Raw genomic sequence first — 115,343 nt, forward strand, 5'->3', positions numbered from 1 at the left:
CCGGTCAGCGAAGGCGGCGTCGGCATGCTGCCGATCGACGACCTGGTCGGCCGGGTCGATGCCATCGTAGGCTCGTGGAATCCCGGCGTCCGCCGCCAGCCGCTCACCGACTGGTTCTCCGGCTTCCGCGTCGCGCGGTTCTTCACCGCGGTGCATTGAGCCGCAATCGTTTTGCGCCTCAGCGCACCACGCCGGAGATGAACCCGGCCTTGCGCCGCGGCGGCTTGATCTGGCTTTTCAGGAAACAGCGGGCGTTGCGGCCGACATAGCCGGGACGCGCATAGGTCCAGGCCCTGCACTTATGCTCGTCGACGCAGGCCGCCTTGCAGGCCTCGTCGCCCTCACCCGATTTCAGTTCGAAATTGCGGTAGTCGCCGCCGAAGCGGTCGATTGAAACCTCGTTGGAATCGTTGCGCGGCTCCAGCACGCCGGCACCGCGGACGCCGGACACGCAGCACGAGTTCGGCGTGCGCGGCGGAACCGTACTCTTCAGCCAGCACATCGCACCGTCTTCGGGCGAGCGCGGATAGCTGAAGGTCCACGACCGGCAGCGCTTGTCGCGCTCGCACATCAGCGCGCATTCGGCCGGGTCGCCGCTGGTCACAGGCGTGCGCAGGTAATCGCCGCCGATGCGATCAATATTGGCTTGGGCACGGGACGCATGCGGCGACAGCGCCGCCGCAGCCACGGCGAGCACGAGCAAACACGCCCTGAGCAGGCCGCTTCGCATTCACACTTGCTTTCGCGTTAGGCCCGGAACTTTGGCCGATGGAACTCAGGCCAATCCGGAGCGCAGCCCCACGGCCCATCTGACGGCCGGCAACCTGTATGGCGGATGAACGGCGCGGGCCAGCGCGGTCTTGGTCCGCCAGCGCTCAGAACGCGTATTCGTCGTAAGCCGGCTCCACCGAGCCGCGCCACGCACCGTGATACTTCTCCAGCATCTCCTCGGCCGGGGTATGCCCGTTGTCGAGAATACGGTCGAGCGGCGCCAGATGCCGCGATTCGTCGAGGCCGGTTGGATCGACGCGGCCGCGGCGACGCAGCCCGGCATGCGCCAGCACCAGGCAATCCTTGGCGATCTCGAACAGGAAGCGGTTGCCGATCTTGGCCTTGAAGCCGAGCCGCGGCACCTCGTCCCGCAGCGCCTGGCGCTCCTCGGCGCTCCAGCCTTTGACCAGCTCCCAGGCCGCATCGAGGCTGGTGTCGTCGTACAGCAGACCGACCCAGAACGCCGGCAGCGCCGTCAGGCGGCCCCACGGCTGGCCGTCGGCGCCGCGCATTTCCAGGTACCGCTTCAGCCGCACCTCGGGGAAGATCGTCGACAGATGATTGGCCCAGTCCGACAGCGTCGGCCGCTCGCCGGGCAGCTTATCGTTCTTGCCGTCGAAGAAGTCGCGGAACGACGAACCGGCCACGTCGATATAGCTGTCGCCGCGCTTGACGAAGTACATCGGCACGTCGAGCGCGTAGTCGACCCAACGCTCGAATCCCATGCCGTCCTCGAACGCCCACGGCAGCATGCCGGAGCGATCATTGTCGGTGTCGCGCCAGATCTCGGAGCGGAACGACAGGAAGCCGTTCGGCTTGCCTTCGGTGAACGGCGAGTTGGCGAACAGCGCGGTCGCGACCGGCTGCAGCGCGACCGAGACCCGCAGCTTCTTGACCATGTCGGCTTCCGACGAGAAGTCGAGATTGGTCTGCACCGTGCAGGTCCGATACATCATGTCGAGGCCGTAACGGCCGACCTTCGGCATGTAGTTGGTCATGATCTTGTAGCGGCCCTTCGGCATCACCGGGATTTCGCTGCGCGACCACGACGGCGTCATGCCGAGGCCGAGAAAGCCGATCCCGAGCGGCGTCGCCACTTCACGCACCTGCGCCAGATGCGCCATCAGCTCGGCGTGAGTCTGGTGCACCGTCTCGACCGGCGCGCCCGACAATTCGAACTGGCCGCCCGGCTCCAGCGAGATCGCGCCGCCGCCGGTGACGTCGTGCAGCCCGATGATGTGCGGGCCTTCCATGATCGGCTCCCAGCCGAGCAGGATCTGCATCCCTTCAAGCAGGGCGCCGATGCCGCGGGCGCCCTCGTAGGGCACCGGATGATGGCCGTCGAGCGTGAACGGGGTCTTTTCGTGTTCGGTGCCGATGCGGAATTCGGCCGGCGATTTCACGCCCGCTTCGATCCACGCGACGAGTTCGTCACGCGAATTCAGCGGGGTCATATCGAGCTGGTCACGCGCCATGGGAAGTCCGGAAAAAGCGCGCGGGATCGGGCGACGCGAGGTGGTGGAAGCCGCGGCCGGAAGCAACCGCGAACACGAAGCGAGAGCTGTTTATCATCGCGAGACTGCGGTGTCTCGCGCATCGAGCGCAGCGGCGGAGCCGTCGCACGAACAGCCGAGCCGGTCGAGCAGCCCGCACAGCCGGACGGCGTCGGCATCGGACAGTTTCGAGCCGACGTGCTTTTCGATTGCCGCCGAATAGGCGGCCCACATCTTCTTCTGCAATTCGCGTCCAGCCTCGGTGATTTCGACGAACTGGCCGCGCTTGTCGCTGCGGCACTCACGGCGCACCACCAGCCCCTCATCGACCAGCCGGTCGACCAGGCGCGAGGTGGAGTATTGCGGGATCAGCATCTGCTTTTCGAGTTCGACCGGGCGCATCTCGCCGCCCGGCGCGCGCGACAATTCGAGCAGCGCGTCGTACCAGGCCAGCGGCGGGAAGCCCGCCTTCTTCAATTCCTGCTCGACAGCGTCCAACACCCGGCTCCGGACCCGCATCAGGCGGACCCAGGCCGCAGTGGCCTCGGTCGACGGTTTGCGTTTCATCGGTTCGTCCATCCGTGGCGACTGTAACCTAGTGTATGCAGCTGCATCAATCTTGACTTGCCCATGCACTGGCATTTAATCGCCCGCGCGCCTGAATCCAATCCCGCCGAGGAGCCCCTGCCATGAAGCTGTATTATTCGCCCGGTGCATGTTCGCTGTCGCCGCATATCGCGCTCAGCGAAGCCGGCCTGCCGTTCGACCTGGTCAAGGTCGACATCCGGGCGAAGAAGCTGGAGAACGGCGACGACTACGCCGCGATCAATCCGAAGGGCTCGGTGCCGGCGCTCGGCCTCGACGACGGCTCGGTGCTGACCGAGGGCCCGGCGATCGTGCAGTTCATCGCCGACAAGGAAGGCTCCGGCAAGCTGGCGCCGGCCAACGGATCCCCGGAACGCTACCGGCTGCAGGAATGGCTGAACTACATCTCGACCGACCTGCACAAGAGCTTCGGCCCGCTGTTCGCCCCCACGCTCGGCGAAGACGCCAAGAATTTCTTCAAGGACCGCATCGCCCGCCACCTCGGCTATGTCGACAAGCAGCTCGCCGGCAAAGACTATCTGATGGGCTCGTCGTTCACGGTCGCCGACGGCTACCTGTTCGTGATCCTGAGCTGGTGCGACCGGATGAAGATCGACCTCGCCCCCTACCCCAACCTCGCCGCCTTCAAGGCCCGCGTCGCCGCCCGCCCGAAGGTGCAGGAAGCGCTGCAAAGCGAAGGTCTGCTGCAGAAGGCGTAAGCGCACCGTCATTGCGAGCGCAGCGAAGCAATCCAGCGCCGAGCACGAAGCTGGATTGCTTCGTCGCTTCGCTCCTCGCAATGACGGGGGACTACGACGAAAACAAAGAGGGCCGGATCACGATGATCCGGCCCTTGTTATTTGTACTGGAAGTAAGACGAGGCCTCGCCCCAGCGGCAGTGCGCTCCCTCTCCCGCTTGCGGGAGAGGGAGCCGGCTGTGCTCGGAGCCGGCTGCCCCGTCGTCTCAAAGAGTCAGCAACTGACTACGCCGCCGCCAGCTTCTTCGGAGCGAAGCGGTGGTAGAAGGTGTCGCCGGTCTTGGCCATGTCTTCGAGCAGCTTCGGCGGGGTGAAGCGCGAGCCGTATTTGCCCTCGAGCTTGTGGCACAGCGCCACGAACTCCTTGGTGCCCATGAAGTCGATGTAGCTGAGCGTGCCGCCGGTGAACGGCGCGAAGCCGAAGCCGAGGATCGAGCCGACATCGGCCTCGCGCGGATCGACGATAACGTTGTCCTCGACGGTGCGGGCCGCTTCCACCGCCTGCACGGCGAGGAAGCGCTGCTTCAGCTCTTCGACGTCGATCGTGTCGGGATCGAGGTGCTTCGGCTGCAGCGCGGCGATGCCGTCCCACAGGCTCTTCTGACCCTTGCCCTTCTCCGGATAGACGTAGAAGCCCTTGCCGTTCTTGCGGCCGAACCGGCCCTGCTTCTCGACCAGCTCGACCATCAGCTTCTTCTGCTGCTGATCGACCGCCTGTTCGCCGAGATCGGCTTCGGTCGCCTTCATGATCTTGAGGATCAGGTCGAGCGCGACTTCGTCGGCCAGCGACAGCGGGCCGACCGGCATGCCGGCCATCTTGGCGGCGGTCTCGATCATCGGCGCCGGGACGCCTTCCATCAGCATCTCGAGGCCTTCGGCGGTGAAGCGCAGCACGCAGCGGTTGGCGAAGAAGCCGCGGCTGTCGTTCACCACGATCGGGGTCTTGCCGATCTGGCGGGTGTAGTCGAGCGCGGCCGCCAGCGTAGCGTCGCTGGTGTTGTTGCCGAGGATGACTTCGACCAGCATCATCTTCTCGACCGGCGAGAAGAAGTGGATGCCGATGAACTTCGACTGGTCCTTGAACTCTTCGGCCAGCGAGTTGATCGGCAGGGTCGAGGTGTTGGAGGCGAAGATCGCGCCTTCCTTCAGCAGTGGCTGCGCCTTGGCGTAGGTCTCGGCTTTGACCTTGCGATCCTCGAACACCGCTTCGATGACGAGGTCGGCATCCGAGATCGCATTGAAGTCGGCGGTCGCGGTGATCCGCGACATCAGCGCGTCGCGGTCGGCCTCCTTGGCGCGGCCTTTCTTGATCAGCCCATCAATGACCGACTGGCAGTGCGCCTTGCCCTTGTCGGCGCTCTCCTGGTCGCGGTCGATCAGCACCACCTCGATGCCGGCCTTGGCCGAGACGTAGCCGACGCTGGCGCCCATGAAGCCGGCGCCGATAATGGCGAGCTTCTTGACCTTGGTCGGCGGCACGCCCTGCGGACGGCGCGCGCCCTTGTTGAGTTCCTGCATCGACAGGAACAGGCTGCGGATCATCGCAGCCGCTTCCTTGGTCTGCAGCACATGCGCGAAGTAACGCGACTCGATCCGGAGCGCGACGTCCATCGGCACCAACAGGCCCTCATAGACGCAGCTCATGATGGCGCGGGCGGCCGGATAGTTGTCGTAGGTCTCGCGGCGATAGATGGCGTTGCCGGCCGGGAACATCATCATGCCCTGCTTGGAGAACACCTGGCCGCCGGGCAGCTTGAAGCCCTTCTCGTCCCACGGCGCCACCGCCTTGCCGCCGTTCTTGATCCAGTCCTTGGCGGTCTTGATCAGATCGGCCGCCGGCACCACGGCGTCGACCAGCTTCAGCGCCTTGGCCTTGTCGAGCTTGATCTGATCGCCCTTGAGCAGGATGGTCATCGCCTCCTGCGGATTGACGATGCGCGGAATCCGCTGGGTACCGCCGCCGCCCGGGAACAGGCCGACCTTGATCTCGGGCAGGCCGAGGCGGGTCTTCGGATTGTCGGCCGCGACGCGGTAGTGGCAGGCCAGCGTCACTTCGAAGCCGCCGCCGAGCGCCAGGCCGTTGATCGCCGCGACCCACGGCTTGCCGCCGGTCTCGATGCCACGCAGGATCTGCGACAGCTTGCGGCTCTCGTCGAACAGCATCTTCTGGGCGGCTTCTTCGCCCTTCTCTTTGCGGATCTGGGCGAACTGCTGGTTCATGCCTTCCAGCATCGACAGGTCGGCACCGGCGCAGAACGCCTCCTTGGCCGAAGTGATCACCACGCCCTTGACCGCGGCGTCCTTACTGGTCTGTTCGGCGATCGCGCCGAGTTCCTCGATCGTGGTGGCGTCGAGCACGTTCATCGACTTGCCGGGCAGGTCCCAGGTCACCAGCGCGATGCCGTCGGCGTCGGTCTCGACTTTGAAAATCTTGAAGGCCATCTGATTAGCTCCTTCGATGCCAGCAGCCGTTGCGGCGCGGCGGTTGATGTTCTTCTCCCCTCCCCCGCAAGGGGGAGGGAGCAGGCCGACGCGCGTTGCGCGGCCCGCGGCGCTATCGAATACTCACACCCGCTCGATGATCGTTGCGGTGCCCATGCCGCCGCCGATGCACAGCGTCACCAGCGCAGTCGCCTTGCCGGTGCGCTCGAGCTCGTCGAGCACGGTGCCGAGGATCATCGCGCCGGTAGCGCCGAGCGGATGGCCGAGCGCGATCGCGCCGCCATTGACGTTGATCTTGTCGTTGTCGATCTCGAACGCCTGCATGTAGCGCAGCACCACCGAGGCGAACGCCTCGTTGAGTTCGAACAGATCAATGTCGCTCTTCTTCATGCCGGAGCGCTCGAACAGCTTGTTGGTGACGTCGACCGGACCGGTCAGCATCATCGCCGGCTCCGAGCCGATATTGGCGAAGGCGCGGATCTTGGCGCGCGGCTTCAGACCGTGCTTCTCACCGGCTTCCTTGCTACCGAGCAGCACCGCGCCGGCGCCGTCGACGATGCCCGACGAGTTGCCGGCATGGTGCACGTAGTTGACCTTCTCGACTTCCGGGTGCGACTGGATCGCCACCGCGTCGAACCCGCCCATTGCGGCGATCGGCGCGAACGACGGCTGCAACTGCGCCAGCGACTGCATCGTCGTCGACGGACGCATGTGCTCGTCCTTGGCCAGGATGGTCAGGCCGTTGATGTCCTTCACCGGCACCACCGACTTGTCGAACCGGCCTTCGTCCCAGGCCTTCGCGGCGAGCTGCTGGCTGCGCACCGCATAGGCGTCGACGTCGTCGCGCGAGAAGCCGTATTTGGTGGCGATCAGGTCGGCCGAGATGCCCTGCGGCATGAAGTAAGACGGGATCGCCATCGACGGATCCATCGGCCAGGCGCCGCCCGAGGCGCCGAGACCGATGCGGCTCATCGATTCCGCGCCGCCGCCGATCACCAGTTCGTGCTGGCCGCTCATGATCTGCGCCGCAGCGAAGTTCACCGCGTCCAGACCCGAGGCACAGAACCGGCTGATCTGCACGCCGGGCACCGCTTCGCCGAGGCCCGCCTTCATCGCCGCGAACCGCGCGATGTCCGAACCGGCTTCGCCGACCGGATCGACCACACCCATCACGACGTCGTCGACCACGTCCTTCTTGAGGTTGTTACGCTCCTTCAGCGCCTTCAGCGGCACGGTGGCGAGCGCCAGCGCGGTCACCTCGTGCAGCGAGCCGTCGGCTTTGCCGCGGCCGCGCGGAGTGCGAACGTGATCGTAAATATAGGCTTCGGGCATCCGTTTTCTCCCGTTTCGGTCCGGGCTCACAGGAGCCGGACGAATTGAACAATCGCGTGTCGAGGCGTCATTGCGAGGAGCGTAGCGACGAAGCAATCCAGACTTCGTGCGCGGCTCGGACTACTTCGCTTCGCTCGCAATGACGACGTTGGTTTGACGAAAGCGTCAGAACGCTTCCGCCGGCAGTTCCATCAGCGTGGCGCAGCCGGATTCGATCCGGGTCAGCCGCAGCGCGGTTTCGGGCAGCATCCGCTCGGCGAAGAACCGGCCGGTGACCAGCTTGCGGGTCAGGAAGGGCTTTGCACCCTCAGCCGCGATCTTGTCTTGCGCCACCTTGGCCATCTTGGCCCACATGTAGCCCATCGCCACCAGGCCGAAGAGGTGCATGTAGTCGGTGGCGGCGGCGCCGGCGTTATCGGGCTGCGCCATCGCATTCATCATCAACCAGGTGGTGGCCTTCTGCAGATGGCCGAGCGAGGTCGACAGCGGTGCCACGAACGGCTTCATCGCCTCGTCGCCGCCATGCTCCTTGGCGAAGGCGCCGACCTCGGCGAAGAACGCCATCACGGCGCGGCCGCCGTCACGCGGCAGCTTGCGACCGACCAGATCGAGTGCCTGAATGCCGTTGGCGCCTTCGTAGATCATCGCAATGCGGGCATCGCGGACGAACTGCTCGACGCCGTTGGCGGCAATGTAGCCGTGGCCGCCATAAACCTGCTGGGCCGCGACCGCATTGGCGAAGCCGCCGTCGGTCAGAACGCCCTTCAGCACCGGCGTCATCAGGCCGAGATGATCGTCGGCTACCTGGCGCTCCTTGGCATCGCTGGAGCGATGCGCGACGTCGCTCTTCAGCGCGGTCCACAGCACCAGCGCCCGCGCCGCCTCGTTGAACGCGCGCATCGTCAGCAGCGCGCGGCGGATGTCGGGATGCACGATGATCGGATCGGCCGGCTTATCGGTCGCCTTCGGCCCCGACAGCGCCCGGCCCTGCAGCCGCTCGCGGGCGTATTCGACGGCGTTCTGATAGGCGACTTCCGACTGCGCCAGGCCCTGCACCGCGACGCCGAGGCGAGCCTCGTTCATCATCACGAACATGCCCTGCATGCCCTTGTTCTCTTCGCCGACCAGCCAGCCGGTGGCGCCGTCGTAGTTCATGGTACAGGTGGCATTGCCGTGAATGCCCATCTTGTGTTCGATCGAGCCGCAGATCACGCCGTTGCGGGCGCCGACGGTACCGTCGGGGTTGACCAGGAATTTTGGCACCACGAACAGCGAGATGCCCTTGATTCCGGCCGGTGCGCCTTCGATCCGCGCCAGCACCAGATGGATGATGTTGTCGGCCATATCGTGCTCACCGGCCGAGATGAAGATCTTGGTACCGGTGATCTTGTAGCTGCCGTCCGCCTGCTTCACCGCCTTGGTCCGCAGCAGGCCGAGATCGGTGCCGCACTGCGGCTCGGTGAGGTTCATCGTACCGGTCCACTCGCCGGACACCATCTTGGGCAGATAGGTCTGCTTCTGCTCCGGCGAGCCGTGCACCGTCAGCGCCGCCGCGGCACCCATCGTCAGGCCCGGGTACATCGCAAACGCCATGTTGGCGGAGTTCAGGAATTCCTGCACCGTCTGGGTCAGCGTGATCGGCAACCCTTGGCCGCCATATTCGGCCGGCGACGACAGGCCCATCCAGCCGCCTTCGGCGATCTGCTTGTAAGCGTCCTTGAAGCCCTTCGGCGTGGTGACGCTGCCGTCGTCGTGACGGGTGCAGCCTTCGTGATCGCCGACCGCATTGAGCGGATGCAGCACTTCCTCGCTCAGCCGCGCCGCCTCGTTGATGATCGCGTCGCGCACGTCGGCCGCAGCATCGGCGAACCCGGGCAGGTTGTTGTAGCGGTCGAACTGAAAAACGTCGTTGAGCAGGAAGCCGACTTCTTCAACCGGGGCCTTGTAGATCGTCATGCGGTTCTCTCGATCGGGATCAGGTGTGAAGTGTGCGCCGCCTGAAACAACTTCAGGCGACGGCGAGATGAATTCGACCAGTCGCCGGCGCGCTTATTGCTGCGCCAGCTGTTCTCCCATCAAGCGATGCAGCAGGTTGATCGCTTTCAGGGGTCTTACCATGACCTTGAAGTGGGTAATACGTCCGTCGTCGGCGAAGGTGATGATGTCGACGCCGTTGATCTTGATGCCTTCGATCACGTTCTCGAACTCAAGCACCGCGCTGTTATCGCTGCGCCATTCGCCCACATAGGTGAAGCCCGGGCCGCCGAGCACCTTCTCGGCACCCTTAAGGTACTTGAACACGATGTCGCGCCCGACCTGCGGGGTGTGAACAACCGGGCTTTCGAACACCGCGTCCGGATGCAGCAGATCCCACAACGCATCTGAGTCGTGGGACTTCATGAAGGCATACCAGGTGTCGAGCCCGTTCAAGGCCATCGGCAGTTCTCCGGATGAGCGAGATAGAATTGCGGCGAAGACGTAAGGCGGGGCGGATGTTCGGCCATCATCGGTCGCGACATCAAGCGCGATGACGCCGCGGCGCGCTTGGGCGCCGGCACGTCGCCAAATCTCTGCAAAGCACCGGGATGGCGGCTCGGGACAGGTCGACCGTCGGCCGCTGGACCAACATGGCGTGCACGAGCGCTCCTCCGATGTGATGATTTCCAGCGGCCGCAACGTAGCAGCCTGCCAGATCATCTCCATACACCTCTGAATGGCATCTAACGGCGCGGCTTGGCCGTGTCAATACACGCGTGTATGGTGCCGGCATGGATTCGGATACCAAAGATCGGCTGACGCGCGCGGACTGGCTTGCCCATGGGCTGCGGACACTCGCCCGACATGGCGCCAACGCCCTCAAAGTCGGCGATTTGGCCGCCGGCCTGGACGTGTCGCGCGGCAGTTTCTACTGGCACTTCAAGGACGCCACCGACTTCCGCACCCAACTGCTGCAGCTCTGGAAGGAGCGGGTTACCGAGCAGGTGTTCCGCGAGATCGATGCGGCGATCGTCGGCCCCGCACGGCTGACACATCTGATGAAGCTCGCCTTCAACGAGGACCGCAACCTCGACCGCGCCATCCGCGAGCTCGCCGCGACCGATCCGGCCGCCGCCGAGATGGTCGCCGCGGTCGACGCGAGGCGGGTCGAATACCTGTCCAAGTTGATGATCGAATCCGGCGTGGAAAGCCGGTATGCCCGGCCGCGGGCCGAGTTCCTGTACTGGGCCTATATCGGCCAGACCGCGGTGATGAATCCGGCGCTCAACGCCGTGACGGAATCCGACATCGACGACCTCAGCGCGCTGTTCACCCGCGCGGGCGGTTAGCGACGCGGCGGTAACGGACGGCCTCCCGAGCCGCTCCTGTCCCGCTGAAAGCGCGGCAAAATAGCTGCAAAACCAAGCTATCTGCCTCGATCGTTAAGTTTCACCGCCGTCCGCGCTGATCCTTAACTCGGTATTTACCCTAACGGGAAAAAGTCGATCCAGAGGCAGACTCCCGCGTCGTGTCGATGTTCGCTTGAGCACGACGCGGAGGTGTGCGGGGCGCGGCTGGGGCCGGCTTGGGTGCGGACAAGAGCATGAATCGCGTGTCGTGGAGTGTCGAGGAGATCGAGCCGTCAGTGCGCGAGAAGGCCGAGGCCGCCGCAAAGCGCGCCGGGCTGTCGCTCACCGACTGGATCAATGCTCAGCTCGGCGAGGCTGCCCCGCAGCAGCCGGCCACCGAACAACCGCGCATGCCCGGCCGCCCGGCAATGCCCGAGCGCAGCGCTACCGAAGTCGCTGAAATCCATCAGCGGCTCGACGCCATCGCCCGCCAGATCGACCATATTTCCCGTACGCCGGCGCGCAGTGAGCCGCCGGTCGCGCGGCAGCTGAACGACGCGATTTCCCGGCTCGACGCCCGCCTGGCGCGGATTACCGAGCCGAAGCCCGCCGCAGCTCGGCCGGCCGAGGCCGCAGCCGTGCCGGCCCAATCGCCCACCGAGCGCGTCGAACGCGCCGCCGAGCAAGTCTACCCCTCCCCCACCCTCGACCCGAACGCGCTCGACAAGGCGATTGCCGAAATCGCCGCGCGGCAGAGCGAACTCGATGCCAGCATCGGCCGGATGCCGCGGCAGCCGGCGTCGTTTGCGCCGCCGATCGCACCCGCGATGGCCCCCCCGAATCCGCTGGCCGGGCCGGATTTCACCAGCCTGGAGAAGCAGCTCCACAAGATCACCAGCCAGATCGACGCGCTGCAGCGCTCCGACAAGGTCGAACAATCGATCGCCGCGTTCCGTGCTGACCTCGCCGAGATCCGCCAGACCATCACCGAAGCGATGCCGCGCAAGGCGATCGAAACGCTGGAAGGCGAGATCCGCTCGCTGGCGCAGCGGCTCGATGAAAGCCGGGCCAACGGCAGCGACAGTGAAGTGATTGCCGGCATCGAACGCGCGCTCGGCGAGATCTACACCGCGTTGCGCTCGCTGACGCCGGCCGAACAGCTCGCCGGCTTCGACGAAGCGATCCGCAATCTCGGCGGCAAGATCGACATGATCGTCCGCAACAGCGACGATCCCGGCACCGTCCAGCAGCTCGAAAACGCCATCGGCGCCCTGCGCGGCATCGTCTCCAACGTCGCCTCCAATGAAGCGCTGGGGCAGCTCAGCGCCAACGTCCACGCGCTCGGCGAGAAGATCGAACAGCTGGCGCAGGCCGACAACCACAGCATCTCGTTCGCCGCCCTGGAGCAGCGCATCTCCGCGCTGACCGCGGCGCTGGAAAGCCGCGAGCGCCCTGCACCGAGCGAATCCACCGAGCAGCTCGAAAGCGCCGTGCGGGCGCTGTCGGAGCGGATCGATCATCTGCCGATCGGCAACGACAATCAGTCTGCGTTCGCGCATCTCGAACAACGAGTCGCACATCTGCTTGAGCGGATGGAAGCGGCGACCGAGCAGCGCGGCGGCAGCGCCAATCTCGGCCGGGTCGAGGAAGGCCTGCACGACATTCTGCGGATGCTGGAGCGGCAGCAGTCGCAATTTGCGGTACTGACGGAGCTCGATCGCCGACCGGCGCCGGCGCTCGACCCGAGCTTCGTCGACACCATCAAGCGCGAACTCTCCGACATGCGCTTCAGCCAGTCGGAAACCGATCGCCACACCCAGGATTCGCTCGAGGCGGTGCACAACACCCTCGGCCATGTCGTCGACCGGCTGGCGATGATCGAAGGCGATCTGCGCGTAGCGCGAGCGACGCCGCCGCTGGCACCGCCGCCCGTCCCAACTCCGGCACCCGAACCGGCGAAGCCCGCTTTCCTGGCTGCCGCACCGATCGCACCGGCCCCGGTTACTCCCGCAGCCGCGCCTGTTCCGCCGCAGCCTCAGCCCGAAATGGCCAATCCGGCCATCGAGGCGTTCGCTGCCGCGCCGCGCGAATTCGCCGCCGCCAAACCAGCCGCCGAGCCACCGGCTCCCGAGCCGCGTGGGCCGCGCGCGTTCCACGACATCCACGAGTCCGCCGCGGGCCCGCATCAGCCGCAGAAGATCGAGCCGGTCGTTGCTGTGCCACCGCCCGCTCGCCGGGAAGCCACACTGCCGCCGGACCATCCGCTCGAGCCCGGCACCAAGCCGCCGGCCCGGGTCGCTTCGCCGTCGGAACGGATCGCCGCTTCTGAAAGCGCGCTGGGCGAGATCGCGCCGGCGCAGCCGGAGCCGGCCAACGCCACCAGCTTTATCGCTGCCGCGCGCCGCGCCGCGCAGGCGGCGGCGTCCGCCAGCGCCGGCAAGGCCAAGCCTGGCAAGCCGAAGACCGATGGCGACAAGCCCGATCCGGACGGCGGCACACCGGGCTCGCCGCTCGGCTCCAAGATCAAGTCGCTGCTGGTCGGCGCCAGCGTCGTCGTGATCGTGCTGTCCAGCTTCCAGATGGCAATGAAACTGTTCGACAGCGGTGAAGCGCCGCCGGTCGCCAGCGTCACTGCGCCGAAGCCGAGCCCGGCGCCGGACAAGCAGCGCCTGCCTGCGGACGAGCGGCAATCCGATCCGACCGAGCCCGCCGCGCCGCCGTCTGTCGCGCCGGTCGCTCCGCCGCCTTCGATGATTTCGCCGACTCCGGTCGAGCGTCAGTCGCTGTACACGCCGCCGGCGGCGCAGCAGACCGAGCCTGCCGCATCCAGCGACATCACCGGCACGATCCCGTCGCAGCCGAGCGCGGCGCCGGAGAAGTTCGGCACCGTCGCGATTCCGTCTGCCGAGCGGCTGCCCGACACCATTGGCGGTGCGACGCTGCGTACCTTGGCGCTCAAGGGCGACGCCGCCGCCGCTTACGAAGTCGCGACCCGTTACGCCGAAGGCAAGGGCGTGCCGGTGAACTACGACGAAGCCGCCAAATGGTATCAGCGCGCAGCGGATGCCGGCGTGACGCCGGCGATCTTCCGCATCGGCACGCTGTACGAAAAGGGCCTCGGGGTGAAGCGCGACCTCGACGTCGCGCGGAAGCTGTATTCGACCGCGGCCGATCGCGGGAACGCCAAGGCGATGCACAATCTGGCCGTTCTGTACGCCGACGGCGGCAGCAAGGGCGCGAACTACAAGACCGCTGCGGCCTGGTTCCGGAAGGCCGCCGAGCGCGGCGTTGCCGACAGCCAATTCAACCTCGGCATCCTGTATGCCCGCGGCATCGGCGTCGATCAGAACCTCGCGGAATCGTACAAGTGGTTCTCTCTCGCCGCCGCTCAGGGCGACGAGGATGCGGGCCGCAAGCGCGAAGATGTCGCCAAGCGCCTCGACCCGCAGTCGCTGGCGGCTGCCAAGCTCGCGATCCAGACCTTCACGGCCGAGCCGCAGCCCGACGCCGCCGTCAAGGTCGCGGCGCCAGCTGGCGGCTGGGACGGGCAGCCGGCCGCTGCGGCCAAGCGCGCGGCTCGCTAACGCCAGCGTCCATCAGGTGGACGAGATCGCCGCTACCGGGCCTAAAAAACTCGGTTGCGACCGATTCTGTAATCCCGGCGTGAACTAATTTCGGTTATGCAAGGACAGCGGTTCAGATGGACCGCGATCTGGCGCGAAGTCCGCCATGCCGGTCCGGCTGAGCGGGTCTGATCTGTTGCCAGATCATTGAATCAAGAACATCTCCGGGGCGAAGCGTCAGCCGTTGAGCCGGGGATGCTGTCGTCACAGCGAGAACTCCGAAGCGAACCGCGCGTGCAGCTCTATCTCCCGATCGCCGATCTCCCGGTCAACGTCCTGCTCGTGCTGGCGATGGGCGCCGCGGTCGGTTTCGTGTCGGGGATGTTCGGCGTCGGCGGCGGCTTCCTGATGACGCCGCTGCTGATCTTCATCGGCATCTCGCCCGCCGTCGCGGTCGCCTCGGTGACCAGCCACATGGCGGCCTCCTCATTCTCCGGTGCGCTGTCGTACTGGCGACGCCGCGCAATCGATCCACTCCTCGCGTTCGTGCTGTTATGCGGCGGCATTGCCGGTACAGGGCTTGGCGTCTGGTTCTTCGTGCTGATGCGCTCGGTCGGTCAGCTCGACCTGGTGATCGCAGTGTCCTACGTGGTGCTGCTGACCTCGGTCGGCGGTCTGATGGTGTACGAAGGCATCCGCGCGATCCGCCGCTCCAGCCGCGGTGAGGTGCCGCTGGCGGGCCGCTCCGGCAACCGCAACTGGCTGTATGCGCTGCCGTTCAAGGTCCGGTTCAAGCGCTCCAAAATCTATCTATCGGTGCTGCCGGTAGTGGCGATCGGCGTGCTGATCGGCTTCATCGGCGCGGTGATGGGCGTCGGCGGCGGCTTCATCCTGGTGCCCATGCTGATCTATCTGCTGCGGGTACCGACCAGCACCGTCGTCGGCACCTCGATGGTACTGACCCTGGTGACGATGCTGATCGCCACCGTGCTGCATGCCGCCACCAGCCACCTCGTTGATGCGGTGCTGGCGCTGATCCTAATGATCGGCGGCGTCACCGGCGCGCAGTTCGGCGCCCGGGCCGGCCAGCGCATCCGCGGCGAACAGCTCCGCCTGCTGCTCGGGCTGCTGGTGCTGGCGGTCGGCGTGCGGTTCGCGATCGAACTCGGCATCCGCCCCGCCGAACTGTTCACACTGCGCGAATTGAGCCCGACGTGACGGCGCGGCTCAGATTACTCCGCACGATCGCCACCGCCGCGCTGCTGGCGCTGATGCTGCCGCTCGGCGCGCCCGCGCGTGCCGAGCGACTGATCGTGTCGGTCTCGAACGCCCGCGTCACCGTCACGCCGAACTATTCGGGCGGCGAGCTGGTGCTGTTCGGCGCGATCGAGAAAGACCATCCGGCATTCGTCGAAGCCGGCAAATACGATCTGGTGATCAGCGTGTTCGGCCCGCGCGCCAACATGGTGACGCGGCGCAAGGAGCGCAAATTCGGCATCTGGATCAACAGCGATTCCCGCGAATTCCTGATGGTGCCGAGCTATCTGGCGATCTTCGCCAACCGGCCGATCGACGCCATCGCGCCGACCGAGGTGCGGCGCCGGCAGCAGCTCGGCATGAACCACGTGCTGCTGACGCAGCGGATCGGCACCGACTACGCAGACGTCGTCGCCGACGATCAGTTTCGTCAGGCTTTTCTCCGGCTGCGCGAGGATCGCGGGCTGTACCGCGAAGACACCACCGCGGTGAAATTCCTGACCCCGACGCTGTTCCGCACCGGGATTCCACTGCCGGCCGAAGTACCGATCGGCAGCTACGACATCTCGATCAAGCTGTTCTCCGGCGGCGAGCTGCTGACCGAGACCGATACCTCATTCGAAATCGCCAAGATCGGCTTCGAACAATTCGTCGCCACCGCAGCGCGTCAGCACGGCATCATTTACGGCCTGATCACCGCCCTGATGGCCCTCGCCACCGGCTGGATGGCGTCGATCGTGTTCCGGCGAGATTGAACACACGCGGTCATTCCGGAGCGCTCGCGAAGCGAGCGAACCCGGAATCTCGAGATTCAGGGCACCCGGCAGCGCCACGCGTGTCGACCTCTCGGCCTGATAATCTCGGGATTCCGGGTTCGCTCGCTTCGCGATCGCCCCGGAATGACGACGTGTGGGCTAATTAAAGCAAATAGCCCACCGCCATCGCCACCACACTGACACCCATCGCAGCGGTCGAGAGCCAGCCGAGCCAGTGCAGCGGGCCGCGGACGACGAAGCCATGCATGGCGTCGCGGCGGCGGGCAATCAGCATCAGTAACACCATAACCGGTACGGCCAGGACGCCGTTGATCACTGCGCTCCAATACAGTGCCGAGATCGGATTGATCGGCGCGAAATTGAGCGCGATGCCGAGCACAGCCGACAGCGCCAGTACGCTGTAGAACGCCACCGCCTGCTTCGGCTTGCGCGCCAGACCGACCGGCCAACGCCTCCCCTCACCCACCGCGTAGGCGGCCGAACCCGCCAGCACCGGAATCGCCAGCAAGCCGGTGCCGACGATGCCGAGCGCAAAGATCCATTCGGCGAACGGGCCGGCTATCGGCTGCAGCGCCTCGGCGGCCTGCGCCGAGGTTTCGATATCGGTCTTGCCGCTGGCGTGCAGCGTGGCGGCTGCAGTGATGATGATCGCCAGCGCAATCAGATTGGAGAACGCCATGCCGATGATAGTGTCGGCCCGGATGCGCTGAAATTCCTGTGGCGCGTCCTGAGGCGTTTTGATCAGCGGCTTCTTATGCGGATCGATCCGCTCTTCCTCCGCCTCCTGCGAGGCCTGCCAGAAGAACAGATAGGGCGAGATCGTGGTGCCGAGGATCGCCACGATGGTGGTGAGATAAGTGCTGCTCCAGGCGACGTGCGGGATCAACACGCCGGCGGCAGCCTGTCCCCAGTCGACCTTGGCGGCTGCCAGCGCGCCCACATAGGCGAACAGGCACAGCGTCAGCCATTTCAACACAGAGACGTAGCGCTTGTAGTCGAAGAAAATCTGCGCCAGCACCGAGATCGTACCGAACGCCACTACGTAGAATAGTGCCGGCCCGCCGATCAGCAGCTTGGTGGCGTCGGCCATCGCGGCGAGATCGGCGGCGATGTTGATGGTGTTGGCGGTGAACAACAGCACCACGATCACGGCGAGCAGGCGGCCGGAATAATGCCGACAGACGTTGCCGGCGATGCCGTGGCCGGTGACGCGACCGACCCGGCCGGAAATCTCCTGGATCGCCACCATCAGCGGAAACGTCAGCAGCATGGTCCAGCCGATGCCGTAACCGAGCTGCGCGCCGGCCTGACTGTAGGTGCCGATCCCGGACGGATCGTCGTCGGAAGCCCCGGTGATCAGGCCGGGTCCGAGAGTTTTGAAGAAACCGCGGAGCCGGAAGGTTTGGAGGCGTTGGACCTTGGGCGACCCTTCCGGGGCTGGATCAATCAAGTCTGGCCGGTCGAACTCTCGTCTGACGTCAGAGGTCACGCTCGGGATCCCGGCTAGGTGAGATGAGCTCCAACGTAGCGGAAGCCACTTCGTTCCGGTAGCGGAACGCCCCACCGGCAATTCAGCCTGCCGGGGCAGCCGGACGCGCCGGCCTTGTCACCAGATAGATTCCGATCGCCACCGGGATCACACCCAGCAAATCTCGGCCATCGATCGATTCGCCAAGCACCAGCCAGGCGAACAACATCGCCAGCGGCGGCATCACGAAGTGCCAGGCGCTGGCCGCCGTCGCGCCGTACAGCGTCAACAGCCGAAACCACAGCCAATAGGCGATGATCGAACCGCCGAGCACCAGGAAGGCAAATGCGCCAGCGAGCCGCCAGCTCGGTACGATGTCGTTGACGCTCGACAGCGAGAACGCCAGCGGCGTGAGCGCAAGCCCGGCGGCGAGATTCTGGATGCCGTTGCCGATCCATAGGCTGCCGTGCGGCGCCAGACGCTTGAACAGGATGGTGCCGGCGACGATCGACGCCAGCGAGGCCAGCGTAAAGCCGAGCCCGGTCCATGCCTCGGCACCGATCGCGACGCGGTGCCAGACGATGAAAGCGACCCCGGCGACACCGAGTACCAGGCCGGCGACCTTTCGCCAGGTCAGCGCCTCGTGCAGCAGCAGCGCGGCCGCCACCGCGGTGAATACCGGATTGGCGCTGACGATCAGCCCGCCGATGCCGGCCGAGACGGTCTGCAGCCCGACATAGCCGAGGCCGAGATACAGCGCGTTATTGGCGAGGCCGAGCAGCGCGCAAATCGCGACATCGCGTGGCCGCAACGTCCACGACTCGCGGCGCAGCGCCGAGATGCCGAGGATCAGAATGCCGGCGAGGCTGAATCGCGCCGCCAGCAGGATCAGCGGCGGGCAATCGGAGACACCGACTTTGCCGGCCACGAACGCGAAGCTCCACAGCGCACAGAACAGCACGATCTGGAGGGCACGCGGGTTGAGCAGCGGCGAGGCGAGCGAAACGGCGGGCGTAAGCGACATCGAAAGCGTCTCCTGATGCCTCGGCTTAGGGGCTCGCGTTGTCATTGGGAAATTAAATGATAAAATCACTCTCAGTGGATTTTCGAATGAGGCTGCGATGCTCGATCTCGAACTGCTGCGCAGTTTCGTCTCGGTGGTGGAGGCCGGCGGCTTCACGCGCGCCGGCCAGCGCGTGCACCGGACGCAATCGACGGTGAGTCAGCAGATCAAGCGGCTCGAAGACGATCTCGGCCAGCAGCTACTCGACCGCAGCGGCAAGGACGTGCTGCCGACCGAGGCGGGCGAGCGGCTGTTGTCCTACGCACGACGCCTGCTCGCACTCGCCGAAGAGGCACGCGATGTGGTCGGGCGGCCGAGCACCGAGGGCGCGGTGCGGCTCGGGATTCCGGAAGACTTCGCGCTGTACAGGCTGCCGCGGCTGCTCGGCAATTTCTCGCGCGCCCGTCCCGGCCTGCGGCTCGATGTCCGCGCCGATCAGAGCCTGAATTTGAAGCGCGATCTCGAACGCGGCGATCTCGATCTCGTGCTGCTCAAGCGCGAAGCCGGCGGCACCGGCGCGGTCGCGGCGTGGCCGGAGCGCGTTTACTGGGTGAACAGCAAGAGCCACCCGTGCAACCCCAAGGCCAACTCGGTGCCGCTGATTTTCTTTCCCGGCGGCTGCCTGTATCGGCGCCGCGCGATCCACGCAATCGAAGCCGCGGGCCGGCGCTGGCACATGGCCTATACGAGCTCGAGCCTTGCTGGAATCCAGGCCGCAGTCGCGGCCGGGCTCGGCCTGTCGATCCTGTCGGAGATTTCAATTCAGGCCGATCACCGCAAGCTCACCGCGCGTGACGGCTTCCCGCCGATCGAACGCACCGAGCTCGCGCTGATCGCCGCCCCGCAAGCCAGCCCGGCGACGTTGCGGCTCGCCGACAGGCTCGCCGAATTTTGCGAGGAGGTTCACACCAAGGCGGCGTGAGACATTCTGCGGCTTGAGGCCCGTCAATCGTGTCGACCTCTCAGCGGGTCATTCCGGGGCGCGCGTAGCGCGAACCCGGAATCTCGCCCAACATCGCAGCCGTCGAGATTCCGGGTTCGCTCGCTTTGCGAGCGCCCCGGAATGACTCGTGGAGAACTTTAGAATCAGCAACACCGCGAGGCGGCGATGGCGTGGAGGCGGTTGTCGCCGAGCACGTGGGCGGTGAAAGCCGCACCGCCGAACAGTCTCGCGAACGCCGCATCGCGAATGTTCAACCCGCCCGTATAGGCACCGAACGCCGGCATCACCACGCGCGTTCCGTCGCCGGCAAAGCAACGCCGCTCGATGCTGCGGCCGCGGCGGCTGACCCGCGCCTTCGGATGCAGGTGGCCGGCGATCTCACCGCAGGCGCCGGTGGGCTCGTGGCGGAACGCGACGGCACCGACCGCCACCTCGGCCGCAACGCTGCCGCCGAGATCGGACGGCAGGTCCGGATCGTGATTGCCGGAAATCCAGATCCAATCGCGCCGCGCCTGCAGCGCGGTGAGGATGTCACGATTGGCGGGCGACAACCGGCCGTGGGCGTCGCGGTCGTGGAAGCTGTCGCCGAGCGCAATCACGGTGGCCGGGTTGAATCGTGCGATTACCGCGCCGAGCCGTCCGAGCGTCGCTACCGTGTCATAGGGAGGCAGCAGCACGCCGCGCATCGCGAAGCTCGACCCTTTTTCCAGATGGAGATCGGAGACGACCAGCAGCCGCTCGTCTTCCCAGTACAGCGCGCCGAATAGATCGGCGACGAACGTGGAGCCGGCGATGGCGACGCTCTGCTCCCCTCCCCCTTGCGGGGAGGGGGTGGGGGTGGGGGTCCAAGCGGTTTGGCTTCTCAATTGAATGACGTGCCTGTGGCACCCCCCAACCAGACCCTCCCCCGCAAGGAGGGAGGGAGAAGACATCAGCCCATCGCCTCGCGGACCAGGTCGTCGGCGGCTTCGGCGAGCAGGACGTCGGAGGCCTCGCCGTACACGGCTTCCCGGCCGATTTCCAGCATCACCGGCACCGCGAGTGGCGACACCCGGTCGAGTTCCTTGTGGACGATGCGCCCGTTGATTCGCATCAGCATATCACTCAGCCGCCGCAAATCGAGCAGCCCAGTGGCGGCGTCGGCGCGGGCGGCGCGCAATAGCACATGGTCGGGCTGATGCTTGTTGAGGACGTCGTAAACGAGGTCGGTTGAAAACAGCACCTGCCGCCGCGACTTCTCTTCGCCGGCGAAGCGCCGAGCGATCAGGCCGGAAATGATCGCGCAATTGCGGAAGGTGCGCTTCATCAGCGCCGACTCCGCAAGCCAGGCTTCGAGATCGTCGCCGAGCATGTCCGGATCGAACAGCGCATCGAGATCGAGCCGGCCCTGCCGGATCATCTGCGACATGTCGCTGAGCCCCCACACCGCGAGCGCGTATTCGTTGGCGACGAAACCGAGCGGCCGCGCGCGGGCGCGTTCCAGCCGCCGCGTCAGCAGCATGCCGAGCGTTTGATGGGCAAGCCGGCCCTCGAACGGGTAGCAGACCAGATACGACTTGGCGGCGCGCGGGAATGTCTCGATCACCAGTTCGCGCCGATCAGGTACCTGCGACGCCTTGGTCTGTAGCGCCAGCCAGTCGCGCACCTGATCCGGCAAGCCCTTCCATGCCCGCTTGTCGGCGAGCAGCCCGCGGACCCGCTCGGCCAGATAGGTCGAGAGCGGAAATTTCCCGCCCATATAGGACGGCACCCGCGCGTCCTTGTCATGCGCGCGCGAGACGTAGACCTGATCCTCCATCAGCGCCTCGTAGCGCACCACCTCGCCGCCGAACACGAAGGTGTCGCCGGGCGTCAGCCCTTCGATGAAACCCTCTTCGATCTGGCCGAGCATCCGGCCGCCGCGCGCGATCGCGCCGGTGGTGCCGCCCCCCTTGGCGCGCGACGAGCGCACCAGCTTCACCTTCAGCATCGCCTCTTCGACGATGGTGCCGACGTTGAGCCGATAGCTCTGCCGCACCTTCGGATTGGCGACGCGCCAGCGGCCCTGTTTGTCTTGCTTGATGCGGGCAAAGCGCTCGTAGCTTTTCAGCGCGTAGCCGCCGCTGGCGACGAAATCGAGCGTGTCGTCGAAGTCGGCGCGGGATAAATCCGCATAGGGTGCAGCGCTGCGAATCTCCGCGTACAGATCATCGGCGAAGAACGGCTCGCCGCAGGCACATCCGAGAATGTGCTGCGCCAACACGTCGAGCGCCCCCTTGCGCTGCGGCGGAGTGTCTTGCGCATTCTCGGCCACCGCCTCAATCGCAACAGCGCATTCGAGCACTTCAAAACGATTGGCCGGCACCAGCACGGCGCGTGAGGCCTCGTCGATGCGGTGATTGGCACGGCCGATGCGCTGCATCAGCCGCGATGATCCTTTCGGCGCGCCGACATTGACCACCAGATCGACGTCGCCCCAGTCGACGCCGAGATCAAGCGACGAGGTACAAACAACTCCGCGCAAGCGCCCTGCTGCCATTGCGTCCTCGACCTTGCGGCGCTGGCCGACATCGAGCGAACCGTGATGGAGCGCGATCGCGAGGTTGTCGTCGTTGATCCGCCAAAGCTCCTGGAACAGCATCTCGGCCTGGCTGCGGGTGTTGACGAACACCAACGTCGTGGTGTTGCGCCGGATCAGGTCGTAGATCTCGGGCAACGCGTGGCGTGCGGAGTGCCCAGCCCATGGCAACCGCTCCTTGGTGTCGAGCATCTCGACGATCGGCGGCGCTGCGCCGGTGGCGACGACGATGTCGGCCGAGACAGCCTCGCCGTCCGGCTGCGGCACCAGGAAGCGAGCGAGTTCGTCCGGGTCGGCCACCGTCGCCGACAGCCCGATGGCTCGGAGCTGCGGCGCGATTCGCCACAGCCGGGCGAGGCCGAGCGACAGCAGGTCGCCGCGCTTCGACGTCACCAGCGCGTGCAATTCGTCGAGCACGATGCGCCGCAAGGAGCCGAACAGATAGGGCGCATCGTCGGAGGCGAGCAGCAGCGCGAGCTGTTCCGGCGTGGTCAGCATAATGTCCGGCGGATTGCGCCGCTGCCGCGTCCGCCGCGACACCGGCGTATCGCCAGTACGGGTCTCGACCCGGATTGGTAGTTTCATCTCTGCGATCGGCGTCTCGAGGTTGCGCGCGATGTCGACCGCAAGCGCCTTGAGTGGCGAGATGTAGAGCGTATGGAGCCCGCCACTGCGCGGGACCATTTCTTCTCTCCGCGCGCGGGGAGAAGGTGGCGCGGAAAGGCTAGCTTGCTGCGCCGGACGAGGGGGCGTCTCGGCAAGCAACGCTGGCTCAGCCAATTGAACCTCATCAGCCCGCTCACCCGGCTTGGCGGCATTGCCGACAGGCCGACCTCTCCCAGCAAGCGGGTTCGAAGAGGACAGTTCCACCAAGGTCGGCAGAAAGCCGGCCAGCGTCTTGCCGGCACCGGTCGGCGCGATCAGCAGGGCGGAGCGTTGCGCCTGTGCCTTTTCCAGCAGGGCCAGCTGATGGTCGCGCGGCGCCCAGCCGCGTTCGGCGAACCAGCGGCGGAACCGGTCGGGCAGCAAATCGGAGGAAGAATCGGCGACGCTCACCCCGCCAAGCTAGGCATTCGCCGTGCGGCGGTCGAGGTTGGGCGCGAGAAATGCCCGCCGCCTGCCAGTCTCTGCCGCATCGAGATGCCTAGCTGACGCGATGCTTCTCACCCTTGAGGGCCCCAGGCCGTAACGAAAACCCCGGCCGCGCTTCCGCTTGGCCGGGGTCATCACAGCACGCGCGCTGTTACTCCGTGAACGGCTTCTCCGAGATGTCCCAATCGGTGCCGTTGAAGGTGGCGATGTAGAGGGTCTTCATCGGGGTGTAGTCGTCCGGCGTGTAGCTATAGTCGATGCCGTCGAGGAAGTAGGGCGAGTGGAAGCCCTTCAGCGAGGTCGCCTGCTTGATCACGTTTTCACGGGTCAGGTTATCGCCGCAGCGACGCAGGATCTCGGCCATCGTCACGGCCTGGCCATAGCCCGCGTACGCGATGGTGTTGTCCTTGTCGACGTTGGGCAGGTATTTGGCGCGCAGCTCCTCGAACGCCTTGACGTCCGGATCGTTCTCGAAGCGCGGCACGCCGACTTCCTTCGAGTAGCGAACCGCCACGATGCCCTTGGCATTGTCGAGCCCGGCTGCGTTGAGGATCGAGCGGCCGGTCGACCCCGCCGACAGCAGGTGGAGCGGCTTCCAGCCGATCTCGGCGATCTTGCGGATCGACTGCGAGGTCGCCTTGCCGGTGGTGATGTTGAAGAACACGTCGGCGCCGGACTTCGACAGGTTGATGATCTGCGAGTCGATCGTCGGCTCGGTCAGGTCGTAGCTGGCTTCCGCCACCACCTTGGCCTTGCCTCCGGCCTCTTCCAGCACCTTCTTGAACGGGGCCAGGAAGTCACGGCCGAAATCGTCGTTCTGGTACAGGATGGCGACCTTGGCGTCCGGCTTCACTGCGACGACGTGCTTGGCGAGGATGCGGGCCTCGGTCGGGTACAGCGGCAGGCCCGCCATGGTCCATTTGAAGTTCTTCGGGTCGTTCCACTTCGACGCCCCGGTGTTCAGCAGCAGCTGCGGAACCTTCTTGGAATTCAGGTACTTATGGACCGCCGTCTGGGGCGCGGTGCCGAGCGAGCCGTACAGCGCCAGCACTTCCTCCTGCTCGACCAGCCGGCGGGTCGCTTCCACCGCTTTCGGCGCGCTGTAGGAGTCGTCCAGGGTGATGAACTTGACCTTGCGGCCGTTGATGCCGCCCTTCTCGTTCAGCATCTGGAAATAGGCTTCACCGACGCGGCCGAGCACGCCGTAGAGCGAGCCCGGGCCGGAATGCGGAACGGTCTGGCCGATCTTGATTTCGGTGTCGCTGGCGCCCGGATCGTATTTCTTGTCCGCCGCCGTCGCCGCCCCCGCGGTCAACATCACCGCCGCGATCGCCGCCACGGACGTGCGGACGGAGCTGGTGCGCAAATTCATCGAGTTTCTCTCCCCTTGGGTGTGCCGGCTCGAAACGACCGGTTCTTGTTCGGCCGCGGCGCTGTGCGCTTCTGCGGCGGAGCCATCCTGGGCAGAGGCGGGAAGCCGCGCAACCCATCAACCGATTAAATGACCGCCGAATACGCGTAAGGGGCGAGATTTCTGCCGCGCGGCGGGCAATCAGAGGGCGACTCGTCGCCGCACCCCGGAACTTTGAAAACCGGGATTTACCGCGTCAATCAATCGTTTACCCGCGAATTTCGGCCGGTGTGGCCGCCCGGGTACAGACGACTCGATGCCGTCCCCGTAATGTTCGCGCAGGTTTAAGAGGGGATTCCCGTCCATGAAACGTATTTTCGCCGGCGTCGTGCTGGCTGGCACCGCCGCCGTCAGCGCCCAAGCGGCCGATCTCGCCGTCAAGGCGCCGTACCTGAAGGCCCCGGTTGCCGCCGTCTATGACTGGACGGGCTTCTACATCGGCGCCAACGTCGGCGTCGGCCTCGGTCGCAACCTGCAGACCCACGCCTATCCGGGCGGCGCCTCGCTCAACACCACCTACCTGCAGCCGCAGGGCGTGATCGGTGGCGGCCAGATCGGCTACAACTGGCAGCTCGGCTCGTTCCTCGGCCCGATGCTGCTCGGCCTCGAAGCCGACATCCAGGGCAGCGGCGCCAGCGACGGCTACACCTCGCTCAACGGCCTCGCCACCAACTACAACCAGAAGCTCGACTGGTTCGGCACCGTGCGCGGCCGCGTCGGCCTCGTGCGCGGCCCGGCGGTCGCCTACTTCACCGGCGGTTATGCGGTCGGCAGCGTCAAGACCACCGTCACCGAGGGTGGTCTGGTGGCGTTCGACAACAGCAAGACCCGCTCCGGCTGGGTGATCGGCTCGGGTGTGGAAGCTGCGCTGGGCGGCAACTGGACCGGCAAGATCGAATATCTGTATCTCGACCTCGGCAACCAGACCGACTTCTTCGGCAATCAGAGCCTGCGCACCGAAGTTCGCGAGAGCATCTTCCGCGCCGGTCTGAACTACCGCATCGGCGGCAACGGCACCTACATCACTCCGCCCCCGGCGAACTGGGCTGGCCTGTATATCGGCGGCAATTTCGGCGGCGCGACCGGGCGTGATCGCTCGAGCCTGACCCTCGGCGGTGCGACCGACGCCTTCAACCTGGCGCCGGACGGTTTCATCGGTGGCGGCCAGATCGGCTACAACTGGCAGGCCTCGAACTGGGTGTTCGGTGTCGAAGCCGACTTCCAGGGCTCGACCCAGAAGGACCAGCGCGCTTCGGTGCTCGGTCCGCGGGCCTACTATGACGCCAAGCTGCCCTGGTTCGGTACCGCGCGTGGCCGTATCGGCTACTCGCTCGGCTCGACGCTGTTCTACGGCACCGCCGGCTACGCCTACGGCAACATCAAGTCCGACATCGTCAGCTCGATCGGCAACTACAGCTTCAAGACCACCAAGGGTGGCTGGGCTGCCGGCGCCGGCATCGAGACTCCGTTCCAGCTGTTCGGCCTGCTCGGCCCGAACTGGACCTCGAAGACCGAATATCTCTACGTTGACCTCGGCTCGACCACCGACGTGTTCGGCGGCACCGGTATCAACACCACCAAGGTCACCGAACACATCCTGCGCACCGGCATCAACTATCACTTCAATCAGCCGGTGGTCGCGAAGTACTAATCTTCGCCTCACAGCGACGGACACAGAGCCCCGGCCTAGCGGCCGGGGTTTTTGTTTGCGGCAGCCTCGTCATTGCGGACGACGCGAAGCAATTGGGACCTGCGTGAACCAAGCTGGATTGCTTCGTCGCTTCGCTCCCCCGCAATGACGGAAATTCGCTCGGTCCGGCGCCAAAGCTCGGCTAGGTATCGCAAGGCGTTTCGGGTTCGACGCGTCGGATCTCGTCGTCGGGCTTGAAGGCAACGACGACCAACCCCGGCAGCGGGGCTTGGTTCTCATTGCGGGCCGACGCGTGCTGCAGCAGCGCGACCGCAAGACCTGCCTGCTCCAGTTCTTCGCGCAGATAGCTTTCCGCCTGGGCGAACCGCAGCCCGGCCGTCAGCACCACGCCATCGCCAGCATGCGTCTCGGCGGTGACGGCGAGCAGGCCGCCCGGCTGCAGCACTCGCGTAGCTTCGCGGAGCAGCGGCGCCACGTCCTGGATGTAGATCAGCACGTCGGCGGCAAGGATCAGCTCCGCGCTCGCCGGCGGCTCGTTGGCAAGGCCCTGCACCAGATCAGTCACTGCGAGCCGCGCATACACGCGGTTCGCGCGGGCGCGCTCGATCATCTGCGGTGACAGATCGAAGCCGATAATCTCGGAGACGATTGGCGCAAACGCGCGGCCCACCAGCCCGGTGCCACAGCCAAGATCGATTGCGCGCCGGAACACCATCACTCGGCCTGTCGCTGCACAGACCTCGCCCACCGCCTCGAGCAGCAACGCCGGGCCGCGGTAGCCGAGATCCTCGACCAGCGACTTGTCGAACCGCGGCGCATACTGATCGAACAGCGTGCCGACATAGGCCGGCGACATCGCATCGAGATTGGCGGCGCCGAGCCGCATCAGGCGCAGACCGGCGCCGTGCCGATCGCGCGGGTCCGCCGCGCGCGCCCGCCGAAATGCATCGATCGCGCCGTCGCGGTCGCCGAGTCGGTCCTGACGAATTTCCCCGAGTGCAAACCACGCCGAGGTAAAGTCCGACGCCAGCTCAACCGCCTGAGCCAGCAGATCGGCCGCCGCCTCCGCCTCGCCGCGAGCCAGGAGCTCGCGCGCAAAGTCGTAGCGTCGGTCGGCAAGAACATTTCCGGACGACAGGAACAGGTACGTCGGCATCGACGGAACCCGGCGGGATGAGACTCGTTTGAAAGGTACGCCCGCCTATATAGCGAAGATGCGACCGCACGACATCCTGATGCCGACCGCCGCGGGCCTGTGTTGCAGGCTTGGCGGCTTCCACATCGATCCGGTGCGGCCGGTCGACCGCGCGGTGATTACTCACGGCCATTCCGACCACGCCCGCGCCGGCCATGGCACCGTGCTGGCGACCCAGCCTACGCTCGACATGATGCGGCTGCGCTACGGCGACAACTTCGCGGGCTCGACCCAGGCGGTCGCCTATGGCGAGACCATCCGGCTCGGCGACACCACGGTCACGTTCCATCCTGCCGGCCATGTGCTCGGCTCAGCCCAGGTCGCGGTCGAAGCCGGCGGCATCCGCATCGTCGCGTCCGGCGATTACAAGGACGCGCCTGACCCGACCTGCGCGCCGTTCGAGATTGTGTCGTGCGACGTCTTCATTACCGAAGCGACCTTCGGTCTACCTGTGTTTCGCCATCCCGATGCGGCGGGCGAAGTCAGAAAGCTGCTCGACTCCGTCATGCTGTTTCCCGAGCGCGCGCATCTGGTCGGCGCCTACTCGCTCGGCAAGGCGCAGCGGGTGATCGCGCTGATCCGGCAGGCCGGCTACGACGCGCCGATCTATCTGCACGGCGCGATGGAGAAAATCACGCATTACTATCAGGCATCCGGCATCCCGCTCGGCGAACTACGCCCGGCGAAAGGCGTCAAGAAGGCCGAGCTGGCCGGCACCATTACGCTGGCGCCGCCGTCAGCGACCTCCGATCTCTGGACGCGCCGCTTCCCCGATCCGCTCACCGCGTTCGCGTCAGGGTGGATACGGGTACGCGCCCGAGCCCGCCAACGCGGCGTCGAACTGCCGCTGGTGATCTCCGACCACGCCGATTGGGACGGCCTCACCGCGACGATCGCGGCGACGGGAGCCGGCGAAGTGTGGGTCACGCATGGCCAGGAAGACGCGCTGGTGCATTGGTGCAAGACTGAAGGCATCGCCGCGCGACCGCTCGCTCTGGTCGGCTACGGCGACGAGGATGAAGATGAGAACGAGGAGCCTTCAAATGACCACGACAACAATTTCAATTGTTAGCTTAATAGTCTCCAGTCTCAGCTTTAGCCTTTCCGGCCTCCTCGGATTGATCAAGATCCTCGAGTACCGCAAGGGCCTGCTGTCGATCTACTCCACAGGTGTTTGGAGGGGGCATGAAGGGATCGGAAATGACATAGTAGTCGTGAACACATCGAGTTCCCCTGTCTTCATATTTAGCTATGACCTAGTCAGAGCCACTTCAAAGAGAGAGAAAAAGATCACCGAAAGGATCTTTGACCTTGAGGACCAATTATGTTCCGTTCGGCTTGGGCCTATGGAAGCTAATAGTTTTAATTTCAAAGAGATCGATCATTTTGATCTAAGATCGGAATCTCCGGGCGAGATATATATGCGCATTTGGGTGGCGGGCCAATCTCAACCAATCTGGGCTAAGCCATTTCAGCGATGAATCGCTTCGCCGAACTGCTCGACCGCCTCGGCTACGAGCCCGGCCGCAACAACAAGCTGCGGCTGATCACTAATTACTTCCACGAAGTCGAAGACCCCGACCGCGGTTGGGCGCTGGCGGCGCTCACCGGCGCACTGTCGTTCCGCCATGCCAAGCCCGGCCTGATCCGCGCCCTGATCGCCGAACGCACCGATCCGGTGCTGTTCGGGCTGTCCTACGACTACGTCGGCGATTTGTCGGAGACAGTCGCGCTGATGTGGCCATCGCCGCGAGGCCGAGCTTCCTCCCCTCCCCCTTGCGGGGAGGGGTCGGGGGTGGGGGTCCACGACGGGACGCCATCCTTGGGGCGCCCTCACCCCACCCCTCTCCCGCAAGCGGGAGAGGGAGCTCGTCCCGCAAGCGGCGAGACCATCGCTTCCGAACTAAGCGCCGAAGTAAGCCCCGGCCACAACAACCCACCTTCCCCCACGCTCACCGAGATCGTCACTACACTGCATAGTCTCGGCAAGGCCGAGTTGCCGGCGCAGTTGGCGCGGTGGCTCGACGAGCTCGACGAGACCGGGCGCTGGGCGCTGCTCAAGCTGGTGACCGGGGCCTTGCGGATCGGTGTGTCGGCCCGGCTGGCCAAGACCGCGGCCGCGGCGCTCGGCGAAAAGGATCCGCACGACGTCGAACTGGTGTGGCCGGGCCTCGAGCCGCCGTATCGCGAGCTGTTCGCCTGGCTCGAAGGTCGCGGCCCGCAGCCGGTCAACCGCGATCCGGCGCCGTTCCGCCCGGTGATGCTGGCGCATGCGGTCGAGGACACCGACTTTGCCGCGATGAATCCGGCCGACTACATCGCCGAATGGAAATGGGACGGCATCCGTGTCCAGGCGGTCAGCGGCCAGAACGAAAACGGCGACACGGTGGTGCGGCTGTATTCGCGCAGCGGTGAAGACATCACCATGAGCTTTCCCGATCTGTTGCCATCGCTGCACCTGCCCGGCGCGATCGACGGCGAGCTGCTGGTGCTGCGAGACAAACGCGTGCAATCGTTCAACGTGCTGCAGCAGCGGCTGAACCGTAAATCAGTGACGCCGAAGCTGACGAAGGACTATCCGATCCACCTGCGCGCCTACGATCTGCTCGGCGACGGCGACGAGGATCTGCGGACGCTGCCGTTCGCCGATCGCCGCGCGCGGCTCGAGACCTTCATCGCCAGGCTCGACGATCCCAAGGTCGACCTGTCGCCGATCATAACGTTTGACGACTGGGAAGGCTTGCGCGCCGCCCGCCGCGATCCGGCCAGCGCCGGCGCAGGGCTCGATGCCGATGCGGTCGAAGGCGTGATGCTGAAGCGGCGCGATGCGCTGTATCTGCCCGGCCGCCCCAAGGGCCAGTGGTGGAAGTGGAAGCACGACCCGCACATCATCGATGCCGTGCTGATGTATGCGCAGCGCGGCCACGGCAAGCGCTCGTCGTATTATTCCGACTACACCTTCGGGGTCTGGACCGAGGGCGATGGCGGCGATCAGCTTGTGCCGGTCGGCAAGGCGTATTTCGGCTTCACCGATGAAGAGCTGCTGCAGATCGACCGCTTCGTCCGCCGCAACACCACCGAGAAATTCGGCCCCGTCCGGCATGTCGTGCATGAGCCCGATAAGGGCCTGGTGCTGGAAGTGGCTTTCGAAGGCCTGCAGCGTTCGCCTCGCCACAAATCCGGCGTAGCGATGCGATTTCCACGCATCAACCGGCTGCGCTGGGACAAGCCACCGAAGGACGCCGACCGGCTGGAAACGCTGGAGCGGATGCTGAAGGCGGAGACCATAAATCCGCCGGCGACCGCCGCCCGCGGCCATTGACGGCAAAGCGCCGGTTCCCCATCTGCCCAGCACCGAATATGATGCGTCAGCGACGCGCGAGGACCATGACGATGCGAGACGACATCCGGGATCTGCCGGCCAATGACGACAGGATGACCCGCTTCCTCGGCGGCTCGCCGATGGCGGTGGCGTTTCGTCTGATCCTGATGTCGATCCTGGTCGGCGTCGTGCTGGCGGCGATCGGCCTCGATCCGTGGAATATCATCACCAGCATCCGGCTGCTGTTCGAACGGGTCTGGGATCTCGGCTTCGATGCGATCAACGGCCTGTGGCGCTACTTCCTGCTCGGCGCCGTGATCGTGATCCCGATCTGGCTGCTCACCCGCTTGTTCAGCACACCGCGCGGACGCTGACGGCCGCCTGCGTCCGCCGTGGAACCCGTCCAGTCGACCGTAACCACCCGGCAGGTGTTTGCCATTGCCGGGCCGGCGATGGTCGCCAACCTGACCACGCCTTTGCTCGGTGTCGTCGCCACCACGGCGATCGGGCGGCTCGGCGAGGCGACGCTGCTCGGCGGCGTCTCAATGGCCTCGGTGCTGTTCGACTGCCTGTTCTGGCTGTTCGGCTTCCTGCGGATGAGCACACTGGCTTTCACCGCGCAGGCGATGGGCGCCGGGCAGAGCCATGAAGTCCCGGCGCATCTGCTGCGCGGCCTGATCGTCGCGGCTGGCATCGGCCTGTTGCTGATCGCCCTGCAAGGTCCGCTCGCCGCGGTGCTGATCGGCGCGATGGGCGGCAGCGAGGCGGTGAGCGCCGCAGCCAAGACCTACTTCTCGATCCGGATCTGGTCGTCGCCGCTGGTGCTGGCGAACTTCGCGGTGCTCGGCTGGCTGGTCGGTCAGGCGCGCGCCACACTGGCCCTCGCGGTGCAGATCGCCATCAACCTGATCAACATCGCCGCCACCGTGCTGCTGGTGCTGTGGTTCGACTTCGGCATTGCCGGCGCCGCGATTGCCGCGGTGATCGCCGAGGGCTCGGGGCTGGTGATCGGGCTCGCGATCGCAGTCTGGCGCGGCCGCGGGCTGTTCAACGTGTCGCGGGCAATGCTGTTCGATCCGAACCGGTTGCGGCGGATGTTCGCGGTCAATCGCGACATCATGATCCGCACTGCGGCGCTGATCGCAGTGTTCCTGTTCTTCACCGCGCAGGGCGCGCGCGGCGGCGACGTGGTGCTCGCCACCAATGCGGTGCTCAACAATTTCCTGATGATCAGCGCGTTCTTTCTGGACGGCCTAGCCAACGCCGCCGAACAACTGTGCGGCCGCACCCTCGGGGCACGCGACCGCGCCGGCTTCGTCAAAGCGACCAGGCTGGTGATCCTGTGGGGCTTCGGCTTCGCGCTCATCGTCAGCGCGATCTACGCCTTCGCCGGTCCGATGCTGATCGACTTCATCACCTCGAACGACGAGCTTCGCCGCACCGCGCGCGATTATCTCTGGCTGGTGACGCTGGCGCCGATGCTCGGCGTGTTCGCGTTCGCCTATGACGGCGTATTCATCGGCGCCACCTGGGCGCGCGAAATGCGCAATCTGATGCTGCTGTCGCTGGTTCTGTTCCTGGCATCGTGGTTCGCGCTCCGACCGCTCGGCAACACCGGACTATGGATCGCGCTGTTGTCGCACTACGTCTGGCGCGGCGGCCTGCAGGCGCTGCGCTATCCGGCGATGGTGCGGACCTCGTTCGCGGCGCACTGAGTTTTCATCAAATCGCTCAGGCAGAATTAACCCGACATTGATGCCCGTATCACGTGCGAGAAATCGACACTTCGCACATTCGCCTTCCGCAAATACCATCTTTCCAACACAACAGAACGATGCAGGGAGAGACGGATATGTGTGAGACGTGCTGCAGCAATGTATCGCGACGAACTCTGATGGCCGGCGGCCTCGGCTTGCTCGCCGCGGCCTCGCTGCCGCGAGCCGCGCAAGCGCAAGCCCAGGCGAACGCGCCGGGCGACACACCGGACGCCGCGCTCGACAAGCTGATGCAGGGCAATGAGCGCTACATCGCCGGCCAGATGCGCGAGCGCGATTTCTCCGCGGGCCGCGCCGCACGAGCCGAAAGTCAGGCGCCGTTCGCCGCGATCCTCGGCTGCGCCGACTCCCGTGTCGCGCCGGAGCTCGCCTTCGACCAAGGTCCGGGCAGTCTGTTCGTGGTGCGCGTGGCCGGCAACTTCGTCACGCCGGACGGTCTCGCCAGTCTCGAATATGGCGCCGCGGTGCTCGGCACCAAGGTGATCATGGTGCTCGGCCACAGCAATTGCGGCGCCGTCAACGCGACCGTCGCAGCGCTGCAGAAGGGCAACGACCTGCCCGGCCACATCGGCGATCTGGTGCGTGCGATGAAACCCGGCATCGAGCCGGTCCTGCAAAAGAAGGAGGAGGATCTGCGGCACCAGGCGGTGATCGCCAATGTCCGCGCCAACGTCCGACAATTGCAGGAGTCGAAGCCGATCCTCGCCGACATGGTGAGCAGCAAGAAGCTGCGGGTGGTCGGCGGCGTTTACGATCTCGCCAGCGGCAAGGTCGAACTGGTCTAGCTGCGCCGATCGGCGCGCCGGGGCGAACAGCCTCGTCCCTGCGCGCAACGGTCGCGGCATCCGGCGATGGTACGGGTTACGTTCCTGGCACAGACGGCCTAGATCAGGGCGACGGCATCTGAGCCAGTTCGACGGAACCCGAAATGCAGATACGATTTGTCGGCTGTGGCGACGCGATCGGCTCCGGAGGCCGGCTCAATACGTGCTTTCACGTCTCGGGGCAGAGCGTCAATTTCCTGATCGACTGCGGCGCGACTTCGCTGCCGGCGCTGAAGCGTTACGGCATCCTGCGCGAAGATCTCGACCTGATCCTGATCACGCATTTCCACGCCGATCATTTCGGCGGTCTGCCGTTCATGATGCTCGATGCGCAGTTCATGAAGCGCAAGCGGCCGCTGGTGATCGCCGGTCCGCTCGGCATCGACATCCGGCTGACGCGGCTGATGGAAGCGATGTTCGAGTATTCCTCGGCGACCAAGCCGAACTTCGATCTGCAGGTGCTGGCGCTGGAGCCCGCGGTGACGCGGCAGTTCGGCGCCGTGACGGTGACGCCGTTTCCGGTGGTGCACGGCGATTCCGGCGGGCCGTTCTTCGCTTATCGGATCGAGGCGGAGGGCCGCATCCTCGCGTACAGCGGCGATACGCAATGGACCGATCAGCTCGTCGCCGCCGCGCACGACGCCGACCTCTTCATCTGCGAGGCCTACACCTACGAGCGCACGGTGAAGAACCACATCAGCCTGAAGGCGCTGGAAACGCATCTGCCGGAAATCAATCCGAAGCGCGTGATCCTCACCCATATGGGCGATGAGGTGCTGCACAAGCTCGACACCGTCCCGCACATGGCCGCGAGCGACGGACTGATCGTGCCGCTGTAATAAGGTCTCACCTAGTCATTCCGGGGCGCGCGTAGCGCGAACCCGGAATCTCTGTGCCCAAGTAACTGCGGGATTCCGGGTTCGCTCGCTGCGCGAGCGCCCCGGAATGACAGGGTGTGAGTAGCAGAACTTCAGCCGCTTAGACCGGCCACTCTTCCGCAGTAATCATCGGGGCGTCGGCGCCGACGATTTCGGCGAGCGAATCGCGGCCAGTGCGGAGCAGCGTCGAGGCGAGGTCGGCCTTGATGCTTTCGACCAGGCCGAGGCCCTTATAGACCAGCGCCGAATACAACTGGACCAGCGTGGCGCCAGCGCGGATCTTGGTCAGCGCCGCGCCGCCGGAGTCGATGCCGCCAACGCCGATCAGAGGGAACGCCCCCTCGGCGCGCACATAGGTCTCCGCCACCATCCGGGTCGACAGCCGGAATAACGGCCGGCCCGACAGCCCGCCCTGCTCGTTCATCTTGGTCCGCTCGCGCAGCGTCGGCGAGCGCGACAGCGTGGTGTTTGCGACGATCATGCCGTCGACCCGGCGTGACCTCGCGATATGCACGACGTCGTCGAGTTCGCCGAGCGACAGATCGGGCGCGATCTTCAGGAGCACCGGCGTATCGCCGGCTGCCGCCCGCACCCGCTCGCGCGCATCGATCACCCGCGCCAGCAGATCGTCGAGCGCCGCCGCCTGCTGCAGATTGCGCAGGCCGGGCGTATTCGGCGACGAGACGTTGACGGTGAAGTAGCTCGCCAGAGGCGCGAAGGTCTCGATCAGCTTGACGTAGTCCGCCACCCGATCGTCGCTGTCCTTGTTGGCCCCGACATTGACGCCGACGATGCCGCCATATTGCGCGCGCGCCGCCAGCCGGCGCAGCACCACCTCGGCGCCCTCGTTGTTGAAGCCCATGCGGTTGATCACCGCTTCGTCGCGCTCGAGTCGGAATAGCCGCGGCCGCGGATTGCCGGCCTGCGGCTTCGGCGTCACCGTGCCGACCTCGACGAAACCGAAGCCGAGCCGGAGCAGCGCGTCGGGCGCTTCAGCGTTCTTGTCGAAGCCGGCGGCGATGCCGACCGGATTGGAGAAGTTGAGCCCGAAGGCACGGACCGCGAGCTTGGAATCGTCGACGCGCGGCTTGACCGGCGGCCACAGCTTCAGGCCCTGGATCGCCAGCCGGTGCGCATCCTCCGGATCGAGCCAGCGCAGCAGCGGCAGCGAGACGGCATCGAACGCGCGAATCACGACGCAAGCTCCGGCACGACGTGGCTGCCGTCGGGGCGCGTGACCAGATCCTGCACGCCGGTCACCGCCGAGAGTGCAAGCTCGCCATAGAGATGCGGAAACAGCTCACCGCCGCGCGACGGCTCCCAGCGCAACCGGTCTCCGAGCGCCTCGGCATCGACCGCGATCAGCTTCAGGCCGGTCTGGCCGGCATAGTGCTTGGCCAGCGTCCCGGCGAGCTGCGGCGCGGTCGAGAAATGAATGAAGCCGTCGCGGGCGTCGTCGGCGCTGCCGCTGTAGCGGCCGGCCTGTTCGGCGCCGCGCCAGGCCGCCGCGTCACAGATCTTATAAATCGTGCGCAAGGGCGCGAATTCCCGTCGTTGCGGCTGGTTGTTGGGTCGGGCGGCAATCGGGCCCGCAACTCCCCGGGCAACCGAAACATCCGCTCAAACAATAAGTTGCGCACGTCGGAAGGGCAAAGCCGAATCCGGCATAGCGGATCCGCACACCCTTGGTCGCCCCGGACGATCCCGGACCTGTGCGGGCGACCGTATCGGCCGTCCTGAGGCTTCGCAAGAGCTTGCGGTTTTGTCGCCGGACGGGATTGCATAACGCCTTCAATTAAGGCAATAATTCCTAGTCGTAAGTCCGTTTCTCGCGCCGGATCCGACGGCGCGTCCGGGGTGCCTTCCGATGCAAATGCTGACGCATGATCAGATCTGGACCGCGCTCGACCGGCTGGCCGAACGCGCCGGCCTCTCCCCCTCGGGACTCGCGAAGAAATCCGGCCTCGATCCCACGACGTTCAACAAATCGAAGCGTATCACCAATGACGGCCGCGAGCGCTGGCCTTCAACCGAATCAGTCGCCAAAGCGCTGCAGGCCACCAACACCGCGATCGATACGTTCGTGCAACTGATTCACGATCGGCCGCGGGTGGTGCAGTCGGTCCCGCTGCTCGGCCTCGCTCAGGCCGGCTCCGGCGGTTATTTCGACGATGGCGGCTTTCCGGTCGGCAAGGGCTGGGACGAAGTCGGGCTGCCGTCGATCACCGACGAGCACGCTTACGCGCTGGAAATCTCCGGCGATTCGATGAAGCCCGCGTATCGCAGCGGCGATATCGTAGTGGTATCGCCGAGCGCCACCGTGCATCGCGGCGACCGCGTGGTGGTCAAAACCACTAAAGGTGAAGTGATGGTGAAGGAGTTGAAGCGGCGCACCGCCAAGGTGGTCGAACTGGCTTCTCTCAATCCCAGCCATCCCGACCGGACTCTGGCACCGTCAGAGATCGAATGGATCGGCCGAATCGTCTGGGCCAGTCAGTAATCAAAAAGCGTCGTTCATTCGTCCCACTTCCCTTTGCTCCGTCGTCGGGCAATGCTAGTTCCCGCGCATCAACCCGGGAGACGTCGATGGACCGTCGCAATATCCTGAAGGCCTTTGCTGGCCTCGCTCTATGTCCGCTTTGCGCCACCGCCGGCGCTGCCGCCGAAGGCGCCCACCATTGGGGCTATGAGGGTGAAGGCGGCCCGGCCAAATGGGGCGAGCTCGATCCCGCCAACCAGATTTGCTCGATCGGGGTGCAGCAATCGCCGGTCGACATCCGCTCGACCGTCAGCGCCAATCTGTTTCCGCTGCAGGTGCAGTGGGCTGATACGGCCGATACCATCATCAACAACGGCCATACCATCCAGCTCAACGTCGCCGAAGGCTCGACGCTCAAACTCGGCGGCGCGACTTTCAAGCTGGTGCAATTCCACTTCCACCGTCCCAGCGAGCATCAGATCGACGGCAAGTCGTTCCCGATGGAAGTGCACTTCGTCCACCGCATGGATTCCGGCACGCTCGGCGTGGTCGGCGTGCTGATGCAGGAAGGCGCTGCCAATGCGGCGTTCGCGAAGATCGTCGCGACCATGCCGCAGAGCGAAGGTCCGGCAGTGAAGGCCGACGCTGCGATCAATCCGAACGCACTGCTGCCGGCCAAGCTCGGTTACTACCGCTATGAAGGGTCGCTGACGACGCCGCCGTGCTCGGAGGTCGTCGACTGGATGGTGCTGACCGATCCGATCACGGTCGCGGCCGAGGACGTTGCGGCGTTCGCCAAGCTGTATCCGATGAACGCCCGCCCGGTACAGAAGGACAACCGCCGCTTCGTGTTGCAGTCCAACTAAGCGGCGCCACACGCTCTGAACGATGAAGGCCTGACGCGGACGCCGCGTCAGGCCTTTTCGTTTTCAAAAAGAGGTTATCGGACCGAACGCTCAGCCGCCGGTATTAGGCGTCGCGTCGGCGACCGGCACCAACGGCACGTCTGCGACCAACGACGAGGTCATCGACGGCACCTGGGCGCCATTGGTCGCCTTGATCACCGCCTGCCGCGCTTTGGCGAAAGCGGCTTCCGCGCTTGCCGGCGACGACAGCGAACCGATCAGTTCCCCAACCACCATGCTGTTAGGAGCGTCATTGTCGTCCGCCACCTGCCCCGGCGTCGCCGACGACAGCACCAGCGCATTGGCCGGCGTCTCGATCGGCGCCAGCCCGTGCGAATAGGCGCGGAAGCGGCGCTCATAGGGATTGCGGCGCGACGCGTCGAGCACCGCCAGATTAGTGTGAGCGCCGGCGGCCTTGATCTCCGCCAGCACCTGCTCGACGCTGACGCCGCTGCGGCGCACGTCGGCCTCGGTCCAGATCTTGGCATCGACCGGAATCATGTAATTATTGCGGCCGGACTGAATGCCGTAGCCGCCGAAGAACAGCATCACGGTCGCGTCCTTACCGGCGCGGGCCTTGATCCGCGCGACCGCACGCAGGATGTCGTCGCGGCTGGCGTCCTCGATCATGTCGACGTCATAGCCTTCATGGCGCAGCGAGGCGCTGAGCAAACGGGCATCGTTGATCGGTTGCAGCAGCGGCGAAGCGGCATCGGGGTAATGGGCATTGCCGATAACCAGGGCCAAACGCGACGAGGTCGCCTTGGCGTCGACGGTCGTCGGGGCTGCGGCACGCGCCGTATCGACCGGGCGCTTGTACAGCGCCGCATGCGCGCCGATCGCCAGCGACACCACGCCCACCAAGGCAGCAGCAGCCGTGAGGGTCCGCCGGGAAAAGCGATGCAGCCGGATTGCCATCGTCAAATCGTCCTTATCGGCGCGCGCAGGCATTCGTCGCGTCGCTGCCGTTCAGGTTCATGGATGAGCGGATCATTTGCGTATGAATTGCGCTCAATTTGCGGCGTCGCACAATAACAATCCCTTAAACAGTTCAGGACGTTCACGCAAGCGGGCAGGACTACGGAGCGTCGAACCCGCTAACGGCGATGGTGTTCCGGTTCCGGTGATCTTGGCCGAGCGACGTCCGATCGAGATTTGATCCGTTCAGACGGGACAAAAGCCTCGTGAGCGCTCGCGAATTCTTGGCTGATCTTGCTGCGACAAAAATCATCTTGGGCAGGCGCCGCAATCTGTCCTACGCCTCGCACCATCCGACGAGAGCCAGCCGAGCGACAGCCGCGGGTTTGTATTCCCGGTCCGTCCATGCGATTCCTCGTCGGCTCGAACGTATCAGAGCGCGCGGAAGACGATCATGGATGTGCTGAAGATGGCCGGCGCGGCGTACCGCGCGCTGACCGCCCGGAAACAAGCGCCGACGCTGTACGACCTTTGCGATCCGGTGTTCCTCGGTCACAAGCACGGCGATCCGCACATCTCCAAATTCTACAAGACCGCACTCGCCAACCCCGCGCTGCGGCCGCTGCTGCGCAAGGCCGGTCTGCCCGAGCTGCACGACCCGGTGCGGTTTCGCGCCGTTCGCGACGCCCTGATCAGCGCCCGCGACGATGCCGAGCCGGATTGGGCTGCGATCGGCGCGCCGATCGCCGAGTTGATCGACACCGTCCGGCTGGAGCACCCGCGTCCGCCGAGCTGGGTGGCGCCCGCGCAAACGCCGCGGCTCGCCGACATCGACAGCGCGATCCGCGCCTGCGGCGATCATTTGCTGCAATCCTGGAGCCGCAACGGCTTCCTGCCGGCCTATGCGTCGTTCAACCTGATCGGCGACCCGGATCTCGACGGCCGTGCGTTCCTCGCAGCGCTGACCGGGCTGAATTCGCGCAGCTATAAGAATTCGACGCTGCTGTTCAGTCTCGCGCGGGTGTTCATCGCCCGATCGCCGGCAGAAGGCGTGATCAATCCGCGCTGGCGCGGAATCGCCGAGCCGATGTGGTCGCCGGTGCAGATCCGGCATCGCTCGGCCTATTACGATGCATTCTACATCGAGGCACTGCTCGCCTTCATCGATTCCGGTCTCGGCACGCCCGACGACACCCGCTCGGCGCGGCGGATGATCGCCGACATGACCGAGTTTTGCCTCAAGACCAGCCGCGAGCGAGTCCGCACGGCCGAGGGCGAACCGTTCGACGCGATCACCGCGCTGGCGCCGCCGCCGCATCCGCGATTTTCGCGGTTTTTCGCCAAGGTCAAACAGAACCTCGGCTTCGGCGTGTATGTGCCGGATTGCGACACCACCGCCTGTGCGATCTCCGCCGCGACTCAGGCGAACTCGTCGGATCCGATCATCGATCAGCCGCTGATCGATCTTTATCGTGCCTATCAGGTCCGCACCGTCGTCAACGCCCCGATGGTCACGGTGCCCCTCAATGACACCATCGACTACGACGGCGGCATCGTCACCTGGATCGACAGCCTGGCCGGCGAGCGCCCATTCGGTAACGATCTCGATCCGACGCTCAATCTCGACGTGCTCGAAGTCAGCTTCCGCAATTGTGCGCGGTGGCGGATCATCGAAACGCCTGCTCGGCTGGACACGGTGCGCCGCATCGTCGATTTCCAGCGCCGGCTGGTGGCCAGCGGCGCGTTCGCCGATCCGAAATCGCACGTGTATTACCTGCCAGAACTGTACTGCGCGTATTTCGGCCGCTGCTACGTCGCGTTCCGGGCGCTCGACGAAGCCGCCAAGCGTGCGATTGATCCAGACGGCGTGTTCGAGGCGATCCGGTTGCGCGTGCTGGCTTACGTGCAGGACGAACTGATCGCCAAGGAGATGAACGTTTTCGACGCCGCGCTGGCGTTGATCGCGCTCGGTCATCTCGGCGGCGACAGTCACCACTTCGCGCCGGCGCTGCATTGCATCCTGAACCATCTCGGCGAAGGCGGCGGCCGCGCGCCGTTCAAAGCCTATGAGTGGAACAAGATGAAGACGCCGACCCGGATTCTGGTCGGCGGCCCCGAAGTGACCTCGGCGTTCGTGCTAATGGGGTTGGCTCTCGCCCGCAAGGCGCTGTTGCAGCAGGCCCACCACTCATGATCTTCGCGCGAAGTTGAAGCGAGGTGCTGCCGAGGCTCTGGCCGGGCCGCCCAAGATTCAGCACAATCGGCGAACCTGTTTGCCGGACGGGTGCCTGCCGGGAAGGTCGACGCATGCTCAAGCTGAACACATGGCTGTTGCCGCTTTTGCTCCTGCTGCTGCCGGTAACGGCCGAGGCGGCCGACGTCAGCGGCGTGCCAAAGATCCGCGACGGCGACCATGCGCTGATCGGGAAGACCCGCATCCGTCTCGCCGGCATCGACGCACCGGCGGTGGATCAGCTCTGTCTCAACCCGAAGGGCGACCGCTGGACCTGCGGCATCGCCGCGCGTGACGCGCTGGCCCAGCATACCGCCGGCAAGAGCTGGACCTGTCACGTCCTGCGCGTCGACAAAGGCGGCCGCTCGATCGCGAAATGCGAGGTCGACGGCGAAGATCTCGGACAATGGATGGTGAAGAACGGCTGGGCGCTGGCTTACGTGCAGTACTCCCACGCCTACGAGGCCGAAGAAAAAGCCGCCCGCGAGGCCAAGCTCGGGCTGTGGCAGGGCTCGTTCATCGCGCCTTGGGACTGGCGCGTTCGCAACAACAAGACGCAGATCCTCGGCGCCACCAAGCCGCCAAAGGATGCCCGGCGAATCCTGCTCGCCTCGGCGTCCGGTCCGGTCGCACCGTCACCGGAATGCACCATCAAGGGCAACGTCAACAAATCCGGCGAATGCATCTACCACAAGCCGACCAGCCGCTGGTACGCCCAGATCCGGATGAAGATCAGCAAGGGCACCCGCTGGTTCTGCTCGGTGGAAGAAGCCGAGGCCGCCGGCTGCCGCGAGACGCGGCGCTAGCAGCCGCAACAGACCGGGCTGCGGGGGCGGACCGTGAACCATACAACACATGATCCTTCGCGCCCGCAGCGGCCGCGCAAACGCCGGCTACGGCGGGCATGGCAGCTTTCGGTGGTGCTGATCGGCTGCTACGCGATCCTCGCATATCTGGCGCTGCCGATGTTCTGGACCCACTACGAACACCAGAGCAAACTCGCCGACATGCCGATGGTGACCCGCACCGCGCAGGGCATTCCCGGCGACCCGATCAACGTCGGGCTGATCGGCGATCAGCACGAGGTCGTCTGCGCAATCCTCGCGGCGAACTGGCACCCGGCCGATCCGATCACGCTGCGCTCGTCGATCGCGATCGCCGGCAGCGTACTGCTCGACCGTCCCTATCCGGACGCGCCGGTGTCGAGCCTGTACTACCTCGACCGCCGCGAGGATCTGGCGTTCGAAAAGCCCGACGGGCGCAGCGCCGACCGGCGCGATCATGTGCGGCTGTGGAAGGTGCTCGACAGCGGCCAGGAAGGTCGCCCGGTCTGGCTCGGCAGCGCCACCTTCGACCGCGGCGTCGGCGTCAGCCATTACACCGGCGCGGTGACGCATCACATCGCACCCGACATCGACGCCGAGCGCGACCAATTCGCCGCTGATCTCGAAGCCGCAGCGATGGTCGATGCGAAATATCAGATCACCGGCGTCGGCCCGACCATCGCCGGCCGCAACGGCGAAGGCGATCTCTACTACACCGACGGAGAGGTCTGGATCCTTCGGCTGACCGAAGGCTGCAAGAAGCGCAACAGCCCGGCCGAGATTCTGCCGAGCCCGCTCGCGACTGAGATCAAAGATCAGATCTTCCGCACCGTCACCAACGCAATCGAGCCCGGCGCCAGCGCGCCTTGAAATCGATGCAGCGAGCCGGCATGGTCGCGGCATCTCTCACCACAGGGACAAGCATCATGGCCGTCAGCGCCGGACGGGAATTTTTGGCGATTCCCGGACCTACCACCATGCCCGACGAAGTGCTGCAGGCGATGCATCGCCCGGCGCTCGACATCTACTCGAAGGAGATGGTGGCGCTGAGCGAGGGGCTTCTCGCTGATCTCAGCCGGCTGTTTGCCACCAAGGGCAAGTCCTACATCTACATCGCCAACGGCCACGGCGCCTGGGAGGCGGTGATCAGCAACGTGCTATCGCGCGGCGACAAGGTGCTGGTGCTGGAAAGCGGACGATTTGCGGTCGGCTGGGGCAACGCGGCCCGCGCGATGGGCTGCGACGTCGAAGTGCTGCGAGGCGACTGGCGCCGCGCGGTTCGTCCCGACGAGGTGGAAGCGCGGCTGCGCCGCGACACCGGACATGCGATCAAAGCGATCGTGGTGGTGCAGGTCGACACCGCCTCCAGCGCCCGTAACGATCTCGAAGCGATCGGCCGCGCCATCAAGGCCGCCGGTCACCCGGCGCTGTTCATGGTCGATGCGGTGGCGTCGCTCGGCTGCATGCCGTTCGAGATGGATGCCTGGGGCATCGACGTCACGATGTCAGCGTCGCAGAAGGGGCTGATGTCGCCGCCCGGCCTCTCGTTCGTCGCGGTCGGAGACCGCGCGCGCGCCGTGCACCAGCGCGCCGGCCTGCGCACGCCATATTGGGACTGGACCGAGCGCGACGGGCCCGAGCACTACCAGAAATACGCCGGCACGGCCCCGGTGCATCTGTTGTTCGCGCTGCGCAAGGCGCTCGACATCCTGTTTGCCGAAGGGCTCGACAACACCTTCCGGCGTCACCATCTGCTCGCCGGCGCGGTGCGCCGGGCCGTGGACGTCTGGTCCGAAGGCAACGTGCTCGGCTTCAACATCGAGCACCCGAACGAACGCGCCGACACGGTCACTACCGTACGGGCCGCCGAGGGTCACGACATCGCGGCACTGCATCACTACTGCAAGGACAAATGCGGCGTGGTGCTCGGCGTCGGCATCGGCGAATTGCAGAACAAGGCGTTCCGCATCGCCCATATGGGCCACGTCAACGCCCCGATGGTGCTCGGCACGCTTGGCGTGATCGAGATGGCACTGACCGCGCTCGGCATCCCGCATAGCCGCGGCGGCGTCGATGCCGCAGTAGCTTGCCTCGCCGAGAACGTGCCGGCCTAAGCCGCCACCGCCACGGCGCGGCGCATCCAGCGCAGCAGCCCGATGCAGCCGGCGATCGCGAGCCCGAGCAGCGCCAACGCGCCGAGCAGGGCAAGGCGGCCAGAGCCGTTTTGCGCCAGCGTGAAGTACACCGAGCCGAGCGCCGCGACGCCGGCCGCGCTGGCGATCTGCGTCGTAGTGCCGTAGAGGCCCGAGCCGGAGCCGGCGCTGGTCGCCTGCACGCTCGACAGCACAGCGCCCGACAGCGGCGCCATCACCAGGCCCTGGCCGTAGCCGGCGACCAACAACGCAAGCGCCAACACAAACGGCGTCGGGGATGCGATCACCATCACCGTGGCGGCGATCAGGCCAAGACCTGCGACCTGCAGCAGGCAGCCTTCGATCAGCACCAGCGTGCCGCGGCGCCGGGCCCGCGCGCCGGAGTGCCGCGACGCGATCACGAAGGCCAACGCCAGCGGCAGGAACACCAAGCCCGCCTGCAGCGGCGGCACGTTCAGCTCGAGCTGCATGTATAGCGTCATCACCAAATAGAACGACTGGTTGGCGAAGAAGAAGCAGAACACCGCGCCGAGGCCGCGGACGAAAGCGCGATCGCCGAGCAGCGTTAGGTCGACCACTGGCATGCCGCCATGCGCAGCGACGCGGCGCTCGTAGCGCAGGAACAGCGCCAGCATCGCGCCGCCGCCGGCCATCACGGCCCAGACCCAGCCGGCCCAGCCGACATCGCGGCCGAACAGCAACGGGCCGATCACGCAGACAAGGCCGGCAAACAGGATCACGGCGCCGCCGAGATCGAGCCGCGTGCCCGGCCGGCGCGGCGTCTGCGGCATCACCCTGGCGGCGGCCGCGATGATGATCAGCCCAACCGGACCATTGACGTAGAAGATCGAACGCCAGCCAAAGCCGCCGAGATCGAGCGTCACCAACAGGCCGCCGAGCGCAAAGCCGGTGGCGCCGGCAAGCCCCAGCACGGTGCCGTAAATCGCAAACGCCTTGGCGCGCGCGGCATCCGGAAACAGCACGTGCAGCGTCGCCAGCACCTGCGGAACCATGAAGGCCGCCGTGGTGCCCTGCGCCAGCCGCGCCAGGATCAGTTCGGGACCGGAGCGCGCCAGCCCGCACCACAGCGAAGTGAACGTGAAGCCAGCGACGCCGAGCAGGAACACCGTCTTGGTGCCGAAGATATCGCCGAGCCGGCCGCCGGTGACGATCAGCGTCGCATAGCCGATCAGGTAGATCGCGATCACCGCCTCGAGCTGCGACGACGAGGCGCCGAGTTCGGTCGAGATCGTCGGCAGCGCGACGTTGACGATAAAGGCATCGACCCCGAACATGAACTGCGCAGCGACCACGATCGCCAGCACCTGCCATCGGCGCGAGTTATCGGTTGCGGCAACGGTCTGGTGCATGGCGACGGATCCCGGCAAGGCTTGAGCTGTCCCACGGTCGCAGCCCGGCATCATCGGGTCGATTACCAGCCAGGTAAACAGCTGCCGTTCAGCAAAAGCCTCTCCGCATCATTGCGAACGCAGCGAAGCAATCCAGGAGTCCTGCGTACGGAGTTTATGGATTGCTTCGTCGCTGCGCTCCTCGCAATGACAGATGTAGGTCACCGATAAGCAAAAAAGGCCCCGGCGAACGGGGCCTTTGAAGCATTTATCACTGGGCTTTCACTAACCCCACGGACCTCGGCCACGCGGCTGGCCGCTCCACGGGCTGCGGCCGCTGCCGCGCGGGGTGCCGCTCCAGGGAGCTGCGCCGGTGCTGCGCGAGAACGCCGATGCCGGGCGAGACGGACTGCCGCCGATCTCGACGGCGAGCCGCTGCAGCGCCGCAATCCGGTTGTCGGTCGACGGATGGGTGGCGAACAGATTGTCCATGCCCTGTCCCGACAGCGGGTTGATGATGAACATATGCGCGGTCGCCGGCGAGCGTTCGGCATCGTAGTTCGGCACCTGGTGGGCCGCGGCTTCGATCCGGCCGAGCGCCGAGGCGAGCCACATCGGCTGGCCGCAGATCCGCGCGCCCATCTCGTCGGCGGCGTATTCGCGGGTTCGGCTGATCGCCATCTGCACCAGCATGGCGCAGAGCGGCGCGAGGATCATCAACGCCAACGAGCCGATCAGGCCCGGGCCGTTGTTGTTCTCGCGGTTGCCGCCGAAGAACATGCCGAACTGCGCCACCATCGAAATCGCACCGGCGATCGTCGCCGTGATGGTCATCAGCAGCGTGTCGTGGTTCTTGATGTGCGCCAGCTCGTGCGCCACCACGCCGGCGAGTTCCTCGCGGCTGAGCTGGTTCATCAAGCCGGTGGTGACGGCGACGGCGGCGTTCTCCGGATTGCGGCCGGTGGCGAACGCGTTCGGCTGCGGGTTGTCCATGATGAACACCCGCGGCATCGGCAGCGAGGCGCGGCCGGCCAGTTCCGCCACCATCCGGTAGAGATCCGGCGCCGAGCGCTCGTCCACCTCCTGAGCGCCGTACATCGACAGCACCATCCGGTCGGAATTCCAGTAGGTGAAGATGTTCATCGCCGCGGCAACGAGCAGCGCGATCAGCGCGCCATTGGCGCCGCCGATCAGATAGCCGACCCCCATGAACAGCGCGGTCAGGCCGGCCAGCAAGAGAGCGGTCTTGAAGTAACTCATGGTCCTCCTCCTGCGTCTCCGCTCCTGCAAGGAGCCTGGATAACGCATCCGTGAGATGGGGAATTCCGCCAGCCGGGGCAAGATCGCTTTGTGCGGCAGGCCGTCGCGGCTCGCTGCCCGCAATCCTCAACGAAAGTTCCTGTGTGACCGATCCGATCGCACCACCCGACGCGATGCGCGTCTATCCCGCCGGCGTCAGCATCATCCGCCGCAGCCAGCGCGGCCCCGCCTGCCTGCCCGCCAGCATCACTCTGGCCGAACTGGAAAACTGGCTGCTGCACGACGCCGCGGCCGAGCCGGAAATGCTGCTGACGTTCGAATCGCTGATGTGGCGGATGACCGCGGTCGGGCTGCCGGTGCATCGCGCCACGCTGCACATCCGCACGCTGCATCCGCAGTTGCTCGGCTTCGCCTGGAACTGGCGGGCCTCCGATGGGCTGTGCGACGAAGTCCAGGTCAACCAATCGACCGCCGACACCGACGCTTTCCGCCTCAATCCGCTGCACAGCCTGTTCCAGGGCGGCAAGGCGATCCGGCGCAATCCGCAGGATGCCGCCGCGCAGGCGGAATTTCCGATTATGCGCGACCTCGCGGCCGGCGGATACACCGAGTACTTGGGGTTGCCGATGGGCGGCGACCGTTTCCGCCACGCCATTACGCTGGCAACCACGCAGCCCGGCGGCTTCACCGACGAACACTTGGCGACGTTTCAGCGGCTGCTGACGCTGTTCGGCCTGCATGTCGGCCGCCACGTCGCCACCCGGATCGCCATCAATGCGCTCGGTGCCTATCTCGGCCCGGTAGCCGGCGCCAAGGTGCTGAGCGGCGACATCAAGCGCGGCGCCGGCGAGCCGATCCGCGCCATCATCTGGATGTCGGACCTGCGCGGCTTCACCGACCTGTCCGACCGGCTGTGCGGCAACGACATGATCGCACTGCTGAATGCGTACTTCGAGGTGTTCGCGGACGCGGTGCTGCGCAACGGCGGCGATGTGCTGAAGTTCATCGGCGACGGGCTGCTGGCGGTGTTTCCGCTCGGCGAAGATTCGCGCGTCGCCGGTAACGCGGCGCTGACTGCCGCGATCGAAGCGCAAGCCGGGCTGGCGCGGCTCAACCTGATCGATCCGGCGGGCGTGAATTGCGAAGGCTGGCGGCCGCTCCGCGCCGGCATCGCGCTGCACGAAGGCGAAGTGTTCTTCGGCAATATCGGCGCCGCCGAGCGCCTCGACTTCACCGTGATCGGACCGGCAGTGAACGAAGCCAGCCGGGTCGAGGCGCTGCAGAAGAGTATCGGCCGCAGTATCCTGGTGACGGCGGCGGCCGCGACCCATATCGACGCACCACTGGAGCCGCTCGGCGACTACCCCTTGCGCGGCGTCACCGTGCCGATGACGATCTTCAGCCCGCCCGAACAGCCGCTCCGGCAGCCGCTGGCCGCTGCGTCATAATCCTCGCCGCTTCGGTTTGGCCTTGCCAAGCCGAGCGGACGCCTCCTATTTTCAACTGGAACGCGCCACAGAACGGAGGCACACCTCCGCATGGCCGATACAACCGCCTAGGGAGGCCCCATGTCGATCCAAGTCGCGGATTCGTCACTCGTCGCTCGGCCAGTGCCGCCGAAGCCCAGTGCGCTCGCCCACATTCCCGGTGACGAAGGCTGGCCGATCATCGGCCGGACGCTCGCGGTGCTCGCCGATCCGAAAGGCGAGGTCGAGAAGATGGCCAGGACCCATGGTCCGGTCTATCGCAGCCGCGTTCTCGGCGAGACCTCGATCACCCTGCTCGGGCCGGAAGCCAACGAGCTGGTGCTGTTCGATAACACCAAGCTGTTTTCCTCGACCCATGGCTGGGGCCCGATCCTCGGGCGGCTGTTTCCGCGCGGCCTGATGATGCTCGATTTCGACGAGCACCGGCTGCATCGGCGCACCCTGTCGGTGGCGTTCAAGGCCGGGCCGATGCAGTCTTATCTGGCCGAGCTCAACGCCGGCATCGCCCGCCGCGTCGCCGAGTGGCGCGCTCGGCCCGGCGAGATGCTGTGCTACCCGGCGATGAAGCAGCTCACGCTCGATCTCGCCGCGACCTCGTTCCTCGGCACCGCGATCGGCGCCGAGACCGAAGAGGTCAACCGCGCCTTCATCGACATGGTCGCAGCCTCGGTAGCGCCGATCCGCAAGCCGTGGCCGGGCACCGCGATGGCCCGCGGCGTCAAGGGCCGCCAGCGCATCGTCGCTTACTTCGCCGAACAGATTCCGATCCGTCGCGCCAAGGGCGGTGACGACCTGTTCGCGCAGCTCTGCCGCGCCACCCACGACGACGGCGCGCTGCTGTCGAACCAGGCGATCATCGACCACATGAGCTTCCTGATGATGGCGGCGCACGACACGCTGACGTCGTCACTGACCTCGTTCGTTGCCGCACTCGCGGCACATCCAGAATGGCAGCAGAAGCTGCGCGAGGAAATCGCAGGCCTCGGCCTGAAGCCGGGCGAGCCGATCAGTTTCGAACAGCTCGACGCACTGCCCCTCACCGAAATGGCCTTCAAGGAAGCGATGCGGCTGCGGCCGCCGGTGCCGTCGCTGCCGCGCCGGGCAACACGTGCCTTCAGCTTCAAGGGCTACACAATTCCGGCCGGCACCATGGTGGCGGTCAATCCGCTATACACCCACCACATGCCGGAGATTTGGCCGACCCCCGACAAGTTCGACCCGCTGCGCTTCACCGACGAAGCCTCGCGCGGCCGCCACCGCTTCGCCTGGATTCCCTATGGCGGCGGCGCGCATATGTGCCTGGGGCTCAACTTCGCCTACATGCAGGCGAAGTGCTTCGCCGTCCACCTGCTGCAGAACGTCGACTTGTCGCTGCCGCCGAACTACCACACCGCCTGGCAGATGTGGCCGATCCCGAAGCCGAAGGACGGGCTTCGGGTCAATGTCGCGCCCCTGAATTAGCTCGCAGAACAGCTTCTCTCGTCATTGCGAGGGCAGCGAAGCAATCCAGAGTTCAATGCACTTGGCTATGGATTGCTTCGTCGCTTCGCTCCTCGCAATGACGGCGAGCGTGTTGTTCACCCCTCGCCGTGATCGAACGCCTTGCGTAGCGCGACGTAGCCTTGCTGCTGCGCGGTCCAGTTGCGGCCGCCGGTGATGCCGCCGTCGACGACGAGATCGTGCCCATTGATGAAGGTCGACTCGTCGCTGGCGAGAAACACCGCGGCCTGGGCGATATCGTCCGGAATGCCGGCGCGCTGGATCGGCTGCGCGGTCTTGTAGATCTCGCGCATCGTCGCGGCGGTCTTTTCGGCCGCATCGGTCGTCAACCCGAGCGCCTTGCCGAAGATGCCGGTCGCGATCGCGCCGGGCGAGATCGAATTGACGCGGATGCCGGATTCGCCGAGCTCCATCGCGACGCATTTGGTCAGGTGATTCACCGCCGCCTTGGCGGCGCCGTACACCAGCGACGACGAGAACCCGGCGAGCCGGCCGGCGATGCTGCCGTTGTTGATGATCGATCCGGCGCCCTGCTTCTTCATCGCCGGGGCGGCGTGCTTCATGCCGAGCATCACGCTGCGCACCAGCGTCGCCATCGCAGCGTCAAAGCGATCGACCTCGAGGCCTTCGATGCCGCCGGTCTGCGCCGGACCGCCGGCATTGTTGAACAGGCAGTCGAGCCGGCCGAACTTGTCGAGCGCGATGCCGATCAGGGCCTTCACCTGAGCCTCTTCGGTGACGTCGGTCTGCTTGAACACGCAGGACGAGCCGAGCTGCGCCGCCAGCGCCTCGCCCTCGGCCGTGCGGCGGCCGGCGACGACGATCCGGGCGCCTTCGGTCACGAATACCTCCGCGGTGCGCCAACCGATGCCGCTGGTCGCACCGGTGATCACCGCAACCTTACCGTCGAGCCGTCCCATCGCTGTCTCTCCCTGATCGGGCAACCGTTGCTGCCGCGTCTTTCGTTGTAGGTGTTGATACTCTGTTAATGACAAATACTCGACTGCAATTCAAATCCACTGCGGATGCGGGATTGCGCCGGCATTCAGGGTTGCACTTAACCATTATTACAGCGGCCTTCGCCATCCTTCGCGCGCATGACGAGCGCCGCACCATCCTTTCCCTCGACCGCGACGACCGACGTCGCCGAGAGCGATGAGGCGCTTTCCGCGGACGCGGCGGGCATCGCGGCTGCCGCCGCCGGGGAGCTGCGGCTGTTCAAGGAAATCGTCCGCGCGCTGCCTTCGGCCGTGACGGTGCAGGACGAGCACGGCCGGTTTGTCTTCATCAACGACGCCGCCGCCGCACAATATCGGCTTCCGCCTGCATCGACCGACACCGCAAACAACCCGCAACTCGATCGGCGCCGCAGCGACGGCGCCGCGCTGTTGGCCCAGGGCCAGTCCGGCACGCGCGAAGAACGCATCGCCTTCGGCGGCGCAGCCCGCGCGCTGCTCACTGCGCACAAGCCGGTGGACATCGACGGACGCAAACTGCTGCTGTCGAGTTCGCTCGATGTCACCGACCAGAAGGTGATCGAGGACGAGCTGTTCCGCCGCGCCTATTACGACGAACTCACCGGCCTGCCCAACCGCGCCGTGATCGAGCGCCACGTCACCGCGCTGCTGGAAGATCACCGGCAGCACCATTTCGCGCTGGCGTTTCTCGACGTCGACAATTTCAAGCACATCAACGATTACTACGGCCATGCGGTGGGCGACGCGTTGCTGGTCGGGATCGCCAAGCGGCTTTCGCTGGAGCTGCGCGACACCGACGTGTTGTCGCGGATCAGCGGCGACGAATTCCTGCTGCTGCTCGATCCGATCACCAGCGAGGCCGAAGTCGCCGGTCACATCGAATTCCTGCTGCAGCGGCTGAAGGCGCCGTTCTATATCGACGGCACCGAAGTGTTCGCGTCGGCCTCGATCGGCATCAGCCTATATCCAGAGCACGGCCGCAACTACGAGGCGCTGCGGCAGAACGCAGACATCGCGATGTACCGGGTCAAGAGCGACGCCAAGGGCGCCTCTGCGATCTTCAACATCGCGATGGAGCGAGAGGCGCTGGAGCGGATGGCGGTGGAGCAATCGCTGCGCCAGGCCATTCTCGACAGGCGTTTCTGCTGCGCTTTCCAGCCCAAAGTCGATATCCGCACCAACGAGATCAAAGGCATCGAAGCGCTGGTGCGGCTGCGCGACGACAACGGCGTGATCCAGGCGCCGGGCACCTTCGTCGATCTCGCGGTCGAACTCGGCTTGATCGACGAGCTGACCCATCTGGTGCTTGCCGAGATCATGAAGTCGATCGACCTGATCAACGCCACCTTCGGCGAGCACGCCAGCATCAGCGTCAACGTCGCCGCCAAGCAAGCCGGCTCGCCGGACTTCATGCGCTCGTTCTGCGAGGCACTGGCCGCAACCGAATGTCCGAAGCGGTTCATGGTGGAAATCACCGAGGACGCTTTCGTCGCCAAGGCGCACTTCCAGAAAGAGATCCTGCCGATGCTGCGGGAGATCGGGGTCGGCATTTCGATCGACGATTTCGGCATCGGCTATTCGTCGCTGTCGGCGCTTGCGGACATCACCGCCGACGAGATCAAGATCGACCGCTCCTTCATCACGGACATTCACAAGCGTCCGCGCAGCCAGGGCATCCTGCGTGCGATCGAGTCGCTCAGCGACGCGCTGGGCATGACGGTGATCGCCGAAGGGATCGAGACTTTCGAAGAACTCGCATACCTGCAGGCGATGACGCGGATCCGCTACGCGCAAGGCTATTACTACTCCAAGCCGGTCTTCCTCGAAGAGTTGCGGCCGCCGACCGTTCCGGTGTTTACCAGCGGCCGTCCCGGTGCGCCCGGCCGCCATCTCGAACAGGCGCGTCAACCGCTGACCCGCACCAGCTACGCGCGGGGCTGAACCGCGCGATCAGCACGGCACTACGCGGCGATAGAACCGCATTCCGCACAGCGAACAAACGCCTGATTTTGCTGGCTTGTCGGCCGTTACCTCCGGTGATGTCCGGGGTCTTTTGCTTGATCTATCGCAATGTGATTGGGGAGACGTTCGGCGATTGTACCGTCACCGTCAGACATCTTGGAGGGCGAAATGCCTGCCCATAGCCGCCCCTATCCGCTCGTCGACCGGCTGATTGAAACCTTCGCCGACTGGCTGAAGCATCGCCGTGAAGTCGTCGAGATGTGCCAATTCGACTCTGCGGAATTCGGCCGTATCGCGCACGACCTCGGCGTCACTGCGTCGGATCTTGACGAGCTGGTCCGCCAGGGTCCGCACAAGGTTGAAGAACTGCCGCAGCTGCTCAAGGTTCTCGGAATCGACGAGGACGCGATCGCCCGTGCTCAGCCGCTGGTGATGCGCGATCTCGAGCGCGTCTGCGCGCTGTGCCGCCACAAGGCGGAATGCGATCACGACATCGCCGACGGTTCACTCGCCGAGCACTACCAAGCGTACTGCGCCAACAAGGTGACGCTCGACGCGCTGGACAAGGACTTCCACGTCGCGCCCGGCACGGTCCGTCACTAATCGTGACGATGTCGCAGGGTTGGTTCCGACTCCCGGCCACTGGATTTCTCATCATCGCGGTGCTGCTGACGGTTCGGCTGCACGGCGCGGATGCCGCCGCCCCGCAGGACGGCGTCTCGACCGGTCATAAGCTCGCCGCACAGTGGTGTGCGGAGTGCCACGCCATCGAGCCGGACGATGCCCGCGACGGCAAAGGACCGGGGTTCTCCCGAATCGCCAATTTGCCCTCGACCACCGTGCTGTCGCTGAACGTGTTCCTGCGCTCCAACCACACCAATATGCCGAACTTCATCATTGCGCCCGGCGATGCCGCCGAGATCGTGCAATACATCCTCAGCCTGAAGCGCAATTGATGCGGTCGCAGCGACGCCGCGCGCCGGCGCCACCGACCTCGGCGGACCGCTCCGCCGCCCTTCCCGCCTGAGAGCCGCGCATGGATTTCGACCACAGCGACAAGGTGCAACGGCTGCGCGCGCAGCTTTTCGACTTCATGCGTTTCCACGTCGAGCCGGCCAACGTCGCCTGGCATCGTGAAGCGGCCGCGGGACACTATCCGCTGGGGCTGATCGAACGGCTGAAGTCGCGGGCGTTCTCCGAGGATCTGTGGAATCTGTTTCTGCCGGGCCTGCGGGATGAGGACCCCGGCCAGCGTCTCAGCAACGTCGAATATGCGCCGCTGGCCGAGATCATGGGCCGGGTGCATTGGGCGTCGGAAGTGTTCAACTGCAACGCGCCCGACACCGGCAACATGGAGCTGCTGCATCTGGCAGCAACGCCGGAGCAGCGCGCCGAGTGGCTCGATCCGCTGCTGATCGGCGAGATCCGGTCCTGCTTCGCGATGAGCGAGCCCGATGCCGCATCGTCAGACGCGCGTAACATCCGCACCACCATCACCCGTGACGGCGACGACTACGTCATCAACGGCCGCAAATGGTTCATCACCGGGGCCGCGCATCCGAACTGCAAACTGGCGATCGTGATGGGCGTTACCGGCGAGGATCTGCCGGCGACCTCGACCGAGCGGCACTCGATGCTGCTGGTGCCGATGAACACGCCGGGCCTGTCGATCGTCCGCAACATCCCGGTGATGCACTATCACTCGCCGGAAGGGCATTGCGAGTTGGTGTTTCGAAACGTCCGGGTACCAGCCGCCAATCTGCTCGGCGAGGAAGGCAAAGGCTTTCGTTTGGCCCAGGACCGGCTCGGGCCCGGCCGGGTGCATCATTGCATGCGCACCATCGGCCAATGCGAAGTTGCGCTCGAACTGATGGCGGAGCGCGCGCTCGAGCGCGAGGCGTTCGGCAAGCACCTCGCCGACTTTGCGAATATTCAAGACTGGATCGCCGAATCGCGGCTGGAGATTGATCAGGCGCGGCTCTTGGTGATGCACGCGGCGCACCGCATGGACCGCGCCGGCAATGCGGCAGCGCGGGTCGACGTCTCGGCGATCAAACTGGTGGCGGCGCGGCTGCAAACCCGGATCGTCGATCGCGCCATGCAGGTGTTCGGGGCGATGGGCCTGACGCCGGATACGCCGCTGTCTTACTTATGGACCTGGGGCCGCGCGATGCGGTTTCTCGACGGGCCGGATGAGGTACATCTGCGCGTGGTGGCTCGCGCCGAGCTGGCGAAGGCGAAAGCGCAGGCGGGCCAAAATGCCCACCACTTCGTTCCGCCGTCGCAATTGCTGCCCGAGTGATCAGCGCCGGGCCGGCTGCGCCATCACGGTGACGATCCAGCGCGGGGTCTCGCCGGTCTTGTCTTCCTTGACGGCACGGACGATGCCGGTGACCGAGGAGCCGCCGACCTTCAGCGTCGCGGCGCGGCCGCTGAACTGCGCGATCCGCGATCGGCGCGCTTCTTTCAAATCCGTGGTTTCGAGCGTCTGCAGCATGGGTATTCTCCCCTCAGGCTCGACTATTCGCAGTCGTCGTTACGCAGTGATTAAGCTGATCGCTGGTAAGAATACCGGTCAGTACCCGACAAAAGGCGAATGCCCCGCCGTGGGAGCTTTGCAGCGCACCGGTCAGGATGCCGCACCCCGCCACCTATTCGTTTGACCAGAACGTCCGCCAACCACTTTCATCCAATGATCACTGTCAGCAATTCGCCTGACTGGCAGCGTTTTCGCATTTGCCTTATTCAAAAAGAGCTGGGAATCGGCACGCGTCGATGTTCCGCAGGCGGTGATCGTGAGCGCAGTCGAGGATGACGACCTCCGCAACAGCGAGCGCGTGCCTGGCTTGTCATTCCACCTCACCCGCGACGACCGCGCGTGAGCGAACCTGAAAGGGCACCCGCGAGCGCCGGGTGACGAAAGGTAAATCAATGCAATATTGGATCGGTGCTTTTGCAGTCGCCCTGGTGGTCGTGATCGGCTACGCGGGCGGCCCTCTCGCCGCTGTCATCACCATCGTCGCCTTCCTGGTCGCGCTGTTCCTGCTGTGGGCGCGCGAACTCGGCTTCAAGGGTGCCTGGGAGAAGTTCGGCCTGCAGACCCTGGAGCTGCCGCTGAAGGTCGACAACTGGGATCGCTTCAAGCTGATCTTCGCCGACGAGAACAAGCTGGTGAAGGCCTGCGCCACGGCCGTCGCTCTGATCGCGCTGGCGATGATCCTGCCGCGCAATCTGGCAGCACTGGTGTATCTCGCCGCCGCCGCGTGGGGCGTGTTCGAAGTCTATCGTGCCAACAGCGCTGCGGCGCCGCGCGCAGGCACGCCGATCAACTAACCGGGCAACGCTCGGCACCGGCAGTCAGCTGCCGCTCGTATTTCAGAAGGGCCGGCGGAGCGATCCGCCGGCCCTTTGCTTTGCTCTGCAGACAGTCATGTTGATCCTTCGCAGCAATTGACCCACCGGCGCCGACATGAGCAATATTGAACAGGCGTGGTCTTGAACAATTCCAGCGCCGCTCCCCGATTCAAGTTTTGCTTACCGTGATTGCTAACCCGCCTCTCATCTGTGGCAGGTAGTTTTCGCGGGATGCAACACGTCCGGCCCCCAGATCCGGCTTTCGAACCTCCTCCTGACATCGGCGAGAACTCGTCCGTCGCCGGGATGCTGCGTCTTCGCCCGATCCTCTGGCTGATCCTGAGCGGCGCCCTGCTGATTGCCGGTATTGCGGTCACCACCACGCTGACTGTCAGCAATTTCAAGGAGAAGGCGCTGCGCAACGGCGAGCGCGAGCTGTCCAACACCGCGTTGCTGCTGGCGCTGCATTACGACCGCGAAATCGACGATTTCCTGGCGATGCAGAACGACATCGTCAGCACTGCCCGCCAGATGCGGCAGCCGTCGGCCGAAGCGTTCGGCGGCACGATGGCGACGCTGGCGATGCATCAGACTCTGCGCTCGCGCGCCCGAGGTGCGACCGAGATCACTGCGCTCAAAATTTTCGATTCGAACGGCACCCTGATCAACACCTCCGACGTGTGGCCGGTGCCGGTGCTGTCGATCGCAGATCAACGCTACTTCCTCGACCACAAATCCGGGACCGCGCAGCGGGTTACCGTCGCGCTGGAGCAGAACGCGCTGGCTGGCGGCTGGAGCATCGTGCTGGCGCAGCGCCTGACTGCAGCCGACGGTGAATTCCTCGGCGTGGTCACGCGCGCGATCACGCCGGCGCATTTCGACCGTTTCCTATCGCAAGTCTCGCTGATCGGCGATTCTGCCGTCTCGATGCATCACAGCGACGGCACCTTGCTGACACGTCACCCCTTCGCCGAGGGCATGATCGGCCGCAATTTCCGCGACGGACCGCTACAGCAGCAGGCGATGTTCGACGACGACACCACCGCGCGGCTGACCAGCCCGATCGACGGACTGGACCGGCTGGTCGCATCGCACGCGCTTACCGAACTGCCGATCGTGATGGTTGTTACCACCACCACCGAGGATGCGTTGGCGAGCTGGCGGACTCAGACCAAGCTGATGGTCTCGGTCGCGGCCGTCTCGGCCTTGGTGGTGACCGTGATCTTGCTGCTGATCATCAACCAGATCGGCAAGCACCACCGCGCCACCCAGCGCAAGCTGCAGCTCGACAAGCAGCGGCTCGACACCGCGATCAACAACATGTCGCAGGGCTTGCTGCTGTTCGATGCCCAGGCCCGGCTGGTGATCTGCAATCAGCGCTACATGGAGATGTACGGTCTATCGCCCGAGGTGGTGAAGCCCGGCTGCAGTCTGCGCGACGTGCTCGAACATCGGAAATCGACCGGTTCGCTCGGCGGCAACATCGACAAAATCACCACCGATCTGATCGACCGCCTATCGTCCCAGCGCGTGTCGGAGATTCACAGCATCCACGACCGCTCGATCGAATTTTCGAGCGTGCCGGTGCCGGGCGGCGGCTGGGTCATCACCCATGAGGACGCCACCGAGCGCAAACGTTACGACGAGCGGATCTCCTATCTGGCGCATTTCGACAGTCTCACCGATCTGCCGAACCGTTCGATGTTCCGGCAGCGGCTCGAAAACGAGCTGCAGCGTGCCAGCCGCGGGGCACCGTTCGCGCTGCTATACATCGACATCGACGAGTTCAAGAGCATCAACGATACGCTCGGCCATCCGGTCGGCGACGAGCTCTTGAAGCAGGTCGCGGTGCGGCTGCGCGACTGCGTGCGCGAGACTGACTTTGTCGCCCGGCTCGGCGGCGACGAATTCGCCATCATCCAGATCGGCGTCAGCGGCCCCGACGAAGCTACCGCGCTGGTCGACCGCATCTACGAGTCGATCCGGCTACCGTATCAATGCCTCGGTCACCTGCTCTCTACCGACGCATCGATCGGAATTGCGATCGCGCCGCGCGATGGCGCTGATCTCGACCAGTTGGTGAAGAACGCCGACCTGGCGATGTACAGCGCCAAGGCCGAAGGCCGCCGCACCTTCCGGTTCTTCGAGCCGGAAATGGACGCGGTCGCCAAGACCCGCCGCCAGCTCGAATTCGACCTGCGCAGCGCGATCGCCGACCGCGGCTTCGAAATCCACTATCAGCCGCAGGTCGATCTGCGCAGCGGCGCGATCACCGGCTGCGAGGCGCTGCTGCGCTGGCGGCATCCGACCCGCGGCATGATCTCGCCGGCCGAGTTCATTCCGATCGCCGAGGACACTGGCCTAATCAACGAGATCGGCGCCTGGACGCTGGCGACCGCCTGCTCGGAGGCGGCGACCTGGGACAGCGATATCACGCTCGCGGTGAACATCTCGCCGGTGCAATTCCGTCAGCCATCGCTGGCGCTGCTGGTCGCCTCCGTGCTCGGCGCGTCGGGGCTACCGGCGAGCCGGCTCGAACTCGAAGTCACCGAGGCGGTGCTGATTCACGACGATGACGCTGCGCTGAGCACGCTGACCCAGCTTCGCGCGCTCGGGGTGAGGATTTCGCTCGACGATTTCGGCACCGGCTATTCGTCGCTGAGCTATCTGCAGCGCTTCCCGTTCGACAAGATCAAGATCGACCGCAGCTTCATCGACGGCATCGACACCACCGAAGGCTCGACCGCGATCGTGCAGGCCGTGGTCAACATCGCAGCCGCTCGCCACATGACCACCACCGCCGAGGGCGTCGAGACCGCGCGGCAGCGCGAGATCCTCACGACGCTCGGCTGCACCCAGATGCAGGGTTGGCTGTTCAGCCCTGCCATCCCTGCCGGCGCGTTCCGCAAGTTGCTCACCTCGCACCTTTCAACCTGCGCCGCCTGATCATCATCACTGCTTCTGCGTCGTAGCAGCGGCTCGCAGCACGCCCTACACTGCGCCGCGCTGGCGCGTTGCGCCGGCCCCGCCGCGTGTTGTCCCCTTGCCAGCGAAAGCCTCCGCATGACCGACCAGTTCAGCAATCTGCAGCAGATCCGTAAGCCGGCGATCACTTCCAAGAGCGGCATCGTCGCGGCGCAGTCGCGCCGCGCGGCCGAGATCGGCGCCGACGTGCTGGCGGAGGGCGGCGACTGCATTGATGCGGTGATCGCCACCACCTTTGCGCTCGGTGTGCTCGAGCCATGGATGAGCGGCATCGGCGGCGGCGGCGCGATGGTGCTGTACCGCGCCAAGGAAGACCGCACCGAAGTCATCGACTACGGCATGCGGGCGCCGCAGAGCCTGCGGGTCGAGGATTATCCGCTGACCGGCGCGGGCGCGGCATCCGATCTATTCCCGTGGCCGCGGGTGAAGGACGACCGCAACATCCACGGCCCCGCCGCCGTCGCGGTGCCGGGCGTGGTTGCCGGCATGGAGGAGGCGCACCGCCGCTACGCCAAGCTGCCGTGGCGCGACCTGGTGGCGCCCAGCATCGCGCTCGCCGACGACGGGCTTGCGGTCGATTGGTGGACCACGCTGATGATCGGCAGCGTCGCGGCCGATCTGCGCCGGTATCAGGCCAGCGCCGCCTCATACTTGATCGACGGCCTGCCGCCGCACGCCCCGTGGGGGATCAAGTCGAGCGTCACCCTGCCCCAGGACCGGCTGCAGGCGACGCTGGCACAGCTCGGCGAGCAAGGGCCGCGCGACTTCTACGAAGGCGATCTGGCGCGGAGCCTCGCGGCCGACATCCAGGCCGCCGGCGGCACACTGTCGGTGGAAGACCTCGCCGGCTTCCGCGCGCATCTGCGCGATCCGCTGACGATCCCGTATCGCGGCGGCGCGGTGTTCGCGACGCCGGAGCTGACCGCCGGACCGACGCTGGCGCACACACTGCGTGTACTCGGCGAGCGCCTGACGCCGGCCGGCAGCGAACCCGACGCCGCGGCCTACCAAGCCTACGCGCTGGCGCTGCAATCGGCCTACGCCGAGCGGCTGCGCGACATGGGCGACGCCGACGGCCGCCGCGCGCTTGGCGCCGAGCACCTGGCGCCGGCCTGTACGACGCATTTCTCGGTGGTCGATCGCGACGGCAACATGGCGGCGGTGACGCAGACTCTGCTGTCGACCTTCGGCTCGAAATTCGAAACGCCGCACACCGGCATCATGATGAACAATGGCATCATGTGGTTCGACCCCGAACCCAGCCGGCCGAATTCGCTGGCGCCGGGCAAGCGCTGCCTGACCAACTACACGCCGGTGCTGGCGCAGGCGCCGGGCGGCCGCCGCTTAGCACTCGGCGCCTCCGGCGGCCGCCGCATTCTGCCGGCGGTGGCGCAGATCGTGTCGTTCGTGATCGACTATGGCATGGACCTCGACGCTGCGATCCACCAGCCGCGGATCGACGCCAGCGAAGGCGAGGTGGTGATCGGCGACGTGCGCCTGCCGGCTGCGACGCGCGAGGCGTTGCGCCAGAAGTTCGATTATGAAGAGGCGCGGGTGCAGACCTTCCCGATGAAATTCGCCTGCCCCAGCGTGGTGCTGCGGCAGGAAACAACGAATAGCGGCGCGACCGAAATCGCCCAGCCGTGGGGCGACGCCGTGGCCGAAAGCTAAAGCGGCACGAACTTCGCCCGCGCGCAGCAGAGTTAGGCCGGCATCGCCTCCGGCGCTGGCCGCGCCCGCGCAGTCGTCGTGCGCTCGGCGCGCGACCTCTGCGCCGGCACCTTCATCGGCTTCGGGCCGATCAGATCATCGTCGTCGGTGCCAAGCTCCGCGCCATCGAGCGACCGATACGCCGCCACATGAGCATCGAGCTGGGCGGTGCCGAACGTGCGGCCATCCTCGTCGGTGATGACAACATCCCAGCCTTCGCTCTCCCAGATCCGCGCCTTGGCGAACGCCACCAAAACACTGTCGCGCAGGCAGCGCATCTTCTCGTCTTGTCGAATGGCTGTGATGGTGTAGGGCAAGTCGCGATTCCTCGTGAACGAGGATTGCCGATACCCCGCAGCTTTGACCGCAATTCGCCTCCATAATGGCGATTTCGGGCTGACGGAACCGGCTGTGGACATCTCGCTGTCGGACGACGATCCTCGGCATGATTCCCGAGCCGCCTGCATCTTGCCGCGGCACGACGCAGACGTTGAAACGACCATCGTTTTCCGGAAGGATTGGCCATGTCTCCCGTCTCGCTTCTGCTGAATATCCTTTGGATCGCGCTCGGCGGCTTCTGGATGGCTGTCGGCTGGGCGGTTGCGGCGGTCATCATGGCGATCACGATCATCGGTTTGCCGTGGGCGCGGGCGGCCTTCAGCATCGGCGTCTACACGCTGTTTCCGTTCGGCCAGACCGCTGTGCCGCGGGAAGCCGTCACCGGCCGCGAAGACATCGGCACCGGCCCGCTCGGGGTGATCGGCAACATTATCTGGCTGGTGTTCGCCGGCTGGTGGCTCGCCATCGGGCATATCGTCACCGCCGTGCTGCTCGCCGTGACGATCATCGGAATCCCGTTCGCCTGGGCCCACCTGAAGCTCGCCGGCATCGCGCTGTGGCCGATCGGCAAGGTCATCGTCCCGATCGACGACCTCGGCCTCAGAAGGTGACGCAGGCGTCGCCGCTGTCCCCCCGTGTCACACCGCCACCGCTGCCAGCCTCTCAATGCGCCCCTGCCGCACCCGGCACGATTCGAAACCTGCCGCCCCGACCTCAGCCTTACCCCTTTGAGAAAATTTCGCTTTTCTCCCCCGTTGCCGATCTGGCTGCGATCGGCTACAGGAACGGGGCACGCACCCGTAGCTCAGCTGGATAGAGCGTTGCCCTCCGAAGGCAAAGGTCACACGTTCGAATCGTGTCGGGTGCGCCACTTGCGTACAAAACTGCGAACCCCGGCCGCGGGGACTTTTTTCCCTGCGATGACCTGTTCAAGCGTTGCGCTGTCCCCGACGATCCGAACGGTGTGGTCGTCCACTTCAATTCGATCGATCACAGCCCGGAGATAGGCCTTCCGGAATGGAATTTCGCCGTTGGCGATTCCCGCGCATGATCCGGCCAAATTGCTCAACCGTTTCCGGTGAGATTGTCTCTGGGGGATCAGTTTGGGCCCGAATGCGATCGAGCGCTGTCTGTGCACGTTCGCGGTCGATCTTGAGGCTTGCGATTCGGTCTCGCAGAATGTCGTCCAGTTCAGCAACACCGTCCTCAACCATCCTATTAGAGCCGCTTCAGCTTGTCGGTCGTGTCGGAGACCTCCCGATGCAGAGCATCGGCTCGTTCGTCGACCTCAGCGGCCTTTTCGGCTCGACGGGTGAAGGAGGCTGCCAGGATTTCATTCAGGCGGTCGGCCGTGAACAGGCGGCGCGACAGATGGTCAACGACCAGATTGTCGAGGGTGTCCATGCGGATCGATCGGCCCTTGCAGACCGACTTGCCCATGCGAGCGCAGGTGGAGCATGTGTAGTATTTGTGAACCAGCCCCGTCTTCGACGTGCCAGTGCACAGAGTCATTGCGCCGCCACAAGAGGCACAGGACGCTACCCCCGTGAGCAGGATCGGGCCGGTGACGACCCGAGGCGCAGTCACACGCGGATTGTGGGCTTTCAGGGTTGCCTGGACGGAGTCGAACTCGTCTCGTCCGATGATCGGTGGAACCTCAACAATGATCCATTGATCCACGGGCTTGTCGCGCAGGGTGCGCGAGTCCCGTTTATTGAATACCCATTGCCCGACATAGACCGTGTTGGTCAGGATGGTGTGGATTGTGGCAATGCCGAAGCGCGCTCCCTTGCGGGTCCGATGACCATGTTCATTCAACAGGAGGTCAGTTGCTTGACGCCCAACGGTCCTGACTGGCCGTCCCCTTGGCGATAAAGTCGGAAGATTAGCCGGATCGTCTCAGCTTCGGCAGGATCAATCACGAGCTTCTTCTTGACGCGAGCCCCCCGCTTTTCGGTCTCTTCGGTGCGATAACCGAGCGGCATCGGCGACCCGTTGTAAAAGCCCTGACGGGCGTTCTCCTTCATGGCACGTAGTACGTGCTTGGCGTTCTCACGGCTTTGATATTCGTCGAACAACGCGATGACCTAACGCATCATCACCTGTGCCGGATCATCGCCCAATTCCTGGGTGATCGACACGAGCCGCACGCCGGCCTTTGCGAGGCGACGAATATACATCTCCAAACCAAATGCGTCCCGGAAGAATCTAGAGAACGAGTGCACGACGACCACATCAAACGGCCGATCATCGTCGGTGGCACGTTCGATCATCTTTTGGAATTCGGGCCGACTGTCGTCCATGGCGGACGCACCGGGCTCAACATACTCGGCCAGCATCGACCATAATTTGGTCGCGCAAAATGCTGCGATCTGCTTGCGCTGGTCGGGGATCGACAGGTCGCTTTCGGCCTGCCGGCCGGTGGAGACTCGCAGATAGGCGCATGCCCTCGCACCGGCTGCGAGGGCCTCGCTTTCAGGGGCGGAGCGAAAGGTCTCGCGATGGCGAATATTCATTTGAGGTCTTCCTTTTGGGAGAGTGTGCCGGACCGCGTAGACACCTGCAATCTTGAGCGACCGGGCGCATGCCCGCCCAGGAATTCGTCGAGGATGGCGCCAAAATAGGTCTCGATGACCTCGATTTCGGCGGGCAGGACCGGAATCTGGAGCGGCAATTCGTCCGACACTGCCCACACGCGGTCCCGGTCGAGGCGGCTTCTCCGAACGTTGACCCGTCGCGCTGATGAGCGAACTTTCGGCGGACGTGGCAGCGGTCGTCGCCGCAACGCGGCTGTAGTGGAGCGTTTGGTCATACCGACAGCGACTGTCCAAGCTCACGCTTTCTGACGGGCGTGAGATCGGGCTGAGTTGCAGTTTCACCAGCGACATGCACAAGCGGATCGAGCGTGCTGTATTTCGGATTTTCCCGCGACAAGCACTTTGCGAGATGTGCGAGGCGCCGCTCCTGATCAATGACGCCGGTGTAGTCGAGTTCGTGCGCGCGGATTTCAGCGTCCAGCGCTCGACGATCGATGAAGAGTCTGGCTTCTTGCCTGGCACGACCCATGGCGACGTAGGCATCGTGACGGTCGAACCGCGGCGAGCCGAGCACGAACACACAATCAACCGTTGCGCCCTGCGCCTGAAAGATCGTCGAGGCCCAGGCATGCGCAATGAGAGCACAGCCCTGCTCGTTGGCGATCTCCGCAGGGCTGAAACAGAATTCGCGCTGATCGATGCGGGCCGTGATCTTGACCATGCCGTCCCGTGAGACGGCCACGTCCGTCAATTCGGCCTCAGTGCCGTTGACCACCTTGAATTGGTCGAAGCGCTGCAGAAACCGGACACGATCGCCGATAGCCAGCGGCAACTCATAGACTTGACCGGAAGGGGTAACGGCTCGAACGGGGGTATCATCCCTATCGATCACTCCCTCGGACTTGAGCCGGGAACGAATGCCAGAGCAGATCGCCCGCACTTCCGCGTTGGTCTTGGCAATCGCGAGGATGGATGCGTCGGGCGACACTTGCTGGGCATCTTGCCACGCGTCGACTAGTGCATCGACCGCTGCGGCTCCCCCATCCGCTTCCACGAGCAACCCGCGGCTCGCATAGGCAGACAGCCCGGCATCGGCATCACCATGAGCGAAAGCGTGCACCGCTTCCCGTGCCCATTCCTGCTGCTGGCGTACGATGGTGTCGAGGCCGACGCTGGCCACCGTGTCGTTGACAAGGCGCAAGGCCGCGCCTGGGCCGATCGGTTGGAGCTGTCTGCGGTCTCCTACCAGGAGAATCGAAGCTTGCGCCGCCTCGATGTGGGCGAGCAGGCGCTGCATCTGCCGGGCCGACATCAGGCCGGATTCATCGACAATCAGCAGAGTCGACGAATCCAGAACTTTGCCTCCGCTTTCGATTTTTGCGAGCCATGAGTCGATCGAGCGCGACGGGATGGCCAGATCGCGGCCAAGACTGTTGGCAGCCTTCCAAGCGACCGACGCTCCCAGGACTCGATAATTTGCCGACTCCCAGGCGCGCGCCACGACAGCTAGCGTGTGGGACTTGCCAGTTCCGGCGGTGCCCTGGATTACACCGAGCCTTGCGCCGGAAACAGCCAGATCGACCGCCGCGCGCTGTTCGTCCGTAAGTCCGGCAAGGCCAGCTTCCCTTGCCGCGATTTTTCGAGCGGGGCCCAACCTGATTTCGCAAGCCAGTCGCTTTGCGGTATCGACAAGCGTACGCTCGATCTCGATCATCTCCGGCGTGGAACAACGCGGCGCACCGGTACGATCCCGGCCAAGTTCGACAATCGCGCCGGTGGCAAGCAGACGGTCGACCTCACTCTTGAGCCAGCTCGGCTCGACGAGCGCCCCGACAAGCGCAGCGCCAACCATCTCAAACAGGCGATGACGCTCGAACACTGACTGCGTCGCGGTCAACTGCTCGGGGACGCTTTTCAGACGTCCTGCAATCTCAGCCCCACCAGTGGTCGCGTCGGATTGGGCTTCCACGCCAAGAACCCGTGCGGCGTGGACAATGCCTTCAGGTTCATATCCCAATCGACGGGTAGCGTCCCGCAAACGCTGATGCCGGTCTCCCTTCGAGACCTCCTTATCACGACGCGTGGTGCGCGTCAGACTGGCAGCGAGGGCGGGAGCTGCAGCGGATGTCACGCCCGCGGCAGCCAATTGCTCTTCGATGGTGGCCCGGCGCGCGCTGAAATAGGCAGTAACCTCGGAAGGAACGCCGGCGATATCAAACAAGCCATCCGAGCTGACTGGTCCCAGCGCAAAACCGGCACGTTGCAGGCGAGATGCCAAGCCAACCCGAAAATGGACCCCGATTGCCTTCTTCCACTGGCGCAGTTGCACGGTGTCGATCGCACCGATGGTACCGTCGGCGCGCTCGGCAACATTGAGGACGGTGACGTGCGTGTGGCGTTGCGGGTCCGGCGAAATCACGCCGTCCGCGTGGCGTTCCGGTCGCGCTTCGCCGTGAGCGAAGGCCGCCGCTAAAAGTCGAACGTGTTCGCGGCGAATGCCATTGCGCCCGCGACGTCCGAGCGACAGCTCCTGCTCAATAAAGGCGAAGGTCGATGCCACCGCTGAAGCTTCGGCCATCTCCATCTGACGTCGCAGCTGTTCATTACCCAACGCCCACAGGACGCCCCCCTTGGGACAACTGAAAGTGAGATCGACGCCGGCGGTATGCCGTCCGACACCACCGTACTTGATAAGCGACTGACCCTCCTGATCGAGGCCGGCGCACAAGCGCTCAAAGACGTCCGCCTGAACCTTAGTTCCCGCAACGATGCCGAGACGTGCGCCATGGCTCAGCCAGCGGCCATTAGGTTCACGATCAGAAAGCTAGTAGTTGTTGCTATCTCGCGTGTAATATTCAGCGCGGTGGATGATAGCGAAAGATGCGACCAAGAGGACCTCCCGGTAGGAGGCATTTCATCTATCGTGCTTGATCTCGCTAATTTTGGTAACTGGGCTCAATCCGAATGATACGTGAGAAATCAAGAGTATCGGACGCAACTACTCCGCCACCTCTATCAGGCAATCAGGCGCGTATCAGTATTTCAAGGTGCGCGCCTAATTGGGAGAAAGAAAGGACCGTTCTGTCACTGTCGGGGGAGCCAGACAGTCACCGGCCATGTCAGTTCAAGGATGTCACCAAATCCGGTAACGAGCGCATGAACCTTGTCATCGAATACACCAAGATCTTGGTTCAATTGCTCGGGGCGCACGAGAGGAATTTCCCTCTTTGTGGACGGCGACGACGCGTCAGATTTGTACGGTTTCTCCGGTGTATCGACGATCGTGCGCAGACCGATCATGTATTTGGATACTTCGGTGGATGGCTCGCCTGGTCGCATGCGGCCAATAATGACCGTGGCAAAGCGACCGATCATGTTGTTGGCGCCGACTCTATTGTAGCTCAGCCGAAGTTGGTTCGGATCCTGAAGGGTTGCAATCACCGAAGCATTCTTGTTGCGGCCAACGTCCAGCAGTTCCTGGAACCGACCAAGCGACCCTAACTGATGGAACTCGTCGAGAACCAGATGAAGGCGCCGTTGCTTGTCCGGATTGAACGCGGCATCGGTCGCGTATGCGGCAATCAGATCGATCACCGCGCCAATCCATGCCGCACTGAGTTCACTCAGGCGAGCCGAGCGTTGCAAGAGAACGATACGAGGCTGCTTGTGGTCACCGTTCATGCAGCGAACAAATGAGAACCGGTGGTTGGGAGACACGTCACGCCAATGACGAGCCAGCGGTCCCAGCACGCGCAGGACGTGCGCGCGATAAGTAAGCATGAAACTCGCCGAAGTCTTTGACAGGGAGTGGCCATCGTCGTCCATGTCCAGCAGGGCGACCGCAGGGGATTCGACTTCAACGAGCTTCGCATACAACGTCGCGGCATCAAGTGATACGATTTCGAGGAGTGCCTGCGCGCCCCATTTCCGCCCATAGGTTGCGCTCGCGCGAGAGAGTGCACGGAAGCCCAGGGAGCTCGCCCATGGCGTGGGTACCCACCTTGGCCACCACCATTTACAAAGAACCGGCAAAGCACGGATCACCGAAATTACTCGGTGCGATGTCGCCAAGTGATTGGGCGATGATTTTCGCGGCCACCAGGAGCTCGTTGCACTTGTCCGCCGACCTGTCTCAACTCAGAACACTACAGCCGAGATCTTTTCGGGCTGGCGCGTCACCGACCGAATAGAGAGACCGACGACCGGGCGCCCTGGCTCCAGCCAACCTCGACGTAGTCCCAAAATGATAGCTTGACACACTATGCGCCGTACGCCTCCAATGACGCACATCCTTTGTGTATTAACAGGTCTCAAGGAGCTACAATCGTTCGACAGAAATATGGTCCAGTGGACTTTGCATGTCTGTTGGACACATCAATGTCGCCCCCGCGTTGACAATTGAGGTCGCTCACACCTCTGCTACGTAGCAGACACGTTCCACGCTATCATAACCCATCGAAGCAACTCCATCGTCTCCGAAACGACCCATAACAACAGCGCGATGCTTGAAATCACTGGCGATTATGTCGCCGAACTCAACGACAAAGACTTACGAACTCTGGTCGGCTTGTTGTGCGAGGCCGAATTGCGCAGGCGTCGATTGCCAACCTCGGCAGTCACTTGGGGAGGTGACCATTCCGCAAAAGATGGTGGCCTAGATGTCTATGTAGCACTCCCGGCAGGAACCGCAATTGATGGGTTCGTCCCGCGAGCCATAACCGGATTTCAGATAAAGAAATCCGATATGCCTCGCAGCGCCATCATTCACGAAATGAGGCCAAACGATTCGATCCGTCGATCTATCATCCGATTAGCGAAAGAGGGAGGTGCATACATAATTGTGAGCGGTGCTGGGTCAACCTCCGATAGCGCCTTGCAGAGCCGTCGCGCGGCCATGGCAGAGGCTCTTCATGGGTTACCTGAACTTGATAGACTTGCCTTGGATTTCCTTGACAGAGGCCGCTTAGCAACATGGGTTCGGGATCATGCAGGCTTAGTTCTGTGGGTTCGTGAAAAGATTGGCAAAGCGATCCCTGGCTGGCAGCCCTTTGGGAACTGGTCCAACGCACCCAAGTCGACGACCCAACATTACCTGCATGATAGTGACATGCGCATAGTTACTGGACGCAGCGACGATGGAAATGGACTGTCGACAATCGACGGGCTCAATCGAATTCGCGAACTGTTGCACACGCCTGGCAAGGTTGTTCGCCTAGTTGGCTTGTCGGGTGTCGGCAAGACTCGTCTGCTGGAAGCTCTATTCGACGACAGTATTGGAAGGAATAGTCTCGATCCTGCTCTCGCAGTATACACGGATATTGCCGATCAACCAGATCCACCTCCGCACCGCCTGGCTTTAGACCTATCGGCAAACGAGATGCGCGCGGTCCTTTGTATTGATAACTGTTCCCCGAGTATTCATCACAGCATATCAAAAGTTGTCAGAGGTCCACGAAGTTCCCTCAGCCTAATTTCCGTCGAGTACGACATCCGTGATGACCAACCTGAGGGAACAGATGTTTTTATGCTGGCCCCTGCGTCCATTGAACTCATTCAAACATTAGTTGCCAGACGTTTCTCGCACTTATCACAGAGCAGCGTTCGTACGGTCGCAGCATTTTCAGGCGGGAACGCACGAATCGCCATCGCCCTAGCTAACACCATAGTGAAGGACGAGGCGATAACGGGACTCAGAGATGAAGACCTATTCCGTCGCCTCTTCCAGCAGCGGCACGAGCACAACCATTCTTTGTTGCTGATCGCTCAAGCCTGTTCTCTCGTATATTCGTTCGACGCGTCCGAAAATGAAAGAACAACCGAAGTGCCCATTCTTGGCGGAATGATCTCCAAGTCGCCGGACGAGATGCACCGAGGACTTGCTGAGTTGCGGCGTCGAGATTTGGTTCAAAAGCGCGACGTGTGGTGCGCTGTGCTTCCACACGCGATAGCAAACCGCCTAGCATCTATTGCACTCCAGAGCATTCCATTTCACACGATAAAATCGGCACTGATCAAACGCGACCCATCGCGACTTTTGGTATCATTCTCTCGTCGTCTAGGACTACTATATGGAAGCAATGAGGCGCGGGATATTGCTACGGAATGGCTTTCTCCGGGCGGCCTCCTATTCGATATCGCGAATCTGAGCAAGATTGAGAGGGAGATCTTCGTCAATATTGCTGCACTCGTACCGGACAAGTCAATTTCGTGCATCGAACGCATGATCGCTTCGGACAATTTCACTTCCGTCAGCCATCGCGTCGTCTCGCTCATCCAGTTGCTCGCGTGCGACCATCGCCTATTCGACCGCTCGGGAGAGTTATTGGCGACCATTGTTGCACGGCACAACGAACGCAAAACCATCAACGATGCTGCTAGGGCTTTCGAATCATTCTTCGATATCAGCCTTCCAAGCACTCGAGCCCCCGTCGAACAGCGGTTATCTCTGCTTGAGCGGGTGATGCGGTCTGACTCACCGAAGATGCGGAATCTCGGGCTCAGTTCGTTCGGCGCCATGATTCGCGTAAAGGTTCCTAATTCATCCTACACGCGCGACTTCAAGTCGGCGAAACTCGATGGCATTGCATACTCAGAGAGCGAAAGCGCTTCTATCTATTGGCATAAACTTGCGCTCGCTCTCTTTGAACGTCTCGCAATTTCAATGGACTCTATTTCAGCGGCATTACGCCGGATTGTTGGAGCGCATCTCTTCGATCTCTTGGAGACCAAGGCGCTACACGGGACTATTGAGCGCGTAGTTCACTCAATTGCGAGCAACGGGTCTTCGCCGGAAGGATGGCTTGCTATCAAAAGAATGCTCACGTATCGCACTAACACTCTCACGCGTGGTTCGATTGATCGATTGATTTACTTCGAAGAGCAACTGCGCCCTAAGGATCTCGTTTCAAGTGTGCGCGCCTTCATCCTGTCGAACGATGGAAGTGGCACGGAGTTTGATGGTATTGAGAGCTTTTTAGACGCCCACAATGCTTACTCGCATGGGCCGGCAGAACGAGTCACAAACGCGATTGCTGAGCTTGCGAGAAGAGTTGCGTCCGAAAGGAGAGCGTTCGACGCTCTCCTGCCGGAGCTGATAACGGGTGGCAGGCGTGTTTGGCAATTTGGCTATGTTATGGCTCAAAGCTGCAGGACGCCACATGAATATTGGGACGCAATGGCGCTTCAATTCCGTAAGAGCCCGGAAAAGTACCCAGAAATTATGGCTGCGTTCCTCGCCGGGTGGCAAATCGTTGCTCCAAGACATGTCGATGCAGCTCTCGATGCAGCGCTCGAAGACTCTGTCCTTGGATCGTGGTTCCCGTATTTTCAGGCAAACGTCACGATCAACGAAGCCGCTTTGGTTCGACTTCACAAGGCGTTAGAGCTTGAGCTTGCGCCGGTTCATAGATACTCACATCTCGCTTCTGCGACAGTATGGAGATCAATGTCGAGCGTCGCGTTTTCCGATCTTGTTCTGACGATAGCAAGGAAGCTAGGCGGTGATCGCTCCGCGTTACACATTTTAGCAACGCGCATTAGACACGACGCGAATCACAAACAGGCTGCTTCATCGGACATCATTAATGCGGGACAAGAGGTTCTTCGCAACTACGAATTGGATCCGTCGAGACAATATGTGTCTGGCCGCGAAGAGATGGAGCTGAGCTTGGTTTCGTCTAACTGCCTTCTCGGCGATCCGGGTGAAAGCGTTACCCGCCTCATTGTGGGTAGGATACGACGCATTACCGCATACCTTGAGACGAATTCGTACGCTTACCTTCTAAGCAAATTGGTAGAACTGCAGACACATGCCGTCCTTGATGAGTTGTTTAACAGCAATCAATCGCAGATTGTTGCTATAGTCCGATGGGCAGAGCGTTTTCCTCCAAATCCATTGACGTCCATCTCAATCAAGTCGTCACTCTTATACTGCAACGAAGATCCTGCACGTCGTTATCCTATAGCCGCGCAGTTACTCCCTCTCTTTGAGAAACGAGATCAGGCAGGCCGAATGACGTGGAATTCACTAGCCTCGCTCTTGATAGGAAATGCTCCTGAACCGCATTTAGTTCTCGCAAGTATTGTGGAACGATTGTCTGTTTCCGACGAGAGCGTCAATTTGCTGATGGAGTTGGACGTTGATGGTGATGCCGGCCTTGTGGAGCTGAGGAGAGAAGCAGTCCAGCGGCTTAGGGAGCACATTGAAAGAGCTCGCGCGGACGAACTGAGTCAGAATAGGCATCGCGCAGCATTTGAATGAAACGGGGAGTCGCCAAAATTTCTCAGGTAACGCAAGCTGATGAAAACGCAGGAGCCTATGCAACGTAGTTCCCAGTTGCCTCCGATGCCGTGCACGCCTTCTCCAGAGATGGCCAGATGAAGTCGCAACAGTTGACCGCAGAGCATTCGAAGGTCCGTCAGACGCTCTGGCATCGCTACCTATTCCTCGACCGAGGCAAACCCAGCCCTCACATCTGGCATATTTGAGGGGAAATACTGCGCACCTGCCGCCGGGTCCGAGAACAATCCTTGGACATTCTCCATGCTGGCATCTCGATAAACGCCAAATTCTTCTGCTTAACGAGCCCTCCTCGAAGCCTGTCGTGTATTGCGTCTTTCGCATAACTGCGATTTTTCTGATTACCTACTGGTATTTGAAACGGGCTATCGCGATACCCAGAGTCACCGAGCCCCCATGTCAATAGCTTCGATGCTCGATTGCGAATGGCCAATATTGGCCTAACCGTTCATGCGCACTACTTAAGAATATTCGTAGATCGTTCTTCCAAGGAAGCAAGGGTGCTTCATGCTGAGGTCTACGTCTTGAGACAAAACGAACAACAACCTGGATTAGGCCCTTCAAGCAACATCAGACGTTTCCCGCGTGTTGGCTTGCCAATCCTACCGAGGCGGATACTCTCTCGAAATTGCGATATCAACTTAGTTGGCGGGGTGGCATCAGTCGTTGCAGAGCGCGGTTAATGTGGCTCACGCTTCAACAGAGCAACCTGGGACAGGCCCATGCCCATTGATCAATTCCTTGATAGGACTCCCGTGCAACCCGAGGTCGGCATTGGCCTGGCGCTGTCCGGAGGCGGTTACCGCGCCATGGTGTTCCACGTCGGCGCGCTGATCCGGCTCAACGAGGTCGCCCTCCTACGGAAAATCAGACGAATCTCAAGTGTATCCGGCGGATCGATCACCGCCGGTGTACTGGGCATGAGCTGGAAGGAACTGACCTTCGTCGGCCACGTCGCCAGCAACTTCGATATTGTTGTCCAGCGCATCCGGGAAATGGCCGACGTAACGGTCGACGCCGGGGCGATCATTGGCGGCATCTTCCTCCCGGGCTCGATCAGTGACAGAGTCGCGCAGGCCTACGACAAGATACTGTTCAAAGGCGCCAAGCTAAACGCGCTCCCGGACGATTCGCAGCCGGGAAATCCACGGTTCGTCATGAACGCCACTAACATGCAGACCGCTGCATTGTGGCGCTTCTCGCGTAACTATATGGGCGATTATCGCGTAGGTCTAATCGAGCGCCCGGACGTATCTCTTGCAGCCGCGGTAGCTGCCTCGTCAGCGTTTCCGCCGGTGCTCTCGCCGTCTGAGCTCGACATTACCCAACCAGTTGTCAACACGCCAGGCACCGACCTTCACAAGGAGCCGTACACCAAGACCGCGATCCTCAGCGATGGCGGCGTGTACGACAACTTGGGTCTCGAGACAATTTCGAAGCGCTTTAAGACGCTCCTGGTCAGCGATGCCGGCCAGAAGATCGCCCCCGAGGAAAGCCCGCACCGCGACTGGGCCCGACATTCCTTAAGGGTTCTTGATACTGTCGACAATCAGGTGCGGAGCCTACGTAAGCGTCACCTCATTGATTCTTATTTACGCAAGGAGCATTCGGGGACCTATTGGGGGATACGAACGAACTTTACGGACTACACGCTTGATACAGATCCACTGAACTGCACTTCCAGAAATTCGAGTCCGTTGGCGGAGATTCCGACACGGTTGGAAGCCATGCCGCGAAACTTGCAAGACAGGCTGATGAATTGGGGATACGCGGTCTGCGACGCGGCGTTGCGCTCCCATATCGAACCGGCCCTGCAGACCGAGCTGGGCGTCACCATCACTCCTCCGGCGAAGTTTCCGTTTCCGGGAGGGTATTGACAATGCCGCCGTTGTCTCCGCCCGCATTTCGGCGTCTTCAGGTGTACGCGTTCGATCCGTCAGCCTCTACAGATCTACGGACGGCGACGATGAACGCAGCTGTCGTCAAGGTCCCCTGGGAGAACCTCGCGCCCGGACCGGTCGGAGAGTATGTCGAAGTAATAGACGTCGATCCTGCAAGTGACGCCTTCTACGAGCCGGTCGACCTTAACTCGCCGGAACTGCTGGCGCAGGATGGCTTTCCACCTTCCGAGGGAAACCCACTTTTCCATCAGCAGATGGTTTATGCGATCTCGATGACGACGATACGAAACTTCGAGCGAGCACTCGGACGCAGAGTGCTATGGGCGCACCGCTGGGCGCGCAGCGACCCGGCGGCTTACAAGGGACGCGAATACATCCCTAGACTTCGTATCCACCCGCACGCGCTTCGGGAAGCCAACGCCTACTATAGTCCGAAGAAGCGCGCGTTGCTGATGGGCTACTTTCGCGCAACCGGTGACAACATCGGAACCAGTCTCCCTGGTGGAACGATCTTTTCCTGTCTCTCTCACGACATCATCGCGCACGAGATGAGTCACGCTATCCTCGACGGGATGCATCGGATGTACCTTGAGCCGAGTAATCCGGATTCGCTCGCGTTTCACGAGGCGTTCGCCGACGTCGTGGCGCTGCTTCAGCATTTCACCATGCCAGAGGCGGTCATGAATCAGATCAGCAAGCTACGCGGCGATCTCTCGCAACGTTCGCTGCTGAGCAATCTGGCCACCCAGTTCGGCCAAGCGACCGGCAACTACGGCGCATTGAGGGACGGCATCGACAAGGTGGACCCTGCCACCGGACTGCCCGATGCAGGGGCGATTCTAGACATATCAGAGCCTCACGCTCGGGGCGCCATTCTGGTCGCGGCTGTGTTTGATGCATTCGTGACGATTTACCGCAGCCGGGTCGCTGACTTGATCCGCATGGTCACCGGCGACGGCTCCCGGTTTCCCGAACACGACCTCCATCCGGATCTCGTGAACCGCCTAACGACAGAGGCCAATAAAACCGCGGGTCACGTCTTGCGGATGTGCATCCGCGCCCTGGACTACCTACCGCCGGTCGATATCACGTTTGGCGACTTTCTTCGCGCAATTGTCACCGCCGATGCAGACCTGGTCGCCGACGACAACCATGGATATCGCATCGCGATTGTGGAGGCCTTCAGACGCCGCGGCATATATCCGCGCGACTGTCGCTCATTAGCCGTGGATAGCCTGTTGTGGCAGCAGCCCGACGAGGACGCTAACATCAATTGGCTAGACGGCATCGACCTAACCTACATGGAATCACGCGAAGCGGTCTGGAGACAGGCGATCGACAATGCGGCAACGTTCTACGGCCTGCTGCGCGATCGATCGCGCTTTTCGTCTGACACTCTCCGAAAAATGGGCCTCTCGCTTCGTGACGGTGCCCCGAAGACGATCAGACGTTCGCGCTCGTCAGGCGAACCTGTATTCGATGTTCAGTCCATGCGCACCACGCGTCGGATCGGGCCCAACGGCGAGGACCTGCCTCAACTCGTTGTCGAAATAACGCAGGAACGTCGCGGCTTTAGCGATCGCGCCCTGCAGGATCAGGCTGACTCGGATGGCCGCGCTTCCCGGGGCTCGGACTTTGTGTTCCGCGGTGGATGCACTCTCGTGATTGACCTCCACTCGAGGAGTATCCGCTACATTGTTGGCAAAGACATTGAAAGCGCTTCAAGACTGGATGCTCAAAGACGCTTCCTGTTCGAACGAGATTCAGAATCCCTCGGATCGACCTATTTCGCGCTCGGATCGCGCGAAGAGCCGTTCGCATTTCTTCACCGGAACGGGTGATAGCCATGGCCAAGAAAGTAGAGGCGAGCAACCGAGTCAAGCCGAAGAAGGTAGCCAAGCGAACAGCGCCCTCAACCAAAGCCGAACCGCGCAGGCGTGCCGCGCCCCGAACCGAGTCCAGCCCCCGGGAGGCAACTGAAGCAAACGCGGCACGGCCAGGTCACATATCGATCCGCATGTACAATAACATCCTCGGTGACTGCTTCCTGATCCGGATTCCGGGAGGCAAGAGGGAGGTCAAGATCTTAATCGACTGCGGCGTCCTGCAGGGAATGCCGGGCGCGGCAGATATTATGGGCGAGATCGCTGCCGACATTGCTCGCACGACCGATTCACACCTTGATGTGCTCGTCGTAACCCACGAGCACTGGGACCATCTCTCGGGTTTCTCCCAAGCTCAGGAAGTCTTTTCGAAATTTAGAATCGACGAGCTTTGGCTCGCTTGGACGGAGAACGACAAGGACGCCGATGCTGCCATGATGCGCTCAAGACGGCGCAAAGCACTCGCATTGCTTCTCACGCTCGATAAGCACTTTGGGCCGACAGCCGCTCCGGAGGACGATCCGGATTCAGACGAGATTGCTCCCGTAGCGACACAGAAGGATGACCTCAGAGAACTCCTCGCTTTCACCGGCGAGGCTCCGCTCGGTGCCGCGGCGACGGCCAAAATGACGACCGACGAAATCTTGAAAAAATTGAAGAAGCGTGCTTCCAAAGTACGGTATTTTACACCGGGTGCCGACCCGATAGCGTTGCCGCACGACGTCCCGGTGCGAGCATATGTCCTCGGCCCGCCGAAGGATACGAAGCTCCTATTGCGCAGCAATCCCCGCAAAGGCGAAGTCTACCTTAGGGGTGAACCCGATGAATTCGGCGGATATCTTGCTGCGGCGCTTCAGCTCGACAAACAGAGCGACGCCTTCGATGCCGACGAAAGGAATGCTTTCGAGATGGCAATGCCATTCGCATCTTATCACTTTCGGGCGTTATCGCGGATGGAGCCGCCGCCGGGAGCCGACGGTCAGGGCTATTTCGCGAGACGCGACGAGTGGCGCCGCGTCGACAGAGATTGGCTAGGAGCCGCAGAACAACTCGCACTCAAGCTCGACTCAGACACCAACAACACTAGCCTCGTCCTCGCCTTCGTGTTCGGAAAGGAGGCCGACCGCCGCGTCTTGCTGTTCCCGGGCGACGCCCAGGTGGGAAATTGGGAATCCTGGCAACAGTATATTTGGCCCCACGGCGCGCACCGGGACGATCCGCACTCCGTCGACATCTCGAAATTGCTCGCATCAACGGTGTTCTACAAGGTAGGCCACCATGCAAGCCACAACGCCACGCTTCGAGCTGGCGGCCTTGAGCTAATGACAAATCCCGACTTGGTTGCAATGATTCCAGTGAAGGAGGAATTCGCGCGGAAGACAAAGCATTGGAACATGCCATTCCCTTCGCTTCTGGCCCGGCTACTTGAAAAGACCAAGGGAAGAGTCCTGAGAGCTGACAAATCGCTCGCCGACCTCAAGGCCGACAGCTCTAAGAGAGTTGGCAAGCCCGGCGAACTTAGCGAGGAGGACTGGAATGACTTCTACAGTCGTGTCACGGAAGGGCCGACGACCGAAAACGGCGAGGTGCCATTGTTTGTTCAATACTATATACCGCTCTGATAACCTCGAATATACCCTCCGTATGCTGGTTGATCGGAAGAGGATCTCGGGAAGGAAATGCGGCTCCAGGAGTTCTAGGCCCACGATGACGTTCGTCCGCAGCGGATGGTCGGCGCGAACCCGCGCCTCCACATCCACATAGCTGAACAGGGCTCCCATCCGTTCGTCGCTGCCCCCCGCATCGTTCGCCCTCAATGAATCCGCATCCAACGGAATCATGACGCGGGACGCGCCGCCAGTGACTTCTTCAACAGCCTGATAGAGCCTCTAATCTTTCGTCCGCAACGGCCGTGACTGTGTCTGTGCCGACAAGCATCTCTACGGAATTGCTCTGACGCGCCGACGTCGTTAATTTCGACGAGACAAGGAGGTCCTCATGGGACTTGGACAGTCGCGTATATCCTCGCCATGGGCGGTTCTCAATCTATTCGATCCAGACGAGCGGCGCGATTTTCTTAACGAATCCGCGCTTGACGAGGCGGACGTAGCTGACCGCTTCACAGCCTCGCACTTACTTCTCTGGATCGTCCGTCGACGAAGCAACTTTGTCCAAATGACGGCTGAGATAGGCCGTTGGCTTGCAAAGATCGAGGCGTCAATCCGGGGCAACATCGAGTTCGTAGTCACCGTCCATGATGGAGAGGAGATGGACTTGGCATTTGGGCCCCAGATACGGCGCATGCTGACGACCGCCGAACTCTGGATCGACCGACCGATCCCCGACGTACGCGCGGCGCTCGACATAGCCCAGGCCTCGCTGAGCCAGTTCTGCGCCGATGCTCGGCCGACCGAGCTCATGCGAGACTCCGACGTTGGCAAGTTACTCCGAGATTTTTCGGATTTTGATCCTCGGTACGAGATCGCGGCCGACATGATGCGAGAGATTGTCCGGGAAGTGGATCCGGAGGATGAGACTCTGCTGCGCGAATTGCAGGACTATGTCCAAGGCAGCCGTGCACGCATCGATAAGCTACTAGTTGACTATCCTGACGCCGAGGCAACCTTGGCGCCCCTTAATCAAATGTCTGACGAAGTGACCTCTGCCATAGAGCGGATCGAAAGCTACGTTTCACGGCGTTGGAACCCGCCCCCACCGCAGCTCGATCGCGTGCGCATGCTGGGTGTGGCGCGCCAACTCGATGACGTCGAGACCGTGATCAGGCAGACCCTAGATTTCGACGACTCCTGTGGGGATCTCCTTGAGGCGATGGCGCTGGCATTTTGGAAGGAGCGGTGGCGTCTCTATGAGCTTTGGCTTCTGTGCGCGACATGCGATCAACTCGCGCAGGCGTGCGATCGTATCGATGCGCTCGGCCGTGTTTCCGACGGCAAGTGGCGGCTGAGATTCACGCGGGACGCAACGCCGGTATTGATCTGCGAATTCGGTGAGGAGGCCATCGAGGTTTTCTATCAGTATTTCGAAACGGGGAAACATCGGGCTAACATGCCTGACATCGCTCTTCGCCGTCGATCGACAGGCGATTGGCTGGCGATAGTGGATCCAAAGATGGGGCTCACCTATCGACAACGGGAACTGGAGGAAGTGTGCCTTCGCTACGCCGATGCATTCCAAGCGCAAGTGAGTATCGTTGCCAACTACTTCCCTGACAGACCGCGGACGGAACGTCTGGCGCATAGATCACAGGCCCTAATTTGCCACGGCCTGCGGCCCAGCTGCGCAAGTCCGATCCGCACCGCGATTGCCGAGGCCGTCGTGTCGGCGGGCGTCCAGCTGCGCACCAAGCGGGTCGTGGTCCTTGTCGACGTCTCAGGATCGACGGAAGCTTGCCAGACCGAAATCCAGGAGGCGGTCGGCAGGGCGCTCCGTGCCGACGCCGAAATCGATCTAGGCGGCTCCGTGGTAGCGTGCTTCTCTGATCGTTGGATTGAGCATATGAGCGCTGCCTCATTTGAGCGATTGCCCCATCTGCCATCCGCAGCGGGGGGGACGAATCCTCGCAGCGCTTACGCCCAAGCCGCCCAGATACTGACAGACGCACCGGGGCCGAAGGAGATTTGGCTCTTTGGCGATGGACAGGATGCAGACGCCTTCGACGTTGATGCAATGCAGGACCACGGTATTGCGGTTCGCGCCTACCTTTGCACGACAATTGTACCGTCGTCGCTTGAGCGCCAGTGCGTAGCGACAGGCGGCTCGGCGATCACCTTCGCCTAGCTCACCACCGACCCACGGGCTGCGTCCGAAACACAATAGGTTATGGAAAGCCTGTGAATACTGATCGAACGATAACCCGATCGGCTTTGGCGGCCCCCCTTAGAAGCTGACGGAAAGAGAAGTGAGTGACTCCAGCAGGTTGTGATTCCATCGAATTTGCGAAGATTCGAGGGAGATCACGATGGCCCGGACCGCGATCACCCGCCGACAGTATCGCCGCGACGGGTTGCGGTACGCAAGCCATCTGACGGACGCCGAATGGGAATTGCTGGCGCCTTTCATGCCTGCGCCGTCGCCGATCGGGCGACCGATTTGCGTGCGGGGGTGAACGCTATCCTGTACATCGCTTCGACCGGTTGTCAGTGGCGCCAATTGCCGAACGAGTTTCCGCCCCGTACTCGACAGTGCAGGGCTATTTGATGGCGGCGTGCGCCGCTTCAGCGCTCCCCCCCCCGCGCATGTATAGTTGGAATACCACCGGCCTGCCGGTTGTTCGTCCCGGTCCGCGTCATTCCCGATCCACAGACGCGCAGACCGCGATGCCCGTGAGCAGCGAAGGGCTATTTACCACACGCGGTGGCGCCACCTTGGAATTGTTCTGCGTGAGTTTCGCCCGGACCCGCTCGAAGTCGCTCTTCTCGATCAGGACCGGGACAGAGATGTAGACGATGCTGGACAAATCGTGCTTGCAGCCATCGCGCGAGCCACGAACGCCGTAGGGCCACTACTGGCCAGCGGAATAGCATGCGTTGGTCAGGATCTGTGCGCCGGCCCAACGCCGAAGGTCGCTCCCCGTCGCATTCGGTAGCCGTGGCTATTCAGCCACCTCGTCGTTTCCTTCACACCGAGCGGGCCGGTGGTCCCGTCCCCATCCAGGTAGAGCTTGTCATCAGCCGGACGGTTTCGGAAGCGACTGGCAGATGCCCGGTCGATCGGCGGCCGGCCTGCGGCTGATCTCCTTCTGATAACCAGGGCCTGCGGCCCTGACCGTCAAGGGCAGCGCAAGGACCGCAGGCGCCTCCCCATTCTTCCGCGCCTCAGAACTCGAGACCTGCGACTTACTGTTGCTCACGAAGAATTTGCGGACACGCGAAATCATCGAACTTTGAGGCAGTGCTCCCCGCATTAGTTCGAGATATTTCTTGTCGCGTGCTAGCGGTGTGAGAATTAGTTTCTCCCGATCGACAAGATCGATCGAATACCCAACTTCCGCCGCGCGCTTTGCGAAACATTGAGCAGAATAAGAGAAATGACTCGCCGTCAACACCACGATGCCCCGAAGCGTCCGGCCTGCTTCTGAAGCTATCACTACGAGCAGAGATCTAACAGTTAGAACCGGCTAAACCGCATCCGGTTGAGCACGTCTTTTGACCTCGATCATCGCACGCAACTTTCCGTTCACGTCGACAAAGATAATGTCCTTTCTACCGTCTCCCGGGGCGACCGACATGAATAACTTCGCTATCGGCATGGTTCGCCCGGAAGATTGAGGCGACTATATTCTTTATGGCGCTCAAAACTATATTGTGCCAACGGCGAGTTAAAGAAGGGGCAGTTCGCCCTCTTGTCCAATCCATCAAACATGGCCCAGAATTGATCAGACGTAATTTCGACGGGCTCGCCGTCCTCGGTTACGAAGTCTTCGTCGCAAAAGTCGAAACGAATGAATTCATAGTTGGCCCCATTGTTCCACAGGAAGTCTGCTGGTCGCGACTGAGATGTGGGCACTGTCCGATCGGGTTTTGGGTCTCGCAAGTCTGGTTCGCGCCTGTGCGCCTCTTCGAACTGAAAACGTAAGCTGTTCGGACTGACCCCTGCCGATGCGTTTTCTCACCACTTTGAAGCCGGCCTCCGTCCGCAAGCTAAGCATTCGTTTATCCTGCCGATGCAGGGCCCATACGGACCTGGTTTCAAACCCGTTCTACAAGGTGGATTTCCACTTGGAACCCCATAAGTTGAATGCGGTCAGCAACAGCCCGAAGACTAACCTTACTAAAGAAGGGAATGCTAACGACTCCAGATTTTTTGGACCGGTCCCGCATGATCCCGAACACCACGGTAAATTCGCTCGGCACCGGCTTCGAACGCCCATCAGGCAAAATGGCATCAAATCCTGTCTTCTTCGATTTCATCTGCCGCTTCTTTACCTCCTTGCGGAGATCGATCCGGAACTTCTCATCGCGCACGAAGGACTCGGCTGACACGACGCCCTGATTCCATAGGTGACTAATCGGCGCCGAAGAGTGACCGTCCTTCAAGTGAATGAACTGTTTGGCGGCCGAAAGAAAATCACAGGGTTCGAGGTTGGCGCCGGGCGCACTTGCGGGCGACAGCTTCACCTGATCCAGATTGAGCAGATTTTCGTGCGCGTCGAGCTCAGCGATGAATTCGCGTTCACTTTCGGTAGTGGTAGACGCGACAAATGGCTTATTTGCCACCAGCTTGAGGAAGTCATTTTCAACAGCTGCGTGAAACGCCTTGTCGACCACGAACCAGTCACCGGCAAACAGGACGTAGGTATCGCTCTTGTGAGTAAGCTCATAGACGAAGCAGTCATACAGCTTGCGCTTTTGCTTCTTGTCGCCTTCGCCATTGGCGATCACGCGTATCTCATGACTGCCGCGAAGTTCAGCCATATCGGCGATCTCCGCGATCTGCCCGGCCTTCAGCTCCCCAACATAGTCTTCAATCGCAATTTGCGAATAGACTTGCTTGCGTCCCGATCTTAGCCCGATCCCGAAATATCCGACCTCGACACTCTCTTCGGGGCTCAGGATGTCCGGCAACGCGATGTGAAGGTCCGACTTATTTCCCTTCACCAATTCTTGCAGCTCGGCGAAAGCTGCTGCGTCCAGTTGCTCAAGAAGATCCTGCTGCCGGACCGGCGCAACAAAGTCGATAAAGCCGAAATCTTTCTTGTAGTCTGTGGCCTGATAGAGCTTCAGCGCCGTCTTGCATTTTTCGATCATGTCGGCAGGCGAGGTTTTCGTGTGCAACGTCAGAGCATCTTTGCCTGCCAGCGACTTTGCGAAGGAATTGTCCTTCGGTGACCCGGCCGCCAGCCTCAGGAGGTCCCGATCGACGTCAATCCCGAACCCTTGCAAATCGGCGTCGCGACTTGCCTGGATGCGCTTCTGAAAGGTCGTGGCATCCAGCGTGGCAACGTCGAGGCTGCGCAGATTTGAGCGGGCAACTGAATTCAGAACGACCTTCAGACCGAAGCTTCGCTCGAAGGCGTCAGGATCGAGCGAATGATGGCCGGTTCCGAAAGTCAGGGCCATCGTGCGCTTCGCAAAGCGTTTGTCGTCCGGGGTCACCTCTAAGAAAAACACCGCAGCACAGCTTTGGTTTACCAGCCGCGGGAGTCCTCTCGTTGCAAACCCGCTGACAAAATCAAACCACGTCGGCGGTACCTCAGGTGCCTGACCAACAAATAGCCTTCCAGCTTCAGAAGGCCTCTCTTCAAGCTCATGGCCGTCCCGAAAAGAATCATCAATGGTACGCCCACCTCGAAGAAGCCTCACGGAAAGGCTTATCGACTTGTTTGCTATACCTCCCGCGCCAGCCATTTCGCGACCTCAGCCTAATACCCCCGTAGCGAAGGGCTTCAGACGACCACCGCCCGCTTGATTAGGTCATCCGCAATCAACGGTTGGCAAGCCTAGAATGTTATTCGGCGCACCACTTGACCGCCAATCGGCGCCGAGGTTGACCCGGTCAAAACGGAAGAGGCCTCTGAATATACCGCCGGATTGTTCATCAACGATAGGGTCAATGTCGGGAGCCGATAGAGGTCAAAGTTCGGCGTCTTCTCACACTGGATGGTATTATCAGCTTCATGATCAGTTCTGGCACCTTCGAACGCGGCCGATAGGCCTGCAACAGCGGACCTCATCGACGGGTCGATCTTGGATTTGATTGGAAACGACGCCCCTCTCGGCGGTCGCAAACGGCACGCCCCCCTAGTCAAGAGGTCAATCGTCGCACGCTCAGGTACCATCCGCCAAAGACATATCGATATTTCAATGATGTACGAGTTCGCAGTTTTGTTCTGAATGGTGCGCCATCCTGCTGCCATGCAGGATGTGATCACGACCTTCCCATCGGATATTCGACAAGCGGGCATAGCCGCGGGACAGGCGCTGCGTTCGTGCGTGCCCTGAAGCGATCTAACAGCCCCCGCTACGCCGCCCGGCTCTGCGCTTGATCTCCGATCAGGCTCACCCGATTCCGCCCTGCAGCTTTGGCCTGATACAGCGCGAGGTCGGCTTCGGCGAACAGGTCGGCGATCCGCCGCTGGTGAGGGCGGCCGATCAGGGCGGCGCCGATCGAGGCGCTGACTTTGATGCGATGGCCGTTCCAGAACAGCGGGCGGCTCAACATCACGATGGTCCGCCGCAGCACGTCGGCAATCCGCGCGGCTTGGGTCGGCGTCCGAAGGATGATGGCGAATTCGTCGCCGCCGAGACGGCTGATCAGGCCGGCGCTGTTGAAGGCGCGGCGCAGGCGCTGGGCCACTTCGCACAGGCACGCGTCGCCGGCGAGATGGCCGAGCGTATCGTTGAGCTCCTTGAAGCCGTCGAGATCGATCAGCACCAGCGCTGAGGCGAAGCCATGATGCAGGCTGTCGCCCACCACCTCGCGATAGCGCGTCTGGAAACAGGCGCGATTGGCAAGGCCGGTGAGAGGATCGGTTTCGGCCTGCTGCCGCAGGCGCTCGATCGCGAGCCGGTCGGATGTGATGTCCTGTTTGCAGCCGAAGATCCGCACCGGGCGGCCGCTCTCGCGCAGCGCATTGATCGACAGCCGCATCCAGCGCATCTCGCCGCGCCATGTGCGGATCTCGGTCTCCAGCGTGACCGGACGTCCGCTCTGGATCACTTCGGCGCGGGCGAGCTCCATGTGGCGCCGGGATTCGTCGATATAGAGGTCGACGATGCTGGCGCGCCGCAGCGGGTTGCCGATCGGATAGCCGAACAGACCATAGACCGCGGAGGTCCAGTTCAGGCGCTCGGTTGCGAGGTCGCACTCCCAAGCGCCGATCCCAGCGGCGGTCAGGGCCTGATCATAGAGACGTGCGCGAGCCTCGTCCGACAAAACCGAGGCGACAGAGTCTTCCCTCATCGGCGATCCGGCAGCGATTCAAGACCTTATTTGGACACCTTAAGGACTAGGGCTGCCGCGTTAATGATTCCTATATTCATTTGCCGCACGTGCGCGGGCCGCTCGTCTCAACCGATCCCGATCCGCGGCTCGGCGATTTCGGAGATCCGGCTGATGTCCAGGATCGTCAGGCGGTGACGACCACTTTTGACGAGGCCTTGTTTCTGCCAGGCGCTGAGGGTGCGGCTGACGGTGAAGTAGGTCAGGCCCGCCATCGAGGCGAGGTCGATCCGGGTGACGGGGGATTCGATATGAATACCGGCGGACGTCCGCACGCCTGCCTGGGCAGACAGCCGCAGCAGCGAGGCGGCGATCCGCTGCGCGATGCATTTGCCGGTCATCTCGGTGGCGCGCTGCAGCATCTCGCGTGTCCGGTCGCCGGCAATGCAGACGACGTTGTCGGCGAGCGCCGGACTCTGCTGGGTCAACGCGATGAACGAGCTCGTCCGCCACGCCAGCACCGAGGTGGCTTTGATCGCGGTGGCGGTAGCTGGATATGAGCGCTGGCGAAACGCCGCCACGCAGCACAGATCGCCCGGTCGCATGATCCGCAGCGTGATCTGCTCGCCCTCGCTGTTGAGCTGGGTGACGCGGACCAGGCCGCTGAGGATCTGAAACAGATACTCCGGCACGTCACCCTGGTGAAACAGCGCCTGCCCGGCCGGGAATTGCCGCAGGCTCGACGCGTCCAACAGGCGCGACGTCTCCGCGGGCGGCAATTGCGAGAACAGCGCGCTGCGTGCGGCAGCGGCGCGTAGGACACCCTTTTCCATCATCAACCTTGCAACTCTGCGGCGTCTATCAGCGGGCGTTTCCTACGCGCCCTTCCTATCAGCGGCACTGGCCGCTGTGGTTTTGAAGGCCTCTAATCGGCACGTGAACAATTGTCACAGTCGCGAGCTTTTCTAGGGGGCCGCCGCGCCCGCGGCCGGCGTTGTTTGCTCGAAAGCAAAAAGCCGCGGCGATGCGCTCGCTATGGTCAGCGCTGATCGAGAAAGCCCGATTGCCATCGAGATCAGAACCGAAAGGTCGTGATCGCGGTCGCTGACGCGGGCCTGTGTGCCGGCTGTCGCGTCCCGCAAGGGCGCGATCTTTCATTCGCAAGGAGGGCGAGCCATCGCCGCGCCGCACGCCGACGAGGCGGGCGATGATCGAATGGACGGGATCGAAGAATGAGAGCGGATGCGCATCCGGACACACGCAGCCTGATCGGCAAGACGCTTGCGGCGGCACCATGCCGGCCGCTGCGAACCATCACGCTGGCGGCACTGCTGACCTCGAGCAGCCAGCTCTGCTTTGCGCAATCGGCAACGCCCGGCGCCACCATCACGCTCGACACCATCGTGGTCGAGCAGCCGCGCGAAGCCGTCCGCGCGCCGGCGCGGCCGCGCTCCGTGGTGCGTCGCGCCGCTCCTGCCGCGACACCGAGCGCGGCGCCGGCAGCTTCCGCCGTTCAGACGGTGGACCTGGTGCGCGAGCGCTTCAACGTGCTGGCCGGCGGCGTCGCCCTGGTGTCGCAGAAGGACATGTCGAACGCGGGCAACCCGACGCTCGCCAATACGCTGTCCGGCGTTCCCGGACTGATCATCCAGAACTTCCTCGGCGCCAACGACCAGCCGCGGATTCAAATGCGCGGCTCGGCGCAGCAGAACCCGGCCGAGCGCGGCGTGCTGGTGCTGTATAACGGCCTGCCGATCAACCGTGCCGACGGCTCCTACATCGTCGGCTTTGCCAATCCGCGGCAGGCCGAAGCGATCGAAGTGTATCGCGGCTACATGGCCAACCGGCTCGGCGCCACCGTGCTGAGCGGCGCGATCAATTTCATCTCGCCGACCGGATCGAGCCAACCCGGCGTGCAGATGTCGGTGAGCGGCGGCAGCTTCGGCCAAATCAACAGCAGCGCCCAGATCGGCACCAAGAAAGACAACGTCGACGCCTTCCTGCAGTTCGACACCACCCGACGCGACGGCTTCCGCGACTACAATTCGTCGGACCGCACCAGCCTTAATGCTAACGTCGGCATCGCGCTGTCGGAGAACGTCAAGACCCGGTTCTTCCTGGGCTACACCGATCTCGGATTCGACGTCGCAGGCCCGATCAACAAGGACGCGCTGTACGCTAATCCGCGGCAGACGGCGACCGGACCGACCGTGGTCAATGGCGTCGCGATCAACCCGGGGCCGAACGCGGTGCGCGACAAACCGCGGCGCGACGCCAGCCAGTTCATGATCGGCAACCGCACCACCGCGACATTCGATGCTCATCTGATCGATATCGCGCTCGGCTACACCTACACCGACGACACCTTCCGGTTTCCGATCTCTTCGGGGGTGCGCGCCACCAAGGGCGGCGACTTCACCGGCCTCGTCCGCTACGCCTACAACCCTGCGGACGCGCTGCTGCCGCTGTTCGAAACCACCGCGCAATACAGCGTCGGCTCGGCGGATCGCGACTACTATCTCAACCAGAGCGGCATGACCGGCGCACAGTTCGGCAGCAACCGGCTCGACGCACAGACGCTGTCACTGTTTGCCGGCGCCAACGTGCCGGTCTGGCAGCAATGGACGGTGTCGCCGGCGATCTCTTACGCCTATGCGACGCGCGACAATGACGACCGCTACACCGCAGCGACGCGGCCGACCATCGCATACAATCCCGCCAAGCCGACCGTGCTGCTGCCGAACGGCTCGGTGCCGACCCAGGACAACGGCTACGCGCGATCCTACTCGGGCTGGAATCCGAGCCTGGCGCTGTCGTATCGGCCCGACGCGACGCAGACCTTCTTCATCGCCGGCAGCCACAGCTTCGAGCCGCCGACCCATGACGATCTGATCGCCACCATCAATGGCACGCCGAATTCCAGCCCCGGACGACCGACACCGGCCAATCCCAAACTGGTCGCAGCGGCGTTCGCGACGCCGAACCTGTCGGCGCAGACCGCGGTGACGGTGGAAGGCGGCTGGCGCGGCCGCGCCGATCGATTCTCCTGGGACGTCGTCACCTACTACTCGTGGATCGACAACGAGCTGCTCAACCTGCGGGACGTCACCGGCGCCTCGATCGGCGCGATCAATGCCGACCGCACTACGCATTTCGGCATCGAACTCGGCGCCGGCGTGAAATTCACCGACAAGCTCTCCGGCCGGCTCGCCTACACCTATCAGGACTTCCGCTTCGTCAACGACCCGCTGCGCGGCAACAACAAGCTCGGCGGCGCGGTGCCGCATCTGATCTACGCGCAACTGCAGCTGCAGGCGACCGACGCCTGGATGGTGCAGGGCGCCGTGCGCTGGAGCCCGGCCGAGGTGCCGGTCGACAATATGAATACGCTCTATGCCGATCCCTACGCGGTCGTCGATCTGCGCAGCGAGTACCGGATCAACAAGACGTTCCGAGTGTTCGGCGAGATCACCAACCTGTTCAACAAGACCTATGCGGCGACTTCGCTGGTGGTGGATCAGGCGCGTCCCGATCAGGCTGCCTTCCTGCCTGGCGACGGCCGCGGCTTCTACGCCGGCATCAAGGCGTCGTTCTGATCAACCAGCAAGGATACGATATGACCAAACGCTTTCTTCTGGCGGCCATCGCGGCTGCCACGCTGGTCGCGCCGGCGATCGCCGCGGACTCAGTCAGCCTTTCGCACTTCCTGGAGCAATGGGACGGCAACAATGACGGCGTCGTCACGCTGACCGAGATCAAGCAGGGACGCGAGCATCGTTTCTACGCCTTCGATGCCAATGCCGACGGTTATCTCGATCGCGACGAATATGCGCGCTTCGACAAGGTGCGCGACGCCGGCATCGCGCGGTTCTCGCCTGAGGAGCAGGTCAAGATCCGGCAGATCGCCGACGGCCTGACGCTGCCGCGTAATGACACTGATGGCGACGGCCGGGTGTCGCGCGCCGAGTTCATCGACGGCAGCACCGCGTGGATGAAGGCGATCGACAAGGACGGCGACGGCCAGCTGACGTCCCGCGACTTTCCGGACTAACGCCTTTGCGATCGTCCGGGCGTGTTGCCTCGCAGGGACGATCGCCGCAACGGCTTAGGCCGGCTTGCGCGCCACGATGTAATGGGCGTGGCGATTGCCGCCAAAAGTGCGTGAGGCCTCGATCTCGAATCCGGCCTCCGCGATCGCGGCGCGAAGCCGCTGTGACGTCAGCGATTTGATCGGCGGCACCCAGCCGATCCGCTGCAGCACCGGGATCACGCCCCAGCGCAGCGCGGGGTTCATGTCGCCGATGCAATAGGTCTTGCTCAGCAGCAAACCGCCCGGCTTCAGCCGGTCGCGAATGGTCGACAGCGTGGTGCGGATGTCGTCGACCAGATGCAGGATCAAAAACGCGCAGACGGCGTCATAAGGCGGCTCGCCGGTGGACAGATCCGCATCGGCAACAGCGAAGCTAAGGTTTGGCGGCGCCGGCTTCGCGCTGGCGATCCGCACCATCTCCGGCGAGAGGTCGGTCGCTGTCCAATGCGCTACCCCTGACGCGAGCCGGATCGCGGTGCCGCCGGTGCCGCAGCCGATCTCCAGCACCCGATCCGACGGCGAAAGCCTCCCAGCCGCATCCGCCAGCATCGCCTCATAGGCGGCGACGTCCTTGATCGGCCGCGCGGCGTAGCGCTCGGCCATCCGATCCCAAAATCCGCGTTGGCTGGTCATGCTCGCTCGTCCCCGCGTCGCGATTGGCGACGGGCGCAAGATAGAGCCCGACACGCCCGATGGGCACTCGCCGAACGGATGGTGGTGACGAGTGGTCGCACCACGCTGGCGCGAGTCCAAATACCTCTTGTCGGCGCTGCTGCGTCGTGGAGCAGGACGCGTGCACAGCGCCACCAATAGGCACGAACTGCATTTTTCTTAGGCAAGCCTGTCAACCAACGATAAGCTGAACTTTGGCCAAGCGATAAGTTTGTGCAGCGGGCGACAAAAAAGGGCTGCGCACTTTCGCACGCAGCCCGTTTTGTGATCGCTATTGTTGGGCTTGGTTACTGCAGCCCGATCGTGGTCAGATCCTGAAACCAGTGCTGCGCCTGCACGAAGCTCTTCACCTTCGGCGACAGCGCGTGCGGATTGGTATCGTGCACCACCCACACCAGCGCGGCGTCGTCGACGATCAGCGAATGCGCCTGCGCCAGCAGTTCGTCCTGCTTGTTCGGCTCGAACGTGGTCTTGGCCTCGTCGATCAGCGCATCGACCTTCGGGTTCTTGTAGCCGCCCCAGTTGACGCCCACCGGCGCCACCTGCCCGGAGTGGAAGAACCGCACGATCGCATACAGCGGATCGGAGGTGACGTAGGCGATGTTGTTGGCGGTGATGCCGGCGTTGGAGTCGTCCGCCGCCCCCTTACGCCAAGCGGTGTACAGAACCTCGAGTTCGACCACCTTGAACTCGACGTCGATGCCGATTTCCTTGAAGCTCTGCTGCAGGAACTCGTTCATCGGCAGCGACAGCATCTGGCCGGTGCCGCCATTGGCGATGATGAAGGTGGTCTTCAGCGGCTTCTCCGGCGAATAGCCGGCTTCCTTCACCAGCTTCTTGGCTTCCGCCAGATCGTATTTGATCTTGAACGACGGGTTGCCGAACCACGGGCTCGACGGATCGACTTGACCGACAGCCGGCTTGGCGAGGCCGTTCATCAGCCCGACCACCGCCTCGCGATCGATCGCAAGATTGAGCGCCTTGCGCAGGCGAACATCCGTCCAGGGCGAGCCAGGCAACACGCTGAGGTGGTAGTTCCAAACGTGCGGTGTGACGTTGTCGACGATCTTCATGCCGGCAGCCTTGAGCTGCGGCACCGCGTCAGGCGCTGGCGTTTCGATCAGATCGACCTGGCCGGCCAGCAGTGCGTTGGTGCGGGTCAGCGCTTCCGGCATCGGGATCAGCACCAGCTTATCGGTCTTCGGCAGCCGCGACTTGTCCCAATACTCATCGTTCTTGGTGAGCTCGGCGAGCTCGCGCGGCACCAGCTTGGTGAGCTTGAAGGGACCGGTGCCGGACGGATTAGCGGCGAACTTGTCCCAGTCCTTGCCGACCTTCTCGTACTGGGCCGGACTGGACACCAGGAACCACAGCATCTGATAGGGAAAGAACGAGTCGACCGTCTTGGTGGTGATCTCGACGGTGGAATCGTCGATCTTGGCGTAGCTCTTCACCGACGGCAGCCGGGTCTTCACCTGCGCGCTCTGCCGCTTGTCGAATTGCGGCGCCTTGTCGTTGAGGACCTTGTCGAGATTCCAGATCACCGCATCGGCGTTGAAGTCGCTGCCGTCGTGAAACTTCACGCCCTTGCGCAGCGTGAAACGCCACTTGGTCTTGTCGGCGTCGTCGACCTTCCACTCGGTGGCGAGCCCCGGCACCAGCTTGCCGGGCCGATCGCCAACGTTCATCTCCCACGCCACCAGCGGATCGTAGATCGTGTAGCCGGTGAACTGATACGCGCCGGCGCCGCGATCCGGCTGCCCCGTGGTCAGCGGAATGTCGGCCATCGAGATCCCGTAACGCACCACTGTTTCCGCACGCGCCGCACCGATTGCGCTCGCCGCAGCAAACAACGCGCCCAGCACCCATGAACTCTTAAGTCGCATCGCAACTGATCTCCTGATGACGATGGGCGAACCACTTGCAACGGGCGCGCCACGACGGACCCGCAGTTTTGCATTGGGGGTCTGCGCGTCTCCGTCGAGGCCGGCGGCGTCGGACTGCCGCTTTGGCTGGCACATGCATTGCATTGACCAGCCTGCCAATTAGTCACTGCAAAGGGACTCTCGTCGAATGCGTAATTTTCGTCGTAACAACCGTCGCGCTGCGCTGCTCGTTCTGTCGATGGCAAGCGTCTTCATGGTGCCGTCGCTGGCGTCCGCCGAGTCCGTGCTGCGCATCGGCATGACGGCCGCGGACATTCCGCGCACGCTCGGTCAGCCCGATCAGGGCTTCGAAGGTAACCGCTTCACCGGGCTGACGATGTACGACGCCCTGACGATGTGGGACCTATCGTCGGCAACCAAAGCGAGCGTCGTCATTCCAGGTCTCGCCACCGAATGGAAGGTCGAAGACGCTGATCACACAAAGTGGATTTTCAAACTTCGCCCCGGCGTGAAGTTTCACGACGGCAGCGACTTCAACGCCGACGCCGTGGTGTGGAACGTCGATAAGGTGCTCAACAAAGAAGCACCGCAATACGACCCCAGCCAGATCGGCGTGACCGCATCGCGGATGCCGACGCTGGTCTCGGCCAAGAAGATCGATGACCTGACCGTCGAGCTGACGACCAAGGAGCCCGACAGCTTCCTCCCAATCAACCTCACCAACCTGTTCATGGCGAGCCCGACCAAGTGGCAGGCGCTGTACGACAAGGCCGAGGGCGCCGACGCCAAGGCGAAGTCGACCGCAGCCTGGGCCGCCTTCGCCAAGGACGCGTCGGGCACAGGCCCGTGGAAGATGGCGAAGTTCACCCCGCGCGAACGGCTGGAGCTCGCCAAGAACGACGGTTACTGGGACAAGAACCGCATCCCGCATGTCGACCGCATGGTGCTGCTGCCGATGCCGGAAGCCAATGCCCGGACTGCAGCACTCCTCTCCGGCCAGGTCGATTGGATCGAAGCACCGGCGCCGGATGCAGTGAAGGAAATCGAAGGCCGCGGCTTCAAGATCGAGAAGAACGAACAGCCGCACGTCTGGCCGTGGCAGTTCTCGCGGATCGAAGGCTCGCCGTGGAACGACATCCGTGTCCGCCGCGCCGCCAATCTGTGTATCGATCGTGAAGGCATGCGCGACGGCCTGCTGTCGGGCCTGATGGTGCCGGCCACCGGCACGTTCGAGCCCGGCCATCCCTGGCGCGGCAAGCCGCAGTTCCAGATCAAGTACGATCTGCCCGCGGCGCAGAAGCTGATGAAGGAAGCCGGCTACGGCCCGACCAAAAAGCTGACCGTCAAGGTGCAAACTTCGGCGTCCGGCTCGGGCCAAATGCTGCCGCTGCCGATGAACGAGTATCTGCAGCAGGCGCTGGCGGAGTGTTACTTCGACGTCAAGCTCGACGTGATCGAATGGAACACGCTGTTCACCAACTGGCGCCGCGGCGTCAAGGATCCGTCGGCGAACGGCTCGGATGCGATCAACGTCACCTACGCGGCGATGGACCCGTTCTTCGCGCTGGTGCGCTTCCTGCAGTCGTCGATGGCGCCGCCGGTGTCGAACAACTGGGGCTACATCAACAACCCGAAATTCGACGAGCTGGTGAAGAAGGCGCGCACCACGTTCACCGACAAGGAGCGTGACGAAGTCCTCGCCGAGCTCAACGCCGCCTCGATCGACGACGCCGCGTTCCTCTACGTCGCCCACGACGTCGGTCCGCGTGCACTGAGCCCGAAGATCAAGGGCTTCGTGCAGCCGAAGAGCTGGTTCGTCGACTTCTCCCCGGTGTCGATCGCGCCGTAGATCGACACTGCTGAACTCCACCCCGTCATTGCGAGGAGCGAAGCGACGAAGCAATCCAGCCCAGTGCACTGATCACTGGATTGCTTCGCTGCGCTCGCAATGACGGGGAAGACGCCTCGACCCGACTGACTGCATCCTCGTTCGAGTGAGAGTCCCGTGCTCGCCTATATCGCCCGCCGCATCGTCTATGTCGTTCCGATCGTCCTCAGCGTCGCGCTGGTGTGTTTCCTGCTGGTGCACATCACGCCCGGTGATCCGCTGGTCGCGGTGCTGCCGGCGGACGCGTCGCAGGAACTCGCGGCGCAGCTCCGCGCCGCCTACGGCTTCGACCGGCCGCTGCCGGTGCAGTTCGGGCTGTGGCTGTGGAAGGCAGTGCATGGCGATCTCGGCACCTCGATCGCCACCGGCCGTCCGGTGCTGGCGGAGGTGATGCGCGCGGTCAGCAACACGGTGATGCTGGCGATCGCGGCGGCGATCATCGGGTTCTCGTTCGGCCTGCTGTTCGGCCTGATCGCCGGTTACTTCCGCGATACCTGGATCGACAAGCTGGCCACCGGCATCGCCATCGCCGGCGTCTCGGTGCCGCATTACTGGCTGGGCATGGTGCTGGTGATCGTGTTCTCGGTGCAGCTCAATTGGCTGCCTGCGGTCGGCGCCGGTCCCGGCGGCTCCGGACAATGGGCGTGGGACTGGGCGCACCTGCGCTATCTCATCCTGCCGGCGATCACCACCTCCGTCATTCCGATGGGCATCGTCACCCGCACGGTGCGGGCGCTGACCGGCGATATCCTGTCGCAGGATTTCGTCGAGGCGCTGCGCGCCAAGGGCCTGCGCGAAACCGGCGTGTTCGGCCACGTCATCAAGAACGCGGCGCCGACCGCACTCGCCGTAATGGGCCTGCAGCTGGGCTACATGCTCGGTGGCTCGATCCTGGTCGAGACGGTGTTCTCCTGGCCGGGCTCCGGCCTGTTGCTCAACTCCGCGATCTTCCAGCGCGACCTGCCGCTGCTGCAGGGCACGATCCTGGTGCTGGCGCTGTTCTTCGTGCTGCTCAATCTCTCGGTCGACATCGCGCAGGCGCTGATCGATCCACGGATCAAGCGGGCCTGATGTCATGGGAGCACCGACGATGAGTTTGACCGCTTCCGACGCCGCACCGCAGACCGCCCCCGCCGGCAAAGCCCGCGGCTATTGGGCCAATGTCGGCCGCCGCCTGATCCGCGACAAGATCGCGCTGGCCTGCGGCATCGTCCTGCTGCTGATCGTGCTCGCCGCGGTGCTGGCGCCGTGGCTACATCTGGCCGATCCGTATCAGGGCTCGATGATCCGGCGGCTGAAGCCGATCGGCACTGCCAACTATCCGCTCGGCACCGACGAGCTCGGCCGCGACATGCTGGCCCGGCTGGTCTATGGCGGCCGGCTATCGCTGTTCATCGGCGTGCTGCCGGTGATTTTCGCGTTCCTGATCGGCACCTCGCTGGGCCTCGTTGCCGGCTATGTCGGCGGCAAGGTCAACACCGCAATCATGCGCACCATCGACGTGTTCTACGCCTTCCCGTCGGTGCTGCTGGCGATCGCGATCTCCGGTGCGCTCGGCGCCGGCATCACCAACTCGATCGTATCGCTGACCGTGGTGTTCGTGCCGCAGATCACCCGCGTCGCCGAGAGCGTCACCACCAGCGTCCGCAACATGGACTTCGTCGAAGCCGCACGCGCCTCCGGCGCCGGCGCCTTCACCATCATGCGGGTGCACATGCTCGGCAACGTGCTCGGGCCGATCTTCGTCTACGCCACCGGCCTGATCTCGGTGTCGATGATCCTCGCCGCCGGCCTGTCGTTCCTCGGCCTCGGCACCAAGCCGCCGGAACCGGAATGGGGCCTGATGCTGAACACGCTGCGCACCGCGATCTACGTCAATCCCTGGGTGGCGGCGCTGCCCGGCGTGATGATCTTCGCGGTGTCGATCTGCTTCAACCTCCTGAGCGACTCGATGCGCAGCGCCATGGACATCAGGAACTGACGCGATGAGCAAAGCTGTCTCCGCAATCGCAGAGGTCGAAAAATTCGAGCCGATCGAAGACATCGGCGGCGCCGCCCAGCCGCTGTTGCAGGTCAATGGTCTCACCAAGCACTTCCCGGTGCGCGGCACCGGACTGTTCGGCGGCGCCAAAACGGTGCGGGCGGTCGACGACGTCACCTTCTCGATCGCCAAGGGCGAGACGCTGGGCATCGTCGGCGAGTCCGGCTGCGGCAAGTCGACCACCGCCCGGCTGCTGATGCACCTGATGCCGGTGACGGCCGGCGAGATCATCTTCGACGCCCGGCAGGTCGGGCGCGAACTCAGCCTGCGCGAGCTGCGCCGCGGCATGCAGATGGTGTTTCAGGACAGCTATGCGTCGCTCAATCCGCGGCTCACGATCGAGGAATCGATTGCGTTCGGCCCGAAGGTCCACGGCATGAGCGATGCCAGCGCCCGTGCGCTGGCGCGCGAACTGCTCGGCAAGGTCGGCCTTCGGCCCGAGAACTTCGCGCATCGCTATCCGCACGAAGTGTCTGGCGGCCAGCGCCAGCGCGTCAACATCGCGCGCGCACTCGCACTGTCGCCACGGCTGGTGATCCTCGACGAGTCGGTCTCCGCACTCGACAAGTCGGTCGAGGCGCAGGTCCTGAACCTGCTCGCCGACCTGAAGCGCGAATTCGGCCTGACCTATCTGTTCATCAGCCACGATCTCAATGTGGTGCGCTACATCTCCGACCGCGTGCTGGTGATGTATCTCGGCGAAGTCGTCGAACTCGGCCCGGTCGATGAAGTGTGGGACGCGCCCGCGCATCCGTACACGCGGGCGCTGCTCGCGGCGATGCCGTCGTCCGATCCCGACCGTCGCACCGAGGTTCCGCCGATCACCGGCGATCCGCCCAACCCGATCGATCCGCCGGCCGGCTGTCGTTTTCATCCGCGCTGTCCGTTCGCCGAGGCGCTATGCTCGCAGGCCAAGCCGAAGCTGTCGTCGATCGGCGACAGCGGTCATCAGGCCGCGTGCTTCATGTCGATCCCCGGCTCGGGACACAGCCGCGCCCCATAAGGAGAAATCAGCAATGATCAAACCCAACCCCGCCACGATCAAAACAATGGCGGCGATCGCAGGGCTTCCGGTCGACGACGCGGTGGCGGCACGGATCGCCAATTCGATCGGCCCGGCATTCGACGGCTTCACCCCGGTCGCCGGTACGCTGCCGTTCGATCTCGAACCGTCCACCTACGTCGTGGCGCAAAACGAGGGCGCGCGATGAGCCTGAGCGATCCGGCGCTGCTGACGCTGACCGAAGTTGCAGAGGCGATCGCCACGAAGAAACTGTCGTCGCGTGACGTCACACAGGCCTGTCTCGACCGTATCGCGCGGGCGCAGCCGAAGCTCAACGCCTTCATGGCGATCGAGCCTGAGCGCGCGCTCGCTGCAGCGGATGCGGCGGACGCCGCGCTGGCCAAGGGCGAGCGCAAAGGCCCGCTGCACGGCGTGCCGCTGGCGCACAAGGACATGTACTACGAGACCGGCTTCGTCGTGACCTGCGGCTCCAAGATCCGCCGCGACTTCGTCGCCACCACCACCTCGACCGCGCTGCAGCGGCTTAAGGATGCCGGCCAGGTTCGGCTCGGCAGCCTGCAGATGTCGGAGTTCGCCTACGGCCCGACCGGCCACAATGCGCATTATGGCGCGGTGCGTAATCCGTGGGGCCTCGACCACATCACCGGCGGCTCATCGTCGGGCTCCGGCTCGGCGGTCGCCGCGCGATTGACGTTTGCGGCGCTCGGCTCCGACACCGGCGGTTCGATCCGGATGCCGGCGCATTTCTGCGGCGTCACCGGGCTGAAGACCACCGTCGGGCTGGTCAGCCGCGCCGGCGCGATGCCGCTGTCGCATTCGCTCGACACCGTCGGACCGCTGGCTCGCACCGCCGAAGATTGCGCCCTGCTCACCGGGCTGATGGCCGGCGCTGATCCTGCTGATCCGACCGCGTCGCATCGTCCGGTGCCAGACTATCTGGCCGCCGCCAAACAACCGCTGCAAGGTCTCAGCATCGGCATTCCGAAATCGTTCTATGTCGACGATCTGGACCCCGAGGTCGCACGCGTGCTCGACGACACCAAAGCAGCGCTGGTGCGCGAAAGCGTGCGTGTCATCGAAGTCGAACTGCCGGATCAGCGCCAGCTCAGTGCCGCCGCACAGCTCGTGCTCGCGGTCGAAGCTGCCGGCTTCCATGGCCAGTGGATGCACGAGCGGCCGCAGGACTACGGCCCGCAGGTGCTGATGCGGCTGCAGAACGCGCTGGCGATTCCGGCCGTCACTTATCTCGAAGCGATGCGCTGGCGCGGCGTCGCGCTCGCGGAGTTCGCCGCGGCGGTGGCCGGCGTCGATGCGGTGCTGGCGCCGGTGTCGCCGGTGCCGGCCCCGACGATCGCAGAGAGCGACGTCGGCAACAGCCTGAACGCCGAAGCCGTGATCCAGCGGCTGACCCGTTTCACCCGGCCGATCAACTATCTCGGCCTGCCGTCGCTGGCGCTGCCCTGCGGCTTCTCCAAGGCCGGCCTGCCGATCGGCCTGCAACTGATCGGCCGCCCGTTCGACGAAGCGACGCTGCTGCGGATCGGCGCAGGCTGGCAGCGCGCCACCGACTTCCATCGGCAATGCCCGGAGCTGTAGATGAGCAACCTGGTCGAAATCCGCGATCTCAACGTCCGCTTCACCGGCGAGCGGACCGTGTACGCCATCAACGATCTCAACCTCTCGCTCGGCCAGGGTGAGGTGCTGGGCCTGCTCGGCGAGTCCGGCTCGGGCAAGAGCGTCACGCTGCGCGCCTTGATGCGGCTGCTGCCGAAGAAGCGCACCGCGATCACCGGCAGCATCCGGGTCGCCGGCCAGGACGTGCTGGCGCTCGATGACGAAGCGTTGTCGACCTTTCGTGGCCAGACCGTATCGATGATCTTCCAGGAGCCGGCGCTGGCGCTCGATCCGGTCTACACGGTCGGCCAGCAGATCGCCGAGTCGGTGATGCGCCACGAAGGCAAGAGCAAGCGCGAGGCGATGGCCCGCGCGCTTGAGATGCTCGAGGTAGTTCGCATCCCGTCGGCGAAGCGGCGGCTCGACGCCTATCCGCACGAGATGAGCGGCGGCATGCGGCAGCGCGCCATGATCGCGCTGGCGCTAGCCTGCAAGCCGAAGATCCTGCTCGCCGACGAGCCGACCACAGCGCTCGACGCGACCGTGCAGATTCAGATCCTGCTGCTGCTACGCGAATTGCAGCGCGAGTTCGGCATGTCGGTGATCTTCGTCACCCACGATATCGGCGTGGCGATCGAAATCTGCGACCGCGTCGCCGTGATGTATGCCGGCCAGACGATCGAGCAGGGTTCGTTGCGCGATATCGTACGCGAGCCGCAGCATCCTTACGCGCAGGGCCTGCTCGCCTCGACGGTGCATGGCGCCAAACGCGGCGCGCGGCTGGAAACCATTCCGGGGGCACCGCCATCGCTTGATACCAAGCCGCAGGCTTGCTCGTTCGCGCCGCGCTGCGCGCATGCTCAACCGCGCTGTTCGGCTGGGCTGCCGCCTGAAGTGGCCCTCGGGCCGGGCCGGATGGCGCGATGCGTCTTGGCCGAGCCGGCCGCAATGGTCGGCTGAGGAGACAGCGCTGGCGATCGCGCGCGGTGTAGGCGCGCATCTGGGCATCCGGATGCGGCTGCCGAACAGAATCCTTCGGGATTTAGTGCTCAAGATTGCACGACAGCGGCCGATTTGTCGTTCCGCAACTTTCCTTAGAATATATGCCGTATTGAGACGACGGCCCAACAGATCGTTGGTACTAACTCAGAATGGGGAAAAGGAGCTCAGCCACCAGATCGTCAGACAACCTGCTGCAGCTACAATGGTCTTTACTGTGCGCGGCCCCTCGGCTTCTAGTGCAAGCAACCCGAAGATCCGCAAAGTCAGCTTTTCGCGCTGGCGTCCAGTATTTTCAACTCCCACCGGCGCCTCCCGTTGTTGAGCCTTTACGAGGCTCGCTGCTGCTCGGCCCTGGACCGGGCTTTCGATTCTCGGGGTGGTACTGAAGTTCAGAAGAACCTGCCATTACGTCTGGTAGCAGGCGGATTGCTCTGTCTATCGCATCAGAGCGGTTCACCTTGAGCAGCCGACATGCCTCGTCGAGACGGGCGAGGGTATCTACAGAAAGTCTGACTGAAATGATTTGCTTCGAGGACATGGCCCCACAATAGGGGGAAAATCTAAATACTTCCTTAATTTCGTAATACGCGGCACCCTGGCGGACAAATCTCAAATTTCGTCCCAGACATAAGCAGCTGCGCCGATGGCACCTTCCTGCGCGCAGGTCCGACGTAAAAATACCGCATCAGATTGATCCGGAACTGAATCTTCAGAAGGCACCGCCCACAAATGCTGCGTATCCCCCGGCTGGTCCCTGCTCTTGCATACCGCCAGGGCAAGTTTTTTCAGGCCCCCGCCAGCAGGGCTCTTTTCTTTGCTGGTTGCGTCCTCGACGTTTTCCAGCGGCTCCGCCTCTTGATCGGCCTTCATTGTTTAGGCTCCGGCGGGAGATCTGCGACAGGCTTTCCTCGGTGCCATAGCAACGCGAGGCGAATTACAAATGAGGTGGCGGGCGACCGCTAACTGGTGTTCATTGCGCGCGGGGTCTGGCCGCCGAATCCGGCCGTGGACATCCCCGTCCAATGGAACTCTGCGCCAGAATGAACCGACAATCCCGGCCTCTTTCGATCGCGCATCGTGACCACCACTTCGCGGCGATCGTCCAGCATTCGTTCGATGCCATCGTCTCCAAGGACGTCGATGGAACCGTGCAGAGCTGGAACCCGGCGGCCGAGCGCATCTTCGGCTGGACCGCCGCCGAAATGATCGGGCGATCGATCCGCGTCCTGATCCCGGCGGATCGTCAGCACGAAGAAGACGATATCCTGCGGCGGATACGTGCCGGCGAGATGGTGCCGAAGTTCGAGACCGAACGGCTGCACAAAAGCGGCCAACGAATCCATGTCGCGGTGACGGTGTCGCCGCTACGCGACACTGATGGCCGCATCGTCGGCGCCTCGAAGATCGCCCACGACATCACCGAGACCATGGAGATCCGCCATCGGCTGATCGCCAGCGAGCATCAGTTCCGCACCCTTGCCAATTCGATTCCGCAGCTCGCCTGGATCGCCGGCAGCGACGGCACCGTGTTCTGGTACAACGACCGCTGGTTCGACTACACCGGCACCACGCTCGAGCAGATGCAGGGCGACGGTTGGACTACTGTGCATCATCCCGATCACATCGAACGTGTCAGCAGCCGGCTGCAGCATAGCTGGGACACCGGTGAAGAGTGGGAGGACACGTTCCCGCTGCGCGGCAAAGACGGTGAGTATCGCTGGTTCCTGTCGCGGGCGATGCCGCTGCGCGACCACACCGGCCAGGTGTGGCGCTGGTTCGGCACCAACACCGACATCACGGTACAGCGCCAGCACGAACAGCAGATCCAGATGCTGATGGGCGAGATCAATCACCGTGCCAAGAACATGCTCGCAGTGGTGCAGGCGATGGTGATGCGCACTGCGGACCGGAGCTTCGCCGAAAGCCTCGGCGCGCGGCTGCAGGCACTCAGCCGCAACCAGGACCTCCTAATCAAGCGCAACTGGTCGGGAACGCCGATCGCTGAACTGATCGAATCGCAGCTCGCCGCGGTGAACGACCTGATCAACACCCGGGTGTCGATCGAGGGCGAGCGCGAGTTGCTGCTGTCGCCGGTCGCCTCCGAAACGATCGGGCTGGCGATCCACGAGCTGACCACCAATGCGACCAAGTATGGCGCGCTCTCGAATGCGGACGGCAGCGTGCGGATTGCTTGCGACATCCGTGATACGGCCGAAGGCCGCAAGCTCGACCTGATTTGGCATGAGCAAGGCGGCCCGCCGGTCGGCGAGCCGAACCGTGCAGGCTTCGGCACTGTGATGATCGACCGCAACCCCCGCGCCGCGCTTGGCGCCGAGGTCGAGATCAGCTACCCCGAATCCGGCCTGCGGTGGCGTCTCACCGCTCCGCTCGACCGGCTCGTCGCGGTGCCGTAGCCCGCATCAGATATGCGCCGCGAGATCGGCGAGATCTTCGATCAGCACGTCGGTCTGCGCCAGCATGGTCTCGACCTGCCCCACGGCTTCGCTGACCGACAGGCCCGCGGTGTCGAGCACCAGTTCGCTGGCGGTCGGCGGCTGATAGTCGTTGCCGATGCCGGTGAAGTTCGGCAATCCGCCGGCACGTGCCTTGGCGTAGTGCCCCTTCGGATCGCGCTGTTCGCAGACGTCAGCCGAGGTCGCGACATAGATCTCGCGGAAGCGATCACCGGCGATGCGCCGTGCCGCGGCGCGGTCGGCGAGCGCCGGCGATACTGCCGCAACGATCGCCACGTGGCCATTGGCGGCGAGATGGGCGGCGAGCTCGGCGAGGCGACGGATATTCTCCGCCCGGTCCGCCGGCGAGAAGCCGAGGTCGCTGTTGAGCCCGGCACGCAGCGTGTCGCCGTCGAGCAGGATCGGCGAGCCGCCGCGATCGAACAGCCGACGCTCGAGCGCCCGCGCGATCGTGGTCTTGCCGGAGCCCGGCAGCCCGGTGAACCACAACACCGCGCCGTTGTGGCGATAGCGCGCGGCGCGTTCGCCCGGCAGCAGCGCGGACTCCACCGGGACGATATCGGCGGTCGCGGCGCGCTGGCCGCTATCGACGCTGAGCACCAGACCACCGCCCGCGATCCGGCCGTTGATTTCGATCACCAGCCGCCCGGTGCGCGGATTGCTATCGGCCGGATCGGCCGCGACCGGCTGAGACAGCGACAGATCGATTTCGCCGACATGATTGCGTTTGATCTCGGATGCGGCCTCGCTGGCGAGATCGCCGGGATCGACCGCCTTCTCGATCGCCACGACGTTCGCGCGGGTCTCGCGGGTGCCGAGCCGCACCAGCACCGAGGCGCCGGCGGTGAGCGGCTGATCGTGCAGCCAGAAAATCCGCGCACGCAGCCGGCGGGTGTCGCGCGGAGCATTGCCGGCATGACCGATCACGTCGCCGCGTTCGACGAACAGCTCACGGTCGAGCGTAATGCCGACCGAACGGCCGGCGCCGAACGCGCCGGCAAGCGGCGTCACCGGCCAACCTTCGACGGTCTTGATCTTGGCAATCTTGCCGGCCGGCATGATGACGATGTCGTCGCCCGCCCGCAGATGCCCGGACTCGATACGGCCGGCGACGATGCGGCGATCGTCGAACTTGTAGATCGCCTGCACGGCGAGCCGCAGCGGCAGCGCATCGAGCGGCTGCGCCGGCGTCAGCTTGTCGATCGCCTCGACCACGGTCGGGCCGTCGTACCAGGCGATATTGTCGGTGCGCGCCGCCACGCCGTCACCTTCGCGCGCCGAGATCGGTATCACGGCGGTCGGCGTGACGCCGAGCGAGGTCAGATGCGCGGTGATCTCGTTGCTGATGTCACCGAACCGCGCGGCCGAGAACTCGACCCGGTCCATCTTGTTGACCACCACGGCGACCTGCTTGATGCCGAGCAGTTGTAGCAGATAACCGTGACGCCGCGTCTGATCGCGCACGCCTTCGAGCGCGTCGATGATCAGCACCGCGCCATCGGCCTGCGAGGCGCCGGTGATCATGTTGCGCAGGAATTCGGCGTGGCCGGGCGCGTCGATCAGCACCACGTCGCGCGACGGCGTGCGGAAACGGATCTGAGTGGTGTCGATGGTGATGCCCTGGTCGCGCTCGGTCTGCAGCGCATCGAGCAGGAACGACCACTCGAACGGCATGCCGCGGCGGGCACTGACCGCCTTCAGCATCTCGAGCTTGCCTTCGGGCAGCGAACCGGTTTCGTGCAGCAGGCGGCCGACCAGCGTCGACTTGCCGTGGTCGACGTGGCCGACGATGACGATGCGCACCAGCGGACGAACGGCGTCGGCGGCGAGCGAGGCGGGCGGAACGGCGATGGTCATGGCGTCACTCACGGGTGCGGATCACAGATAGCCGGCGACACGAAGCCGCTCGAACGCATCCTCGGTTTCGTGGTCGAGCGCACGGCCGGCGCGCTCCGGCACCTTGGTGGTCTCGAGTTCGAGCAGGATCTCGTCGATCGAGGCGGCGTTAGACTCCACCGGGGAGGTGATGTCCTGATCGCCGAGCGAGCGGTAGCGCTTGCCGTTTTGCGACAGATACAGCGGGATGATCGGGATCCCTTCGCGCTTGGTGTAGGCCCAGATGTCGGCCTCGGTCCAATGCAGGATCGGGTGGATGCGCAGATGCGCGCCGGGCGGCGGCGAGGCGTTGAACTGATCCCAGAATTCCGGCGGCTGGTCACGGACATCCCACCCGCCCTCGGTGCCGCGCGGCGAGAACACCCGCTCCTTGGCGCGAGTGGCTTCTTCGTCGCGGCGGATGCCGGCGATCAGTCCGTCGAAGCCGTATTTGGCGAGCGCGAGCTTGAGGCCTTCGGTCTTGCGCGCAGCGGAGCGTGCAGCCGGCGGCAGCGTCGGATCGACACTGTCGATCGGTGGGCATGGATCGACACGCAGATCGAGATCCCATTGCTTCGCGTAGGTATCGCGGAACGCGTACATCTCGGGAAATTTCTTGCCGGTATCGACGTGGAGCGCCGGGAACGGGACGCGGCCGAAGAACGCTTTCCGTGCCAGCCAGATCATCACGTTGGAGTCTTTGCCGAGCGACCACAGCAGCGCCAGCTTCTTCAGCCGCGCGAACGCCTCGCGCAGGATGTAGATGCTCTGCGCCTCCAGCGCGTCGAGGTGATCCATCGCACGGAGCTGATCAGCAAGCGGCGGCTCAGGCACTAAACTCCGCTCAGGGACCGAAACCAGGGCGGCGGTTTCTCGCGCAGCGAGCGTCATGACAAGCTCCCGAATTGGCGGTCCGGATCAGCGCCGGGCCGGTCGTGGCTACGGGTTCGAAACGCCGTCCGAAGCAGCAGGAGAACGGGCATCTCTGGAACGCGTAAAACGGAGATGGAATTTCTCTTTCGAATGCCATCAGCAGAAAGAATAATTTTCTATCGATGGCGCTTGTAAGATACATAGATAGAAAATATTTCTAGTCAATCCTCCTTCGTGGTCGGGCGAGATGCTGAGCACAATGGCGGAGTGATGGACCGTGATGATCAGGACGTTGTGACCTCAGGACGTGGTGACCGATGACCGAGCTGGCGCAATCTCTCCCCCTCTCCACTCCCGCCTCCACGGGCGTGGAGGCGCGCGCGCGGGCGCTCGATGCCGCGCTGCGGACCGCCTCGCCGGCCGAAGTCATCGCCGCAGCGCTCCGCGAAATCGGCCGCGATAAGCTGGCGCTGGTGTCGTCATTCGGCACCGAGTCCGCCGCGCTGTTGAAAGTGTTGGCGGACGTCGATCCGGCGATCCCTGTGGTGTTTCTCGACACCGGCTGGCTGTTCGAAGAAACCCTCGCCTATCGCGATACGCTCACCGACGTACTCGGCCTGCGCGACGTACGCTCGATCAAGCCGCTCGAGGCCGATCTCGATCGCGACGATGCGGCGCGCGAGTTATGGTTTTCCGATCCGGACAAATGCTGTCTGATCCGCAAAGTCGAACCGCTGAAGCGGGCGCTGGCGCCGTTCGACGGCTGGATCAACGGCCGCAAGCGATTTCAGGGCGGCGTGCGCGCCGACATTCCGGTCGTCGAAGCCGACGGCAAGCGGCTGAAGTTCAATCCGTTCGCCAATGTCACGCCAACCGACATCGCGGCGATCTACGCCACCGCCAAGCTGCCGCAGCATCCGCTACTTGCCTCGGGGTTTCTCTCCGTCGGCTGCATGCCGTGTACCAGCCGCGCTGAAGCCGGTGAGGATCCGCGCGCCGGTCGCTGGCGCGGACGCGGCAAGACGGAATGCGGCATTCACACGATCAAGACTTCATAGGACATTGCTGTTGCAACTAAGCGAACATTGAAATGCCGTTTCGTTGACTTGGCCCGCTTTGTTCGTGACTTTCGCCCCTCCGCGCCGACGACACCGACGTCGTCAAGCACAATGGAGATCATCGATGCTTCGCCGTTTCCTTCCCATCTTCGCCGGCCTGTTGGTGGCGACCGCCGCGAACGCGGCCGACGTATCGCTGCTGAACGTGTCGTACGATCCGACGCGCGAGCTATATGCCGATTTCAACAAATCGTTCGCCGCCGCGTACCAAAAGGAATCCGGCAACAACGTCACGATCAAGCAGTCGCATGGCGGCTCGGGCGCGCAGGCGCGCTCGGTGATCGACGGCCTGCAGGCGGACGTCGTCACGCTGGCGCTCGCCTACGACATCGATGCAATCGCCAACAAGGGTTTGCTGGCGAAGGACTGGCAGAAGCGCCTGCCGCAAAACTCCTCGCCCTACACCTCGACCATCGTGTTCCTGGTGCGCAAGGGCAATCCGAAGGGCATCAAGGACTGGGACGATTTGCTCAAGTCCGGCGTCAGCGTGATCACGCCGAACCCGAAAACCTCGGGCGGTGCGCGCTGGAACTACCTGGCGGCCTGGGGCTACGCGCTGAAGAAGGCCGGCTCGCCGGAGGCGGCGCGTGACTTCGTCGCCAAGCTCTACAAGCAGGTTCCGGTGCTCGACACCGGCGCGCGCGGCTCCACCGTCACCTTCGTCGAGCGTGGCGTCGGCGACGTACTGCTGGCCTGGGAGAACGAAGCCTATCTCGCCGTGAAGGAATTCGGCGCCGATAAATTCGAGATCGTGGCGCCGTCGGTGTCGATCCTCGCCGAGCCGCCGGTCGCGGTCGTCGATACCGTCGTCGACAAAAAGGGCACCCGCGCGACCGCCGAAGCCTATCTGAAGTACCTGTACTCCAAGGACGGTCAGGAAATCGCCGCACGGAACTTCTACCGTCCGCGCGATCCGGAGGTTGCCAAGAAGCACGAAGGCGCGTTCGCCAAGGTCGATCTGTTCACGATCGACGATGTGTTCGGCGGCTGGACCAAGGCGCAGACCGAGCACTTCGCCGACGGCGGTGTGTTCGATAAGATCTACAAGAACTGAGCGACGCGAGCGTCGCAGCGCGACCGCTCATTGGGGGTGACATGCTTCACGGCAACGGCAGCGCGCTCCCTCTCCCCGCTCGCGGGGAGAGGGGTGGGGTGATGGGTCGCTTCAGCGAGTGTGAGCCTGCGTGCGCGATCTTCAGTGCTTCCGCCCGCCATTGCGAGCCGAACGCGAAGCAATCCAGCTCTGTGCACGACGCTGGATTGCTTAGTCGCTTCGCTCCTCGCAATGACGCCGATGTTGCGTTGGTGCATGTCGATCTACATGGAAGCTTCGCACAGGTGACGCCATGACTGCTGTTGCGCAACGGCGATCGCTGCCTGGGTTTGGGCTCACCATGGGACTGACGATCACCTGGCTATCGCTGATGATCCTGATCCCGTTGGCGGGGCTGTTCGTCAAAACTGCCGAGCTAAGCTTCGCCGACTTTTGGTCGACGGTGACAGCGCCGCGCACCCTGCACGCGCTGAAGATCTCGTTCGGCCTGGCGTTCGCCGCAGCCTGCGTCAATCTGGTCGCCGGGCTGCTGATCGTCTGGGCGCTGGTGCGCTACCGTTTCCCGGGCCGCCGGATTTTCGACGCGATCGTCGACATTCCGTTTGCCCTGCCGACCGCGGTGGCCGGTATCGCGCTGACCACGCTGTTCGCGCAGAAGGGCTGGCTCGGCGCGCCGCTGGCTGCGCTCGGCATCAAGGTGGCGTTCACGCCGCTCGGCATTTTCCTGGCGATGATCTTCATCGGCATTCCGTTCGTCGTGCGCACCGTGCAGCCGGTGCTGCTTGATCTCGACACCGAACTCGAAGAGGCGGCCGAATGCCTCGGCGCTTCGCGATGGCAGACGATCTGGCGCGTCATTCTTCCCTCACTGACGCCGGCGTTGCTCACGGGCTTCGCCCTCGCCTTCGCTCGCGCGGTCGGCGAATACGGCTCGGTGATCTTCATCGCCGGCAACCTGCCCAACGTTTCGGAGATCGCTCCCTTGCTGATCGTGATCCGGCTGTCGGAATTCCGTTATGCCGACGCTACCGCGATCGCGGTGGTGATGCTGATCTTCTCGTTCCTGATCATCTTCGTTCTTAACCGGATCCAGCACTGGGCGCAGTCCCGGTCGCTGGCCACGGCGTGACGCCATGACGATGATTGCCACCAGTCAAGTCAGGCGTGCAGCGATCGCATCTGCAGACGCCGCAGCGCCAGCCGCCGCCGGACGCCGGTCCGCCCACACCGAGCCGGCTTGGGTGCGGCTGCTGATCATCGGCTTCGCCCTCACCTTCCTCACCGTGTTCGTGGTGCTGCCGCTGATCCTGGTGTTTTCCGAGGCCCTGGCGAAAGGCGTCGCATTTTATCTGTCGGCGCTGGCCGACGAGGAGGCGCTGGCGGCGATCAAACTGACGCTGATTGCGGCCGGCATTTCGGTCGGTCTTAATCTGGTGTTCGGTGTCATCGCCGCTTGGGCGATCGCGAAGTTCGACTTTCCCGGCAAGACTTTCCTGATCACGCTGATCGATCTGCCGTTCTCGGTCTCGCCCGTGATCTCCGGCCTCGTCTTTGTGCTGCTGTTCGGCGCGCAAGGCTGGTTCGGACCATGGCTGATGGCGCATGGCGTTCAGATCCTGTTCGCGGTGCCGGCGATCGTGCTGGCGACGACCTTCGTCACCTTCCCGTTCGTGGCGCGCGAACTGATCCCGCTGATGCAGGAGCAGGGCCAGCAGGAAGAAGAAGCCGCGATCTCGCTCGGCGCCAGCGGCTGGACCACCTTCTGGCGCGTCACCCTGCCGAACATCAAATGGGGCCTGCTGTACGGCGTGCTGCTGTGTAACGCCCGCGCCATGGGCGAGTTCGGCGCTGTGTCGGTGGTCTCCGGCCATATCCGCGGCGAGACCAACACCATGCCGCTGCTGGTCGAAATTCTCTACAACGAGTACCAGATGGTGGCCGCATTCGCGATCGCCTCGCTGCTGGCGCTGCTCGCGCTGGTGACGCTGATCGTCAAGACCGTGCTGGAAGGCCGCATCGAAGAGGGGCTGCATCCCGATGACCATTGAAGTCCGCAACATCGTCAAGGAATTCGGCAGCTTCCGCGCACTCGACAATGTCGACCTGCGGGTCGAGACCGGCGAGCTGATGGCGCTGCTCGGTCCCTCCGGCTCCGGCAAGACCACGCTGCTCCGGATCATTGCCGGCCTCGAGTGGCCGGACTCCGGTGTGGTGACGATCGACGGCGAAGACGCGCTGGCCCACGGCGCGGCCGAGCGCCACGTCGGCTTCGTATTCCAGCACTACGCGCTGTTCCGGCACATGAACGTGTTCGAGAACGTCGCGTTCGGCCTGCGCGTCCAGCCGCGCAAGATCCGCAAGAGCGAGGCGGAGATCAAGAAGCGGGTCGGCGATCTGCTCGATCTGGTGCAGCTCGGCTGGCTCGCCGACCGCTATCCGAACCAATTATCCGGCGGTCAGCGCCAGCGTATCGCGCTTGCCCGCGCTCTGGCGATCGAGCCCCGCATCCTGCTGCTCGACGAGCCGTTCGGCGCGCTCGATGCCAAGGTGCGCAAAGAACTGCGCGCCTGGCTGCGCAATCTGCACGAGGAGATTCACGTCACCTCGATCTTCGTGACCCACGACCAGGAAGAGGCGCTCGAAGTCGCCAACCGCGTCGTGGTGATGGACAAAGGCCGGATCGAACAGATCGGCTCGCCAGGTGATGTTTATGAGCGCCCGGCATCAGCCTTCGTGCACGGCTTCATCGGGGAGTCGATCGTGCTGCCGGTCGAGGTGCGTGACGGGCGGGTCCGGCTCGGCGACCGCGACCTCGATCTCACCGCCCAGGACACCGCCGCGGGCCCGTCCAAGCTGTTCGTCCGCCGCCACGACGTGACGGTCGGCCCGAGCGGCAGCGGCGTGTTCGAAGGTGCGGTGAAAGCCGTACGTGCGTTCGGCCCGATGCAGCGCGCCGATATCGTGCTGAGCGACCTCGGTGGCGATACGCTGATCGAGATCGACGCCCCGCGCGATCACTCCCTCAAGGTCGGCGACCGGATCGGCCTGCAGCCCCAGCGTTACCGCATCTTCGCCGACCGTTAGGCCTTGCTCGTCCGGTTTCGCAACGCAGCTCGCTCACCGGCGGGCCGCTAGAGGTCGGCTCGTCCGATTAGGCCGAGACCGCGCGAGCATTTACCAATCTACCGATCCCGCGATTGCGCAACGGTTCGACGAACTTGCGGCCAAGCTCCTTTCCTCCACGGCACCTGATTACAGAGAAGCACCCAGCTCCACCACTGAGCACCTTGCGGCAGGTCGAAATCACCATTTTCTCGCTAATGATAATCAATTGACTGCCCCAAACTCGGGACTGGTCACGACAGTAAGTAATATGTTGCCGCAGCGATTAGTCGATGAAGAGCACTTCATATCCGCGCAGCGCTCAATCCCTGCGACAGAACGCCACAACCTAGACCACCGCGGAGCACCATGCTCCGCACCAGCGCTGCATTGCGCACAGTGCATTTTGATTAGTTACAATCATGAGTTAGTCGCGACAGCGACGACTACTCAACCACCGCACTCCAGCTCACTCGCTGCATATGCTAACAGATGTGAGTAATTGATCTCGATCAAATACGCGTTTTAGTACGGCATGTGAATTTTGATGACAGATTGTGACTAATTACTTCCCGGACAACTCCGGCAAGCGTCGTGATGCAGGCTGAACCTGCACCAACGGACTTTTTCAAACTGAAATGATCTTCGCTCGACGTCGCCCGCGACACGTGGACGGCGATCGATGGTGGCTGACAAAAATCATTGTGCTTTGAGCACTTGCGGGGGACGCAATGGGGGGCTCTCGGGGGGCGGCGGCTGCGCGCGACCAAAATCGGCGCGGCCGCCGGAGCTGGATCTCGTCGCTGTTCGTATCGATTGCACTGGCCTGGGGGACCTGGCCAGCCGGCGCCGAGCCGGCGATGGTCGAGCACACCGCCTTGCCGCATGACGGCCAAATCGGCGCGGTCGATCCGTCGGTCAATGCACTGGTCGACTACGTGCGCGGCCTGCAGAGCGCCGGCAAGACCGAACCGAACTTCACGCCGGTGCCAGCCCACGGCCTCGCGCTCGGTAACGGACATCGCGGCGGGCATGGGGGCATGTCGGGCCACCGCGCCTCTGCGCATGGTTCACCACACGGCGGTTCTGCAGCCGGTCCGCGCTTCGACACCCGGTTTGCCGGGCACGGTTCGAGCGAGGCCTTACTGGCGCTTCCCCAGATCGACGGAGGCCCGCAGCTCGAGCAGACCCTGCGGTTTGCGGCTTCGCTGCGCTTCGCCACACTCAGCGAAAAGCGCATCCTGCGCTCTCACGCGACCCGCCATACGCTCGCTGCGCGGCTCGCCCGCGAGCCTGACTACGTGGCGGAGATGCCGGAGCCGGTCCGGGATGCCGCCACGGTGACCACCTGGGTCGCGCTGGAAAACTTCGACGACACGATCGAACAGCCGAAGCAGTTCGGCTTCATCGAGATCCTCGCCGCCAAGGCGGATGATTCCCGGCCGGTCCTGATGGTGGCGACGCGCGAGCCGAAGGCTGCGGCCGCCGGGCGTGCCCCAATGGTGGCGCCCGCACCGGGCGATCCCGATGGCCGTTACTTCGTCGGCTCCAAGCCGTGCGAGACCTGCCACGCCGGCCTGTTCGACGAGTTTCAGCAGACCGTGATGGGCCGCAACATCAAGTCCGGCAAGGTCACGCCGCAGGGCAAGATGGAGTGCGAGACCTGCCACGGCCCCGGCTCGGCGCACGTCAATGGCGGCGGCGGCCGCGAGAAGGGCGGCATCCGCTCGTTCCGGCCGACCGACAGCCGCGGCTTCGATGTCGCCGAGGCCAACAGCGTCTGCCTGAGCTGCCACGAGAAGGGTGACCAGACCTATTGGCAGGGATCGCAGCACGAGACCCGCGGCCTCGCCTGCGTCAACTGCCACACCGTGATGCGCAAGGTGTCGCCGCGCAATCAGCTCAAGACCGTGCAGGTGATGGATACTTGCTTCCAGTGCCACAAGGATCGCAAAGCGCAGGTGCAGCGCAGCTCGCACATGCCGATCCGCGAAACCAAAATCACCTGCGTCAATTGCCACAACCCGCACGGCAGCGCGACCGAGAAGCTGTTGCGCGAGGCGACCGTCAACGACACCTGCTACACCTGCCACGCCGACAAGCGCGGACCGTTCCTGTTCGAACATCCGCCGGTCCGCGAGAACTGCCTGAACTGCCACGAACCGCACGGCTCCAACCACGAGTCGCTGCTGATCGTCGCGCGTCAGCGGCTGTGCCAGCAGTGCCATACCAACCCGCACAACCAGCCAGGTCTGCCGACGTCGGCGCGCTGGGCAGTCGGGAACGCCTGCCAGAATTGTCACAACAACATCCACGGCTCCAACGCGCCGTCCGGATCGCGCTGGCACCGATAGCTCGGGGCCAGGGACAGCGACGGCTGCGGCCGCCGTCGCTCGCCACACCAACAAGCCGCCAAGGGTGATGGAACGACTCGCGCGAAGGGGGGCCTTTGAAATGGCGTTTAGGCAATTCCTGCTGACGTCCGCCGCAATCTCCGTGGTGACCGCAATGCCGTTGAGCGCGACCGCCGAAACGGCGGCCAAGGAGGAGCCGGCGCGCTCGATCCCCGATTTCGACGCGGCCCATGGCGGCTGGTCATATTCGGGCGAATTCGAAGCCGGCTGGCGCTCGTTCATCCAGCGCCCGCCGAAATCGGCGACGCCCTGGGTATCGCCAACCAATCCGGCCGGCGGCGGCGATCGCAACAACCGTTCGAAGTTCGAAGAGTACGGCCGGGTCGCGCCGGGACTCTACGCCGAATATCTGCGGATGACGCTGCAGACCAAGGACGGCACCTACTGGAACGAGCTCCGCGCCGACAACATCGGCAACAACAACCAACGCTACGTCTTCGACTTCTCGAAAGCCGGCGAGCACTACCTCACCCTGGGTTGGGACGAGATCCCGCATCTCTACAACACCAGCGCGCTGAGCATCTGGAACGGCGTCGGCACCACCACGCTGACCACGCCGGTCACCATCCCCGGCAACAGCCTGTCGATCGTGGCACCCGCGACTACTACCACGGCCGCGCAGCGCGCCGCGGTCACCAATGCGCTGGCCGGCAAGACCAATCTGATCGACGTCGGCATCGATCGCCGCAAAGGCAGCGCAGCCTATCGCTGGACCCCTGATCCGAACTGGGACGTCAAAGCCAGCTACTCGCACGAGACCCGCGAAGGCACGCAGATCGCGGGCTTTCCGATCGGCGGCCTCGCCGCCACCGGGCTGCAGCAGATGCAGGCGCCGCGGCCGATCGACGACACCACCCAGATCGGCAAGCTCAGCGGCCAGTACTTCGGTCCGACGCCGTGGGGCGGTCACTACAACGTCCAGGTCGGCGGCGGCTTCTCGCTCTACGACAACAGCTTCAATTCGTTCACGGTGCAGAATCCGTTCTTCGACCCCGCCAATCCGCGGGTGTTCTCGCCGGCGGCGCGGATCAGCCTGATGCCGAGCAATCAGGCCTACAACACCGGGGTCACCACCGGCATCGATCTGCCGTTCAAGACGCGCTGGAACAGCACGTTCCAATATACCACGATGCGGCAGAACGAAGCCTTCCTGCCGTTCACCGTCAATCCCAACATCACAACCTTCCTGCTGCCGGCCTCGAGCCTCAACGGCGAGGTCAACACGGCACTCTACAACACCACGGCCACCACCCAGTGGACGCCGGAATTCCGCACCACCACACGCTATCGCTACTACGACAACGACAACCAGACGCCGGAACTGCTGATGCCGAATTACGTGGTCGAGGATTCGTCCGCCACCGGCATCGCCGCCGGCATCCCGCGGCGGTCGCTGTCGATGTCCTATACCAAGCAGAATGCCAGCGGCGAAGTACAGTGGCGACCGGCCAAATGGGTCACGCTTGGCAGCAGCTTTGGCTGGGAGCAATGGGATCGCTCCCGCCGCGACGCCAACGTCACCAACGAGTTCATCGGCAAGCTGACTGCGGACTTCAAGGTCCACGACATCGCGACGCTGCGCACCAGCGGCCAGTACTCCGAACGCCGCTACGACAATTACGACGGCCTGGCGATGGCGCGCGACACCTATTACAGCGCCACTGCCAACAACGGCACCAACTTGCTGATGCGCAAGTTCGACATGGCGAACCGCAACCAGACCAAGGCCAACGCCTTCCTCGACATCTCCGGCCCGGCCGGCAGCGTGTTTCGGGACTTCGTGATTTCGCCGACCGCCGGCCTCCGGTTTGAGGACTACCCAGACGATCCGCTGTTCTTCGGCCTGAAAAAGAGCAACACCTGGAACGCCGGCATCGACGTCACCTACAGTTTCACGCCAGGCTCCTCGATCCAGGCATCATATCTCTACGAAACCTATGATCGCTTCCAGGTCGGCAGCGGCACCCTGACCAACTCCGCCACCGGCCTGCCCAACGCCACGCCGATCAATGCGTTCGGGAGCAACACGCTCGAGAAGGTGCAGACCATCCTGATCGCCAGCACGCTGGAGCTGATTCCCGGCGTGCTCGATTTCAAGCTCGGTTATGCGATCTCGTTCTCGCACGAGGATTGGGACTACGGCCCTTATAACGGCTACGCGATGCTGGCGAATGTCGGCGGCAGCGTATATCGGCCGTTCCCGACGGTTTCGACCAACTATCAGCGGCTCGATGCATCGCTGAAGCACACCATCGACCCGTCGATCGTGGCGAAGCTGGGCTGGACCGGGGAGGTCTACGTCAAGGCGCGCTACATCTGGGAGCGCAACAGCGTCGATAATTGGCAGCAGGACCTGATGTCGCCCTATCTGTACCTGGTCGACACCACGCTGGCGCGGATGATCGACATGGGCGCCACCAATCCGAACTACGACGCGCAGTACTTCCAGGTCTCGCTCAACGCCAAATGGTGAGCGGTAGCGCCGCGATGTGGCGCCGCCTTGCGACAGGATCGGCTCGCATGCGAACGCGGCGAGCTTGCAGCCGGCGGCAAAGACGTGGCCGCCGGCCGATACCAACCAACGTCAACAACAATGGGAGGACGACAGACGATGAACGACAAACGCAATGACCAGCCGCCGCTGTCGCGGCGCAAGCTGCTGAAGGCCGGCGTCGGAGCCGCGGGCGTAGCCGCGATGCTGGGCGCCGGCGTGGCTGCGGCGAATGCCCAGGTCACCAAGAAGGCCTCGCACAAGGACGCCGGCTATCAGGAGTCGCCGAACGGCGCGAAGCGCTGCGGCACCTGTCGCCAGTTCCGGCCGCCGAGCTCGTGCATCACGGTCGAAAGCCCGATCAGCGAGAACGGCTGGTGCCGCCTCTACGCTGGCAAGGCGTAACGCGCCGCCAATCACGTGATCTGCTGCGCAACGACGAGCGGCGCAGCGGTCGCAAGCTCCGGGTCCGATACAGTCGGAGCTGGAGCTTGCGTCATTCCGGGCGCCCTCCCGATCAGCAACGCCCTCGCCGGCGCATGATCGATGAACTGCGCCCGCTTCGGCGGAGTGCGATCACGCGTCGGCGGTCTCGCGGATCAGGATGCGCTCGCGCAGCGTCGGCTTATGCACCTTGCCGGTGGCGTTGCGCGGCAATGCTTCGACGAAACTGACGCGCTGCGGACATTTGAACCGCGCCAGCCGCTCGCGGCAATGCGCCAGCAGTTTCGCCTCGCTCAGCTCTTGGCCGGGTTTGAGCGCGACCACCGCGACGCCAGTTTCGCCCCATTGTGGATCGGGCGCGCCGATCACTGCCGCTTCGGCAATCTCCGGCAGCTGGTACAGCACATCCTCGACCTCGGCCGGATACACGTTCTCGCCACCCGAGATGTACATGTCCTTGGTGCGGTCGACGATGTAGTAGAAGCCTTCGTCGTCGACCCGCGCGGCATCGCCGGTGTGCAGCCAGCCGTCGGTGAACGAGGTGCGGTTGGCGTCCGGCCTGTTCCAGTAGCCGGGGGTGATATTCGGGCCCTTCACCCAGAGTTCGCCCATCTCGCCCGGCTTCACCGGCTCGCCATCGGGACCGACGATCTTCAGATCGGCGTGCAGCACCGGCTTGCCGGCCGAGCCGGCCTTGCGCGCGGCATCGTCGGCATCGAGCATCAGCACCGCCGGGCTGGTTTCGGTCATGCCGTAGCCCTGGACCAGGGCACAGCCACGCTCCTGCCAGATCTTCAATAGCGGCACCGGCATCGGTGCGCCGCCGACGCCGGCGATCTGCAG

The 115,343-nt window shown here is 63.8% G+C and carries 90 protein-coding genes, 1 tRNA gene and 2 pseudogenes (2 of these 93 running past the window's edge); 55 read left to right on the forward strand and 38 right to left on the reverse strand.

The genetic code is table 11. The annotated features are described in order from the left end of the window. On the forward strand, window positions 1-159 hold the 3' end of the coding sequence (lepB, locus tag DY467_RS02425; protein WP_107342997.1) for a signal peptidase I. Its footprint begins 612 nt before the window's first position; the window shows 159 of its 771 coding nt (coding positions 613-771); its start codon lies off the left edge, out of view; its stop codon occupies window positions 157-159. 19 nt (window positions 160-178) lie between these two features. On the opposite strand, the gene DY467_RS02430 is transcribed toward lepB, so the two are convergent. From DY467_RS02430 to DY467_RS02440, 3 genes are all read right to left on the reverse strand, one after another. After that, window positions 179-730, reverse strand: a complete 552-nt coding sequence (locus DY467_RS02430; RefSeq protein ID WP_107342996.1) for a PAN domain-containing protein — start codon at window positions 728-730, stop codon at window positions 179-181. 145 nt (window positions 731-875) lie between these two features. Next, complete coding sequence (locus DY467_RS02435) at window positions 876-2,246, reverse strand: glutamate--cysteine ligase (RefSeq protein ID WP_164573823.1); 1,371 nt, start codon at window positions 2,244-2,246, stop codon at window positions 876-878. 93 nt (window positions 2,247-2,339) lie between these two features. Beyond that, entirely contained in the window at window positions 2,340-2,831 is a 492-nt protein-coding gene (locus DY467_RS02440) for a MarR family winged helix-turn-helix transcriptional regulator (RefSeq protein WP_107357390.1), read from the reverse strand. Between the two features lie 122 nt (window positions 2,832-2,953). Here DY467_RS02440 and gstA point away from each other — a divergent pair, with 122 nt between their 5' ends. Next, window positions 2,954-3,568: a glutathione transferase GstA gene (gene gstA / locus DY467_RS02445; protein WP_107342994.1), complete on the forward strand. Its 615-nt coding sequence runs from the start codon at window positions 2,954-2,956 to the stop codon at window positions 3,566-3,568. A 264-nt stretch (window positions 3,569-3,832) separates the two neighbouring features. Here gstA and DY467_RS02450 read toward each other — a convergent pair whose 3' ends face one another. From DY467_RS02450 to DY467_RS02465, 4 genes are all read right to left on the reverse strand, one after another. Then, entirely contained in the window at window positions 3,833-6,049 is a 2,217-nt protein-coding gene (locus tag DY467_RS02450; RefSeq protein WP_164633893.1) for a 3-hydroxyacyl-CoA dehydrogenase NAD-binding domain-containing protein, read from the reverse strand. A gap of 123 nt (window positions 6,050-6,172) precedes the next feature. Continuing rightward, window positions 6,173-7,381 (reverse strand): acetyl-CoA C-acetyltransferase, encoded by a 1,209-nt coding sequence (locus DY467_RS02455; protein WP_107342992.1) that lies wholly within the window; start codon window positions 7,379-7,381, stop codon window positions 6,173-6,175. 165 nt (window positions 7,382-7,546) lie between these two features. Further along, window positions 7,547-9,337 (reverse strand): acyl-CoA dehydrogenase C-terminal domain-containing protein, encoded by a 1,791-nt coding sequence (locus DY467_RS02460; RefSeq protein WP_107342991.1) that lies wholly within the window; start codon window positions 9,335-9,337, stop codon window positions 7,547-7,549. Window positions 9,338-9,430: 93 nt separating this feature from the next. Beyond that, window positions 9,431-9,817: a nuclear transport factor 2 family protein gene (locus DY467_RS02465; RefSeq protein ID WP_107342990.1), complete on the reverse strand. Its 387-nt coding sequence runs from the start codon at window positions 9,815-9,817 to the stop codon at window positions 9,431-9,433. A 332-nt stretch (window positions 9,818-10,149) separates the two neighbouring features. Here DY467_RS02465 and DY467_RS02470 point away from each other — a divergent pair, with 332 nt between their 5' ends. The 4 genes from DY467_RS02470 (at window position 10,150) to DY467_RS02485 (ending at window position 16,282) form a co-directional block, all read left to right on the forward strand. Next, the gene (locus tag DY467_RS02470) at window positions 10,150-10,707 is read left to right on the forward strand and encodes a TetR/AcrR family transcriptional regulator (protein ID WP_164633894.1); all 558 of its coding nucleotides are present in this window, start codon (window positions 10,150-10,152) and stop codon (window positions 10,705-10,707) included. Window positions 10,708-10,961: 254 nt separating this feature from the next. After that, window positions 10,962-14,291: a tetratricopeptide repeat protein gene (locus DY467_RS02475; protein ID WP_164633895.1), complete on the forward strand. Its 3,330-nt coding sequence runs from the start codon at window positions 10,962-10,964 to the stop codon at window positions 14,289-14,291. A 273-nt stretch (window positions 14,292-14,564) separates the two neighbouring features. Continuing rightward, on the forward strand, window positions 14,565-15,488 hold the full coding sequence (locus DY467_RS02480) for a sulfite exporter TauE/SafE family protein (protein ID WP_199851791.1): 924 nt from the start codon (window positions 14,565-14,567) through the stop codon (window positions 15,486-15,488). Further along, entirely contained in the window at window positions 15,485-16,282 is a 798-nt protein-coding gene (locus DY467_RS02485) for a TIGR02186 family protein (RefSeq protein WP_502706437.1), read from the forward strand. Before DY467_RS02480 ends, DY467_RS02485 begins: the two co-directional genes overlap by 4 nt. A 163-nt stretch (window positions 16,283-16,445) precedes the next feature. Here DY467_RS02485 and DY467_RS02490 read toward each other — a convergent pair whose 3' ends face one another. Together DY467_RS02490 and DY467_RS02495 are read right to left on the reverse strand one after the other, a co-directional pair. Continuing rightward, complete coding sequence (locus DY467_RS02490) at window positions 16,446-17,753, reverse strand: NRAMP family divalent metal transporter (protein WP_205501974.1); 1,308 nt, start codon at window positions 17,751-17,753, stop codon at window positions 16,446-16,448. A 121-nt stretch (window positions 17,754-17,874) separates the two neighbouring features. Then, entirely contained in the window at window positions 17,875-18,795 is a 921-nt protein-coding gene (locus tag DY467_RS02495) for a DMT family transporter (protein WP_164633897.1), read from the reverse strand. Between the two features lie 97 nt (window positions 18,796-18,892). Between DY467_RS02495 and DY467_RS02500 the strand changes: the two genes are divergently transcribed. Further along, the gene (locus DY467_RS02500; RefSeq protein WP_107354268.1) at window positions 18,893-19,756 is read left to right on the forward strand and encodes a LysR family transcriptional regulator; all 864 of its coding nucleotides are present in this window, start codon (window positions 18,893-18,895) and stop codon (window positions 19,754-19,756) included. Between the two features lie 164 nt (window positions 19,757-19,920). Here DY467_RS02500 and pdeM read toward each other — a convergent pair whose 3' ends face one another. The 3 genes from pdeM to DY467_RS02515 all read right to left on the reverse strand — a co-directional run bounded on the left by pdeM (window position 19,921) and on the right by DY467_RS02515 (window position 24,798). After that, a complete protein-coding gene (gene pdeM / locus DY467_RS02505) occupies window positions 19,921-20,643 on the reverse strand; it encodes a ligase-associated DNA damage response endonuclease PdeM (RefSeq protein ID WP_205501981.1) in 723 nt (240 codons plus the stop codon). A 65-nt stretch (window positions 20,644-20,708) separates the two neighbouring features. After that, window positions 20,709-23,390 (reverse strand): ligase-associated DNA damage response DEXH box helicase, encoded by a 2,682-nt coding sequence (locus DY467_RS02510; RefSeq protein WP_349627601.1) that lies wholly within the window; start codon window positions 23,388-23,390, stop codon window positions 20,709-20,711. 187 nt (window positions 23,391-23,577) lie between these two features. After that, window positions 23,578-24,798, reverse strand: a complete 1,221-nt coding sequence (locus DY467_RS02515) for an ABC transporter substrate-binding protein (RefSeq protein WP_164633898.1) — start codon at window positions 24,796-24,798, stop codon at window positions 23,578-23,580. A gap of 343 nt (window positions 24,799-25,141) precedes the next feature. On the opposite strand from DY467_RS02515, the gene DY467_RS02520 reads away from it, so the two are divergent. Beyond that, entirely contained in the window at window positions 25,142-26,488 is a 1,347-nt protein-coding gene (locus DY467_RS02520) for an outer membrane protein (protein ID WP_164633899.1), read from the forward strand. A 181-nt stretch (window positions 26,489-26,669) separates the two neighbouring features. On the opposite strand, the gene DY467_RS02525 is transcribed toward DY467_RS02520, so the two are convergent. Then, window positions 26,670-27,644: a class I SAM-dependent DNA methyltransferase gene (locus DY467_RS02525; RefSeq protein WP_164633900.1), complete on the reverse strand. Its 975-nt coding sequence runs from the start codon at window positions 27,642-27,644 to the stop codon at window positions 26,670-26,672. A gap of 58 nt (window positions 27,645-27,702) precedes the next feature. Between DY467_RS02525 and DY467_RS02530 the strand changes: the two genes are divergently transcribed. The 6 genes from DY467_RS02530 to DY467_RS02555 all read left to right on the forward strand — a co-directional run bounded on the left by DY467_RS02530 (window position 27,703) and on the right by DY467_RS02555 (window position 34,443). After that, window positions 27,703-28,755, forward strand: a complete 1,053-nt coding sequence (locus DY467_RS02530; RefSeq protein ID WP_164634081.1) for a ligase-associated DNA damage response exonuclease — start codon at window positions 27,703-27,705, stop codon at window positions 28,753-28,755. A 405-nt stretch (window positions 28,756-29,160) separates the two neighbouring features. Then, window positions 29,161-31,005, forward strand: a complete 1,845-nt coding sequence (locus DY467_RS02535; RefSeq protein ID WP_164633901.1) for an ATP-dependent DNA ligase — start codon at window positions 29,161-29,163, stop codon at window positions 31,003-31,005. Between the two features lie 71 nt (window positions 31,006-31,076). Then, entirely contained in the window at window positions 31,077-31,379 is a 303-nt protein-coding gene (locus DY467_RS02540; protein WP_164633902.1) for a DUF6460 domain-containing protein, read from the forward strand. Window positions 31,380-31,457: 78 nt separating this feature from the next. Next, complete coding sequence (locus tag DY467_RS02545; RefSeq protein WP_205501987.1) at window positions 31,458-32,720, forward strand: MATE family efflux transporter; 1,263 nt, start codon at window positions 31,458-31,460, stop codon at window positions 32,718-32,720. A gap of 137 nt (window positions 32,721-32,857) precedes the next feature. Further along, window positions 32,858-33,565: a carbonic anhydrase gene (locus DY467_RS02550; RefSeq protein ID WP_164633904.1), complete on the forward strand. Its 708-nt coding sequence runs from the start codon at window positions 32,858-32,860 to the stop codon at window positions 33,563-33,565. 143 nt (window positions 33,566-33,708) lie between these two features. Then, on the forward strand, window positions 33,709-34,443 hold the full coding sequence (locus tag DY467_RS02555) for an MBL fold metallo-hydrolase (protein ID WP_164633905.1): 735 nt from the start codon (window positions 33,709-33,711) through the stop codon (window positions 34,441-34,443). 139 nt (window positions 34,444-34,582) lie between these two features. Here DY467_RS02555 and DY467_RS02560 read toward each other — a convergent pair whose 3' ends face one another. Next, window positions 34,583-35,677 carry a quinone-dependent dihydroorotate dehydrogenase gene (locus DY467_RS02560; protein ID WP_107342974.1) on the reverse strand — a complete coding sequence of 365 codons (1,095 nt, stop codon included), beginning with the start codon at window positions 35,675-35,677 and terminating at the stop codon, window positions 34,583-34,585. Continuing rightward, on the reverse strand, window positions 35,674-36,018 hold the full coding sequence (locus DY467_RS02565; RefSeq protein ID WP_164633906.1) for a DUF952 domain-containing protein: 345 nt from the start codon (window positions 36,016-36,018) through the stop codon (window positions 35,674-35,676). The genes DY467_RS02560 and DY467_RS02565 overlap by 4 nt, the downstream gene beginning before the upstream one ends. A gap of 337 nt (window positions 36,019-36,355) precedes the next feature. Between DY467_RS02565 and DY467_RS02570 the strand changes: the two genes are divergently transcribed. Further along, window positions 36,356-36,982 (forward strand): S24 family peptidase, encoded by a 627-nt coding sequence (locus DY467_RS02570; RefSeq protein WP_041809462.1) that lies wholly within the window; start codon window positions 36,356-36,358, stop codon window positions 36,980-36,982. A gap of 86 nt (window positions 36,983-37,068) precedes the next feature. Then, window positions 37,069-37,827 (forward strand): carbonic anhydrase, encoded by a 759-nt coding sequence (locus tag DY467_RS02575; protein ID WP_164633907.1) that lies wholly within the window; start codon window positions 37,069-37,071, stop codon window positions 37,825-37,827. A 90-nt stretch (window positions 37,828-37,917) separates the two neighbouring features. On the opposite strand, the gene DY467_RS02580 is transcribed toward DY467_RS02575, so the two are convergent. Then, a complete protein-coding gene (locus DY467_RS02580) occupies window positions 37,918-38,784 on the reverse strand; it encodes a caspase family protein (RefSeq protein WP_164633908.1) in 867 nt (288 codons plus the stop codon). 454 nt (window positions 38,785-39,238) lie between these two features. On the opposite strand from DY467_RS02580, the gene DY467_RS02585 reads away from it, so the two are divergent. The 4 genes from DY467_RS02585 to DY467_RS02600 all read left to right on the forward strand — a co-directional run bounded on the left by DY467_RS02585 (window position 39,239) and on the right by DY467_RS02600 (window position 43,955). Continuing rightward, the gene (locus DY467_RS02585) at window positions 39,239-40,978 is read left to right on the forward strand and encodes a hypothetical protein (RefSeq protein ID WP_164633909.1); all 1,740 of its coding nucleotides are present in this window, start codon (window positions 39,239-39,241) and stop codon (window positions 40,976-40,978) included. 113 nt (window positions 40,979-41,091) lie between these two features. Further along, window positions 41,092-41,823 (forward strand): thermonuclease family protein, encoded by a 732-nt coding sequence (locus DY467_RS02590; RefSeq protein ID WP_164633910.1) that lies wholly within the window; start codon window positions 41,092-41,094, stop codon window positions 41,821-41,823. Between the two features lie 33 nt (window positions 41,824-41,856). After that, window positions 41,857-42,711 carry an LssY C-terminal domain-containing protein gene (locus DY467_RS02595; protein WP_164633911.1) on the forward strand — a complete coding sequence of 285 codons (855 nt, stop codon included), beginning with the start codon at window positions 41,857-41,859 and terminating at the stop codon, window positions 42,709-42,711. Window positions 42,712-42,767: 56 nt separating this feature from the next. Then, window positions 42,768-43,955: a pyridoxal-phosphate-dependent aminotransferase family protein gene (locus DY467_RS02600; protein ID WP_164633912.1), complete on the forward strand. Its 1,188-nt coding sequence runs from the start codon at window positions 42,768-42,770 to the stop codon at window positions 43,953-43,955. On the opposite strand, the gene DY467_RS02605 is transcribed toward DY467_RS02600, so the two are convergent. Both DY467_RS02605 and htpX read right to left on the reverse strand, forming a co-directional pair. Next, complete coding sequence (locus DY467_RS02605; RefSeq protein WP_164633913.1) at window positions 43,952-45,364, reverse strand: MFS transporter; 1,413 nt, start codon at window positions 45,362-45,364, stop codon at window positions 43,952-43,954. The two genes, DY467_RS02600 and DY467_RS02605, sit on opposite strands and share 4 nt — an antisense overlap. 264 nt (window positions 45,365-45,628) lie before the next feature. Beyond that, complete coding sequence (gene htpX, locus DY467_RS02610; protein WP_164633914.1) at window positions 45,629-46,603, reverse strand: zinc metalloprotease HtpX; 975 nt, start codon at window positions 46,601-46,603, stop codon at window positions 45,629-45,631. A gap of 143 nt (window positions 46,604-46,746) precedes the next feature. On the opposite strand from htpX, the gene DY467_RS26770 reads away from it, so the two are divergent. Both DY467_RS26770 and DY467_RS02620 read left to right on the forward strand, forming a co-directional pair. Then, window positions 46,747-48,051 carry an adenylate/guanylate cyclase domain-containing protein gene (locus DY467_RS26770; RefSeq protein ID WP_349627602.1) on the forward strand — a complete coding sequence of 435 codons (1,305 nt, stop codon included), beginning with the start codon at window positions 46,747-46,749 and terminating at the stop codon, window positions 48,049-48,051. 120 nt (window positions 48,052-48,171) lie between these two features. Then, window positions 48,172-49,551 carry a cytochrome P450 gene (locus DY467_RS02620; protein ID WP_164633915.1) on the forward strand — a complete coding sequence of 460 codons (1,380 nt, stop codon included), beginning with the start codon at window positions 48,172-48,174 and terminating at the stop codon, window positions 49,549-49,551. Between the two features lie 116 nt (window positions 49,552-49,667). Here the strand turns inward: DY467_RS02620 and DY467_RS02625 are convergent, their stop codons facing one another. Next, a complete protein-coding gene (locus DY467_RS02625; protein WP_164633916.1) occupies window positions 49,668-50,510 on the reverse strand; it encodes an SDR family NAD(P)-dependent oxidoreductase in 843 nt (280 codons plus the stop codon). A 177-nt stretch (window positions 50,511-50,687) separates the two neighbouring features. On the opposite strand from DY467_RS02625, the gene DY467_RS02630 reads away from it, so the two are divergent. From DY467_RS02630 to DY467_RS02645, 4 genes are all read left to right on the forward strand, one after another. After that, window positions 50,688-52,508 (forward strand): putative bifunctional diguanylate cyclase/phosphodiesterase, encoded by a 1,821-nt coding sequence (locus tag DY467_RS02630; RefSeq protein ID WP_164633917.1) that lies wholly within the window; start codon window positions 50,688-50,690, stop codon window positions 52,506-52,508. 189 nt (window positions 52,509-52,697) lie between these two features. After that, window positions 52,698-53,132, forward strand: a complete 435-nt coding sequence (locus DY467_RS02635; RefSeq protein ID WP_107342962.1) for a hypothetical protein — start codon at window positions 52,698-52,700, stop codon at window positions 53,130-53,132. An 8-nt stretch (window positions 53,133-53,140) separates the two neighbouring features. Then, the gene (locus tag DY467_RS02640; protein ID WP_164633918.1) at window positions 53,141-53,485 is read left to right on the forward strand and encodes a c-type cytochrome; all 345 of its coding nucleotides are present in this window, start codon (window positions 53,141-53,143) and stop codon (window positions 53,483-53,485) included. Between the two features lie 80 nt (window positions 53,486-53,565). After that, a complete protein-coding gene (locus DY467_RS02645) occupies window positions 53,566-54,831 on the forward strand; it encodes an acyl-CoA dehydrogenase family protein (protein WP_164633919.1) in 1,266 nt (421 codons plus the stop codon). On the opposite strand, the gene DY467_RS02650 is transcribed toward DY467_RS02645, so the two are convergent. Beyond that, window positions 54,832-55,026 carry a hypothetical protein gene (locus DY467_RS02650; protein ID WP_011156346.1) on the reverse strand — a complete coding sequence of 65 codons (195 nt, stop codon included), beginning with the start codon at window positions 55,024-55,026 and terminating at the stop codon, window positions 54,832-54,834. Between the two features lie 434 nt (window positions 55,027-55,460). Here DY467_RS02650 and DY467_RS02655 point away from each other — a divergent pair, with 434 nt between their 5' ends. From DY467_RS02655 to DY467_RS02665, 3 genes are all read left to right on the forward strand, one after another. Beyond that, entirely contained in the window at window positions 55,461-55,862 is a 402-nt protein-coding gene (locus DY467_RS02655) for a hypothetical protein (protein ID WP_011156345.1), read from the forward strand. 327 nt (window positions 55,863-56,189) lie between these two features. Next, a complete protein-coding gene (locus DY467_RS02660) occupies window positions 56,190-58,829 on the forward strand; it encodes a bifunctional diguanylate cyclase/phosphodiesterase (RefSeq protein ID WP_246701436.1) in 2,640 nt (879 codons plus the stop codon). A gap of 117 nt (window positions 58,830-58,946) precedes the next feature. Further along, window positions 58,947-60,539 carry a gamma-glutamyltransferase gene (locus DY467_RS02665; protein WP_164633921.1) on the forward strand — a complete coding sequence of 531 codons (1,593 nt, stop codon included), beginning with the start codon at window positions 58,947-58,949 and terminating at the stop codon, window positions 60,537-60,539. 32 nt (window positions 60,540-60,571) lie between these two features. Here DY467_RS02665 and DY467_RS02670 read toward each other — a convergent pair whose 3' ends face one another. Then, window positions 60,572-60,895 carry a hypothetical protein gene (locus DY467_RS02670; RefSeq protein WP_164633922.1) on the reverse strand — a complete coding sequence of 108 codons (324 nt, stop codon included), beginning with the start codon at window positions 60,893-60,895 and terminating at the stop codon, window positions 60,572-60,574. Window positions 60,896-61,102: 207 nt separating this feature from the next. On the opposite strand from DY467_RS02670, the gene DY467_RS02675 reads away from it, so the two are divergent. Further along, complete coding sequence (locus DY467_RS02675; RefSeq protein WP_164633923.1) at window positions 61,103-61,528, forward strand: YccF domain-containing protein; 426 nt, start codon at window positions 61,103-61,105, stop codon at window positions 61,526-61,528. 183 nt (window positions 61,529-61,711) lie between these two features. Further along, window positions 61,712-61,788, forward strand: a tRNA-Arg gene (locus DY467_RS02680). 347 nt (window positions 61,789-62,135) lie between these two features. On the opposite strand, the gene DY467_RS26440 is transcribed toward DY467_RS02680, so the two are convergent. The 7 genes and pseudogenes from DY467_RS26440 to DY467_RS02700 all read right to left on the reverse strand — a co-directional run bounded on the left by DY467_RS26440 (window position 62,136) and on the right by DY467_RS02700 (window position 67,498). Further along, on the reverse strand, window positions 62,136-62,735 hold the full coding sequence (locus DY467_RS26440; RefSeq protein ID WP_246701437.1) for a recombinase family protein: 600 nt from the start codon (window positions 62,733-62,735) through the stop codon (window positions 62,136-62,138). Continuing rightward, window positions 62,732-62,995 carry a hypothetical protein gene (locus tag DY467_RS26445; protein ID WP_246701438.1) on the reverse strand — a complete coding sequence of 88 codons (264 nt, stop codon included), beginning with the start codon at window positions 62,993-62,995 and terminating at the stop codon, window positions 62,732-62,734. Before DY467_RS26445 ends, DY467_RS26440 begins: the two co-directional genes overlap by 4 nt. A 9-nt stretch (window positions 62,996-63,004) precedes the next feature. After that, window positions 63,005-63,433, reverse strand: coding sequence for a recombinase family protein (locus tag DY467_RS26450; RefSeq protein WP_246701439.1), 429 nt, complete (start codon window positions 63,431-63,433; stop codon window positions 63,005-63,007). Beyond that, complete coding sequence (locus DY467_RS02690) at window positions 63,430-63,603, reverse strand: hypothetical protein (RefSeq protein WP_164633864.1); 174 nt, start codon at window positions 63,601-63,603, stop codon at window positions 63,430-63,432. Before DY467_RS02690 ends, DY467_RS26450 begins: the two co-directional genes overlap by 4 nt. 122 nt (window positions 63,604-63,725) lie before the next feature. After that, window positions 63,726-65,306, reverse strand: a complete 1,581-nt coding sequence (locus DY467_RS26675; RefSeq protein ID WP_349627608.1) for an AAA family ATPase — start codon at window positions 65,304-65,306, stop codon at window positions 63,726-63,728. A 195-nt stretch (window positions 65,307-65,501) separates the two neighbouring features. Continuing rightward, a pseudogene (gene mobF, locus DY467_RS26680) lies at window positions 65,502-66,257 on the reverse strand (MobF family relaxase); the annotation flags it as partial. A 281-nt stretch (window positions 66,258-66,538) separates the two neighbouring features. Beyond that, window positions 66,539-67,498: a type IV secretion system DNA-binding domain-containing protein gene (locus DY467_RS02700; RefSeq protein ID WP_164633925.1), complete on the reverse strand. Its 960-nt coding sequence runs from the start codon at window positions 67,496-67,498 to the stop codon at window positions 66,539-66,541. Window positions 67,499-67,955: 457 nt separating this feature from the next. On the opposite strand from DY467_RS02700, the gene DY467_RS02705 reads away from it, so the two are divergent. The 6 genes and pseudogenes from DY467_RS02705 to DY467_RS26150 form a co-directional block, all read left to right on the forward strand. Continuing rightward, window positions 67,956-71,714, forward strand: coding sequence for a hypothetical protein (locus DY467_RS02705; protein ID WP_164633926.1), 3,759 nt, complete (start codon window positions 67,956-67,958; stop codon window positions 71,712-71,714). Between the two features lie 761 nt (window positions 71,715-72,475). Further along, on the forward strand, window positions 72,476-73,630 hold the full coding sequence (locus tag DY467_RS02710; protein WP_164633927.1) for a patatin-like phospholipase family protein: 1,155 nt from the start codon (window positions 72,476-72,478) through the stop codon (window positions 73,628-73,630). Window positions 73,631-73,719: 89 nt separating this feature from the next. Further along, the gene (locus DY467_RS02715; protein WP_164633928.1) at window positions 73,720-75,495 is read left to right on the forward strand and encodes a gluzincin family metallopeptidase; all 1,776 of its coding nucleotides are present in this window, start codon (window positions 73,720-73,722) and stop codon (window positions 75,493-75,495) included. Window positions 75,496-75,500: 5 nt separating this feature from the next. After that, window positions 75,501-77,159, forward strand: a complete 1,659-nt coding sequence (locus DY467_RS02720) for an MBL fold metallo-hydrolase (RefSeq protein WP_164633929.1) — start codon at window positions 75,501-75,503, stop codon at window positions 77,157-77,159. Between the two features lie 376 nt (window positions 77,160-77,535). After that, entirely contained in the window at window positions 77,536-79,335 is a 1,800-nt protein-coding gene (locus tag DY467_RS02725; RefSeq protein WP_164633930.1) for a GAT domain-containing protein, read from the forward strand. A gap of 181 nt (window positions 79,336-79,516) precedes the next feature. Continuing rightward, window positions 79,517-79,751: pseudogene (locus DY467_RS26150) on the forward strand (transposase); the annotation flags it as partial. A 1,494-nt stretch (window positions 79,752-81,245) separates the two neighbouring features. Here the strand turns inward: DY467_RS26150 and DY467_RS02735 are convergent. From DY467_RS02735 to DY467_RS02745, 3 genes are all read right to left on the reverse strand, one after another. Continuing rightward, on the reverse strand, window positions 81,246-82,904 hold the full coding sequence (locus tag DY467_RS02735; RefSeq protein ID WP_164633931.1) for a DUF6119 family protein: 1,659 nt from the start codon (window positions 82,902-82,904) through the stop codon (window positions 81,246-81,248). 613 nt (window positions 82,905-83,517) lie between these two features. Next, window positions 83,518-84,459 (reverse strand): sensor domain-containing diguanylate cyclase, encoded by a 942-nt coding sequence (locus DY467_RS02740; RefSeq protein ID WP_164633932.1) that lies wholly within the window; start codon window positions 84,457-84,459, stop codon window positions 83,518-83,520. A 107-nt stretch (window positions 84,460-84,566) separates the two neighbouring features. Continuing rightward, complete coding sequence (locus DY467_RS02745) at window positions 84,567-85,271, reverse strand: Crp/Fnr family transcriptional regulator (protein WP_164633933.1); 705 nt, start codon at window positions 85,269-85,271, stop codon at window positions 84,567-84,569. 399 nt (window positions 85,272-85,670) lie between these two features. On the opposite strand from DY467_RS02745, the gene DY467_RS02750 reads away from it, so the two are divergent. Both DY467_RS02750 and DY467_RS02755 read left to right on the forward strand, forming a co-directional pair. Then, window positions 85,671-88,034 carry a TonB-dependent receptor family protein gene (locus DY467_RS02750; RefSeq protein ID WP_164633934.1) on the forward strand — a complete coding sequence of 788 codons (2,364 nt, stop codon included), beginning with the start codon at window positions 85,671-85,673 and terminating at the stop codon, window positions 88,032-88,034. A 20-nt stretch (window positions 88,035-88,054) separates the two neighbouring features. After that, complete coding sequence (locus DY467_RS02755; protein ID WP_164633935.1) at window positions 88,055-88,489, forward strand: EF-hand domain-containing protein; 435 nt, start codon at window positions 88,055-88,057, stop codon at window positions 88,487-88,489. A gap of 54 nt (window positions 88,490-88,543) precedes the next feature. Here the strand turns inward: DY467_RS02755 and DY467_RS02760 are convergent, their stop codons facing one another. Further along, a complete protein-coding gene (locus tag DY467_RS02760; protein WP_164633936.1) occupies window positions 88,544-89,161 on the reverse strand; it encodes a class I SAM-dependent methyltransferase in 618 nt (205 codons plus the stop codon). A 326-nt stretch (window positions 89,162-89,487) separates the two neighbouring features. Beyond that, window positions 89,488-91,086 carry an ABC transporter substrate-binding protein gene (locus tag DY467_RS02765; protein ID WP_164633937.1) on the reverse strand — a complete coding sequence of 533 codons (1,599 nt, stop codon included), beginning with the start codon at window positions 91,084-91,086 and terminating at the stop codon, window positions 89,488-89,490. A gap of 187 nt (window positions 91,087-91,273) precedes the next feature. On the opposite strand from DY467_RS02765, the gene DY467_RS02770 reads away from it, so the two are divergent. From DY467_RS02770 to DY467_RS02800, 7 genes are all read left to right on the forward strand, one after another. Then, window positions 91,274-92,935, forward strand: coding sequence for an ABC transporter substrate-binding protein (locus DY467_RS02770; RefSeq protein WP_164633938.1), 1,662 nt, complete (start codon window positions 91,274-91,276; stop codon window positions 92,933-92,935). 156 nt (window positions 92,936-93,091) lie between these two features. Beyond that, on the forward strand, window positions 93,092-94,045 hold the full coding sequence (locus DY467_RS02775) for an ABC transporter permease (protein WP_011156327.1): 954 nt from the start codon (window positions 93,092-93,094) through the stop codon (window positions 94,043-94,045). 19 nt (window positions 94,046-94,064) lie between these two features. After that, window positions 94,065-94,955 carry an ABC transporter permease gene (locus DY467_RS02780; protein WP_164633939.1) on the forward strand — a complete coding sequence of 297 codons (891 nt, stop codon included), beginning with the start codon at window positions 94,065-94,067 and terminating at the stop codon, window positions 94,953-94,955. Between the two features lie 4 nt (window positions 94,956-94,959). Then, window positions 94,960-96,018, forward strand: coding sequence for an ABC transporter ATP-binding protein (locus DY467_RS02785; protein ID WP_107342945.1), 1,059 nt, complete (start codon window positions 94,960-94,962; stop codon window positions 96,016-96,018). Between the two features lie 13 nt (window positions 96,019-96,031). After that, the gene (locus DY467_RS02790; protein WP_164633940.1) at window positions 96,032-96,226 is read left to right on the forward strand and encodes a hypothetical protein; all 195 of its coding nucleotides are present in this window, start codon (window positions 96,032-96,034) and stop codon (window positions 96,224-96,226) included. Then, window positions 96,223-97,635, forward strand: a complete 1,413-nt coding sequence (locus tag DY467_RS02795) for an amidase (RefSeq protein ID WP_164633941.1) — start codon at window positions 96,223-96,225, stop codon at window positions 97,633-97,635. Before DY467_RS02790 ends, DY467_RS02795 begins: the two co-directional genes overlap by 4 nt. Beyond that, a complete protein-coding gene (locus DY467_RS02800) occupies window positions 97,636-98,613 on the forward strand; it encodes an ABC transporter ATP-binding protein (RefSeq protein ID WP_107354229.1) in 978 nt (325 codons plus the stop codon). It begins immediately after the preceding gene. 334 nt (window positions 98,614-98,947) lie between these two features. On the opposite strand, the gene DY467_RS26840 is transcribed toward DY467_RS02800, so the two are convergent. Together DY467_RS26840 and DY467_RS02810 are read right to left on the reverse strand one after the other, a co-directional pair. After that, window positions 98,948-99,193 carry a ribbon-helix-helix domain-containing protein gene (locus tag DY467_RS26840; protein WP_205501976.1) on the reverse strand — a complete coding sequence of 82 codons (246 nt, stop codon included), beginning with the start codon at window positions 99,191-99,193 and terminating at the stop codon, window positions 98,948-98,950. 71 nt (window positions 99,194-99,264) lie between these two features. After that, window positions 99,265-99,525 (reverse strand): hypothetical protein, encoded by a 261-nt coding sequence (locus DY467_RS02810; protein WP_164633943.1) that lies wholly within the window; start codon window positions 99,523-99,525, stop codon window positions 99,265-99,267. 170 nt (window positions 99,526-99,695) lie between these two features. Between DY467_RS02810 and DY467_RS02815 the strand changes: the two genes are divergently transcribed. Then, the gene (locus DY467_RS02815) at window positions 99,696-101,069 is read left to right on the forward strand and encodes a PAS domain-containing HWE histidine kinase family protein (RefSeq protein ID WP_164633944.1); all 1,374 of its coding nucleotides are present in this window, start codon (window positions 99,696-99,698) and stop codon (window positions 101,067-101,069) included. A 6-nt stretch (window positions 101,070-101,075) separates the two neighbouring features. Here the strand turns inward: DY467_RS02815 and cysC are convergent, their stop codons facing one another. Beyond that, on the reverse strand, window positions 101,076-102,986 hold the full coding sequence (gene cysC, locus DY467_RS02820; protein WP_164633945.1) for an adenylyl-sulfate kinase: 1,911 nt from the start codon (window positions 102,984-102,986) through the stop codon (window positions 101,076-101,078). A 21-nt stretch (window positions 102,987-103,007) separates the two neighbouring features. Further along, window positions 103,008-103,895, reverse strand: a complete 888-nt coding sequence (gene cysD / locus DY467_RS02825; protein WP_164633946.1) for a sulfate adenylyltransferase subunit CysD — start codon at window positions 103,893-103,895, stop codon at window positions 103,008-103,010. A gap of 299 nt (window positions 103,896-104,194) precedes the next feature. On the opposite strand from cysD, the gene DY467_RS02830 reads away from it, so the two are divergent. The 8 genes from DY467_RS02830 (at window position 104,195) to DY467_RS02865 (ending at window position 114,461) form a co-directional block, all read left to right on the forward strand. Continuing rightward, a complete protein-coding gene (locus DY467_RS02830; protein WP_164633947.1) occupies window positions 104,195-104,935 on the forward strand; it encodes a phosphoadenylyl-sulfate reductase in 741 nt (246 codons plus the stop codon). A 124-nt stretch (window positions 104,936-105,059) separates the two neighbouring features. Beyond that, a complete protein-coding gene (locus DY467_RS02835) occupies window positions 105,060-106,049 on the forward strand; it encodes a sulfate ABC transporter substrate-binding protein (protein WP_107342937.1) in 990 nt (329 codons plus the stop codon). Between the two features lie 292 nt (window positions 106,050-106,341). Then, entirely contained in the window at window positions 106,342-107,178 is an 837-nt protein-coding gene (gene cysT, locus DY467_RS02840) for a sulfate ABC transporter permease subunit CysT (RefSeq protein ID WP_107342935.1), read from the forward strand. A gap of 4 nt (window positions 107,179-107,182) precedes the next feature. Continuing rightward, on the forward strand, window positions 107,183-108,097 hold the full coding sequence (gene cysW / locus DY467_RS02845; RefSeq protein ID WP_164633948.1) for a sulfate ABC transporter permease subunit CysW: 915 nt from the start codon (window positions 107,183-107,185) through the stop codon (window positions 108,095-108,097). Next, window positions 108,087-109,133 carry a sulfate/molybdate ABC transporter ATP-binding protein gene (locus DY467_RS02850; protein ID WP_164633949.1) on the forward strand — a complete coding sequence of 349 codons (1,047 nt, stop codon included), beginning with the start codon at window positions 108,087-108,089 and terminating at the stop codon, window positions 109,131-109,133. The genes cysW and DY467_RS02850 overlap by 11 nt, the downstream gene beginning before the upstream one ends. A gap of 878 nt (window positions 109,134-110,011) precedes the next feature. Next, on the forward strand, window positions 110,012-111,505 hold the full coding sequence (locus DY467_RS02855) for a DmsE family decaheme c-type cytochrome (RefSeq protein ID WP_246701440.1): 1,494 nt from the start codon (window positions 110,012-110,014) through the stop codon (window positions 111,503-111,505). A 100-nt stretch (window positions 111,506-111,605) separates the two neighbouring features. Beyond that, complete coding sequence (locus tag DY467_RS02860; protein ID WP_164633951.1) at window positions 111,606-114,038, forward strand: MtrB/PioB family decaheme-associated outer membrane protein; 2,433 nt, start codon at window positions 111,606-111,608, stop codon at window positions 114,036-114,038. 138 nt (window positions 114,039-114,176) lie between these two features. Then, window positions 114,177-114,461 carry a high potential iron sulfur protein gene (locus DY467_RS02865; RefSeq protein ID WP_107342930.1) on the forward strand — a complete coding sequence of 95 codons (285 nt, stop codon included), beginning with the start codon at window positions 114,177-114,179 and terminating at the stop codon, window positions 114,459-114,461. Between the two features lie 171 nt (window positions 114,462-114,632). On the opposite strand, the gene DY467_RS02870 is transcribed toward DY467_RS02865, so the two are convergent. Beyond that, window positions 114,633-115,343: the final stretch of an acyl-CoA synthetase gene (locus tag DY467_RS02870; protein WP_164633952.1), read on the reverse strand. Its footprint extends 816 nt past the window's final position; only the last 711 of its 1,527 coding nucleotides appear in the window; its start codon lies off the right edge, out of view — the gene reads right to left on this strand; its stop codon occupies window positions 114,633-114,635.

This window comes from Rhodopseudomonas sp. BR0G17 (assembly GCF_010907025.1).
Lineage (GTDB): Bacteria > Pseudomonadota > Alphaproteobacteria > Rhizobiales > Xanthobacteraceae > Rhodopseudomonas > Rhodopseudomonas palustris_H.

Bases quoted from the DNA above. Each gene is read 5' to 3' on its own strand.
- DY467_RS02620 (WP_164633915.1), top strand. From the start codon at position 48,172: ATGTCGATCCAAGTCGCGGATTCGTCACTCGTCGCTCGGCCAGTGCCG.
- DY467_RS02745 (WP_164633933.1), bottom strand. From the start codon at position 85,271: ATGGAAAAGGGTGTCCTACGCGCCGCTGCCGCACGCAGCGCGCTGTTC.
- DY467_RS02570 (WP_041809462.1), top strand. From the start codon at position 36,356: ATGCTGACGCATGATCAGATCTGGACCGCGCTCGACCGGCTGGCCGAA.
- DY467_RS02520 (WP_164633899.1), top strand. From the start codon at position 25,142: ATGAAACGTATTTTCGCCGGCGTCGTGCTGGCTGGCACCGCCGCCGTC.
- DY467_RS02660 (WP_246701436.1), top strand. From the start codon at position 56,190: ATGCTGCGTCTTCGCCCGATCCTCTGGCTGATCCTGAGCGGCGCCCTG.
- cysD (WP_164633946.1), bottom strand. From the start codon at position 103,895: ATGACGCTCGCTGCGCGAGAAACCGCCGCCCTGGTTTCGGTCCCTGAG.
- DY467_RS02550 (WP_164633904.1), top strand. From the start codon at position 32,858: ATGTGTGAGACGTGCTGCAGCAATGTATCGCGACGAACTCTGATGGCC.
- DY467_RS02590 (WP_164633910.1), top strand. From the start codon at position 41,092: ATGCTCAAGCTGAACACATGGCTGTTGCCGCTTTTGCTCCTGCTGCTG.
- DY467_RS26450 (WP_246701439.1), bottom strand. From the start codon at position 63,433: ATGAATATTCGCCATCGCGAGACCTTTCGCTCCGCCCCTGAAAGCGAG.
- DY467_RS02785 (WP_107342945.1), top strand. From the start codon at position 94,960: ATGAGCAAAGCTGTCTCCGCAATCGCAGAGGTCGAAAAATTCGAGCCG.
- DY467_RS02540 (WP_164633902.1), top strand. From the start codon at position 31,077: ATGCGAGACGACATCCGGGATCTGCCGGCCAATGACGACAGGATGACC.
- DY467_RS02640 (WP_164633918.1), top strand. From the start codon at position 53,141: ATGTCGCAGGGTTGGTTCCGACTCCCGGCCACTGGATTTCTCATCATC.
- DY467_RS02450 (WP_164633893.1), bottom strand. From the start codon at position 6,049: ATGGCCTTCAAGATTTTCAAAGTCGAGACCGACGCCGACGGCATCGCG.
- DY467_RS02460 (WP_107342991.1), bottom strand. From the start codon at position 9,337: ATGACGATCTACAAGGCCCCGGTTGAAGAAGTCGGCTTCCTGCTCAAC.
- DY467_RS02515 (WP_164633898.1), bottom strand. From the start codon at position 24,798: ATGAATTTGCGCACCAGCTCCGTCCGCACGTCCGTGGCGGCGATCGCG.
- DY467_RS02795 (WP_164633941.1), top strand. From the start codon at position 96,223: ATGAGCCTGAGCGATCCGGCGCTGCTGACGCTGACCGAAGTTGCAGAG.
- DY467_RS02600 (WP_164633912.1), top strand. From the start codon at position 42,768: ATGGCCGTCAGCGCCGGACGGGAATTTTTGGCGATTCCCGGACCTACC.
- DY467_RS02605 (WP_164633913.1), bottom strand. From the start codon at position 45,364: ATGCACCAGACCGTTGCCGCAACCGATAACTCGCGCCGATGGCAGGTG.
- DY467_RS02740 (WP_164633932.1), bottom strand. From the start codon at position 84,459: ATGAGGGAAGACTCTGTCGCCTCGGTTTTGTCGGACGAGGCTCGCGCA.
- DY467_RS02830 (WP_164633947.1), top strand. From the start codon at position 104,195: ATGACCGAGCTGGCGCAATCTCTCCCCCTCTCCACTCCCGCCTCCACG.
- DY467_RS02555 (WP_164633905.1), top strand. From the start codon at position 33,709: ATGCAGATACGATTTGTCGGCTGTGGCGACGCGATCGGCTCCGGAGGC.
- DY467_RS02475 (WP_164633895.1), top strand. From the start codon at position 10,962: ATGAATCGCGTGTCGTGGAGTGTCGAGGAGATCGAGCCGTCAGTGCGC.
- DY467_RS02860 (WP_164633951.1), top strand. From the start codon at position 111,606: ATGGCGTTTAGGCAATTCCTGCTGACGTCCGCCGCAATCTCCGTGGTG.
- DY467_RS02800 (WP_107354229.1), top strand. From the start codon at position 97,636: ATGAGCAACCTGGTCGAAATCCGCGATCTCAACGTCCGCTTCACCGGC.
- DY467_RS02530 (WP_164634081.1), top strand. From the start codon at position 27,703: ATGCGACCGCACGACATCCTGATGCCGACCGCCGCGGGCCTGTGTTGC.
- DY467_RS02725 (WP_164633930.1), top strand. From the start codon at position 77,536: ATGGGACTTGGACAGTCGCGTATATCCTCGCCATGGGCGGTTCTCAAT.
- DY467_RS02720 (WP_164633929.1), top strand. From the start codon at position 75,501: ATGGCCAAGAAAGTAGAGGCGAGCAACCGAGTCAAGCCGAAGAAGGTA.
- DY467_RS02575 (WP_164633907.1), top strand. From the start codon at position 37,069: ATGGACCGTCGCAATATCCTGAAGGCCTTTGCTGGCCTCGCTCTATGT.
- DY467_RS02500 (WP_107354268.1), top strand. From the start codon at position 18,893: ATGCTCGATCTCGAACTGCTGCGCAGTTTCGTCTCGGTGGTGGAGGCC.
- cysW (WP_164633948.1), top strand. From the start codon at position 107,183: ATGACGATGATTGCCACCAGTCAAGTCAGGCGTGCAGCGATCGCATCT.
- DY467_RS02675 (WP_164633923.1), top strand. From the start codon at position 61,103: ATGTCTCCCGTCTCGCTTCTGCTGAATATCCTTTGGATCGCGCTCGGC.
- cysC (WP_164633945.1), bottom strand. From the start codon at position 102,986: ATGACCATCGCCGTTCCGCCCGCCTCGCTCGCCGCCGACGCCGTTCGT.
- DY467_RS02855 (WP_246701440.1), top strand. From the start codon at position 110,012: ATGGTCGAGCACACCGCCTTGCCGCATGACGGCCAAATCGGCGCGGTC.
- DY467_RS02470 (WP_164633894.1), top strand. From the start codon at position 10,150: ATGGATTCGGATACCAAAGATCGGCTGACGCGCGCGGACTGGCTTGCC.
- DY467_RS02650 (WP_011156346.1), bottom strand. From the start codon at position 55,026: ATGCTGCAGACGCTCGAAACCACGGATTTGAAAGAAGCGCGCCGATCG.
- DY467_RS02835 (WP_107342937.1), top strand. From the start codon at position 105,060: ATGCTTCGCCGTTTCCTTCCCATCTTCGCCGGCCTGTTGGTGGCGACC.
- DY467_RS02535 (WP_164633901.1), top strand. From the start codon at position 29,161: ATGAATCGCTTCGCCGAACTGCTCGACCGCCTCGGCTACGAGCCCGGC.
- DY467_RS02455 (WP_107342992.1), bottom strand. From the start codon at position 7,381: ATGCCCGAAGCCTATATTTACGATCACGTTCGCACTCCGCGCGGCCGC.
- DY467_RS02715 (WP_164633928.1), top strand. From the start codon at position 73,720: ATGAACGCAGCTGTCGTCAAGGTCCCCTGGGAGAACCTCGCGCCCGGA.
- DY467_RS02580 (WP_164633908.1), bottom strand. From the start codon at position 38,784: ATGGCAATCCGGCTGCATCGCTTTTCCCGGCGGACCCTCACGGCTGCT.
- DY467_RS02545 (WP_205501987.1), top strand. From the start codon at position 31,458: ATGGTCGCCAACCTGACCACGCCTTTGCTCGGTGTCGTCGCCACCACG.
- DY467_RS02810 (WP_164633943.1), bottom strand. From the start codon at position 99,525: ATGAAGGCCGATCAAGAGGCGGAGCCGCTGGAAAACGTCGAGGACGCA.
- DY467_RS02665 (WP_164633921.1), top strand. From the start codon at position 58,947: ATGACCGACCAGTTCAGCAATCTGCAGCAGATCCGTAAGCCGGCGATC.
- htpX (WP_164633914.1), bottom strand. From the start codon at position 46,603: ATGAGTTACTTCAAGACCGCTCTCTTGCTGGCCGGCCTGACCGCGCTG.
- DY467_RS02655 (WP_011156345.1), top strand. From the start codon at position 55,461: ATGCAATATTGGATCGGTGCTTTTGCAGTCGCCCTGGTGGTCGTGATC.
- DY467_RS02635 (WP_107342962.1), top strand. From the start codon at position 52,698: ATGCCTGCCCATAGCCGCCCCTATCCGCTCGTCGACCGGCTGATTGAA.
- DY467_RS02765 (WP_164633937.1), bottom strand. From the start codon at position 91,086: ATGCGACTTAAGAGTTCATGGGTGCTGGGCGCGTTGTTTGCTGCGGCG.
- DY467_RS02755 (WP_164633935.1), top strand. From the start codon at position 88,055: ATGACCAAACGCTTTCTTCTGGCGGCCATCGCGGCTGCCACGCTGGTC.
- gstA (WP_107342994.1), top strand. From the start codon at position 2,954: ATGAAGCTGTATTATTCGCCCGGTGCATGTTCGCTGTCGCCGCATATC.
- DY467_RS02760 (WP_164633936.1), bottom strand. From the start codon at position 89,161: ATGACCAGCCAACGCGGATTTTGGGATCGGATGGCCGAGCGCTACGCC.
- DY467_RS02705 (WP_164633926.1), top strand. From the start codon at position 67,956: ATGCTTGAAATCACTGGCGATTATGTCGCCGAACTCAACGACAAAGAC.
- DY467_RS02735 (WP_164633931.1), bottom strand. From the start codon at position 82,904: ATGGCTGGCGCGGGAGGTATAGCAAACAAGTCGATAAGCCTTTCCGTG.
- DY467_RS02525 (WP_164633900.1), bottom strand. From the start codon at position 27,644: ATGCCGACGTACCTGTTCCTGTCGTCCGGAAATGTTCTTGCCGACCGA.
- DY467_RS02645 (WP_164633919.1), top strand. From the start codon at position 53,566: ATGGATTTCGACCACAGCGACAAGGTGCAACGGCTGCGCGCGCAGCTT.
- DY467_RS02440 (WP_107357390.1), bottom strand. From the start codon at position 2,831: ATGAAACGCAAACCGTCGACCGAGGCCACTGCGGCCTGGGTCCGCCTG.
- DY467_RS02815 (WP_164633944.1), top strand. From the start codon at position 99,696: ATGAACCGACAATCCCGGCCTCTTTCGATCGCGCATCGTGACCACCAC.
- DY467_RS02850 (WP_164633949.1), top strand. From the start codon at position 108,087: ATGACCATTGAAGTCCGCAACATCGTCAAGGAATTCGGCAGCTTCCGC.
- DY467_RS02625 (WP_164633916.1), bottom strand. From the start codon at position 50,510: ATGGGACGGCTCGACGGTAAGGTTGCGGTGATCACCGGTGCGACCAGC.
- cysT (WP_107342935.1), top strand. From the start codon at position 106,342: ATGACTGCTGTTGCGCAACGGCGATCGCTGCCTGGGTTTGGGCTCACC.
- DY467_RS02710 (WP_164633927.1), top strand. From the start codon at position 72,476: ATGCCCATTGATCAATTCCTTGATAGGACTCCCGTGCAACCCGAGGTC.
- DY467_RS02750 (WP_164633934.1), top strand. From the start codon at position 85,671: ATGAGAGCGGATGCGCATCCGGACACACGCAGCCTGATCGGCAAGACG.
- DY467_RS02495 (WP_164633897.1), bottom strand. From the start codon at position 18,795: ATGTCGCTTACGCCCGCCGTTTCGCTCGCCTCGCCGCTGCTCAACCCG.
- DY467_RS02430 (WP_107342996.1), bottom strand. From the start codon at position 730: ATGCGAAGCGGCCTGCTCAGGGCGTGTTTGCTCGTGCTCGCCGTGGCT.
- DY467_RS02790 (WP_164633940.1), top strand. From the start codon at position 96,032: ATGATCAAACCCAACCCCGCCACGATCAAAACAATGGCGGCGATCGCA.
- DY467_RS02435 (WP_164573823.1), bottom strand. From the start codon at position 2,246: ATGGCGCGTGACCAGCTCGATATGACCCCGCTGAATTCGCGTGACGAA.
- DY467_RS02585 (WP_164633909.1), top strand. From the start codon at position 39,239: ATGGATGTGCTGAAGATGGCCGGCGCGGCGTACCGCGCGCTGACCGCC.
- DY467_RS26675 (WP_349627608.1), bottom strand. From the start codon at position 65,306: ATGGTTGGCGCTGCGCTTGTCGGGGCGCTCGTCGAGCCGAGCTGGCTC.
- DY467_RS02770 (WP_164633938.1), top strand. From the start codon at position 91,274: ATGCGTAATTTTCGTCGTAACAACCGTCGCGCTGCGCTGCTCGTTCTG.
- DY467_RS02630 (WP_164633917.1), top strand. From the start codon at position 50,688: ATGACGAGCGCCGCACCATCCTTTCCCTCGACCGCGACGACCGACGTC.
- DY467_RS02465 (WP_107342990.1), bottom strand. From the start codon at position 9,817: ATGGCCTTGAACGGGCTCGACACCTGGTATGCCTTCATGAAGTCCCAC.
- DY467_RS02865 (WP_107342930.1), top strand. From the start codon at position 114,177: ATGAACGACAAACGCAATGACCAGCCGCCGCTGTCGCGGCGCAAGCTG.
- DY467_RS02780 (WP_164633939.1), top strand. From the start codon at position 94,065: ATGAGTTTGACCGCTTCCGACGCCGCACCGCAGACCGCCCCCGCCGGC.
- DY467_RS26840 (WP_205501976.1), bottom strand. From the start codon at position 99,193: ATGTCCTCGAAGCAAATCATTTCAGTCAGACTTTCTGTAGATACCCTC.